Here is a 115343-nt window from a genome sequence, read left to right as displayed (position 1 = left end):
TATGCCAGAAACTGAATATTCAGCATTTCTTAAATATAAAGAAATGAAAGATAAATATGATTATATGCAGCGTTTCGGTGTAGAAACGAAAGAAGATATCGCCACAACTTTAGCAGTATTTGGGGCATTTACTGAAGGATTACAACTATTTGCTTCATTTGCCATTTTACTTAATTTTCCTCGTTTCAATAAAATGAAAGGTATGGGGCAAATCATTAGTTGGTCAGTAAGGGATGAGACGTTACATACTGATTCAATCATTATGTTATTTAAAACTTTTATTAGAGAAAATCCTGAAGTATGGACTGAAGAGCTTCGTAGCCGTCTTTATGAAGCGTGTGCTACTATTGTGCATTTTGAAGATGCCTTTATTGAACTGGCATTTGAAGTTGGTGGCATTAAAGGTCTGACAGCTAGAGAAGTAAGACAATATATTCGTTATATTGCCGATCGTAGATTAATGCAGCTTGGACTTAAAGAAATTTATTTAGTTGATAATAATCCATTACCTTGGCTTGATGAAATCTTAAACGGTGCTGAACATACTAATTTCTTTGAAGGAAGGGTGACCGAATATACCAAAGCTGCAACTACTGGATCGTGGGAAGATGTATTTGCTGAGATGGATGGTGGGAGGAGTGGTACGACTTAATACCTCAATTCTAGATAAGAATTAGTTAATTCTTATACCGAATTCGCGTTTAATGTGTTCTTGCTGGATTATTAGGTTGTCTACTAATGCGTGATACGTGGTCTACCATATGGGGAGTCGGTGTTGGGACTTTAGCTTTAGGTAAAATCTTTTTCTCCTGAGGTGGATTGTTAATTGTTGTGTCAAAATCGCTAAATAAACTTGTCTGCGTTTGAGGATTTATTTTATTTTTAGCAGGATCACCAGTAATAACGTTTTTTATATAAGACAGGATGAATCGACCGCAATTTATATTATCAGCTATTTTTTGATGACCTAGATATGATGATTTAAAGGTAACTCTATCTTTTCCAAATGTTTCTTCTAGTGAATCTCTAATTGGTTTTAGTGGGTAAAAACGGCTAAGCCATCCTTTGGAATCATGATGATGAGATGTTATATTTCCATCTTTATCTTTATTCAGTTCTAAATATGTGAAATGTCTCCTTGTCAGCAATCCAAGAAAATATTTGTTAGACTGACACATAGGAATTATTGCTTGCTTCCAATTAGGATCTTGGTTTAGTACTCCAAGTGTATCCTTTAATGGGGCTGCAGTTGTTGTAAGCGAATTGCCTTTTTGAGCATCATGAGATGGGGCAGTGATATAATTATTGTCCTTTTTAAGATAATAATTGATTTTATTCCCCGGATTCCCTGGATTCTCATACGTCTCTGCTGATAGTTTATATTCTTGGCTTCTAGATAAATCTTTCAAGACATTATATATCTGAGCAGGCTTATATGCCATATATGTCTCAATTTCTTTCCGATCTTTCATTTCATATCCTATAATATCTTATGATATATATTGGTGGTAAATAAAATAATAGTATACTAAAATGACTGCAAAAAATAGATGTTTTTAACATTAGTAATAAACCTCAGTTCGATATAAGAATTATTAATTCTTATATCGAACTGAGGTTACTTCTACCAATTCTTCATTTTATGGATAGCGTTCATCCTCAGTATTAAACAAAAGCACGTTGTGGTTGGATAAGAAAGAATCAAAATAAAACTTTACCAACATTTAATGATTGGAAAAGGAAACATTTAATAGGAGCGATTAATTTATCTGATTTGCAATTAACCCTAATTCGGGATAAGAATTATAATTCTTATCCCGAATTAGCTGTGATATAAAGAAAAATGTACTCTTGAAGCGGTTCTGCGAGTACATTTTAACTTTTTTATCGTTCAATAGATGATTTTAATAATTAAAATCATCTATTGAACGCAAATGATATTTTAACAATCAGGTGTAGAACCGCTTCAAACCTGATTGTTTCTATATATACAGCCGAATTTGGGATAACTTGTTATCCCGAATTCGCGTAATTAGTTAGCACAGATAATCCTAAGGTAAACGGTGATTATATAATCAATTTTCTATAAAAATTAGAAGCAGAAAATCCTAATAAAGAGAAGATATAGTTGACCTTCGTCCATCAACTCTTGAAATCATAGCATTATACTAGTGGTCTACGCGGGCAATGCCTAAGTGAGTTTGCCAAAAAGATCTAATGTTTATGGTCATGATGATGGACATAAAAACCAATTGATGACAAGGTGTTTAGGAAGTCTTGGTTCTGTGCTAAATCGTTAGGTTTACCGCTACAACATATATGTCCATTCAAACATATAACTTGGTCAGAATTTTTCATCACAGTAAATAAGTCATGTGATATCATAAAAATCGTAATATTGAGACGTTTTTTTATTTGATTAATAATCCGATAAAATTCTTGCTGACTAGTAACATCTAATGATTGAGTTGGTTCATCTAAAATGATTAGATCAGGATTGTTGAGTAAGGTAGCAGTCAGAATTAGCTTCTGAAATTGACCACCAGAAAGTTCTGAAATATCATGATGTTTATAATTATCAAAATCAATAAAATTACCCCATTCTTGCCAATCATTGCGAGTAGCATTTGAGGCTAATAAATACAAAAAATTTTCAGCTGTAATTGGTAAGTCTGAAGCAAAATCTAGTCTCTGCGGTACATAGCCAATTTTTAGATGTGGGTGAATTGTTATATTACCAGATGAGGCACTGTCTAATCCCAAGATTAATCTAGCTATTGTTGTTTTTCCAGCACCATTTGGACCGATTAAAGTCGTAACCTCGCCTTTTTTAACGGTAAAATTAATATTAGTAAGGGGTAACTTTTTGCCAAATTGTTTAGATACATTACTGAATTTTATTAATGTAATATCTTCTGATATAGACACAACCACCTGATCAAAATTATTATTGTGTGTCAATTATAATAACTAACTAACCTCAGTTTGATGTAAGACATAGGTTTAATCTCCTAGATGTCATCCCTGCGAAAGCAGGGATCTTAAAAAATAACCAAGAATACTATTAGATATTTTAGACCCCGCACCGAAGCAGGGGTGACATCAAGCCAGTTACATCGAACTCAGGTTAACTAGCAGTGTCACCGTTAACATCATTATTACCATCTTGGTCGTCATTATCACTTTCTGATTCTTCACTTTTTTCAGATTTATCCTCCTCCTCTTGTGCAGAACCAAGAGCATACACACACAATTCTTCCAGCAGAACATTATTCTTATTAGCCAGTTCTTGCAGTTTAGTTATCGCATCCATGACCTCAGCTGGTATTTTCCCACCACGTTGCTTTGATAACCAGTCATCCTGAAAATGCAAGGGATGATGCCCCGGCTCAGGTTGCCCTACATATATGGTAAATGGTGCCATTTGTCCACCAAAATCACAATTAACACTAAACTTTTTCATAACATAACATTATTAGAATAATATTAGGGATTTCAAGATTTAATCCTAAAAAACTTATCCCTAACAAAATTGTATATGATCTAACAAAAAAATAAAAGTAAAAAATTTTGGCGACAGAACTTAACTACTCAATGACGTTTTTTCAAGTAATAGATGTTTAAATTTCTCGGAAAGTTCATAATTAGTAGCAACAAACGTTTTGTCATTATTTATTATTGCTCCACCTGATTCTCGGACAATTAAATCAAAGCTAGCTTTTAAAGTGTAATTTAATGATGAAAAATAAACAGCATCAATCTTACCAGCCGCAAGTAATAGCATTCCATAACAATGAGAACCAAAAACCCTAGCATTTTTCAAAAAAACTGGGTTTATGTTAAGATCGTCAGTAGAAATTAGAAAATTATCAAAACTAGAACAAGCCGAAACTCTTAATCTACCACTATTATTAGTGGTATTATTTCCTACCCATACCCCTTTTCCCTTCTCAACATAATAAATCTCATCAAGAGCTGGAAAGTTTATCACAGTACAAACCGTGGTTAAAATTTTATTAATCTTTTTTAAACACGTTATAGATACAGCAAAAAATGGTATACTTTTCTCTAAATTACTCAAACTATCAAGCGGATTTATTAATAAAACCATCTCAGAAGCGTTATCCAATTCAAACTTATCCTCTGGAAAAAATAAAGAACTTGTATATTTTTGCAACTCATTACGTAATAAGTCTTGTGTTTTAACATAAGACTTATTGCAGAAATCATAGTTTCCCTTGTTAGATCTTTGAAGCATTTCCAGCTCCAAAAAATCTCTCTGCAGAAACTTAACAGCTTTACATGATGCAGTAATAAGTAAGTTAGTTATAGGCTGCATAAGCTATATATGATTTCAAGGGTTGATGATAGACGATAGTATACTTCAAGAAGAGCCAGGCAGTAGCAAAGTCGAGCGGCGTAGCGTACATGAGTAACGGAGCAGCTTCGATCTTTAGGTTGCGGGAACGCTAATTCTTGAAGTTCTACCTGAGTATATATTACTTTGCTCTCTCAACAAAGCTTATATCTTCAATTTTTACAACTATTTTCTCTCCGGTAACTAAATAAGGTGGTATCATTACCTTTACTCCATTGGTTAAAATCGCTGGTTTATAAGAAGATGTTACCGTAGAGCCTTTAATTACAGGATCAGTTTGCATAATTTCAGCAATAACGGTTTGCGGTAATTCAGCATTTAAAGCTTTTTCTTCATAAAACTGTACCTTGAGTACCATATTATCCTCAAGAAATGGCAAACATTCGCCAAGAATTGCCTTATTAATTAAAATCTGCTCAAATGTCTCATTATCCATTAACACGAGATCATCACCTTCAAAATATAGGAATTGTAAATCCTTATTCTCAAGCTGTGCTTTTTCAACGTAATCGGATGAATTAAAACGCTCATTAAGTTTTGTACCAGTTTTTAAATTTTTCATCTCTACTTGCACATAAGCCCCACCTTTACCAGGTTTGGTATGTTCAGGTGTTTTGCTTACAACCCATAAATCATCATTATACACTATAATGTTACCAGCCCTAATAGCATTTGCTGAAATTTTCATATTATTATCACTTATTTAAAATAATTATTTTGTATATTTGTTCAAGCTGGTTATTAACACCTTTCTAGGTCTATTTTATCATTTTTATCGATAAAGGTCAAATGTATACTACTCACCCCAATTCGGGATAAGAATTAGTTAATTCTTATCCCGAATTCGCGTTACTCGTAAATGAAGAGTTGATAGACGATAGAATCAAAATTATGATAGTAGCAGGAGTTGAAGGGTCGAAGTGCTAGGCGTACATTTAGTACGTGGCTACCTACGATCCACAACTGTCGAAAGTTCGAAGTGGATCATATTTTCAGCTCCACCAAGTTTGGATTACCGCCACAAAAAAGTACAAAATCTTATACTATTTGGTATTGAATTCTTTAACTAGATAAACTGATAGTTGTTGAATCAAATATATTAAATTTTTGTTTATCATTTCCTGCAAATTTATTGTTATAACCTCAGTTCGATATAAGAATTATTAATTCTTATATCGAACTGAGGTTATTTTACTTATGAAAATCTTCTAAAACCACCTATACCTTCTAACTTTCGACAGTTGTGGGTTGAAAGCCTTCCTGCCTACGCGGGAAGGCTTTGCCTTGAGCTAGTTTATAACATCGTTTTCATGACTCAAACATTTTCGGGTTTAGCTATAGCCCCTTGTATTATTATTAACCATTAATTATATAAAATACTTAGTGGGGTCAAATATTATGATATATTCTAACCTTAATGCGATGTAACAAGTTAATACTAGGCTCAAGTAATCATCGCCATTAGGGGTGATATCATCAACTATGATTAAAAAAAAAGAGAATAATAATTATTCTTACATCGATATTTGAGGTTAATTTAAAATTTATAAGGTTATTGAAATGAATATGGATAAATTTACTACACATGCAAAATCTGTCATCTCTAATGCCCAAAGCTTAGCAGCAAAAAATGATCATCAGCAACTATTGCCATTACATATACTGGCGAGTTTGTTAAATGATGATAGCGGCATTATTACTAACCTCATTAATATTTTGGGTAGTAGCTTAGACGATTTAAATAAAGCTGTAACTATAGAATTAAACAAAATCCCAAAAGTACAAATTGAGGGAGGAGGACAGCTTTATTTATCATCGGAAAGCTTAAAATTACTTAATAAAGCCTCAGATATTGCTAAGGATAATGCTGATAGTTTTATCACTATTGAGCGAGTTTTTGAAGCATTATCGTATGACCAAACACCTGCTGGTAAAATTTTATTGGATAATTCAATAACTAGTAAAAAAATAAACGCCGCAATTCTGCAGTTAAGAAAAGGTAAGAAAGCAGATAGCGAATCTTCTGAAAGTAGTTACGATGCCTTAAAGAAATATGGTAGAGATGTCACGCGGCTAGCAGAACTTGGTAAACTTGATCCAATAATTGGCAGAGATGAGGAAATTAGAAGAACAGTACAAGTTTTATCAAGAAGAATGAAGAATAATCCAGTGCTGATAGGAGAGCCAGGAGTTGGTAAAACAGCCATAATAGAGGGATTAGCTCAAAGAATCTTTAGCCAAGACATTCCAGAAACGCTAGTAAATTGCCGTATCATTGAACTTGATATGGGAGCTTTAATTGCTGGGGCTAAATATCGCGGAGAATTTGAAGAACGACTAAAAGCGGTATTAAACGAGATTAAAGAATCTGGAGGGGAAATCATTTTATTTATTGATGAACTACATCTTTTAGTAGGAACTGGCAAAACAGATGGGGCTATGGATGCATCAAATTTACTAAAGCCCATGCTTGCTAGAGGGGAACTCCATTGTATTGGTGCTACTACTTTAGATGAATACCGTAAATATATTGAAAAAGATGCAGCTCTTGCTAGAAGGTTTCAGGCAGTTTACGTTAGTGAGCCAACAGTAGAAGATACTATATCAATTTTACGTGGTATTAAGGACAAATACGAATTACATCATGGTGTAAGAATTGCTGATAGTGCTATAGTTGCTGCCAGCACTTTATCCAATAGATATATTACTGATCGTTACTTACCAGATAAAGCCATTGACTTAATCGATGAAGCATGTAGTCGATTAAAAATAGAATTATCTAGTAAACCAGAAGAATTGGATGAACTTGATCGCCGTATTATTCAAATAAAGATTGAACTAGCAGCTCTAAAAAAAGAAAATGATGAACATTCAAAAAAGAAAATTATCCTCTTAACCGATGAATTAGAAACACTTGAATCTCTTTCTTATGATATGAGTGCTAGCTGGCAAGCTGAAAAATCCAAAATACATATTGAGCAAAAATTAAAAGAGGAACTAGAAAAAGCTAGAGCAGAACTTGAACGAGCAGAAAGAAGTAGCGATCTTGCACGGGCTAGTGAGCTAAAATATGGTGTTATTCCTGATTTGACTAAGAAACTACAACAAGCAATGGAAGGAGGAGATAACAAACTATCAAAAGAAGTTGTATCGGAAAACGATATAGCTATAATCATATCTAGAATTACTGGTATACCGATTGATACAATGCTATCAAGCGAACGTGAAAAACTACTAGCTATGGAAGATAAACTTCGCAGGTCAGTGATCGGTCAAGATGAAGCTATAAAAGGAATCAGTGATGCCGTACGCCGTTCTCGTGCTGGTTTGCAAGATATTAACAGACCACTTGGGTCATTTTTATTTTTAGGTCCAACTGGTGTTGGGAAAACTGAACTAACCAAAGCTTTAGCACTTTTTTTATTTAATGATCGTAACGCTATTCTCAGAGTTGATATGTCTGAATATATGGAGAAACACTCCATATCACGTTTGATTGGCTCACCTCTAGGATATGTTGGTTATGAGCAGGGAGGCATTTTAACAGAAGCAGTGCGTAGGAGACCTTATCAAGTTATTTTATTTGATGAAGTAGAAAAGGCTCATTCAGATATTTTTAACATCATGCTGCAGATTTTAGATGAAGGACGACTAACCGATAGTCAAGGGATAACCGTTGATTTTAAAAATACCATTATTGTTCTTACTTCTAACCTTGGAGCTGAAATACTTATTAATCAACGAGAAGAAGATGACCAACATAAAATCAAAGAACAAGTAATGGAATATGTACGAGCCGTATTTAAACCTGAATTCTTAAATAGGCTAGATGAGATTATTCTATTCCATAAACTAAATCGTGCCAACATACATGATATTGTTAAAATACAACTGGATAATCTGAAAAAAATTCTTTTGCAACAAAATATTATATTGGAATTTGATGAATCAGCTATAAATTACCTTGCTGATAAGGGTTATGACTCAATGTTTGGTGCTAGACCATTAAAGAGAGTTATTCAACGAGAACTACAGAATCATTTTGCCAAAATGATTCTTTCGAGTAGTATTATGAGCGGTGATACGGTAAACATAAAATCAACTGGTAGTGAACTAGTTATTAATAAAGTAACCTGAGAAGATTTTGCCATAGTGAATGGTGACATCTGAAGGTGCAGGGACACCCTAGGCTATTAAACCGATGTTTTACGTCGAATTGAGTTTATAATAGAATATAATTAGGAGAATAAAATAATTATGAGTATTGAAATTATAGTTCCATCTCTTGGAGAGTCTGTATCAGAAGCGGCTATTGCTAAATGGCATAAAAAACAAGGAGATGCGGTAAAAGTGGATGAGCTACTTTTAGAACTTGAGACAGAGAAAGTTACGTTAGAAGTAAATGCACTTTCCTCTGGTGTAATAAGCAAAATACTTAAGAATGAGGGCGATACAGTATATGTGGGTGAGAGCGTAGGACAAATCACCGAAGGAGAAGCTTCTAGTGTAGCTTCACCTAGTACACTAGACAAAGAGATAAAACAGCAACCTGCAAGTACCAACAAGGTTGATGTTCCGCCCTCGGTGCAAAGATTAGTGAGTGAAAATAAACTGCAATTAGCTGACATAAAAGGTACTGGTCGAGAAGGCAGAGTGACCAAGGGAGATGTACTAGAGTTCATAAATACCCCGCCTGCAAAAGAAACAGAATTACCTGTTATAGCCAATGTTGTACGTACAAATGAAGGGATGGTTGAGCGTGTTAAAATGTCACGTCTTCGTAAAACTATAGCGGATCGTTTAAAACAATCACAAAATACTGCAGCTATTCTAACTACTTTTAATGAAATTGATATGTTGAAAGTTATTAATTTGCGTATGCAGTATCGTGAAGAGTTTGAGAAGAAGCATAAGGTTAAGCTGGGATTTATGTCATTTTTTGTAAAAGCTACTATTGAAGCTCTTAAAGCAGTCCCATCGGTAAACGCCGAGATAGAAGGGGATGAGATTCTGTATAAGAATTATTATGATATTGGTGTTGCAGTAGGGACAGAGCAGGGTCTAGTAGTGCCAATAGTTAGGCAGGCTGACAAATTGAGTTTTGCTAAGGTTGAGAAAGAAATTGCTGGTTTGGGTAAAAAGGCTAGAGAAGGAAAATTATCTATGTCTGATTTGTCAGGTGGAACATTTACCATTTCAAATGGTGGTGTTTATGGATCACTATTATCAACTCCGATTATTAACCCTCCTCAATCAGGTATTTTAGGTCTTCACAAGACCGAAGAAAGAGCAGTAGTGGTTAATGGTAAGATAGAAATACGTCCCATGATGTACGTTGCTTTATCTTATGATCATCGTATTATTGATGGTAAAGAAGCAGTTACTTTTCTTGTAAAAATAAAAGAATTGATTGAGAATCCTGAGAAATTGTTATTAAATCTTTAATATACTCGAATGATTTGGAGAATTTGGATTTGAAAATGAGGGGCGAGTAAGCGGAATGTACATTTAGTACATGAGTACGCGAGTTCCTGATATTTTCAAAAAACAATTCGTAGGAGCAGAAGAGTATATGGAAAAGGAATATAATTGAGGAGTAAGTTATGGTGAAGAAAAAATATGCTTTCGATGATCCAGATGTTAAAATTAAAAAGTTTCGTCCTACTAGCAAGGATATAAAGGATTATATTACAGCTCAGCATGCAACTTTAGCAAGTGATCCTAAGGAAAGTTTAAGCCTTAACCAGTATTTAAAGGGAAAATATTTTGAAGATAGTAATGTAGTAGTAGTTGCAGATTTATCCGATAGGACTTTTAGTAGATCTGGTAATGTAACAGACCTAAGCGGAGGAGATTTTACTGGTTGTATATTTAAAAATACTACTTTTAAAGAATGTAATTTAGCTGATGCAGTGTTTTGTGATGTTGATTTTGACAAGGCTTATTTCGAAGATACTATTCTACAAAACATAGATTTTAGAGGAGCTGACCTTGCTAATTGTAGGTTTTCTGATAGCTATAAAGGATACTCTCAAATAGGGAAAGAACGTGATATTGAGGGGATAAAATTCAGCACCACTTCTTCTTTAGGCAGAAAATATGCTGACATAAAAAGTGACTTAGTTCGCAAAAAAGAGCAGCAATATTTTATAAGTAGTAAACAAAAAGAATTAGAGGAGGCGGAGAAGAAGTTAAGCTTGAAAGCTCAGGCTTGGCGTATTGGAGGTTATAAAACCGGGGATTCAGAATATGATAGGCTGGAAGAAGAGCTGAAGCTAATGGTTGAGCAAAAAATATTTCCTAGAGAAGATAATCCAATGCATGAAACTTTTCAAAATATTTATGGCAGTAGCAGTTGTACTTTTGATCCAGCTTATGTACGAGGATCAACTAAAGAACAGCGAAATCAAGAAACGCAATATGTACCCTTAGCTCGGAAAGATATAGAGCAATATTTGCAGGCAAGAAAGAGTAATGAAAATTTAAGCTTAAATGATTTTGCTAAATCTAAATTAGAGAAATCACAGATAAGATCAGGAGCAAGAATTATTGCAGATTGTTCTAGTAGAGTTGATACTTCTACTAATAATGAATGGTATGATAGAGTTGATTTATCTGGTTTAGATTTCTCAGGAGCAGATTTACGGGGTGCTGTGTTCGCAGGGTCCGTTTTATCCGGATGCAAATTTAATGGCACTAATATTAGTGAAGCGAATTTCGAGAGTGCAGAACTTGATGGAGCTAATTTTTTAGGGTCTAAAGCAGATAACGCGAATCTTTTTAATAGTAATTTAAGTCAGGCAGTCGTTGATAATAGTCAGTTCACACATGCTTTTATGGCTCGTTCTAATGGTCAAGAGGTTGTGATAAATAACTCCAACTTTGATTATGCAAATATAAAAAATGGTAAATGGGATCACGCAAAATTGACTGATTCAACATTTAATCAGGCAGATTTGCAAGGTATTGCTTTAATCTCAGCAGATTTACGAAGAGTACAAATGCAGCATGCAATATTAGATAAAGCTATTTTAACAGAGTGTCAGGTTATAGAGAGTGATTTATCTAATGCTTTGATGGAAAAGGCTGAAGCACATAAAGCAAAATTTAAAGATACTATATTGCAGAACATAGAAGCAAAAGGATTAGATTTGTCGGATGCTGAGTTAAGTGGTTTGACTAAGCTGGATGGAGCGAATTTAGAAGCAGCTATTCTAAGAAGGATTAATGCTGAAGGAGTGAATTTTATTAATGCCAATCTAAATATGGTGGAAGCACAAAAGGCAAATTTCAGAAATGCAATTTTAGAAGGAGTAGAGGTCAAATTTGCTAACTTAACAGAGGCGGTTTTGGAAGGAGCGAATGCTAAAGGAATCAATACAAGTTATAGTATACTAAAAAAAGTTCATGCACAAAAGGCTGATTTCTCGAATAGTATAATGAGGAGTATTGACGCTCAGGAAGGTGATTTTACCGAAGTAATATTCATGAATGGTGATCTTACAAAATCAAAATTGCAGCAAGCGATATTGGAAAAAGTACAAGCAGAAAAGGTTAAGTTAGAAGGGGTTAATTTACGTGCGGCAAAGTTAGCTGAGGCTGATTTGTCCAAAGCTACGGTCGATATTGATACTGATATTGTGGACGTAAATTTGATGGGTTTAAAAGGCACATTCATTCAAAATGGTCAAGAAATTATCCCGCAGAAGCTTCAAGAAGAGCAAAAACAATTGGAACAAGTAAAAAAAGCGGAGCAATTAGAATTAACACTAGAGAATTTACCTCACATCGCTGTAGGCCTATTAAAAGAGACAGGGGCATTTCTTCTTGATATTGCTACTATAGTACCTTCAGCTATTAGGAATCCGCTGGATACAAAGAAGCTATTATATGATGAGCTATATGCTGATTTCCTGAAATTTCAAGAAGTGAGTGAAAAATTATTAAGTGATAAGTTGCTAATTGAAGAAAGGCAAAAATTACAAAAAGAACAAGTAGAACATGCATCTAATCTAATCAAGGGAGCTGGTGCAGTGGCTGATATATATATTCCTGCTTTGAATGAAGCACGGTCTGATCTATTGAAAGATCAGATCGCTCAGCGTGTTTTGTTACCAGTTTTAAGCATTGTGTTAAATCCCGCTCCAATGATTTCACCTACAGAAGCTAGTAGAGTTAATCCTGATATATTTGATGGAGTAGATAAAAATTTTATTAGAAGGATAGTGCCGTTGGTGCTAAAATTAGGAGGTGGCATATTAGAAGGAGAATCAAATAAAAAAGTACAAGAAATTTATAAAAATCTAATAATTTCTAACGAGAATTCAGGGCGTGATATCATTAAAAATGCTTTAGAAATCTTCACCAGCCCTAAAGTAGCAGAACTAGTCAAGAAAGATTTAGTTGAGTTTTTACGCGATCCAGCTAATCAAAAAGAAATTACCAAAATTGCTGAGAATGTTCTAGACGATACATTTACTAGATTCGTATCAAAAGAATTTTTTAAAAATACTATGTTACTGGCAACTAATGCAAGTAGCACGATATTAGATCATACTCCTGAAATGGTTATGATTTATGAGCTTTATATGAAACATCAAGATCTTGGCTTGGAATTATTGACTGATAAAAATTTATCTTCGACTCGAAAAGAAGAAATAGTGGAAATACAAAAAGCCATGGTAGCTTCTATTTTAGATAATGCTGGTAAGGTCGTTCAAGATCTAGCTCCTGCCTTAAAATTGACTCTACCACGATATTTTGCTGATAATAAAGATAATATTTTAGGTTTCTTGGATAAACCAGAAGTTCAGCAAAATATTAAATCTCTTGGTCTGAATCCTAAATTTGTACGTGATGCAACAGCAGCAACTATTCCATTTATTGTTGATGTTTTACCGATAATAGCAGAACTTACTGAAAGTTGTTTAGCAGACAAAGATGGGTTAGAGCGAATTATTGAACAAACTAAAGATGTTATGAACGTACCTGAATCTCAACAAGCAGAAAAAGTTGGTGAATTAGTAAACTCTCTTATTAAGTTTAATAAGGATAATCCTAAGGTTAAAGAAGTTTTACAAGAAAAAATACCTGAGCTTTTAATAAAACATGCTAAAGACCTTGGTCCTGTGGTTGAGAAATTTTTAAATGAAACCGAGATGGGTAAAAAACTAAAACTAAAAGGTGAGGCAGTTGTTAAAGTACTAGGGGATCATGCTAAGGAAGTAGGAACAATAACGGCTTCCTATAAGAAGGGAGAATATAGTGCAATGGTTCGTCCATTGATTAATTTGTTATCTGATGCAAAAGTTCTAAGTTTAGCTGTAGGAGCTACTATTAACCTTTGGAAGTATAATTTTCAAAAACATTTTGTGTTTAATTCAACACGTGAAAAAGTAATTGGTGAAAAAATGGGTCAAATTATTGGAGATATTTTGCCAAGTCCTCTTTTAGTATCATTGCCAGGAGAGAAAAGATATTTATCTTCCATTTTTCAGGAGCAGGCTGAAAAATATAGTCGAAGTAATTCATATGAGTATTCACCAATACTTGATTATTCCTTAAGTAATAAAGATTTAAGAGGATTATCTTTTGAAAAAGTAGATATGAAATTAGATAATTTTGAAATTAAAGGATTTAATTTTAATGAAGTGACATTAGGAAAATGTTCTCTGAAAAATGCTGAATTGAAAGAATGTTCTTTTAAGAGAGTTACTTTTAAAGAACATATAGACTTTGAAGGAGCTACCATTGATGGTAATACTTTAACTACACTTCTTCCGGAAATTAAAAAATATAATAAAAAACATCCAGAAAAAACAATGAATTTAGATAATATAAGAGTTGTTGGGAATATAAGCGAGGAAGTTAAATCAAATCCTTTGCTAAAAAATGTAGATTTGAATAAAGCTACTATAAAAAAAATAAAAGTTGTTCCACCAGTACCTAAAGCAAGTCAAACAATGTCGCCAAATGAACATAGAAGAAGATATGATAGAAATGCTAACAAAGAAAGACAAACAAATCTGTTAATCAGATAAAATAATGTTTGACATTGTTCTGAATAATCGGTATAAAACTTCACACAGGGCAACAATCCTGTAGCTGTTTGAAAAGTTGATAAAACTGAAAACTAAATACACACTGCGATAATAAAAATTTATGATCGTGAGTGGATACTGTAAAGTAGCAGAATTAGTTCTGTACACATCGTACAATCTCAAGCTTTAAAAGAATCAAAGTAAATAAAATAAGAGCATTTGGTGGATGCCTTGGCACTAGAAGGCGATGAAGGACGTAATACGCTGCGATAAGCTTCGGGGAGCTGCGAATAAGCTTTGATCCGAAGATTTCCGAATGGGGAAACCCACCTGCTTAGCAGGTATCGTATAGTGAATACATAGCTATGCGAAGCAAACCCAGTGAACTGAAATATCTCAGTAGCTGGAGGAAAGGACATCAACCGAGACTCCGTTAGTAGTGACGAGCGAACGCGGACTAGGCCAGTGGCTTCAGAATAAAAACTAGAACAACATGGAAAGGTTGGCCATAGAGGGTGATAGCCCCTTATAGGTAAAAAGTTTTGGAGTCCTTGAGTAAGGCGGGACACGTGAAATCCTGTTTGAACATAGGGGGACCACCCTCTAAGCCTAAGTACTCTCTAGTGACCGATAGTGAACAAGTACCGTGAGGGAAAGGTGAAAAGAACCCCGATAAGGGGAGTGAAATAGACCTGAAACCGAATGCTTACAAGCAGTCGGAGCAGACATTGAGTTTTAAAGCTCGTTTATATGTTCTGTGACGGCGTACCTTTTGTATAATGGGTCAGCGACTTAGTTTATCTAGCAAGCTTAAGCCGTTAGGTGTAGGCGTAGCGAAAGCGAGTCTGAATAGGGCGACTTTAGTTAGATGAATTAGACCCGAAACCGAGTGATCTAGCCATGGCCAGGTTGAAGGTGGAGTAATATCCGCTGAAGGACCGAACCCACTACTGTTGAAAAAGTAGGGGATGAGTTGTGGCTAGGGGTGAAAGGCCAATCAAACTCGGATATAGCTGGTTCTCCGCGAAATCTATTTAGGTAGAGCGTTATAGCGATTACCGTCGAAGGTAGAGCACTGGATGAGCTAGGGGGTCCTACAGACTTACCAAACTCAACCAAACTCCGAATGTCGACGAGTACAGCATAGCAGACAGACTGTGGGTGCTAAGGTCCATAGTCGAGAGGGAAAAAGCCCAGACCGCCATCTAAGGTCCCTAAATCATGACTAAGTGTTAAAGGATGTGAGAAAACCAAAACAACTAGGATGTTGGCTTAGAAGCAGCCATCATTTAAAGAAAGCGTAATAGCTCACTAGTCTAAATAAGTTTTCTTGCGCCAACAATGTAACGGGGCTCAAGTCATGTACCGAAGATGCGGATTTGTACTTTAATAGTGCAAATGGTAGCGGAGCGTTCCGTAGGCCTGTGAAGGTGAACTGTGAAGTTTGCTGGAGGTATCGGAAGTGAGAATGCTGACATAAGTAGCGATAAAGAATGTGAGAAACATTCTCGCCGAAAGTCCAAGGGTTTCTGCGTAAAGTTAATCTGCGCAGGCTTAGTCGGCCCCTAAGGTGAGGCTGAAAGGCGTAATCGATGGGAATCAGGTTAATATTCCTGAACCTGAGGAATGTGACGGAAATAGTAAATTGTATACGCTTATTGGATTGCGTGTGCAGTGAATATTTTCCAGGAAATAACACCTCATTAAAGACCGTACCCTAAACCGACACAGGTGGACAGGTAGAGTATACCAAGGCGCTTGAGAGAACGATGCTGAAGGAACTAGGCAAATTGCATCTGTAACTTCGGGAGAAGGATGACCTGTAAATGGGCAACCATTTATAGGTGGCACAAACTAGGGGGTAGCGACTGTTTATTAAAAACACAGGGCTCTGCAAAGTCAATAGACGAAGTATAGGGTCTGACGCCTGCCCAGTGCTGGAAGATTAAGAGGAGGGGTGCAAGCTCTGAATTGAAGTCCCAGTGAACGGCGGCCGTAACTATGACGGTCCTAAGGTAGCGAAATTCCTTGTCGGGTAAGTTCCGACCCGCACGAATGGCGTAACGATTTCCCCGCTGTCTCCAGTATCGACTCAGCGAAATTGAATTCTCCGTGAAGATGCGGAGTTCCCGCGGTTAGACGGAAAGACCCCGTGAACCTTTACTATAGCTTTGCACTGGTATTAGGAATTAGATGTGCAGGATAGGTGGGAGACTATGAAGCGGTGGCACAAGCCACTGTGGAGTCACCCTTGAGATACCACCCTTTTGATTCTTGATATCTAACCGCGATCCTTGAATCAGGATCCGAGACAATGCATGGTGGGTAGTTTGACTGGGGCGGTCGCCTCCCAAAGAGTAACGGAGGCGCGCGATGGTTAGCTCAGGTTGGTCGGAAATCAACTATTAGAGTGCAATGGCATAAGCTAGCCTGACTGCGAGTCTGACAAGACGAGCAGAGACGAAAGTCGGTCATAGTGATCCGGTGGTCCCGAGTGGAAGGGCCATCGCTCAACGAATAAAAGGTACTCCGGGGATAACAGGCTGATGATTTCCAAGCGTCCATAGCGACGAAATCGTTTGGCACCTCGATGTCGGCTCATCACATCCTGGGGCTGGAGAAGGTCCCAAGGGTTCGGCTGTTCGCCGATTAAAGTGGTACGTGAGCTGGGTTTAGAACGTCGTGAGACAGTTTGGTCCCTATCTGCCGTGGGTGTAGGAAGTTTGAGAGGATCTGCCTTTAGTACGAGAGGACCGAGGTGGACGTACCTCTGGTGGACCAGTTGTCGCGCCAGCGGCATAGCTGGGTAGCTAAGTACGGAAGGGATAACCGCTGAATGCATCTAAGCGGGAAACCCACCTCAAAACTAGACTTCCCTATCAGAGCCGTGGAAGACCACCACGTTGATAGGCCAGGTGTGGAAGCATGGTAACGTGTGTAGCTAACTGGTACTAATAGCTCGATTGTTTTACTTTGCTGAGGTTGTACTTGTGTACAGCATTAATTCTGCAAGAAACATAAAAAGGTTTTCAGTTTTATCAACAACTCAAATTTTAGACCTCTTTTGAAATTATGGTTCTATGAATAAATGTCTAAAGAAGTCTATTATATAAAAAAATTTGTATTGCTAGCTTGGTGGTTATAGCACGAGTGAAACACCCGATCCCATACCGAACTCGAACGTGAAACCTCGTAGTGCTGATGGTACTATGCCCTGAGGCATGGGAGAGTAAGTTGCTGCCAAGCTTGCAATGCAAATTTTTTATGAAGGTCATGTACACTCAAATAATCCTACGAATTGGACTTGAAAATGAGGGGTGAACTAAAGTAGTACGTGAGTTCCTGATGCTTTTAAAAAACAATTTTTAAAAGCATAAGAGTATACAAATTGTCATTAGACATTTGTTTTGTGTTCCAATTCTCCAAATCATTTAACTACCCTTGCAAGCAAGCCTTTTAAAAAGTAAGTTTGTAAAAATCAATTAAATTATCTACTAACAATAATCCATATTATTTGATAAAATTAGAGCAAAAAGAAGGAGGGAATATGAACAATATTAACACTAAGTTTTACATACCACTAGTAATACTACTTGGTATATTCACTTATTCATTAAATTTTTTTAATAAAATATCTCAGTGTTCTTTAGTATTTGTGTTTTTAGCTTTAACTGCAAATATCATATCTGAACTATATGGTAGGAAAAAAGCTTTAACTGCTGTGATGTTGTGTATAATAGTAATCTTTGGCTTGTTATGGGACTTCAATTATTATATTCATGGTCGTGTTATTAATGGAATTATTATTGTATCTTTGGTATCTATATTGTTATCAACATATTGTAGTACAAGTGTATTTTTACAGCTCAAGTCAACATGTTCTTTGAATACAAGAAATTTTGCTGGTTTAATGATGGGCGCGGTTGTAGATGGTATTGTGATGTCAGGATTCTTTGTAAATATATTCTCTACAAGTAGAGTTTTGTCAGTATTTTTAAAAGAAGTATTATTTAAATGTGCATATTCATTAACAGTTTATATATGTATATTTTTGGGATCATTTTTAGTCCAAAAAGTATATTGCAATAATAGGAGTACCCGCGAACTGAGGAATTCTTGAATAAAAAATATAGCTGAGTATACTGCTATCATTTCAAGAGTTGGTAGACGATAGAATCAAAATCATGATAGTAGCGGGAATTACCAAGTCGAGGGACTAGGGTCGTACAGTTAATACGTGAGTATACCCTTCGCCTTTCAAGTGTTGGTGTTGTGGCACGATGGGACTTCGCGTATTCATGTAGGTTTGACTACGTTCCGTTCGCTCGCCACTCGTACGCCTAGCCAACTCTTGAAATTCATCAGGTATACCGCTAGAATCTTGGATAATGACGACGTAATTCTTGATTTTCTATTCTAGAGTATATATACTCAAATGATATTAGAGGGTGTTGGCAAAGTAGTAATAAAGTAAAATTATCGTTATATTTTGAGAATATATTATATAATTTTACTTATTTTGTTGACAATTTAACTAGAAAATTACTTAAAAATTTGCTTTATATAGCATTTATATGACTTTGCCAACACCCTATATAGCTAACCCAAGAAGGTCTTAGCTATATGTTAATGTTATCTCTTAGCTAAAAGCGATGTCATTCCCGCTTTCGCAGGCATGACATCGGCAGTAGTTAAGATTATATTTATACCAACTATTAGTTGCGATTCTTAAATTGCCCTGATCAAATCTAACTGAATTAACTATATCATAACTTATTTAAACAGGAATAATGTGTATAAATTTATAGACTTGTTTTGCGGTATCGGTGGATTTAGGATTGCTTTAGAAGGAAAAGGAATGGAGTGTGTTTTTTCTTCAGATATAGATAAGGACGTTCAAGAAACTTATGCAAAAAATTTCGGGGAAAGACCTTATGGCGATTTAAACGAAATCTCAGAAAAAAAAATACCAAAACACGATATTTTATGTGCAGGTTTTCCTTGTCAACCCTTTAGTATTTCTGGTAAGCAATTGGGATTAAAAGGCAGTAACGGAAGATTATTTTATGAAATAATTAGAATCGCCCAATATCATAAACCATATGTTTTATTGCTTGAGAACGTCAAAAACATAATTAATATTGATAATGGATCGGTAATTAAAACAATAGATATAAAATTGGATGAAATTGGTTATAAAGTTTATAGGCATATTCTAAATTCTTCTTTTTTTGGCATACCTCAATCAAGAGAAAGGGTTTATTTTGTTTGTTTACGTAAAGATTACGATAATGATCTAAAATTTAAATATTTACCGCCAAAAGAAACTTTTGCAAGAGTTTATTTAGATGATATTTTAGAAGAAAAAGTTGATGATAGTTTATATATTAAAAGAGATGACATAGTAATAGATGGCAATAAAGAAATTGAAAGAAATTTAAGACCTCTAAGAATTGGTTATGTTAATAAAGGTGGTCAAGGAGAAAGAATCTATAGCCCCTTGGGACATGCAGTAACTCTTTCCGCTTTTGGTGGAGGAGTAGGTGCAAGAACAGGCTTATATTTAATTAATAATAGAATTAGACGATTATCAATTAATGAATGTAAAAGCTTAATGGGATTCCCAAGAAATCACCATGTTATAGAAGGGATAAAAGGTTATCAACAGCTTGGCAATGCTGTTATACCAAAGATGATCAGTAATATTTATGATTCAATTGGAATATCATAATTATGAATAGAAATGCTTATATAGGAAAAAATGTTGAGGTTCTGTTTAAAAATAGCATAGGAGATCATCAAAAAATCATACAAAAAATTCAAGAAAACTTTAAAATACAAGGAAACTTCATAACTGCGATTTGTAGCGGAGTACATAATGAAAAAGTAGATGTAAAAATGGAATTTTCTTGTGGGAGAAATATTGATGCCAATATAAAGTCTTTTAAGACTGGTTTAAATCAACTAACAAGAACCACACCTGAAAAATTCTGCGAAAAATTTAATTTAGATTGCTTAAAGTGGTTGCAAAATCTACTTGTTGAAAAAGCCAAAAGAGGAGCTACAAAGTATGATTTTTTCCCAGAAAGTGAAAAAGAGAAAGCAGTATTAATATTTAAACCTATTGTAAAAGATATAGTGGAATGGTCTATGTCTTATAAGAAAGCTCGAGAAATATTAGTACTATACGATAGACAAGAAAGTGTCATGCATATTTATTCAATGAAAAATATTTTAAAACATTTAAAATATGACATATCTTTTACACCTAAAGGTGGTAATTTGCTTATTGGGAATTTGATAATTTTTAAAAGAAAAGGTGGGAATGGTAAATTATGTTCGCATAAAATAAAAACCGACCCAACTCACCCAGGTAATAACATTCAATTGCAATTGAGAATGTATGAATTTATAAAAGAAATGAAAAATTATGAGTTAGGTAATTACGTTATCTAAATTAAATCCCTTAAAGTGAAAATTACTTAGAAAAAATAAAATATTTATTACAATGATCGCGGTAGGAATCACCGGTAGTTATGCTTCAGGCAAAACTTTTGTCTTAAATTATTTAGCTAATTTAGGATTTATAACTTTTTCTGCTGACGAATATATTAAGAACCTATACGAAGAGTCAGAAATACAAAATATGGTTCTTAACTTACTACCTGATCTAAAAAGCTTTGATAAAAGAAAGATTGCAGAGCTAATCTATGCTAATGATTCAGCAAGAAACAAACTGCAAAATTTTATTCATCCATTTGTAGTGGAGAGTTTGTTTCTTTTTAAACAGCAAAATAGTAAATCAGAGATTACATTTGCTGAGATACCATTACTTTTTGAAGCTGGATTTAATCAATATTTTGATTTTTATGTTACAACATTCTGCTCAGAAGAATCTAGATTAAAACGTGCAATGTCTAGAGAGGCTTTTAATTTAATAGCTTATAATAAAATAGCACAAATTCAATTGCCACAACAGATTAAAATAGAAAAAGCAGATTTTATTATTAATACGGATGTTAATCTAGTAGATTTAGATAAACAAATAACTCAACTAATAGAAGAATTAAAATGCAGCAATTAAGAGAAGTAATTTTAGATACTGAGACAACTGGTTTAGATCCCAAAAGTGGTCACCGAATTGTTGAGATTGGTGCTATTGAGATGGTTAATAAAGTTCTAACCGGCAAACATTTTCATTTTTATATTAATCCAAAGCGGGATATGCCGACGGAAGCTTATCGAATACATGGCATATCGGGGGAATTTTTAAAAGACAAACCACCTTTTGAAGAAATTGTTGACGAGTTCCTAGGGTTTATTAACAATAGCAGGCTTATTATCCATAATGCAGCATTCGATGTTAAGTTTATTAATTATGAGTTATCTCTGCTCAAAAGACCTTCTACAGAGTATTTAGAACTTTCCAATATTATCGATACTCTTGCTTTAGCTCGGAAGATGTTTCCTGGAATGAAAGCTAATCTTGACGCATTATGTAAAAGATATAAAATTGACAATTCTGCACGTAAGTTGCATGGGGCGCTTAAAGATGCGGCATTACTGGCAGAAGTTTATGTTGAACTTACTGGAGGTAGGCAGATAAGTTTCAATATTAATAGCCAAAAGGCACAAAATATAGACGAGTTAGTGGTTCAAACTACTATGGCAAATAAAAAGAATACTGTAGTTATCAAACCAACTAAGGAAGAGTTACAAAAACATAAAGAGTTTTTGTCAAAAATTCTTTCTCCAATTTGGTTGTAGAACCAGTGTGCGAAAGTGAGAATGACATATATACTATAATGGCCCTATAAAACTAGACCAGTGACTTGTATGATTGGCGTGATAAGGTAATAAATGACTTAGTCACTGGTCTAGTTTTATGGGGTCATTATACTTGTTAAAGAACTGCCATATATTAAACGGGAGGTACAAGATATTTTAGCATCTTTTAGTGATTCCACTAAGCAATTATAGTAATAATATCAATGCTCAATTAGAGAAAAAGTATTGCTGTGCTAAAAATCCATCTAATTCGTTTTTAGTTATAAGCCCGTTATGACATCGGCTCAGAAGCCTAGAATTTATAAGCACATCTATGGTATCTTCACTAATTAGTCCTTCCCACTTAAGACACGTCTCGTTATAAAAAGTGTTAGCACTCTTCATTTTTTCTCCTAAAATAGCCTGAATTCGATGTAACAAGTTACATCGAACTTTCGTGTTATATATAGAAACAATCAGGTTTGAAGCGGCTGCCCACCTGATTGTTAAAATATAACACTCCATTCAATATGTGATTTTAATTATTAAAATCACATATTGAATGATGAAAAAAGTTAAAATGCACTCGCATCAGCCACTTCAAGAGTGCATTTTTCCTTATAACAAAGCCAGTTCGATATAAAAATTATTAATTCTTATATCGAACTGAGGTTAAAATATATAAATTGAGTAGAAGGGCTTCATACCCTTGTATTAATTGGTTCTTTTTGGTATATTACGTCAATTCGGGATAAGGATTAGTAAAAATGCTTTAGCTATAACTAATACAAGATTTTGGATATGTATAAATTGCATTTCTGTGAATTCATACATTAATTGCTCTTCGTAGTGTATATATGTCTGCTATTTTTACTAATCCTTATCCCGAATTAACGTATATTGGGTCTACGTTTCAATTATGGTTAAAGCGTTTTTAAGGTTATAGCTATTCTATTTAAGGCGTTCATAATTGAAATACAGCTCGTAATATCCACAATTTCCCTCTCAGAAAAACGCTGTAATAGTTCATCTTTCATTTCGTCAACCTTTTCGAAAGAGCCACGCGTTATGGCTTCACACCAGCTGAGAGCTATAACTTCTTTTTCACTAAAAGCCTCTTTACTAGAAAACCAAATTGGTAATAAATCTAGTTTCTCTTGGGAAACATTATTCTTTCTAGCATCGATAAGATGTAAATTGCAACAATAAAAGCAGCCATTTATTTGCGATACTCTTAGTTCAATTAAGGCTCTGAGTCCTTTGTCAATTGGAGACTCATTAAGACTTTCATAAGCTTTATATATGCATAAAATTGTGTGTTTAGAGATTTCGGCATAATTCATTTTTTTTCCTTTAAATTAGTTATTTAGTAAATTATTATCGCTGCATTGAGCGATGGGAATCTCTGAACCATGTCGTCTATTAAGTAAAGATCTAACAAATTTACTAGGGCTTAAATCTTTAAATTTATCAACATTTTCAAACCATAACATCGAGTTATGAGCCACATTACACAAACCGTTAATTTCTCTTTTCCGTATATTTTGGTAAGCAACTAGAGCAGTGTAGTATGAGTATTTATGTCGAGTTGCCAATTAATTATACAGGTAAACCATTATTTAAAGCGGTTTACAAGTAGGAGTCGTAGTTAAAATGTTCGTTATAATTAGCTATAGTTAAGTCCATAGGATTAGGTGACAAAGAACATAACGATTATAAGTTGTCATTCTTAGCAACGGCGGGAATCTAGATACCTGCGAAAGCAGGTATGACACAAAATTTGTATCACCTAATTCAATAGGTTTCACTATATATTTTAAAATATAGCTAATTTTGAGCCTTTTAATGCTATAAGTTACCTTCAAAGGCTTGATGAAATTCAGCTTTGTGCTTAGCAATTAATTGGCAACTTGCGTTGATAAGAAATTTATTAAATGGATACTGAAACAAAAATATACTCATCGTTGAGATTCAGGATAACATATCGAATCCATCTTTAGTATCTCAACACTTCTAGGATGATCTGCACCAAATTTGCTAATATGCTGATCATGAAATTTAATATACCAAGCTTTTTCTGCTAAATGACAAGTAGCTTTTGCTGCTGCTAAGTACATCAGACTTACTTCATCGACATTTTTCATATTGTCCCTTTAAAGATTGAAATATTTTACTATAATTCAGTAAAAACGGATTAATAGTTTCTACAATCATACTATTTGATAAATTTACCATTATTTGTTCTGTTAATAAAAATCCATCATAGAAAATAGTTAATTTATGGGTAGTAAACGTTATACATAAGGACTTAGGTATTTTACTTTGATCCTTCATAAAATTTATTAAATTATAAAGTAGACTGAAAATTATCTGATAGAAAACATGTTGTCCACAATCTACTATTAATTTATCTATATTACACTCATATTTTATTGCTGTATATAAAAAATATTCAGCGAAATATTTTTAAATAATTAATTAGTTCTTTTGTATCAATCTCTGTTTGGGCATGCTAAAGCAGACTGGAAATAAATAATTACGGGGATATATCTTATCTAATTCTATTTCTTGCTCAGGATCATATTTTAATTGTTGTTTTATATATTCCTCAGTTGCTTTTTTTATAAAAAAAGTGTTTAAGTTTTTACTAGCTTCTTTATATAATAAGTAAGGCATTGTTCATCTTATTTGTATCAAATAAATTATCATCTAATTGTTCTATCCTTGTAATATTATGCTTCACTTGCAAATATATGTATAAAATTACACTACACGTAACAAAAGCAGCTATTATATTTACTAATAAACATTTGTATAGTTTCTTAATATTGCTAAAATAATAATCAGAGAGAGGATTAATCCCTAATTTTACTATAATACTTACTTGATTATTGATCTTATAATGGTTGGATACTAAATAGTTATAATTATTAATATTATTAGCATTAAGATATATCTTATAAAGAAGGTAACTTGGAAATATTTTCGTAATTATTTCGTTGAAAGCTTGCAAATCAAAAATCAACGTGTTGTAAGAATTATTAATATAAATAGAAGATTTATCAGATAAAATAAGATTCAACGAAACATTTGGGTGTAATATTTCGTTGTTATTGATAATATTATTTTTTAAGTAAGAAAAAGGTTTTGTCAAATAAGTTTGAATTTAGAGCTATCTCTATATCCCTAGATAATAAAGTAATTATACTCTGTTGACAGATCATAGAGGGGAGGTTCTCTGAAAAGAGAACCTCCTACTCTAGCTATTAAACCGATGGCTTACATCGAACCTAGGTTAAAGAATAGATTTGTTTTAATTTTTAGTTGCAATTTTTAAATCATTATGATATTAATATTTGTAATTATTTTACTGGATTTTCCTCGTATGTTACTTTATAAATTTAATTTGATTTTATTAAGCTGATTCTAGAAATGAACGTTATAGACAAAGAAAGAGCATTGCTTGCCGCACTTAGCCAGATTGAAAAAAGTTACGGTAAAGGTTCTGTCATGAAACTTGGTCAACGCCCTGCTGTAGACGTTGAGGCAATACCAACAGGATCGCTAGGGCTTGACTTAGCACTCGGTATAGGTGGGTTACCTAAAGGAAGAATTATTGAAATTTTTGGACCGGAAAGTTCAGGAAAGACCACTTTAACTCTACATGTAATTGCTGAAGCACAGAAGAAAGGTGGTACTTGTGCTTTTATTGATGCAGAACATGCTTTAGACCCAGCATATGCCAAAAAACTTGGCATAAATATTGACGAGCTTATTATTTCTCAACCAGATACTGGAGAGCAGGCACTTGAAATAACTGATACTCTAGTACGTTCTGGAGCTATTGATATGGTCGTTATAGATAGTGTTGCTGCTCTTGTGCCTAAAGCAGAGATTGAAGGGGAAATGGGTGACTCTCATATGGGACTACAAGCTAGATTAATGAGCCAAGCACTTAGAAAACTCACTGCATCAATTTCAAGAACTAATTGTATAATTATTTTTATTAACCAAATTAGAATGAAAATAGGTGTCATGTTTGGTAGTCCAGAAACTACCACGGGTGGTAATGCTTTAAAATTTTATGCTTCAGTAAGGCTAGATATTAGAAGAGTTTCAACAATCAAGGATAAAGAAGAGCTAGTAGGAAGTCAAACTAAGATCAAAGTTGTTAAAAATAAAGTCTCTCCGCCGTTTAAAACGGCAGAATTTGATATAATGTATGGTAGTGGTATTTCTAGAGAAAGCGAGATAATTGATCTTGGTGTTAAATTTGAAATAATAGAAAAATCGGGTTCTTGGTTTTCATATAATGACACTCGTATAGGTCAAGGTAGAGAAAATGTCAAACATTACCTAAGAGAACACCCTGCTATTTGCTTTGAAATAGAACAACTAATTCGTCAAAAGTCTTCTCATAATACTAGTGTTACTTTTGATAGTGAAACGATAACTATAGAAGAGGAAGAATAAAAATGATAGATTTAACTGCTAAAAAATCTCTAATTACTGGAGCATCTGGGACAATTGGTGGTAGCATTGCTAAGCTATTCCACTCTCTTGGTAGTCATGTGATAATTAGTGGTAGTAACCAAGAAAAACTACAAGCACTTGCAAATAACTTAAAAGATAATTATACGATAGTACCATGTAATCTAGCAAATATTGATGAATGTACTAACTTGGTGGCTACTCTTGAACAAATCGACATTTTAGTTTGTAATGCCGGAATCACTCAAGATATGCTGGCAATGAAAATGTCCGATGAAATATTTGATCAAGTTATAGATATAAACTTAAAAGCTAGCTTTATTCTAAATCGTGAAGCGATAAAGAAAATGATGAAAGTTCGTTATGGTAGAATAATTAACATAGCGTCTGTGGTTGCAGTTTCCGGCAATCCAGGACAGGCAAATTATTGTGCTTCCAAAGCTGGCTTGATCGGTATGACAAAGTCTTTAGCAATTGAGGTAGCAAGTAGGGGTATCACAATTAATGCAGTTGCTCCTGGTTTTATTAAATCAAACATGACTGATAAATTAAACGAAGCTCAAAAAGAAGCTATAATGCAAAAAATTCCTCTTAGAACTTTTGGAGAAGCCGAAGATGTTGCAAACGTAGTAGCTTTCTTGGCAAGCGACAAAGCTTCCTACATCACCGGTCAAACTATCCATGTTAATGGTGGAATGTTAATGGTATAATTGAATTAGGTGAAGAAAATGAAAAACATAGCTTTTCTTGAAAGTAGAAGATCATAGTACCCTACATTTTTCTATAATCGTCATCGCGAGGCATCTTTAGATGCCGTGGCGATCCAGGTAAACAGCGAAGCTGTTTTTTCTAGTACGCTTCGCGTACCTGGATTGCTGCGTCGCCGCTTTCAGCGACTCCTCGCTAATAGACGATCAGCAGCCATTTTAATAGTGGTTATATAAAAAATGTAGGGTGCTATGGCAGAAGATATACTCTTCTGCTTTCAAGGATATTCTCTTAGTAGGTAATTAAATTCTGCACCATATATAAAAATCATGTTAATAATATAAAAAAATATTAAAGTTACTATTATACTACCAAGTGAACCATATATTATACTTAATTGGTTATAATATATTATGTAGGTAGATAATAAATATCCACTTATTACCCATAAAATTACCGTTAATAAAGCTCCAGGAACTACGTCTGTAAAATTTAATGTTGCATTAGGGATTATATAATATAGTGATGAGGAGGTAATAAATAATGAGCAGAAAATTATAACATATCGAAAAAGGGTTAAAGTGTGCTTATGTTCTTCTATCATTTGTAAAATTATTGGTAGTTTTGTTAATATTATTGGTACTATAATGAGAATAAGCATAGCAAAGGTAATGAATATACTGATTACTAAAAACTGTGCTATGCTAAGTAATCTTCGCCTTATGTAGGGAGGAGGAGATTTTATCTCATATACCCTATTTAAAATTGTTCTTAAACATTCAACAAAAGATGAAGCAGTCCAAATACTTCCCATTATCGCTAAGGTCATTAGGCTCTGAGGAGGAGTTTTTCCAAGTTCATTTATCCTAGTTTTTATTGAGTCAGTAGCCAGTTCTGGCATACTTTCAAGAAGAATAGTGATAAAATTCTTTCCAAGTTCTGATGCTCCAACAAAACTTGTTAGTGCTAACAAAAAAACTAAAAAAGGAAAGATCGTTAGGAGTACCATAAATGACATATACCCTGAATGTTCAACACCATCATGTTCAATTGTTCTAAAGGCTGCCTGATATAGGCATTTTATAATTCTTTTCATCAAGTAACTTTCTTTTGTTTTATATAATCATTCAAGTATATATATAAAATTCAACATTATCACTTTTTATATTAATTATATTTTTTAACATTCTGCAATAATTCTTTAAATATCCTAGTTAATTCTATGATTTTAATTTTTTTAGTCTTATTCTATCTAGAATAGTAAAAAAAAGGTTAAAAAATACGATAAAAATGAAATTATAATTTACAAGGTTGCTAAGTATCTATAAGATCAGTATAATTATATAATAGTTAAAAAATATTAAGCACTACTTGTACATAAACAAAAAATATAATCAATATTTACTGATAGTAGACAGTTTGCATGTGGGTGTTCCTATGTGAATTGTTGGCCTTCTAGGTTATATAATATATGACAGTAATCTTTTTATTTGTTAATAATCTATTATATTCTTAAAATTTAATAGTTCATGCATAAAGGAGTTAATTATGGCACGAAGAAATGACTACATACAAAAAGTTGATCAATTTATAGGTGGAAAAATCTATTCTCTAAGGCTTGCCAAGGGGTTGTCACGTCAACAACTTGCAGAGGTAATAGAGGTAACACATCAGCAGTTACAAAAATATGAGAAGGGTATTAATAGAATATCAATAGGTAGGTTGGTTCTTATTGCTAAAGCATTAGATAAAAATATCGATTATTTCTATCAAGGTTTAGAAGATGCTGACAATGTCGAGCCTGTTCTTACTCAACATCAGCGTATGTGTATAGAAGTGTCAAGGAATTTTATGAAAATTCGTAACTCAGAACATCAGCAAGCAGTGAATGCATTGATACGTTCTTTGATTAAAGAAGATCAGGTAAAATAAAAAAATCATTGACCCGTTATGAAACTAAGAGTTGACAGAGATAAAAGAGTATAGTAATTAGATACGAGTAGTTAGTAGGAATTAAGTAGCTATTTAGAAGAAAATAATTACATATTAATCAAAGATATTTATGCCAATTATTATTTTAGTAGCACCTCAAATGGGTGAGAATATTGGTGCTACTGCTAGAGCAATGAAAAATTTTGATGTTTCAGAGTTGAGAATCGTTTCACCTAGAGATGGTTGGCCGAATGAACAGGCACGTAGTATGGCGGTATCAGCGGTAAATATCATAGATAATGCTAAGATTTATGATAGTTTGGAAGCAAGTATCGAGGATATTGATTATTTATATGCAACAAGTTCAGCAACACGTAATATTAATAAAAACTATGTTCTATCAGAGAATTTAAGTCAGGATTATCCTACAGGTCTTAAAGTCGCCATCATGTTTGGTCGTGAAAATTGTGGTCTACAAAATAGAGAAATTACTTACGCCCATAAAATTATTAACATTAATACAGGGGGTTTTAGTTCTCTTAATATTGCACAGTCAGTAATTATTATATGTTATGAGCTATTTCGTAATAAACAGCTGAGAATGAATGTTAGTAATGAACAGGAAGTAGTATCAAAAGGAGAATTAGGATATTTCTTTGAACATTTGTTTACTGAATTAAACAAAAAGAATTTCTTTAAAGTGCCTGAGAAAAAATTACACATGACTCAAAATATTATGAATATTTTTACTCGTATAGATAAATTATCTAGTACAGAATTACAAGCTTTAAGGGGAATAATTACAACCCTAAGTTCATAAAAATAGCTAATCTAGTCAATGTTGTTAAAAACTCGTTGCTTTTATAAAAAAAATAGCTATAGTTCCACTTGTTGCCGCTTAATAATGAAAGTGGTACAGTATATAGTTTTCCCTATAGCTTTAAGGGTTGATAGATAAATATCAAAAGGAAAAATTTGGAGTATTGAATGCCAACAAACAATCAGTTAGTACGTTTTGGAAGACAGTCGAAGATTCGTAGGACAAAATCCCCAGCTTTGGAATCTAATCCATTTTTGAAAGGTGTTTGTGTAATAGTGAAAACTGTTACTCCTAAGAAACCTAATTCTGCTCTTCGTAAAATGGCACGTGTTCGCTTAAGTAATGGGCAGTACGTGAATGCTTATATACCTGGTGAAGGGCATAATTTACAAGAACACTCTACGGTGTTGGTAAGGGGCGGAAGAGTTCCTGATCTTCCAGGTGTTAAGTACCATATAGTACGCGGTGCTTATGATACTCAGGGTGTAAAAAATCGTAAGCAAGGACGCTCACGTTATGGTACATCAGCGAAGCAAGCTGTAAAAAAATAATTTGAAATAGAGAGATAAGATGTCACGTCGTCATGCCGCAGAGAAAAGGGTTATCTTGCCTGATATGAAATATAATAGCCCTCTGCTTGCTAGGTTTATTAATAATATCATGAAGGAAGGGAAAAAAGCTCTAGCCGAAAAGATAGTATATTCTGCTTTTAGTAAAATAGAAAAAAAACATAGGGTAGATCCTTATGAAACTTTCAATAATGCTATGAATAATGTAAAGCCATATCTTGAGGTTACCTCAGTGCGTGTGGGAGGTGCAAACTATCAGGTTCCTTCCCCTGTTGATGAAAGAAGAGGGTATGCACTTGCGTCACGTTGGATTATCAATGCAGCAAATAAACGTTCTGAAAAAATGATGATTGATAAGTTGGCAGAGGAATTATTTGAAGCATCAAATAATAGAGGGGTTGCTATTAAAAAAAGAGAGGACACTCATAAAATGGCTGAAGCTAATAAAGCTTTCGCTCATTTTAGTCCCAAAAAATCGCAACCAAGGTAATTAAATCATATGGCGATTACAGAATTTTCTCTTGCTAATACTCGTAATATAGGTATTTGTGCTCATATTGACGCTGGTAAAACTACCACAACCGAGCGTATTCTCTTTTATACAGGAAAATCACATAAAATTGGTGAAGTTCATGAAGGTGGTGCCACTATGGATTGGATGGCACAAGAACAAGAACGTGGTATCACTATTACTTCTGCTGCTACTACCTGTTACTGGAAAAATATAAGGATTAACATTATTGATACTCCAGGTCACGTAGATTTTACTATAGAAGTAGAAAGATCTTTACGTGTGTTAGATGGAGCGGTGGCGGTATTTGATGGTGTGGCCGGTGTTGAACCTCAGTCAGAAATAGTTTGGAGACAAGCTGATAAATATAGAGTACCTAGAATGTGCTTTGTCAATAAAATGGACAGAATGGGTGCTAATTTCTACAAATGTGTAGAAATGATTAAAGATCGTCTTGGTGCAAAACCTCTAGTAATTCAGTTGCCAGTTGGTATTGAAGAAAATTTTAAAGGAGTTATTGATCTAGTCAAGATGCAGGTCATAATTTGGAAGGATGAATCTCTTGGAGCTGAATATTCGTACCAAGAAATCCCTGCTGATATGTTAGAAAAGGCTGAAGAATACCGTGCTTTACTAATTGAAATGGTTGCTGAGACTGATGATCATTTGATGGAGAAATATTTATCAGGTGAAGAATTTACTGAAGAAGAAATTCAAGTAGTAATAAGGAAAGGAACGATCTCACGAGTCTTTTTTCCTGTGTTATGTGGTAGTGCCTTTAAAAATAAAGGTGTACAACCTTTGCTAGATGCGGTTGTTGACTACTTACCTTCACCAATCGATATTGGAATAGTTAAGGGAATAGATATTAATTCTGGAGAAGAAAAAGATTTTAAAATATCAGCATCTGAACCTTTCTCTGCTTTAGCTTTTAAGGTAATGACCGATCCATTTGTTGGATCTCTTACATTTATCAGGATTTACTCTGGTAAGATTAGTTCAGGTGCTACTGTCATTAATACGGTAAAAGACCAAAAAGAACGAGTAGGTAGGATGCTTCTGATGCATGCTAATGAAAGAGAAGATATCAAAGAAGCTTTTGCAGGAGATATTGTTGCTCTAGCTGGTCTTAAAAATACTACTACTGGTGATACTTTGTGTGATCTGGATAAGCAGGTTATTTTGGAGAGAATGGAATTTCCTGAACCGGTTATTGAATTAGCTGTAGAGCCAAAATCAACTGCCGATCAAGAAAAAATGGGAATGGCATTGTCTAGGTTAGCTGCTGAGGATCCATCTTTTAGAGTATCAACTGATCAGGAAAGCGGTCAAACTGTTATTAAAGGTATGGGTGAACTGCACCTAGAGATTATGGTTGATCGTATGAAACGTGAGTTTAAAGTTGAGGCTAACATTGGAGCACCACAAGTAGCTTATCGAGAGACAATTACCAAGCATTGTGAAATTGATTATACTCATAAAAAGCAATCTGGTGGAGCTGGACAATTTGCACGGGTTAAAATAATATTTGAACCTCAAGAAGCTGGAACAGGATTTGCTTTTGAAAGCAAAATTGTTGGAGGATCTATACCCAAAGAATTTATTCCTGGTGTTGAAAAGGGTCTAAATAATATTAAAGATACAGGTGTAGTTGCCGGCTATCCAATGATTGATTTTAAAGCAACTTTGATAGATGGAGCATTCCACGATGTAGATTCAAGTGTACTTGCATTTGAGATTGCTGCAAAAGCTGCTTTTAGAGAAGGTATGCCAAAAGGTAATCCAAAATTACTTGAGCCAATTATGAAAGTTGAAGTAATTACTCCTAATGAGTATATGGGGGATATTATTGGTGATCTAAATAGTCGTAGAGGGCAAATGCAAAGTATGGATCCAAGAGGTAATGCACAAGTCATAACTGCAAATGTGCCTCTAGCTGAAATGTTTGGGTATGTTAGTACTTTGAGATCTTTATCGCAAGGTAGATCTCAATATAGTATGGTTTTTTCTCATTATGAGCAAGTGCCGTTGCAGGTGGCTGAAACTATTAAAGCTAAGAAATAAAAAAATTATTAAGATAGCTATTAGTGTATTACATATAATATGCTATAATGTTATTTTTTGTGAATAATAAGGAGATGAGGAAAAATGGATCTTTTAGGCAACGATGAAGGATACTATACAGATAACTAATGGTCATGAGATAAGCCGAAAAGCAGTTATCAATTAGTGTATCATATATAATATGATATTATATATGACATCAAAAATGAGAAGTGACTTTTAAATTGCCTTGGCTAATGGCATCATTTGAATAAGTAAGAATTTTATTGAAATTAAAACACTTGATTTTTTAGTAAAAATATGATAGGAGTGTAGCTCAATTGGTAGAGCGTCGGTCTCCAAAACCGAAGGTTGCGGGTTCGATTCCTGTCGCTCCTGCCAACTATAATGAGTTCGTATAATATGTTAAAGGAAAATAGAGTCTACAAATTTTACGAGCAAGTAAAGCAAGAAGTTTATAAAATTGTTTGGCTTGGTAAGAAAGAGTTGATAACTTCAACTCTTATAGTAGTGGTGGCTGTATTTATTTTTAGTATAATTTGTTTGGTGTTAGACTACGGTATACATAGCATAATGCAGGTTTTACTTAATATTGGGAAGTAAAGAATAGGTTTAGGGAAAAATTGTGGTGCAGTGGTACGTTATTCATACATTATCAGGCTCAGAAAAGCGTGTAAAGCAAATGATTCTCGATCAAATTGCTAAGCAGGGTATGTCGGAGTTTTTTGAGGATATCGTTGTTCCGGTTATTGAAGTACCTGAGGTTAAACGTGGTAAAAACGTTAAGACAGAGAAGAAATTTATGCCTGGTTATATTCTGATTAAAATGAATATGACAGATGATTCTTGGCATTTGGTAAAAAGTGTAACTAAGGTTACAGGTTTTTTAGGTAGTAAAAGTACTCCACAAGCCCTTAGCGAAAAAGAAATACAAAATATTTTTAGTAAACTGGAAGCTGAAACCAAAGATGCTAGGATTTCGAAATTATATGAAATTGGCGAGGCAGTAATTGTTACTGATGGTCCGTTTGAGACTTTTACAGGGGTTATAGAAGAAATTGATTATGACAAAAATAGATTGCGTGTGTCTATATCTATTTTTGGTAAAGCAACTCCTATAGAACTAAATTTTACGCAGGTTAAGAAAAATAATTAGGGCTTGTTTAGGGCAGGGTCAGGGTAATTTAAAAGTCGGGTTGTAAGCCTAATAGATAAAAGAAAAAGTGCTTAATATGTACTCGATGTCATTCCCGCTTCGGTGCGGGATCTAAAAAAGTTTACATATTCTTCTTGGTTACTTTTTTAGCTCCCTGCCTTCGCAGGGATGACATCGATGCAGGAGTGATTGCATGGACTGCGTCCATACCAATCAATGGACTCCATATATGACATTGAGAGTGTATTGACAAGGCTCACGTGAATAAGGCTATTAATTAAATAAGTAAGGATAAGATTATAATGGCAAAAAAAATAACCGCTTATATTAAGTTAACTGTGCCAGCAGGTAAGGCTAATCCATCCCCACCTATTGGTCCTGCACTTGGTCAGAAGAAACTTAATATTATGGAGTTTTGTAAGGCGTTTAACGCAGCGACTAGTGCTATTGAACCAGGGACTCCTATCCCAGTTGTGATTACTGCTTATGAAGATAATAGTTTTACTTTTGTAACTAAGACTTCTCCAGCATCGTATTACTTAAAACAATTTGCTAAAATTCCTAAAGGTTCTAGTGCTACTAAAAAAGAAGCATTTGTTGGTAAGGTTACCATGTCAGATTGCATTGAAATTGCAAAAATTAAAATGGTAGATCTTAATACTGATAATTTAATAGCTGCTGCTAAAATTATTCGTGGTACTGCTGAATCCATGGGTCTTGAAGTGGTAGGAGATTAATATATGTTAGTTGATAAAAAATTAGTTGGTGGCAAAAAAATTAGAGAAGCAAGAAAAAAAGTGGCTCTAGTTGGCAACCGCACTTTAGCAGAAGGAATAGAGCTACTCAAGTCTGTGTCTTATACTAAATTTGACTCTACTTTGGAAGTAGTGATGAAATTAGGGGTAGATCCTAAGCACTCGGATCAAATGGTGCGTGGTGTTGTCGCATTACCAGCTGGTACGGGTAAAGTTAGTAGAGTTGCAGTGATTTGTAAGGATGAAAAGATAGAAGAAGCTAAAGAAGCTGGAGCAGATATTGCTGGTTCTACAGAAATTATCGATGATATTAAAGCAGGAAAAATTAATTTTGACGTTTGTATTGCAACACCAAATATGATGCCAGCAATAGGTGCAGTGGCAAGAATTTTAGGTCCAAAGGGCTTAATGCCAAATCCAAAACTTGGAACTGTAACTACCGATATCGTAACGGCAATTAAAAATGCCAAAAGTGGTCAAGTAGAGTATAGGGTTGAAAAGGCAGGTATTATTCATGCTGGAATTGGTAAATTATCATTTTCCAAACAAGATTTGCTAGATAATGCATCAACTTTGATATCTGCTGTAGTTAAAGCAAAGCCTTCTGGTGCTAAAGGAAATTATTTAAAAGCAATATATCTATCTTCTACTATGAGTCCATCAGTAAAAATAGATTTAGCAAGTATATCGTAAAATACGACAAGGAGAGTTAAGGTGTTAAGATCAGAGAAACATGAATTTGTCGTAGAACTTGAAGAGGTGTATAAACGGTCAAATTCCGTGATAATTACTCATTATCATGGGCTTACTGTTAGTCAAGTAACTCTACTGCGTAGGTCTCTTAAAGCAAAAAATGCGGGGTTCAAAGTAGTTAAGAATACTTTGTCGAAAATAGCAGCAAATAAGGCTGGTATTGGTGATATTGTACATTTGCTTGTTGGTCCGACAGCCTTTGCATATTCTGAAGACCCTGTTGAAGCTGCGAAAGTTGTCGTAGAATTTGCTAAAACTAATGAATGTTTGAAAATAGTTGGTGGTTTAGTAAATAATCAAGTATTAGATGCGAATTCTGTACAACAACTTGCAAAATTGCCTTCATTAAATGAGCTTAGAGGCAAAATTATTGGGCTGGTACAAGCTCCTGCAACTAAAATTGCTGGTGTGGTGCAAGCTCCTGCAGCCAAGTTTGCTAGAATTTTTCAAGCTTATCTAAATAAAGAATAATTTAATAAAAAAGTTTTAAAAGGAAGAAAATTATGACAGACATAGCAAAAATCGTAGATCAATTGTCAACACTTACAGTAATTCAAGCAGCAGAGCTTGCAAAAATGCTAGAAGACAAATGGGGTGTAACAGCCGCAGCTCCTGTAGCACAGGTGGCGAGTCCTGTAGCATCAGAAGCAGTAGCTGAAAAGACAGCGTTTGAAGTTGTTTTAGTCAGTAGTGGTGATAAAAAAATAGAAGTAATTAAGGTAACTAGAGAACTTACTGGTCTTGGCTTAAAAGAGGCTAAAGAATTAGTAGATGCTGCCCCAAAAACTATTAAATCCGGTGTAAATAAAGAAGATGCTGAAAGTTTTAAAGAAAAATTAGAAGCAGCTGGAGCAAAAATTGAATTAAAATAATTGAGTATATTATCGGGTGGAAAAAGCCTAGAGTTTACTTTGGGGGTGTATTAAGTAACTCGTTTGTGTAAGTCCATATTAATTAACCTGAATTCGATGTAACAAGTTACATCGAACTTTCGTGTTATATATAGAAACAATCAGGTTTGAAGCGGCTGCCCACCTGATTATTAAAATATAACACTCCATTCAATATGTGATTTTAATTATTAAAATCACATATTGAATGATGAAAAAAGTTAAAATGCACTCGCATCAGCCGCTTCAAGAGTGCATTTTTCCTTATAACAAAGCCAGTTCGATATAAGAATTATTAATTCTTATATCGGACTGAGGTTAATTAGGTGTGAAGGTTGTTAGGATAACTTTCTAAGTTAATATAGAGTATAGTGATTAAAGAATAGGGACAAAGGGTAAAGGATTAAGCGTACATTTGTAAGTACACGAATCCCCAGCAGTTTTCATGGGTATTAACTTAAGCACAGGGTTGTTATTGTTGAGCAGTGTTTCAACAAAAAGATGTCATTCCCGCGTAGGCATTGCCCGCGTGGATCAAAAACGCCAAAAAATAACCTGCAAAGGCTATTAGATTTTATGGGTTCCCGCCTACGCGGGAATGACATTAACCATCATGGGGATGGTATTTAGGCTGCTTAAGTTGATACCCATGTAGTAGTTTTGTGATAGCCTTTCTTTATAAAGCAAAACAATAATAAATATATGTATACTCGAATGTGACTCCGAATTAGATTTGAAAATATCAGGGACTCGCGTACTCACGTACCTTATGTACGTTTAGTCCGCTCGCCCCTCATTTTCAAATCCAATTCGGAGTCACATTCGAGTATACCGCAAGATTTAGAATCTACATAGATTGGTAGAAACATTTTGGGACTAAATCTAGGTTTGTATTGTTGATAATGGAAATGAACTTGTTGTGTGATATTCTATTTGGCTTACGAGTTATGTTGCTAAATATGTTATCATACCTGTGTAAACTATTACATTTTGTACAAAAATTTATAAAACTTTTAAGACAAAGTTCTTTTGCTTTAAGAGGTCTTTGTACTTGTTTATCCAAAATTCTGAATCAGATGAAGATAAGAAACAGATTTGTGCATTTTAGTATATTTTTCTACTTTAAAGAATTGGTGTGGCAAAACTTCGGGTATTTGTGTATTCACGTACTAGATGTACGTATAGTCCGCTTACCCCTTGTGTGTTGTCCCCATTCTTCAAATCATTTGAGTACACCTCTATTATATTTGAATAATTTAAAGAATTGGCTTCGTAAAATTACAGAGTATTCGCATGTTTTTTTTCCTAATCTACATACGCTACGCTCTCCTCTTATTTTATGCTCTAATTCTTTAAATCATTCAAGTATATTTTTAAATCGAGTTTTTTTAGAGTTTTATCTTTATTTGGAGTTTATATAGAATGCTAAAAAAGAAATCTAAGGTATACTCGAATGCTTTGAAGAATTGCTTCCGCAAATACTTGCGGGGATTTCGCGTACGAACAACGGTTTACTACACTGCGTTTGCTCGCCCTTTGTTTGTTGTCCCCATTCTTCAGATTATTTGAGTATAACAATTAGTTTATGTTAAGGTAAAGAAATTGGTAATTAAAGTTTAATTTTGAATTAAATAACCTGAATTCGATGTAACAAGTTAATAGCAGATTTAATGTTATCTTTGTTAGGGTTGATGTCATCCGAGCTACGGCATCTTACTATTATCCCGAATTGGGGCGGATAAGTAAACTCTATATCATCCCAGCTTCGGTGTGGGATCTAAAAAAGTAGCCTTCTAGGCTTTTTCTAGACCTCGCTACTTTCGTAGGGGTGACATTGAAGGGAATGACATTGAGACTATTGTAATATGTGAAACTCCAAGTTTGAAGTAGCTTTTTACTTGGTTTCAAAATAAAAAATTATTAAAAGCATTAATCGGGAGATTATATGACAACGCAGTCCTTATCAATTGGCAAACGCGTAAGAAAAAATTTTGGTCACATAAATTTGGTAGCGTCTATACCAAATTTGATAGAGGTTCAGAAGAATTCTTATGAAAAAGGTTTTTTACAATTCGGAGTTAAAGATTCCGAGCGAGAAAACAGAGGATTACAATCAGTATTAAGTTCAATTTTTCCGATTCACGACCCCTCTAATATTGCATATTTAGAATTTGCTAAATATGAATTTGATAACCCTAAATATGATGTCGAAGAATGTACTCAAAGAGGTCTTAGTTATGCTGCTCCTCTTAAAGTCACATTGCGATTAAGTATTTGGGATATTGATGAAGACACTGGAGCAAAAGAAATCAAAGGTATTAAAGAACAAGAAGTTTATATGGGGGATATTCCCCTAATGACAAAGAATGGTACTTTTATTATTAATGGTACAGAAAGGGTGGTGGTATCACAGATGCATAGGTCACCTGGCGTATTTTTCTATCATGATGATGGAAAAATTCATTCTTCAGGGAAGTTTCTATATTCTGCTAGAGTTATACCTTATAGAGGATCATGGCTAGATTTTGAATTTGATGCTAAAGATATTGTTTACTTTAGAATAGATAGGAAAAGAAAGCTTTATGCTACTACTCTTCTTAGAGCCATTGGAATGTCTACCAATGAAATTATAAAATTCTATTATGATACGGTAACATGTTTTACCAAAAATGCAAGCTGGGCAACAAAGTTTATACCTGAGTCTATAACTGCTCATAGGCTAGTTAATGACTTAGTGGATGCGGATACTGGCAATGTGATACTTGCATCTGGTCAGAAGATTACTCCTCGTTTGGCTAAAAAATTTGCTAAAGATGGAGTGAAAAATATCTTGGTAGAACGTGAATATTTAGTAGGCAAATATTTATCACAAGATCTCGTTAATCCGAATAATGCTGAGGTATTAGCCGAAATTGGTGAAATGATCACAGTGGATATGCTGGATTCTATTATGACTCTTGAAATTCCGTCTGTCGATGTACTTGCTATAAATCCACAATCAGGTCCTTACATAAGGAACACCTTATTTGCTGATAAAAATCAAAATTATGAATCAGCATTGATAGACATATTTAGGGTATTAAGACCAGGAGAACCAGCTAATATTGAAGCTGCTAAAACATTATTTAACAACTTGTTCTTTGAGCATGAAAGATATGATCTTTCAGAAGTTGGTCGTATTAAAATGAATGCAAGATTAGAACTTAATGTTCCAGAATCTACAGCTATTTTAACTATTGAAGATATTAAAAATATTCTTAAAGTTTTAGTAGAGCTAAAAGATGGTAAAGGTTCGATAGATGATATTGATCACCTTGGTAATAGAAGAGTTAGGTCAGTTGGTGAACTAATTGAGAATCAGTTCCGAATTGGTCTTGTTCGTATGGAGAAATCAGTACTTGAAAGAATGTCGGTGGTTGATCTTGATGCCGTTATGCCTCATGATTTAGTAAATTCAAAAGTTTTAGTTTCTGTAGTAAAAGAATTTTTTAGTACTTCACAACTTTCTCAATTTATGGATCAAACTAATCCATTATCAGAAATAACTCATAAAAGAAGATTATCAGCTTTAGGACCTGGTGGACTTAGCAGGGAGAGAGCAGGGTTTGAAGTGAGGGACGTTCACCCTACTCATTACGGGAGGATTTGTCCAATTGAAACACCAGAAGGACAGAACATAGGTTTGATTAATTCCATGGCTACTTATGCTAGAGTTAATAAGCATGGCTTCATTGAAACACCTTATCGAAAAGTCGTGGATGGTCATGTAACTGACGAAGTTGTTTACTTGTCAGCTATTGAAGAAGGAAAATATAAAATTGCTCAAGCTAATGCAGTTGTCGATCAAAAAGGTTTGTTACAAGAAGAATTAATTAACTGTCGAATTGAAGGTGGTAATTTTGTTATGGTTACCCCTCTAGAAGTAGATTACATTGACGTTACCCCGATGCAGGTTGTTTCCGTTGCTGCATCACTTATTCCATTTTTAGAAAATGACGATGCTAATAGAGCCTTGATGGGGTCAAACATGCAACGTCAGGCTGTACCACTTATTAGAAGTGATGCCCCTCTAGTTGGGACTGGTATTGAAGGAATTGTTGCACAAGATTCTGGGGTTTCAGTTGTAGCCTTGCATGATGGGATAGTAGAGCAAGTTGATTCAACTAGAATAGTGGTAAGGACTAAGGAGCAGAAAACAGATGGATCACCTAGTGTGGACATTTATAATTTATTAAAATTTCAAAGATCTAACCATAATACTTGTATTAATCAAAAGCCGTTGATTAACGTTGGTGATTATGTAAAAAAAGGTGAAGTAATTGCTGATGGACCAAGTACAGATAATGGTGAAATAGCTCTTGGTAGAAATGTGCTGGTAGCTTTTTTACCATGGAATGGTTATAATTTTGAAGATTCGATTTTAATATCAGAACGTATTGTAAAAGATGATATTTATACCTCAATTCATATTGAAGAATTTGAAATAATTGCTAGAGATACAAGACTTGGTCCCGAAGAAATTACTCGCGATATTCCAAATGTTAGTGATGAAAGTTTACGCCATCTTGACGAAGTCGGTATAGTATATGTTGGTGCAGAAATAAAACCAGGCGATATCTTGGTGGGTAAGGTTACCCCTAAAAGTGAGTCACCTATGACTCCAGAAGAGAAATTACTCAGAGCTATTTTTGGAGAAAAAGCTTCAGATGTTCGGGATTCATCTTTACGTGTTCCTACTGGGATCACTGGTACAGTGGTAGAAGTACGAGTGTTTTCTCGTAGAGGAATAGAAAAAGATGAGCGTGCTATAGCTATTGAAAAGCAACAAATTGAAAAATTATCAAAAGATAGGGATGATGAACTTCGAATCATAGAGCATTTTGTTTTTATGCGTTTAGAGAAGATTTTAACAGGACAAATAATTGTTAGCGGTCCTAAATCCGTAAAATCCGGTCAATTAATTAGTGATCAAACCCTTAAGTCATTATCAAAAGGACAATTTTGGCAACTGATTGTTGAAGATGCTAATGTAATGAATGAAATTGAGCAAATTAAACGTCATTATGATGAAAAGCAAGACAAGCTTAATAAGCGTTTTACTAGCAAAGTAGAGAAATTACAAAGTGGTGATGACTTACCACAAGGGGCTCTTAAAGTTGTAAAAGTATTCATTGCTACTAAACATAAGTTGCAACCTGGAGATAAAATGGCCGGAAGACACGGGAATAAGGGTGTTATCTCTCGTATTATGCCAGAAGAAGATATGCCATTTTTAGAAGATGGTACAGTAGTTGATATAGTTCTTAACCCACTTGGCTTACCTTCACGTATGAATGTCGGGCAGATTTTAGAGACTCATCTTGGTTGGGCGGCAGTAAATCTTGGTAAAAAAATATCTTCTATGTTGGATCAAGTTCATAACAACAAAATAGATGTAGAAGAGCTTAAATCTTTTGTTTCCGAGGTATATGGACATAACTCAACGACAAAAAATATAAAGAAAATGTCCAATCAAGAGATTATTGCGTTTTGTAATAATATCGATAAGGGGGTATATTTTTCAACTCCAGTTTTTGATGGTGCAAAAGTTGAGAATGTAAAAGAAATGCTAGTCCTTGCAGATCAAGACCCATCAGGTCAAATTAGGTTGATTGATGGTAGAACAGGAGAGTATTTTGATCGTGCTGTTACAGTTGGCTATAAATATTTCCTAAAATTACATCATTTGGCCGATGATAAAATCCATGCTCGTTCTATCGGTCCTTATAGTTTGGTAACTCAGCAACCATTAGGTGGTAAGTCGCATTTTGGAGGTCAAAGATTTGGTGAGATGGAGTGTTGGGCACTGCAAGCTTATGGTGCTGCTTATACGTTACAAGAAATGTTAACTGTAAAATCAGACGATGTGGTTGGTAGAATTAAAATTTATGAATCTATTGTCCGAGGTGATAACAATTTTGAATCGGGTATTCCTGAGTCGTTTAACGTGATGATCAAAGAATTCAGGTCCTTGTGCTTAAATGTAAAGCTTGAGGATACTACCACAGATTAAAGCTATTTTTTGCAATTACAGAAGGTCCAAGAGGCTTTTTACTAAACTAGATCTGATAAAATTTTTTAAGGAAGAATCTTTATGACAACAGGGATGACAAATTTTTACGGACAATTAAGCAGTACTCAGCAATTTGATCAAATAAGAATTAATATTGCTAGTCCTGATCAAGTGCGTTCATGGTCTTTTGGTGAGGTAATGAAACCTGAGACAATAAATTACCGTACTTTCAAGCCAGAGAAAGAAGGACTATTTTGTGCTAGAATTTTTGGACCCGTGAAGGACTATGAGTGTCTTTGTGGTAAATATAAACGTATGAAATATCGTGGCATCACTTGTGAGAAATGTGGTGTTGAAGTTACTACATCTAGAGTCCGAAGAGAAAGAATGGGGCATATTGAGCTAGCAGCACCAGTTGCCCATATATGGTTCTTGAAATCTTTACCATCAAGGATTAGTACATTGCTAGATATGACTATGAAGGATCTAGAAAAAGTTCTATATTTTGAAAGTTATGTTGTTGTTGATCCTGGGTTATCTGCTTTGCAAAAAGGTGATCTTTTATCGGAAGATGGTTTGCAAAAGGCACAAGATGAGTACGGAGAAGATAGTTTTACTGCTTCTATTGGGGCTGAAGTGATTCAGCAGATGCTTACAGAACTTGATTTACCTGAATTAAAGAAGAGTTTGCAAGAAGATTTATTAAATACATCTTCAGAAGTTAAAAAGAAGAAGATTGTTAAAAGACTTAAGTTAGTTGAAGATTTTCTTGAATCTGAGAATAAGCCAGAATGGATGATTATGACTGTTCTGCCAATTATTCCACCTGAAATTAGACCATTAGTTATGCTTGATGGTGGAAGGTTTGCAACTTCTGATCTTAACGAACTTTATAGAAGGGTTATTAATAGAAATAATAGATTAAAAAGACTACTTGAACTAAAAGCACCGGATATTATCATCAGAAATGAAAAAAGGATGTTACAAGAATCGGTCGATGCATTATTTGATAATGGTCGTCGTGGTAAAGTAGTGAAAAATACTAATAAACGTCCATTTAAGTCACTTAGTGATATGCTAAAAGGTAAACAAGGTCGTTTTCGTCAGAATTTGCTTGGTAAACGAGTGGATTATTCTGGTCGTTCTGTTATCGTTGTGGGACCAGAACTTAAGTTACACCAATGTGGTTTACCAAAGACGATGGCGTTGGAATTATTCAAGCCATTTATTTATTCAAAGCTTGAATTATATGGAATTGCTACCACTATAAAAGCTGCTAAGAAAATGGTTGAAGCTGAGAAATCAGAAGTATGGGATATTTTAGAAGAAGTCATACGTGAACACCCAGTATTGCTGAATAGAGCACCAACTTTGCACCGTTTAGGTATCCAAGCTTTTGAACCTTTACTGATAGAAGGGAAAGCTATCCAGCTACATCCTTTAGTCTGTGCTGCGTTTAATGCTGATTTTGATGGTGATCAGATGGCAGTGCATATCCCTCTTTCAATTGAGGCTCAGCTTGAGGCAAGAGTGCTTATGATGTCAACAAACAACATATTGAGTCCGGCAAATGGTCGTCCGATTATCGTCCCTGATAAGGACATAGTACTAGGTCTTTATTATTTAACAATGGTTTTTGACAATGAACCTGGTGAAGGAATGAGTTTTGCTAGCATGTCGGAGATTGAACATGCTTTGTATAATAAGGTAATAACTATTCACTCAAAGATAAGATTTCGTCGCGATGTGCTTAATGTTGAAGGGGATGTTGTATCAACTATGGTGGATACTACCCTTGGTAGGTTAATTATAGGAGAATTATTACCACGTAATCATAATGTTGGATTTAAGTTCGTAAATAAACCCATGACTAAAAAAGATATATCTGCGGTTATTGATTTGGTGTATCGCCATTGTGGACAAAAGGCTACAGTGATCTTTGCTGATCAACTAATGAAACTTGGATTTAAATATGCTTGTTCCTCAGGCATTTCTTTTGGTATGGACGACATGGTTGTACCAAAATCAAAAGATAGTCATATTAATTCAACATTGACTGAGGTAAAAGAATTTGAACAACAATATTCTGATGGTCTAATTACTTACGGTGAAAGATACAATAAAGTGATTGATGCTTGGTCTAAATGTACGGATAAAGTAGCAAATGATATGATGAAAGAAATTGCTATGACACCTGTTAATAATAAGCCTAATCATCAGAAAGTAAATTCGATATATATGATGGCTACTTCGGGAGCAAGGGGATCAGCAGCACAGATTAAGCAATTAGCTGGTATGCGTGGTTTGATGGCTAAACCATCAAGTGAGATTATTGAAACCCCGATTATTTCTAATTTCCGAGAAGGTCTTACTGTTCTTGAATATTTTAATTCTACACATGGTGCACGTAAAGGTCTTGCAGATACAGCGTTGAAAACAGCTAATTCTGGGTATTTAACCCGTAGATTAGTTGATGTTTCTCAAGATTGTATAATTACTGATGAAGATTGTAAAACTACAAAAGGCATAGAAGTTAGAAGTATTATCGATGGTGGTGAAGTTATTGTATCGCTCGCAGAGCAAATTTTAGGCAGAACAGTTGCGATTAACGTGTATCACCCAGTTACTAATGAACTATTACTATCAGCTGCTGAATTAATTAACGAAGCAAAATTAGAAGAAATCGAATCTTCTGGTTTGGATGTGGTAATGGTAAGATCTGTTCTAACATGTGAGGTTGCTGATGGAATATGTGTAAGATGTTATGGTAGAGATCTAGCCACTGGTTCTTTAGTATCAGTTGGAGAAGCAGTTGGAGTGATTGCTGCCCAGTCAATTGGTGAGCCAGGTACCCAGCTGACCATGAGAACTTTCCATATTGGGGGAGCTGCAACGAAAGGTGTTGAAATATCTTCAATAGAAGCCTCTCATGATGCAAAAGTGAAGCTTTTAGGTCGTAATGTGGTTATTGATTCTGAGGGACGTAAGATCGTAATGGGTCGTTCATGTGAGTTATTATTATTGGATGCTAATAATAACGAGAAGGCAAGACATAAAGTACCGTATGGTGCAAGATTAATAGCCGATGATTCAGATAAGGTGAAAAAAGGACAAAAATTAGTAGAGAGGGATCCGTACACTATTCCGATTATTACCGAGAAATCTGGAAAAGTTATATTCAAGGATATGGTAGAAGGAGTGTCAATTCGTGATATCACTGATGAAGCAACTGGTATTTCTAGCAAAGTTATAATTGAATCAAAACAATATTCACGCGGAGCAGAGTTACGTCCTCGTATTCAATTAGTTGATGAGAATGGAGAAACTATTATGCTATCCAATGGTTTGGAGGCTAGATATTACATACCAGTGAATGCTATTTTAAATGTTGAAGATGGTGCTAAGGTGTCAGTAGGTGATATTTTATCACGTATTCCAAGGGAGTCAACCAAAACCAAAGATATTACCGGTGGTCTTCCACGAGTAGCTGAACTTGTTGAGGCTAGACGTCCAAAAGATCATGCTGTTATTGCAGAAGTAGATGGTAGAGTTGAATTTGGCAAAGACTATAAGTCAAAAAGGCGTATTATTATTCAGCCAAGTGATAACACTACACCAATTGAGTATATGGTACCAAAAGGCAAACATGTTGTTGTTAATGAAGGTGATTTTGTTAAAAAAGGCGATATGTTAATTGATGGTAATCCAGTTCTACAGGATATTTTAAAGGTAATGGGAGTGGAAGCTCTTACAAGCTACATGGTGGGAGAAATCCAAGCAGTTTACCGTTTACAGGGCGTAAAAATTGACGATAAGCATATTGAGGTAATAATTCGTCAAATGTTACAAAAAGTAGAGGTAACCCATTCTGGGGATACGACATTGATGGTTGATGAGAAGATAGATCATCGTGAATTTGCTGAAATTAATAAAAAAGCTATAGATAATGGTTTAAGACCGGCTGAAGCTCAACCAATCCTGCAAGGTATTACTAAGGCATCGTTGCAAACTAGATCATTTATTTCTGCTGCTTCTTTCCAAGAAACAACAAGAGTTCTAACTGAGTCTGCTATAGCTGGAAAAGTCGATAAATTGCGTGGGTTGAAAGAAAATGTCATAGTTGGTAGATTAGTACCAGCAGGAACAGGCTTTTACATGAATAGGATGCGTAAACTTGCAGCTAAACTGGACCAGGAAGAGGTCAATTATCAGAAAACTTTATGATAGATTCTTTTAATACTCGATAATCAAGTTTTTATTGAGTTATATAATCAGGGTAATTTAAAAGTCACAGTCATTAGTTGTTATAGATATAAGTTTAACCACTACCGATGTCATCCCTGCTTCGGTGCGGGATCTATATTACTTAATAGTCTTTCAGGCTTATTTTTTTAGATTCCGCACTGAAGCGGGAATGATTGCATGGACTGCGTCCATATATGAAGCGGGAATGATTGCATGGACTGCGTCCATATATGACATCGAGTGCATATTAAGCACTTTTTCCCTTATCTATTAGGCTTACAAACCGACTTTTAATTACCCTGTATATATAATTCAGGGTATTTTAAAAGTCATGAAAAGAAGCTGAGAAGATGTCACCCCTGTGAAAGCAGGAGTCTAAAAAAATAGCATAGAAGGTATGTTATATAGTTTGAGATCCCAGCTTTCGCTGGGATGACATAGATGAAAATCAACAATTGTGTTGTCGTTTTTCAAGTGGGGCAGTTTAAAAGTCGCACTTTAAGGTTGAAAATCATGTAAGCACAACTGCGAACGTCATGAGCTACGAAACCTGAATTCGATGTAACAAGTTACATCGAACTTTCGTGTTATATAGAAACAATCAGGTTTGAAGCGGCTGCCCACCTGATTGTTAAAATATATAGTCAAACCTATTGAATTAGGTGATACAAATTTTGTGTCATACCTGCGAAAGCAGGTATCTAGATTCCCGCCTACGCGGGAATGACAATTTACAATTGTTATGTTCTTTGTCACCTAATCCTATGGGCTTAACTATAACACTCCATTCAATATGTGATTTTAATAATTAAAATCACATATTGAATGATGAAAAAAGTTAAAATGCACTCACAGAACCGTTTCAAGAGTGCATTTTTCCTTATAACAAGCCAGTTCGATATAAGAATTATTAATTCTTATATCGAACTGAGGTTAAGGATTATTTGAGTCTTTTGCAATTTTAGGATGCGACTTTTAAACTGCCCTGTTCTAGGTGAACTAGAAGAGATAATCATTCATTGTTATTACCACCGTATGGAGTCGTAAGTTTATTTGCCTCCTCTGTTTTTAGATAATCCAAGATTTCTTGTTTTGTTTTCACAGGAAGCTTAGTAGGTTTAAATTGTATACCTTGTGAATTTATATAATCTACTACATCTTGCTCATATACTCTTTTAGCAACAGCATTTAAGTATTCTACCACAGGATTATCAATAATCATATAGAATGGCTTAGGATTCTTCTTTGTTCTATTATTACCTATTATTTCAAAGTCCCACGCTGACTCTTTAGTATCTATAAGTTTTTTTAATTCTTCTGTATTCCAAATACAGGCTTGTAAACTATTTCTGTAAGAAGAGTTTTTACTGCGATAAATTACTCCTTCAATTCCAGGTACAAGTTTTTTATGTTTTTCCATACCATATACAAACATACCTTCATCCTTGGCTACCTCTATATATGCCCCGTTAGTTTTTTCAAGTAAGGTAAGTAACTCTATAAAACGACTTTCATTAACAGGAGAATTAATTATATAGTCATCCAACAATAAGAATACGTATTTAGTTTTTACTGAACTAAGTGCTTTAAGTAAGTTATTTGACCAAGTTGTATCCTCCCCAATCTTAAGGCTAACAACTCTAGGATCATTATAAGTCAATTCATTACTAATAAGCATTATAGGTATAAAACTATTAGCCTTATTTAGCTCAGGCCAATTTTTGAATAATAGCTTATAATGTGACTCCCATAACTCAGAATAGCCATCATAAGATGAAGTAAGTATTGTAACTTCTTTAAGCAAATTTCTATTTGGTATTATAGACTCCTGCTTTGAAGAATATTGAAAATAACCATAAACTACAGCTACACACAATAACAATAATACGGGTAAAAGTTTAAATTTCATAAGATATCTTATCTTTAAATCAGCAGAGCATTAGTCACAAATCTAGTTAGTGTAGGTTGCAAAAATGTTTCTAATTCTTTATTGACTTCATCAATATTCTCTATTTTTTTACCATCACGGCTTAATGTCATCTCACCAGAATTAACATGCTGCATGACAGATTCAATTATTTGCTTATTATCATGCTTACCGTCCATATATTGTAGAACAAATTTTTCAAAAAGGTTAATAGCTACCACCTCATGTCTTTGATTTGTCACCCACATATTGGGTGTATGAGCTACTTGGTATGCAATAAGCTTTGATGTTTTAGGTTTATTAAGATCTACTTCTTTGCGAGTTACCTGTAACGTTATATTAATATATCCTTGCAATACTAATTTCATGGCATTAGCTAAGAACTCAGCCTTTATTTCATTCAATTTTGTTCCATGTAATTTTTTATTGCTACTCACGGCAATTTTATCAAAACTCATTGGGTTATTGATATTCTCAGAGAAAGTATAGAGTATTGCTTTCATATAAGGAGAAGATGTTGATAAACTATTATCCTTATTACCATTATAAAAAAACTTCTCTGTTTCAAGTGAATTAAGATCTATATCAACAAGAGGCTTTTCTGGCACTATATTAAATGTCATATTAAATTTATTAATATCCTCATTATTAATAGATCTATTTAATTTAACACTATTATGGCAAAGTAAGGTTGATCTAAATCGACGATTGGTAATGAAATCCATATATTGTTCAGTTCTAACAATATCATTTATCGCTTGTAATTTCTCCACCACTTTTGCCGGCATATTTCCTAAATACATGCTAGCTATACTACAATCAGAAAGATATTGTAGATTATTTTTTCTAGCCTCATCCATAAATTCATGAAAATAATATTGTACATTATCTTCTTCTAGATGATCATGACGCAAATAATGGTCATTTTGTTTGGCAAGCAAACTGGCTTCAGATTTTAACACTTGAGCATAAGGAGAGTCGGAAGTTTCCAAGCTATCCTTAACAAATTCAAGTAACAATCTAGATTGAGCAATTTTATCTTTAATGTTATTAAACGTATTTGAGTGATAAAGCATCATATCTCTTATGGTACGAACCATATTCCAACCAGGTAGTGTATTATAACTAATATACGCGATGCCATTCTCTGATAAATTTTTACTACTTACTTCAAAAATCTTATCCTGAACAAATTTTGGTACCCAAGAGATTACTCCATGAGCAATTATGTAATCAAATTTACCAAATGATTCATCAATATCTGTAATAGAACAATGTCGGAATTCTATATTTTTAAGAGCTAATCCTTCTTTATGTTTATTAGCCTCATCTATTTGCACTTTAGATAGATCAACTCCAACAAAGTGTGCTTTAGGATAATTAACAGCATGAGGTATTAAATTCCCGCCTGCAGCACATCCTAGCTCTAGAACTCGTGCAGTCTCAATTGCTATTGGTTTCATCCCAAATAAAACAGCAAGCGTCCGTAGGTGATATGGGTTGGTTAAGGCATACGGATAACTCTCGTAAGGCACTTCATCGTATGTATTATGAGGTACTGAGGTAAGTTCTAAATTAGTAGTCATATATTCTCCATAACGTAAAACAAAATAAGGATGACACCGTATTTTGCTATCAATTTTTCAAATTTTTACTAGTATACACTAAAAAATTCAATACACTAATAGTCTTCTTGCATTAAATTGGTAACCTATAAGTAAACCCTATACCAAATTCTCCAACCCCTATGGTCTTTTTAATAGGAGTGGCTGGTATAAATTGCTGGGTTTTCATATCCAAAGTAGCATACTTAATCTTTATTGAATGAGCAGCTTGTAATTTTACTGCTGCATCAATGCTAAAATTGCTAGATAACTCCTTAGAAAATCCAAGGCCCACTTGCCAAGCAAAACAATTACTACGAGTTGTTTTAATTCTAAAATACTCTACATCCATTAAATCCCAACGAGAGGAAGCAGAGCTAACTTTTACCCGTGCCACCCCAGCACCTAATATGACAAAAGGGGTTATTTCCTTCACTTTATCGAAATCATATACTAGATTAATCATATATAAGTTAGAAATTACCTTAGTGATCCCTGGAGTTTGTGGTATAATTAGAGAGGGAGCTAGTTCTTTTTGTGGTAAAACATAATGTAGTCGATATTTTGGTTGATGTGTTACCGAAAACTCAATTGCCATTTGCGGATAGAAGCTATAACCAATCTTACCGCTATACATCTTAGACCTTTTTAAAGTAAAATCACTACCTGAACTATGACGAAACTTTCTCACCACTGGCTCTACTATGCCAGCTTCAGTGCCAATATAAAAAAATCTTTGATCAGCTGTAATCTCATCTGCCTGAGCATTCACAAAAACTAAGAAACATATATAAGTTGTAAATAATATTTTTTGTAATTTAATCATTATAATTTTACACTTATTGAAAGCGTGGATTATATAATTATCTACTGATAGGTCAATATGAAAAATTTTTTATTGTTGTATTTCCGTCTAATTTAGTTACTTCAAATGTTTATTTAATACTTCTTGTTTCATTTCTTTTGCATTTATTAGAAATTGTTTTGCTCGTTCAATTTTTTGTTCAATTTCTTCAACTTCTTTTACAATTTTTTCTTGGATTTTAAGTAATGGTAGTTGGACTTTTACATCAGATATTTTAGGTATGGTTAATTGGGGTATTACTGAACCAGTATTTTTAATTCCTATTCTACTTAGGATATATTTCAAATACAGAGGATTTGCTACTTCTATTTTTGGTATTAATACAATTAATCTAATTATCGGATAGAATTTTTCATTTCTAAATTCAACATGACCTATTGTTCCACGGGCAGTTATTGTAACACACGGCTCGTTAACTTTGACAATGTTTGTATAACCATATATTGCTTTTGTTACATTATTGGAATAAATCGGTATTTGAAATTCATCTGTTTTCGATTTTGAAAAATTCTCTCTCGGAATATCACCTCCAGCAAATAAACTTTTTGCAATATCTTTAATTGCGATTTCTTTAGCACTTACAGTGTTTTTTTGATATTCGAATATCTTGTTAATTCTGTCTTGTAATTTATTAATTTTTTGCTTTGCTTCACATTCTTTTTTCTCAATTTCTGTGATTTCTCCTATAATTTTTTCTTGGATTTCAATAGGGGGGAGAGGAACTAAAAAATCTCTTAACATTTGAGTATTGACGTGTTTTACTCCAACATTATCTGTTAAAACACTTAAAGAATTAGTTTTATTTTCAAAAAAATATCCAAGATACTCAGGTTTTAGAATATTTTTACATACAATACTATTTATTTGCTGATTAGTTGTTAATGCAATTTTATTTATAGCAACCTTACCTATCGTCCCTGTACAACTAAGTAACACACTGTTAACTGGTACAATTCTGACTTTATCTAATCCTTTTCTCGATATATGTTGCATTGTGTTTTCAATATACAAACTTGTAAAATCTTTAATTGTTGCCCAATTAATATCTTTACTATTCCAGTATTCTCTAATGCGTTTTGAAGGTGTTGAGCCACTTATAATATCTTCACATACCTCTCCTAATTTCACTAATTTCCACTTACTTTCAATTTTTAAATTATCCCTTTTGTTTAGATTGATTGACTTATCAAATTTCTTTAAATCAAACGACATTAACTGCGAAAGACGAACATAATGTATATGTTCTTTCAGTGGATGATCATCGGAAATTTGAATTTCTGCAATTTTTTGTTCAATTTTACTATCTTTTTTATAATTCCTTAAAATATAGCTATTTAACTTGTTCGGGTCTTCAAGACCTTCGAATTCAGGATTATAGAGTTTTGAATTTAAGTTACCTTCTTCATCTTTATAAATATAAATTCCCTCACTTCCACGCCGATTTGAAAATTCATATCCATAAAATTCTTTTTCAATATTTTTTTCACCGCTATCAGCTAAAACAACTTTTTGAGAATAAGTTGTGATAAAATAAATCAGTTTCTGTTTTTCTAGTTCAATAATCTCATTGTAAGAAAGAGAATGGTACTCTTTAGTTAATACATTTTCTTGTTCATTCTTTGTTGATTTATTTTGTAAAATACTTACATAATCTTCAAAAGTTAAATCTTCATAAACATTTCTTACATAAGTTGAAAAAGCGTTGTGAACTCCACCACAAATTACATCATTAAAATTGGTAAAAAATCTGTTTACGATATGTTTTATTTGAATAAATTCAGAGTGTTGGCGTTTTTCTAAAAATAAGATGATTGTTTTTGTTCCTGTTGCCATGAACGCACTAGAACCAGTGGAAACAATCGCCTTAGTAGAGAAATTATCTAAAATAATTTCTCTTGCTTTTTCGTAAATACCACCATTTGTTAATATTGAAATTGGCAAAACAATACCTGCAACAGCACCATCTTTCATTAGCTGTTTTGTTCTTTCAATAAATAAACATTCAATTTCTGATGATTTATCTGTTAAAGAATTAAACAATTCAAAAGTATCTTTTCCGTTCTTTACAGTATTTTTAAATCCACTTACTGAATAAGGTGGATTTGCTACAATTATATCAAAAACATTATTTTCTTTCCCTTTTTCTTTTTTGTAAAGTTTCCCTTTGTATTTATCGTTATCAAAAGGAGCTAGTCCATCAGCACAAATTACATTAGCATCTCCATCACCATTTAAAAAGGAGCTGACCTTAGAAATTTTTACGAGACGGTAGTCTTTTTCTATTGCATAAACATAATTTTTTGCCCATTTTAGATTTTTACTTTGACTATTAAAGTTATTAATCGCATTTCTGCCAGCTTTAATATCAGCGTCTTTTATTTGATTTACATAGATATCTATCTCATCCATTATTTCCGTTATAAAGTGTCCAGAGCCAGAGGCGTAGTCTAGGACATAAGGCAAGAAATCTATATCACTCTCTATTTTTTTATCTATTATTTGTTTAATAGGTAGAGATTTACAAATAAATCTTGTCAGAGGTATTGGTGTAAAAAATTGTCCAGATTCTTGCTTAAAGCCAGTATTAAGTAATAATTCAAAGAAATCTCCCAAATATTGATGTTTTTTTGAATATTTTATCTTAAACTTTTGTAGTAGTTTTACAACTTCCTTAACAATTTCAGCATTATCTATAAAAGTATCTTCGTCATATACGTGTTTAAATGCAAATTCTTGAGAGCTTCTGTAATATCTTAGCTTATAAAAAGTCTTTCTTAATTCTGCATTTTGAGCATGTTCAATCACTGCCTCAAATTCTGCACTACTAACATCTGGAACAATAATGTTGATATAATTACTTAATCCTTTCTTATAAAGATTATTTAATCGATCAAATAAACTTTCAAAATTATCATTTACTTTAAATTGGAAATCTAAATCTATGTTTATATCTATTGATTTTGTATCTTCATCTTGTATTTTGCAAATAAAAAGATTGAATATTTTATTAAAAGCATTAGGCTTATCCGAGACAATATGCCTCCTTAAAATTTCTGCAAATTGATGAAAAATTGTTTGACCATCAGCAAGCTCTAAATCATCTAAATCATCATATGTAAGACCAATATTTTTGAACTCATAGCAATTTATACTATTTTCAAAAATACCTTTCTTATTAAATGTTTTATCCCAAGAGTTAAAAATCTCAGTATCATTTTCACCATTTAGACTGCTTGTATCTATTATTTCATTTGTATAAACAATTTTATCTCCCGCTAACTTGGAAGCATAAAGACAAAGAGCTTTTACTTTTCTATCTTGCCTAAAATAACTTAAAAGTTGTCCACCGTCCCTAAACATTTTATTCTTTTCTTTATTAAAACTTTCCCCCCAGTTTTTACATTCTATCATGAAGAGTGAGTTACCTTCTGCGTTCTTAACAAGAATATCAACAAAACCTTTGCCGGTATGTCCTAAGTTCCAGCTTTTTTCTAATTCAATTGAATTTGGGCTATACCCCTTTTCAAGCAATCTACAAACGCATTCCAAGATTACCAAATTTTCGGATTGAGAGAAATTAGCTGTTGTATTTCTGTGAAGTTTTATTTCTGCTTTATAGTCGATAATTGATTTTTCTATTCTTTCAGAATTTAAAGTTACAGTGATTTCATAGGTTTTAAAAAATTTAGAAAAAGAGTTTTGTGTTCCGTTTTTTAAAACAAAACCTAAACTATCTAGCCATTTCTTGACAAATTCAATATTCATAGAACCAAGCAAAAAATTCTTTTAATGTAGTTATTAATGAATACATATACTCTATTACTAACTTGACTATTATCTTTTTATTTATTAGATATCTTTCGAAACTCTACTTCTGCTGGTAATTTGTGCGTCGATCCGGTACTCGAATCACAACTGTCGAAAGTTCGAAGGGGATCATATTTTCAGCTCCACCAAGTTTGGATTACCGCCACAAAAAAGTACAATATCTTTAATAAGTTCCTTCTCAATGAACAAAGTAAACTTTAATAACGCCATCTTAAATCCTGTTAGTTTATTACTAATTTTAAAAATTATAAACAAAATTGCTGCTATTAAAATGCAATATAAATATACCTGCATTCCATTCATATTATGACTGACAAAATTCTTAAATTGTAAATTTTGTTTGATAAATTTGAAAAAAACTCCTATAGACCAGCGTTCCTTATAGGATTCAGCAAGCTCCTCTGCAGATAAATCTAATATGTTAGTCAAAAACCATAACTCATCTTTAGCAACATTTTTAGCTTTAATTAACCTTAAATTACAATTAATTTTCTGATGTTTCTTGTTATATAGATTTACTATTTCGTCACTTGTAATATCTAAATTCCCTGCATTCACTATATCGTTTCTTTTAACTAAATGATATTTTCTATTTAACTTTATACGGGTAATAAATTTCTTTTCTTGCTTATCTAACTCTCTAAAACTATCTGCACTTGACACTCCTCTATCAAATAGCAATACATCTTCTTTTTCTATCTTAGCTTCGTTAATCGCTTTAACTAATGCTATATCTTCGCTGACTTCCGATTGTCCATTACAAAATCTTATACTATTTGGTATTGAATTCTTTAATCCAACACTAATCTTAATATGCCTAGCTGTTTCCTTCCCTCCAGCATTTATACCATCTTTCAATAATTTACTAGATAAACTAATAATTATTGAATCAAATATATTATAGTTAAGCCCATAGGATTAGGTGACAAAGAACATAACAATTGTAAATTGTCATTCCCGCGTAGGCGGGAATCTAGATACCTGCTTTCGCAGGTATGACACAAAATTTGTATCACCTAATTCAATAGGTTTGACTATAAATTTTTGTTTATCATTTCCTGCAAATTTATTGTTATATTTATTTACTAAATCTTCATAAATTCCTTGAAAATATTTAACGTTTATACTTTCCAACCTCTTACCAATAGAACTATGATCTACTTGCTTCTTGTTTGGTCTTTTTGATTTTAACAACTCAGACAATTCTTTGCTATTATTACATAGCATCTCTAATGAGCGTAAACTAACAGCTCTTTTCATAAGAACGCATTTTACAAAATTTTTAACAATGAATTTTCCTGTAATTTTGTTATTGATTTTATCAACTTTATATAATGTTCCTAATTCCTCTAATTTTTCCTTATCTATTAAATTCATTATTTCCGATATATTCATTTGTATTAGCCTCTTTATGTTTACTAATACTTGATTATATCTACTTTTTTACTTATGAAAATCCTCTAAAACCCCCTCTACCTTCAAACTTTCGACAGTTGTGGTACTCGAATCCTCACGTACATTGAGTACGCTGCGATTCTGCGAGCGAAAATGCCTATAAATCTACTCATTACGTAGAAATGTTCACAGAACCTAATAATTCCATAATTTGTTCAAATTGCAATAGATATTCTTGTTGTTTATCAAGATCTTTTAATTTTAAATTATTGCTCATTTGTTCATTATCGCCAACAAAAATAGCATATTTAGCCTTTTGTAGGTTAGCTCGTACCATTCTTTTAGCTATTTTGCCGTTAGTATCTAAGGTAACAGGAATATTTTTTTGACGCAATTGATTTGTTAAAATTAAGCAATATTCTAAATTATTGTCGCTGATGGGAAAGACAAATACTGGTCTTGGTTTAGATATGTGGTACTCTCTCATTAGGCTAAGGCGTTCAATTCCAGCAGCAAAGCCAATGGCTTTTACTTCAGGACCTCCCATAAGTTTGCTCAGCCCATCATAGCGGCCACCAGCAAGAACTGTCGATTGACTACCAAGTTTGCTAGTAGTAAACTCAAAAGCTGTATGACAATAATAGTCAAGTCCCCTTACTAATCTTGGATTAATGATATATTTTACATTGAGTAAATCTAAGTATTTTAGTAAATTGTCAAAATATTTTGCAGCATCACTGCTATAATATTGGGACATGAGGGGGCTATTGACAACTATTTTTTTATCGTTCTCATCTTTTGAATCTAATATACGCATTGGATTCTTGATAAGCCGCTTTTGGCTATCTTCTGATAATTCTGACTTATAATCATTGAAATATTCTACCAACTTTTGTTGGTAAACAGCACGAGTTGCAGTACAACCCAGTGAGTTTATTTCTAAAGTTGTATCTTGATCTATTTCTAAAGTCCGAAGAATATCTAATGCAAGCTTGATTGTTTCAGCATCGGTGCTAGGTCCTTCTCCACCAATATACTCAAAATTTATTTGATGGAACTGCCTTTGTCTTCCAGCTTGTGGTCGGTCATAACGAAACACTGGGCCGCTTGAGAAAAATTTAATAGGTAATGTTTGTTGCAGATTATTAGATATAAAAGCCCTGATAATGCCAGCCGTAAATTCCGGTCTAAGAGAGATATGATTACCGCTTTTATCAAGAAAACTATATATTTCCTTACTTATTACATCAGAAGTTTCTCCAAGTGTACGATCAAAGACTTTAGTATATTCAATGATAGGTGTACTTATGGCTTGATAACCATAAAGCTCACCTATATGTTTGGCTGTGTTTATTATGTAATCGTGAATTAGATAATCCTCAGGTAGTAGGTCTTTCGTACCACGTAAAGATTGTAATTTATCACTCATACAAATTAAACCTCTCGTTTTATAAAAAATGATCTAATGACATACAGAATAAACATTGCTACAAACCAGTATATTAGTGCTTTCCCCGCAGTCATTAAATTAAACTCACCATCAACTATTTGTATAACTAGTAAGTATAGACAAGCTACTAAAACAAATGGGATAATGATAAATGCAGCAGGACATTTAAACGGTCTTGTTGCACCCGGCATTTTTATTCTAAACAACATAACTATTATAGCAACTGCCATGTAATCTACTAGAGCTCCCATAGATGATAGCTGAATAAGAATTGCAGTTGGACAAAATCCCCCTAATAATGCAGCAAGTGCAGAGAATATTAAAATAGTAATATACGGACTATCATATTTAGGATGAAGTTTTGCAAAACTTTTTGGCAGTAACCCGTCTCGGGCAATTGCATAAAAGATACGAGACGTACCATAAATATTCATCATTAGTACTGTAGTCATACCAGCGACAGCACCAGTAGCAACAATTGCCGAACCAACATTACTGCTATTCAGACTAAGTGCATAAGCAAGTGGTTGATCATTATTAAGTTGATCAAAAGGTGCTATACCAGTGGCCAAACCAGCTATTATAACATATACTATTGTTGAAATTACTAATGACCCAATAATGCCAATCATTAAATCACGGTTGGGGTTTTTACATTCTTCAGCTGTAGCGGCTATCGTACCAAAACCTGTCATAGCAATAAATAGGATAGATGCACCAACTAGCATATTATTAAAGCCGAAAGGTAAAAAATTCTGCCAATTTGTAGCATTAAAATGTGGAGCAGCTGATACAATAAAAGCAAAGATAGCTGCCATTTTTATAAATACCAATATAGCATTTAGTCTTTTACTATCTTTTGTTCCTAAATATAAAATAAAAGAGATAAATACTACAATAAGAAAAGCTGGTAAATTTATCATCCCACCATTCGCGGGTACAGCAGTTAAAGCCTTAGGTAAATATATTCCGCCTGCTGACAATATTGCCTGAACATATCCGGACCAACCGGCTGCAACAACACCAGCAGCAAAACCAAGTTCTAATACAATGACGCTACCAATTAACCAAGCAAATATTTCCCCAAAAGCTACATAAGAGTAAGTATACACACTACCAGAAGTAGGTAACATTGTGGCAAGCTCTGTATATGCAAGGGCAACGAAGATGCATGTTACACCGGCAATAGCATATGATAGCATGACGGCAGGACCGGAATATGTGGCAGCGACTATACCGGTTATTACAAATACACCTGTGCCTATTATAGCACCAAGTCCTAATAATATTAGATCAAATGCTCCTAAAGTTTTACTAAGGCCACTAGTATTACCTAGCTCTTTTATTGATTCAAAACTTTTTTTTGTTAAAAAGCTCATTAATTCCTCCGATTTTAATAGTAGAAAACCCTAGAAGGGTGTATCAATCTAATACTACAGTTGTAGTATCGTATCACTAGACTATCAGTAGTGAAAACTATGTCATCCCTGCGTAGACAGGGGTCTAAGAAAGTCTAAATAGCTTAAAAGGACACTTTCTTAGATCCCTGCCTTCGCAGGGATGACAACATTGTTTGTATCACTAGACTATCAGTAGTAAAAACGATGTTACCCCTGCGTAGGCAGCGGTCTAAAAAAGTATAAATAGCTTAAAAGGACACTTTCTTATATCCCGCTACCTTCGCAGGGATGACAACATTGTTCGTATCACTAGACTATCAGTAGTAGAAACGATGTCACCCCTGCGTAGGCAGGGGTCTAAAAATAACCTGCAAAGGCTATTAGATATTATAGATTCCCGCCATTGCTGAGAATGACATACTAGTGATTCATGCGGGCAATGCCTCATAGGGATGACAACATTGTGAATAACTACAACTATAGTGCTAAGATTACTTATTTTATAAAAATAGACTTTTTTGAAATTGGATTTATACAATCTCTCTAGTAATCCATCCCCCCCCAAGGACTCGATCATTATCATATATGACACAAGCTTGACCAGGAGTTACAGATTTTTCTGCAGACATTAACTTTACTCTAATTTCTGTATGACTTATTTTACTAATCTTGGCAAAGGTAGCAGGTCGAGTCGAACGAATCTTAACTTTTACATCAATTTCTTCTTGCTCGGTCATTTTTTTACCAAGCCAATTAACATCTTTAATAGTAAATTCGGTTGAATCTAATGCTGAATCTGGACCAACATATATAATTTTTGTAGTAGGATCAATTCTTACTACATAAAGTGGTGTTTGAAAGGCTATGCCAAGCCCACGACGTTGACCTACAGTATAATTTATTATACCATTATGTGTGCCAAGTTCAAAGCCATCTACATGAATTAGTTTACCTTGCTCATTAGCATTGTTTCGTATACCACTAATTACTTTCCTATAGTCACCATCCGGTACAAAACAAATATCTTGACTATCAGGTTTATCGGCAACGCTTAGATTAAATTTACTAGCAAAATCTCTTGTTTGCTCTTTGCTCAATCCGCCCAAAGGAAAAGATAGATAATTTAGTTGTTCCAAAGTAGTTGCAAACAAAAAATAACTTTGGTCTTTTCCAGCATCAATACCAGTATGTAATTCTGCCCCACCTATACCTTCGATTTTTCGAACGTAATGACCAGTAGCAAGACAGTCAGCCCCTAAATCTTTTGCTACTTTTAGCAGATCTTTAAATTTAACTGACTGATTGCATTTTATGCAGGGCAGGGGCGTTTCGCCTTTAATATAACTATCAGCAAAGTCATCAATTACTGATTCTTTAAATTTAGACTCATAGTCTAAGATATAATGCGGAATGTTCAATTTATCTGCTACCATTCTTGCATCGTAAATGTCCTGTCCAGCACAACAGGCATTTTTTTTCTTGGTAGCTATACCGTGATCATATAATTGTAAAGTTATACCAATGACTTTATGACCTTGTTCATGGAGCATAGCAGCCACTACTGAGCTATCAACCCCACCAGACATTGCAACTACTATCGTAGATGGATTGTTTATTCTATTATTCATTGTATTGCTAGCCTAGCTAACCTGAATTCGATGTAACTTGTTACATCGAATTCAGGGATACATATAGAAACAATCAGGTTTGAAGCGGTTCTTCACCTGATTGTTAAATATTAATTTGCTAATAATCTTATTTTTATACAATATAAAAATAAGATTATTAGCGGTAATAGATTAAAATGCATTCGTAGAACCGCTTCAAGAATGCATTTTTCCTTATAACAAGCCAATTCGATATAAGAATTAACAATTCTTATATCGAATTGAGGTTAGCTAAACGAAACATTATATTATAATAACTTTACAGTTAAATGCAATAGGCTTTTTTGAGAATTTTCGGATATTCTAGATTCATAGAATTATAGCTGAAATCTTTTAATAGAATACTCATTTAACGGTTGCCAAAATAAACGATTAAGCAATACTACAAATAGAGCCATAATGCCCATACCTAAGACTATTTTATTAAAGTCAGCCTTTATTGTCATTTCAGCTATATAACTTCCAATACCGCTTGCTGCTATTTTCTGATCACCAAAATTAATAATTTCTGCCACGATACTAGCATTCCATGCCCCACCTGATGCAGTTATTGCTCCTGTTATAAAATATGGGGTAATTGCCGGTAACATTACTTTGAACCACCAATTCCAACCACTGACTCTAAAAATTTTTGTGGCATCTTTAAGATCATTGGGAATAGTAGATGCTCCTACTATAACATTAAATAATATATACCATTGAGCTCCCATAATCATCAGAGGACTAAGCCAAATATTAGGGTTTAAATCGTAACGAGTAATAATTATAAAGACAATTGGAAATAATAAGTTTGCTGGAAAAGCTGCAAAAAATTGTGCTAGTGGTTGTACAATAGCTGTTACTCTAGGATTTAGTCCAACATATATACCAATCGGTACCCATATAATTGCTGCAAGAATAATAAGTACTACCACACGTAACATAGTAATTGATGCTAAAACAAATACATTCAATAGCTCAGACCAACCAATATCGTAATGCAAAAAATGATATATGTAATAGGCTGAAAAACATGCTATGCCGCCCAGCATAGTATACCATAAATAATCGCTCCACGAAGGATTATTGGAAAAATTATTTGACGAACTTGAATTTATTTCGTTATAACGATTAAGTATGGGGAGATAAAGTATAAGTTTTGCAATATAAGCAATAGGGGAGAATAATTTTTGAATAATCAAACTTCTTTGAAATAAATTTAATGCCCAAGAATGCGGTGCATTGTTACCTGCATTCATTTCATAACGAAATCTATCAGACCATGCCACTAGAGGTCTAAGTAGCAATTGATCATATGATATAATCACCAGTGACATTGACATAATTGCTAAGCTAATTGCATAAAGATTTTTCTGCATAATTGCTAAAGCAATATATGATCCTATTCCAGGCAAGATTATATGGGTATTGCCAACTGTGATAACCTCTGAAGCTACTACGAAAAACCACCCACTAGATATTGATACTACAATATTCCACACTAATCCTAGCACTGCATATGGAACGCTGACCTGCCAAAATTGCCTCCATTTTGACATTCTAAAAATATATGCTGCATCATGCAATTCTTGTGGGATATTCTTAAGCGAATAATAAAAACTAAATGTCATGTTCCAAACTTGCGATGTAAAAATGGCAAATATCGCTGCACATTCAGCTCCCATAATACTTGACGGGAAAAGAGCTAAAAAAACTGTAACTGTAAAAGAAATATATCCAAGAATAGGAAGAGATTGAAGAATGTCTAGTAACGGAATTAATATTTGTTCACATTTCTTGCTTTTAACAGCTAGGCTGGCATAAATAAAAGTAAAAATTAATGAGACAATTACCGCAATTAGCATCCTCAAAAGTGTTCTAAGAGAATACTGAAAAAGATTACTATACTCTAGAGTTACTGGTTGCTGCTCTAATACATCTATTGGTGCTGCCATCTGCTTTAAACCCCAGGCAATAAAGATAAGGATGCTAGCGATTATCAAAAATGTTAATAAATTGAAGATAAAATTGGAATGAGTTTTTTTTGAATATTTTATAGAATGTATCATTAATTTAACCTTAACTTAAGCAGCTTCTACCATCATTCCTGTGAAAGTATATGTCACCCCTGCAAAAGCAGGGGTCTAAAATTATATAACATACCTTCTATGCTATTTTTTAGACCCCTGCCTACGTAGGGGTGACATCCAAAGGTGCAGGGATGACATCGGAGATATTAAACCGATGTCTTACATCAATACTTGAGGTTAACTATATCTAAATCAGAATTTGTTATTACTTTTTGCCATAGTACTATACAGACCATCTTCTTTCTTAATTATATCATACTCTCTTTGAGCTATTGAATCGATGAAGTAGACATTACCTGATATACCAGTATACGGGGTTTTACCATTAATAGCTGCTAAAAATCGTTCTTCGGTAAAGTTAGTACCCATATATTTTGATGTTATCCTTCCTAGATCATAAGCTACAGCATGCATGAAAGACAAATGATTAATACCTATATTCTTAGCCCTTTCTATTATATTACTATTGACAATATTCAATGAACCGGTGAAGATAATACTTACTGGTTCAGAACGATCGATATCAATTCTGTTATCACCTATTATAACTGCTTTCTTATCTAAATTATGCTTATGAATACTATCAAAAAGCAAATCTAAATTTTTACTATCATCTGACAGATAAATTACAGGTTTAGTTGCCGTATCCTCCATTTCATTTAAATTATCAACACTATTTGAGACAGTTAAAACCGCCTTTTCTATTGATTCCGGTATATTAGCATAAAATTCACTCCGCACTAAGGTAGAATTTTTTTGAATTAGTATATTTTGGATAAGTTGGTTTATTGTTTTTGCATGATTACCTGAAGGTAAAAGTGCAATGAAATTGTTATAACCATTATCGGCAAAGTAATTAATTATTTTTGTGAGCTGCTTTGACGGAGCATGACCAAATACAAAAAGTTTTTTGTCTGCCAATACAGGATTATTAGACATGGTAATGACAATAATACCATGTGCTTTAGCTTTATTGGCAATTAGAGAAGTAAGATTTGAATATAATGGTCCGAGAATAATTTTTGTTTTACGTAGCAGTATTTTATCCATTGCAGCAAGTACCTGCTTTTCATTAGAACCATCATAAGAAGTAACATGAACATAAGTTTTTAAGCCATCTTCTAGACCCATTTTAATTAATTGGTTGTATTGCTTACCTAATGTAGAATGTTCTCCTGTTAGGGGCATTAAAATAGCCACTTCTAGAGTTTCCTGAGCAACTTCTTTTGGCCTAGGAACAACAACCTCCTTATTAGATTGGCAAGAAAATAAAGAGACAAGACATATAAATGATAAGGTGACCTTTAAAAATTTTTGTGCATAACTCAATCTAGAGGGTGATTTTGTCGTCGAAACTCGTCTTCGTTCCTCACGTACATTTAAGTACGCTCTAGTACTTGGCTTCGTTTTTCCTAAAAATCTCGAAAGCTTCTTTGACTTATGCAGGAAGTCTTTTATATTGCTCATAATGCTTACTTATAGGATTAAATTATGATCTTCAAACCAGGACTATACATTGTCTCAACACCTATTGGTAACCTAGATGATATAACACTCCGGGCTTTAGAAACGTTAAAAAATTCCACAATTATACTGTGTGAGGATACTAGAATATCAAGAAAATTACTAGCAAAACATAATATAAAGACTAAGTTACAAGTATATAATGATCATAGTGATTATCAAGAAAGAGAATTTATCCGCACATTAATTGATAATGGAGCAATAGTTAGTCTAATATCTGATGCTGGAACACCGTTAATTGCTGATCTTGGTTATAAACTAGTAAGAGCTTTAAGGAAACTGAATTATCACATAGATGTAGTGCCGGGCGTTTCGGCATTAACTACCTCTATAACCATTTCTGGATTACCATCAGATCGCTTTCTATTTGCTGGATTCTTACCAAAAACTACTGAAGGTAAAAAGAAGATTTTTACAGAATTATCTAATATAAAAGCAACTTTGATTTTTTTTGAAACTGCTAGTAGAATAGAACAATCGCTACATACAGCTTTTACTGTTTTTGGTAATAGGGAGGTATGTGTAGCACGAGAACTTACTAAATTTTATCAAGAAGTAAAGTTTGGGTTAATAGAAGATGTGATAAATTTCTATAACTCGAACATTATCAAGGGGGAAATAGTGCTGCTAATTTCCGGTACTTCTGAACCTCATAAAGCTCTTCTTGCAGATGACTTAAAAAAATTTATAGATTTATACTTATCTAAAGGATGGAGTGCAAAAAGTGTCACAGATATAGCTAATGAAAATTTTGGAAGAAGCTACAGCAAAAAAGAAATATATTCTATAGTTAATAAAATCAAGAACTCAAGTGATTAATATACTTCTCCTACTTCGAAAGTTGCAAACACAAAATAAGTAGTGTATAGTATTACTTATAAATACTTCACGGAAGTTCGATGTAACTTGTTATAGCTAACGCGAAAAGGTTTAAGGCATAGTAATGGTGATAGAATTGATGTCATTCCCGCTTCGGTGCGGAATCTAAAAAAATAGCCTAAAAGACTATGAGATATTATAGATCCCTGCCTACGCAGGGACATCGCTTCTAACTAAGCTAAGATTAACATATACCTAAAACCTTTTCGGGTTAGCTATACATCGAATTCAGGTTACTTTTACTTAATACTATAAAGGAGACAGAGTATGAAAAGAGCTGAGGATAATACTGTAGTAAGTGTGAAACTTGCACCGCAAATTAAGAAGAGGTTGCAAGTGCTTGGTAAAATTAAGCAACGTTCAGCACACTGGCTGATGAAGGAAGCAATTACTAATTATCTCAAATCAGAGGAACATGAAGAGCAATTAAAACAAGAGACGATACAGCGTTGGCAAGAAGCAAGAGAAGGTAAATTTTTAGGAAATGACAAAATAACTGAGTGGCTTGATAGATGGGGAAGTGATAAAGAAGAGGAAAGACCTTAATGGAAAGATTAGTATGGTTGGAATCAGCAATTGTAGATTTGGTACGACTGAGAAAATTCATTGATAAAAATAATCCTAATGCTGCAAAGAGAGCAGCAGAAACAATAAAGAAAGCAGTTATCAAACTTATAGAATTTCCTTTGACAGGTAAACCGGTGACTAATCTAATAGATTATAGGGATTTATTTATTCGATTTGGCTTATCAGGTTATATACTACGATATCGAATATATAATGATACCATCTACGTAGTCCATATTAGACATGATAAGGAAATAGAATTTAAATGATTTGAGTATAACCTCAAGTATTGATGTAGTAAATTAATAGTAGGCTCAAGTAATCATCGCCATTAGGGGTGATGTTACCGCCATTGTGTCATCCCAGCGAAAGCTGGGATCTAGAAAAATAAACCGAGAGGATTTGTTAAAATTTTTTAGACCCCGCTACCTTCGCAGGGGTGACATCCGAAGGGGCAGGATGACACCCTAGGCTATTCGATGTTTTACATCAATACTTGAGGTTAATCTAACTCCTCGTTAAAGGGTAGATTTTCACCCGTTAAAGCACAGCTAGCGGCACTAGACATTTGTGAACTGCCAGCTGCTACATCATCAGGATTGTCGTTTGTACAAGAATCATTAATTTTTAGACTCTCTCTCAGTGTTTTTAGATACTCTTTAAGGTATCCAGGGTTAGATAAAGCTTCACTTAGTATGTCTTGTGGAATTTCATTTAAAACTTCATCTTCAGACTTTTTTGATAGTATAGCTATAGTTTCTAAGAGGTATTTATTATAGTTACTCCAACCAAGAGTACTAGATGTTGCCTCCTTTTGTGTTTTATTAAAAAAGACTACACCGCCAAATTTATCGTCGGCTACTTGCTGATGTAATACTTTTTCTGGAGTCTTATCCGATTCCATTCTCTTTAGATGACCTCCAAGGATTTTTGGGTTGAATTCAGCCATCGATAATATTATGCTTGGAACTTTACTGAGAACTTCATCTTCAGAAATCCTTAATCTCAGAGCTGTCTCTTGTAAGAGTTCTTTATTACGTCCCGTAATTTTATCTTTACTCATTTTAATTTCTCCTTAAATAATTATTAATTATTGTTTTTTAAGTTGTCCTGAGCAGTTGTTATACTTAACCTCAAATATTGATATAATAAATTAATAGTAGGCTCAAGTAATCATCGCCATTAGGGGTGATATCACCACCATTGTGTTATCCCAGCGAAAGCTGGGATCTAGAAAAATAAACCGAGAGAATTTGTTAAAATTTTTTAGACCCCGCACTGAAGCAGGGGTGACATCCGAAGGGGTAGGGATGACACTCTAGGCTATTAAACCGATGTCTTACATCAATACTTGAGTTTATACTTAATGCAAGAAGTTTATTCAACATCAAAATCAAAATACTGATCCTTATAAGGTTCGTCTTGTAAGGTATAATGCCACCACTCAACCGAATATTCCTTAAAATTATGTTTTTTCATTTTCTCACGTAGATAATTACGATTTTGTAAGTAAAGTTCATCAATTAGTTTACTATCATGGGAGGATACTAGATCCATAAGATCCACAGAGCTATACATGTCAACCGTATTATCATCAAAATAAGGGATTAGACGACCATCTTTTAGAGGTCTTTTTATCATTTTAGGGTTTGGATTTAATTGTTTTTCAAGTTCGATAATAGTTAAATCTACAGTACTTCCACGGCTATGAGGTGATCGTTTAGCAACATAACCTAATTGAAAAATTTCAGTCTTATTAATGTATGGATAATAGGAGTCTTTCATTTTTTGATCAGCAACATCTTCTCCCCAGCTAACGAAATGTTGTACAGCTTTATTAGGTCTATAAGCATCATAAATTACCAAAGAGTAGTTATCATTTTTTATATCTTTCTGAAGATTTTTTAAGGCAGTAGCTGCTTCTTTAGTTAGTACAGCTCTATTAGCTTTATAGCCATCGATCTGCTTTCCTACAAAATTTCTAGTATCATAATACATCAGCTGTTGAATTATAGTAGAATCTATTTGATGCAAATACACAAAACCTTCCGGTAAATTGACCGTTTCATTCAACATAATAACCTTCTAATTAAAATTATATTTTTAAACCGGACACTAGTGTGCGAAAGCAGGAATCTATAATATCTAATAGCCTTTGCAGGCTATTTTTTGGATTCTCGCTTACGCGGGAATGACATAATGGCGGCAGGGGTGATATCATCCCTAATGGCGATGATTACTTGAGCCTACTATTATTACATCGATATTTGAGATTATATCAAATAATTGTAGATTAAATTATTGCCAATGTAAAATAATAATTTATTATGCCTTTTTCTGCACTCATTAATAATGTAAAGTATCTGATGAAGAAAGTTGTAATATCCGGAATGATTGGTAATGGTTTAGAGTGGTATGATTATGCTTTATATGCACAATTTGCTTCTATAATTGGTAAGCATTTTTTTCCAGACTCGACAATGCGTGAGACACTCACATTGGCTGTATTTGCTGCTGGTTTTATTGTGAGGCCACTTGGCGGTATAGTCCTTGGTAATATAGGTGATAGATTTGGTAGACGTAATGCCCTAGTGATAGGCATTACAACTATGGCAGTACCAACAGCTGCTATTGGATTACTACCAAGCTATGACACTATTGGAATAGCTGCACCAATAATTTTAACTTTTATTAGGTTATTACAGGGTTTTGCTCTTGGTGGAGAATTTAGTGGGTGTATTTCTTATATTGTCGAGCATGCTGAAGCGCAGCAGCGTGGTCTTGCTGGTAGTAGCTCTTTTGTTAGCATGTGTGGGGGTATGTTACTTGGTCTTGCTACTGCAGCTGGGTTTTCATATTTTATGGAACAAGAATCTCTAATAGAATGGGGGTGGAGAATACCCTTCATTGTTGGGTTATTTATCGGTGCTATAGGTTTGTACATCAGAAGCAATTTATCAGAAAGTCCTATTTATAAAAGAGCCAAAGAAAATGGTTGCTTATCTAGATTCCCTATTCGTGAAATTTTTTCAAAATATCGGCTTGAGTTAATTATAGCAATTGGTCTTTATGTTACAGTTACAGCACCATTTTATACGGCGACGGTTTTTATCGGTAACTTCATGACGATACTAGGTTATAGTCAAAGTCAGAGTTCCATTGTTGGTAGTGTAATTTTGATTACAATGATGATTATATTCCCCATTTCTGCGACAATTTCTGATAAAATAGGTCGGCGTCCTGTTCTAATTACTGGGATACTACTAATTATATTATTATCTTACCCGATCTTATTAGGACTTGGGTCGATGAACTTTGTGATTGCTGTCGTGTCTCAGATAGTGTTTGCCGCAATAATTGCTATTTATATGGGGCCAATTCCTACTGTCTTAGTGGAAATATTTCCAACTAGTGTTCGTTTTACTGGTGTGGCTCTTTCTTATAACTTAGCTGCTGCCATATTTGGCGGGTCAGCACCAGTAGTTGGCATGATGTTAACTACCTATACTGGTGATAAATATGCAATATCTTATTATCTGATTGCCCTTGCGGTAGTATCGTATGTTATTTTAAGATTTTATAAAGAAACTTACAGAAAAAATTTAGCAGATAATTATGAATGAAATTCTAGAAGTACCAAATGGTGAAAGTAAAGTGCTACTACACTCATGCTGTGCTCCATGTTCAGGAGAGCTGATGGAAAAAATGTTAATATCCGGTATTAATTTAACTATTTTTTTCTATAACCCTAATATTCATCCTAAAAAAGAGTATGAAATTCGTAAAAATGAAAATATCCGTTTTGCTGAGAAAATGGGTATCAGTTTCATTGACGCAGATTATGACGTGCAGAATTGGTTTGCGAGAAGTAAAGGTATGGAATATGAACCAGAAAGAGGTAAACGTTGTTCTATGTGTTTTGATATGCGTTTTGAACGGACAGCTCTTTATGCCTATGAGAATGATTTTAAAGTTATTACCAGTTCTCTTGGTCTTTCCCGCTGGAAAGATATGGATCAAATTAATGAATCAGGGATCAAGGCTGCTTCTCATTACGATGGAATAACTTACTGGACTTATAATTGGCGTAAAAATGGAGGTAGCAGTAGAATGTACGAAATAGCTAAACGTGAAAATTTTTATAAGCAAGAATATTGTGGCTGCATCTACTCACTTAGGGACACCAATAATTGGCGTAAGTTAAATAACCGTAGTGAAATTGAAATTGGAGAAGAATATTATAAGGAATAAGGATTTTTTTTACACATGAATTGTAACAATTATCTTGATTATCAATAATAGTAAAGGTACTTTGGATAGGGAAAATGATTTATTAAATTTTAAGTCTTTAAGTATTAGTGGTCAATTATTTTTAGTGTATAGTGTTATTTATGAATAATTTCAGAATTTTATTGGTAGTTTTTTTCCTGTTTTTTACTAGTAATTGTGTTTTTGCTTCGCAAAAAACAGTAAAAATTGGGTCTGGTTCTATTTTGAAGGGTTATTACTCTATCGGATTGGATTTGTGTAAAACCTTTACTTTAGCTGATAAAAGTGTAAATTGCGAAGTAGTACCTACCAGTGGAGGTGTTGAAAATTTAGCTTTGCTAAAAGAAGGTAAGATAGATTTAGCTTTAGTTCAATCTAATGTAGCACTTGAGGCTTTTGAAGGTACTGGATATTACTCTAATACAGAAAAAATGCAAGAAATGCGTCAGGTACTTAATCTATATGATGAGTTTTTTACTGTTGTTGTAAAAAATCGGGATGAGATAAAGACTTTTTCAGATATTGAGGGTAAGAGAATATCAAATGGCTTGTCATTCTCTAGTAATACTATTACCTATAATGCTATAAGGAAGTTATATAATTTTACTAAAGAACCAATAGATGTTGATGAAATTAATTATGAAGAGTCAATAAAAGAATTTTGTAGCGGTAAAATTGATGTGATAATGATGACGGTAGGTCATCCTAATGCCTTGGTGGGATTTACTGCTAATAGCTGTAAAGTTGATTTTGTGCCTATTGAAGATAATAAAATTGCACAATTAATCGCCACTAATAAAGCTTTTCATAAGGCATTACTGGATAAAAGATTATATCCTGGGATCACTCTCGATCAGAATACAGTAGCAGTAACAGCAATTTTAGTTACTAATAGCAATATGGATGCTAAACTATTGGATAAATTTATCGGAATGTTTCACAAAAACGTAAAACATTTTAAACATTCTAATTATATGTTATATAATATAGATATTAAGCATTTTGCTGATACTAATAATTTTGTTTTGCCAAAACATTCAGTAGTAAGAAATAGATAATAATATAAATGCACCGGAGTAGTGTTAATTGTGTTTAAAAATATAATAATACCAATAGATTTGTCGGATAAACAATCAGTTAAGGTGATATTACCAAAGGCTTTAAGTTTTGCTACTATCTTTAGTGCCAAATTACATTTTCTTTATATCATCTCGGATTTTGGTATGAAAATGGTTGAGGATTATTTGCCTAAAAGTTGGGCAAAAGATCAAAAAGAAAAATATCGGGTACAAGTAACAGAATTAATTAGACAATATGTGCCGGAGGAGATCGAAGTTGAATTGCATATTGGTCGAGGGGCAGTCTATGATGAAATAATACAATATGCCAATGAAGTGAAAGCTGACTTAATCATTATTTCAGCAGTCAGACCACAGCTTAGAGACTATATGTTAGGCCCTAATGCGTCCAAGATTGTGCGGCACTCAGGTATGTCTGTTTTGGTTGTCAGAGAATAAAACATTGGCTAGATATGAGAGAACCCCAATTCGGGATAAGAATTAGTTAATTCTTATCCCGAATTCGCGTAGAGAGGAATGTTTAGGAAAAACTATAAGTTGATGACTACTGGAGGTTATCTTGATAAAATTTCTTGAAGACTTAATTAGTTTTCAATCAGTAACTCCTAAGAGTAACGGTTGTATTGAATATATTAATGATTTATTAGAAAAAAATGGTTTTAAGACTGAAATCAAAATATTTGGAGAGGATAATTATAAAGTAACCAATCTTTATGCTGTTTATGGTAATGCAAGACCTAATATTTGTTTTGCTGGACATGTTGATGTCGTGCCAACAGGTAATAAGGCATTATGGCTTAACGACCCTTTTATAGTAACTACCGTAGGTGATAAGATTTATGGTAGGGGAGTTGTTGACATGAAGGGAGCGATAGCATGTTTCCTAGCTGCTAGCTTAGATTTTATTAAGTTAAATCTAACTCCGCATGGTTCAATTAGTTTTCTAATTACTAGCGATGAGGAAGGAAACGCCAAATATGGCACTGTGGAAATGTTAAAATATTTGCATAGGGATAGTAATAATTTGATCGATCTTGCTATTGTAGGTGAACCAACAAATGAGCATCAAATAGGCGATACCATAAAAATTGGTCGGCGAGGAAGTATTAACTTTAACTTAGTTCTATATGGTACAATGGGACATGTGGCATATCCATTACAAGCCAATAATCCGATTACTCCTTTAGTTCAGATACTCAATGAGTTGGTTAATTATCGACTGGATGAAGGAAGTGAATTTTTTCAACAGTCGAATCTAGAAGTTACGTCTATTGATGTAGGTAATGATGTGACTAATGTAATTCCTTCAAAAATTACAACAAAGTTTAATATTCGTTTTAATGATCTTCATTCACCATCGAGCATAACAGATTTGATAGATCAGATAATTAACAATTATTGTACTAAATACAATGTTAAATATGAGTTAAAGAATGTAACTTCAGCAGCTTGTTTTATCCAAAAACCAGTAGGGCTAATTGCCGATTTTGTTCGGGTAGTATCTAATACAACAGGACTATATACAAAATTATCTACTAGTGGTGGTACTTCTGATGCGAGGTTTATCCAAAATTATTGTCCTGTTGTGGAATTTGGTTTACAATCTAATACAGCTCATAAAATTAATGAATACACAGAAATTAACGATTTACAAAGGCTGTATCATGTGTATTATAATTCTCTGATAAAATTCCTAACTGAACCTACTTAATTAAGTTGTTAAAACAATCTATGTTAAGTAGTCAGGGGTACAGCTATGCGGGTGTGACGAAATTGGGAGACGTACTAGATTTAGGTTCTAGCGCCGCAAGGCTTGGGGGTTCAAGTCCCTCCATCCGCACCACAAAATAATAATACAAAAACTGGAGAGCTTGATTTAATTTAGTAGCTCTTCAAGTTTTTGTAAGGTTTTAATATTGCTAATGAGTTTTTTAGTATGCAAGTCACAGAACTTAAAAATGAAGGTCTAGATTTTGAAGTTAAAGTAGTCCTTCCTTCTTCTAAAATTGCCAATGAAGTACAAAAAGAATTAGCTAGTTTAGCAAAAAAAGTTAAGCTTGATGGATTTCGTGTTGGTAAAGTGCCAATCAGCATTGTTAATAAGAAATATAAACAATCTGTTAGGTCTGATGTGGTAAACCATGAAATTAATCATGCAGTACAGCATGTTATTAAAGATCATAAACTAAAAACAGTAGGTGATCCACAGTTAGAAAATTTACGTAATGAAGAGAATGAGGATATAGAATTTACTCTAAAATTTGAGCTATTACCTGATATTGAATTGCCAAATTTTAAAAAAATGAAAATTACTCATCCAAAGTTAGTAATTAAAGAAGATGATGTTAATAAGCAAATAGATAAGCTTGCATCTATATCAAAAATTTATAATAAAGAAAGTAAAGGGAAAGTAAAAAAGGGGCAGGAAGTTACTATTGATGCGATTGGTTATGTCAATAATGAGGCTTTTGAAGGTGGTAAGGTTACAGATTATAAACTAGTAATTGGTAGTGGAGCTTTTATTGAGGGTTTTGAAGATCAGCTTATTGGAACTAAGACTGGAGATGAGGTAGAAGTCAACGTTAAGTTTCCTGAAGATTATCATATGGAGCAAGTCGCAGGTCAACCGGCTAAGTTTATTGTACAAGTAAAGGCAGTACATTCTGCTGATGAGGTAGTTGTTGATGATGAGTTTGCTAAGAAATTTAATTGTGAAACACTAGAAGAGTTACGTGATAATATTTCTAAAAGCATAGAAAATGAATATAGTGAGTCTATACGCACTTTAATGAAAATGAGCTTATTTGATCAATTAGAAAAGCTATTAACGTTTAATGTTCCTAAATCTTTAATAGACCAAGAGATAAGTATTCTGAAATCTCAAACGGAGAGAAATAGTGATTCAGATTCGATATTTAAAGATAAATCAGAAGCAGAAATTAGTGAGTATTATAATAAGCTAGTCTTACGTCGTGTTAGAATAGGTCTAATGTTATCCGAATATATGAAAATTAAGAATTTACATATCGAGCAGAAAGATCTTGTAAGTGCTATTATGGCTCAAGCAAGGAAGTTTCCAGGTCAAGAAACAGCAATATTTGATTTTTATAAAAAAAATCCTAATGCTCTTGAACATTTAAAGGGTCCGTTATTAGAAGAAAAAACAGTGCAACATATTTTTGACAATGAAGTGATCTTAGAGGAAAAAAATTATACGAAAGAAAAGCTTGAAGAATTTTTAGCACAAGAAGAAGATCGTGTGGTATAGAGCATAGTACCCTACATTTTTCTATAATCGTCATAGCAAGGCTCTTTAGATGCCGTGGCGATCTAGGTAAACAGCGAAGCTGTTTTTTCTAGTACGCTTCGCGTATCCTAGATTGCCGCGTCGCCGCTTTCAGCGACTCCTCTCTAATAGACGATCAGCAGCCATTTTAATAGTGGTTATATAAAAAATGTAGGGTACTATGGGTATAGAGTCAAGTAGCAGGGCATTATCAGTAAGATATATTTGGAGGGTTTTATGCAAAATACTAATTTGATAATCGCTGTAGCAGGTCTATTTTTAGTGTTTGTTACATTCTTTATTTATAAAAAGAGCAAGAAAACACCGGTTAGAACGCTTGTCGATGATCCTAATAATGCAGAACCATTTAATAAAGAAAATAATAAAAAGAACCTCTCTCTCAAGGATAGAGTTGAGCTATCTTGGAAGTTTTTATATGAAATTACAGAATTAATTATTAGTAAATTCTCTAAAAAGGATGTAGAGTTAGTAAATAAACTTGGTCATATTCTACTAGATAATGGAATGAGATACGAGCATGTAGTAGATCTTGGTATCAAACAACAGGCTATATCAAGGGTTGCAAGCATTGAACAACAAGCACATTCCCAATCTCAGAAAACTTTGGGTAAATAACCTCAGTTCGATATAAGAATTAATAATTCTTATATTGAACTGGCTTTGTTATAAGGAAAAATGCACTCTTGAAGCGGTTCTGCGAGTGCATTTTAACTTTTTTCATCATTCAATATGTGATTTTAATTATTAAAATCACATATTGAATGGAGTGTTATATTTTAACAATCATGTGTAGAACCGCTTCAAACCTGATTGTTTCTACATATAACACTGAATTCGATGTAACAGGTTACATCGAATTCAGGTTAAATAAGTATACTCGTAAATAAAGAGTATACTACCTGATTATTCAATAATAATGCTACTAATCACCTTATCTCAAAACGATGTCATCCGAGCTACGGCGGGGATCTCAAAAACCTTTAAGTCTAAGGTGTTTTTGTATTTTTAGATTCCTCTACCTACGCGGGAATGGCAGCTCTGTGCAGTAACTACAATTGTAGTATTAGAATGCTTTGTTATTTCTAGCAGAGCCAGCATAAGGTTTTCTATCATTATTATTACGAGGAAAATAACTTTTTTTGCCATTATTGCCATTAAATGGTTTTCTGCGATTCTTACTTTCCCTCATATCTTCTCTTGAAGTAGTTTCGCCTTGATTTATTAGGCGATCAATAGCTTTCCATCTAATATTATCTTCTGGCGAAATGAATGATAATGCACAACCTGAAAGACCGGCTCTACCAGTTCTACCTATTCTATGCAAATAATCTTCTGGAGCCATTGGTAAGTCATAATTGATAACATGCTGTGTATGAGGTATATCTAAGCCACGAGCTGCAACATCTGTTGCCACCATGATCCTATGACGAGAAGAGCGAAATGATGAAATTACACGATCACGTCTACCTTGTGTTAAATCACCATGTATAGCTTCAGCTTTATGATCTTCAAATTTTAACATTTTTGCAAGCTGATCAGCACCACGCTTAGTTTTTACAAAAATAATTATAGAACCATCACGTTCATTTAATTGCTTTATAAGTTCAGGAAATTTCTCTTTATCAGAAACACGCAAAGTTTCTTGTTTTATTTGAGATGCAGCCTTAGTAGTTGATCCAACAGTAATACGATGAGGATTAACCACGTATTTTTGCGATAATGCAATAATATGTTTTGGCATAGTAGCTGAAAACATTAAAACTTGGCGTTTTGCAGGTATATATTTATTTATCTCTTCTAATTGTTCTTTCATACCCATATCAAGCATTCTGTCCATTTCATCAAGTACTACCAATTGAACAGTATTTAATTTTAAAGTACCACGAAGTAAATGATCTATGATACGACCTGGTGTGCCAATTATAACTTTAGGATTTACTTTTAGTTGTGTAAATTGTTTATGCATTGGTTCACCGCCTATCAAAACCGCACTGGGAAGTTTTATTTGAGTAGTTACCTTAGTTAAAGTATCACGCACTTGAGTAGCTAATTCCCGAGTTGGAACAAGTACCAAAGACATTGATTTAGTCTGTATAAAAGAATTGATTATTGGTAGCAAATAGGCAAGGGTCTTACCCGAGCCAGTTTGACTAGAAGCTAGAACATCACTACCTTGCATAGCAACCGGTATGGCCTCTCTTTGAATTTCCGTTGGAGAGGTTATGTTCATGCGTTCAAGTGATATAATCACTTCATTTGGTAAATTAAAACTTTTCATTATATAAGTCCAATATTATTTATCTTAAATTAAAAATGCTCAAATGCTTTGAGTATCACCCCAGCAAAAGCAATAGGTGTTCGTTTTAAGTCGGTTGTCATCTAAAACTAAACCATACGTCATCCTGAATTTATTTCAGTATCTAGAAAATCAAGTAGTTAGCCTCAACTATCGATGTAACAAGTTACATTGTTAAGCATCAACTGCGAACAATGTCACCCCTGCTTTCGCAGGGGTGACATCCGAAGGTGCAAGGACACTATAGGCTATTAAACCGATGTCTTACATCAAATTCAGGTTAGTCAAAGCATTTGAGTAAACATATATTCTATATTTTAAAAGAATAAGCTTATGATTAAGTTCTTACGTTATAACGTGAGTTGTCAATTAATTGTGTAGTAAAAAACTGTTGTATTATGATGCAACAAAATATACTCACATGATCCAACAAAATTATAACTTTAACTTACAGTGAAACACTGAATTACAAAAAATAATCCATGAAGTGTATAAAAAGATGATACTACCCAAAATTCACTAGTTTAATAACCACTCATAAATTTTGAGTAGTTGCTTGTAGTTTTAAATAAATATTATTTTATTTGTAGATTAACAGCAGAAATTTTCCCCTTATTATCTTCTAGATCAAAGCCAACACTTTGACCTTCATTAAGATTACGGATACCGGCACGCTCTACAGCCGAGATGTGAACAAAAACGTCACTCCCACCATCGTCTGGCTGGATAAAACCGAAACCTTTGGTTGTATTAAACCATTTAACCTTACCTACTTTAGTAGCCATAAAAACCTTTTAGTATAGAGTTACTTACTTGAACTTAATTCGCAACTCTTCCGTAGAAATTAAACCAAATAAATCGATAGATACAAGGTTTTCATGCTATTAAAGAGTTAATTATTAAACTCAAGCGATATGTTACTCTTTTTCTTAATAATTGTCAACAAGGGATAAGAAAATATGCGTAGATTCTATATTTTTCTTTGAAACGTAGACATTTTAGCACAGTTTATTAACTGATTTATCAATTCTGTAAGTAGAATTTGAAAAATAAAAATTGTAAAATTGCTAGATGTATAGCATAGATATATAAAGCATTATGGCTTATAATCCGCAAATTTATAGCAATTTTTTGCTCAAAATTTCTTGCAACCATAAATATATATTGCAAAACTCCAAATATAACTACTATAAGTACATAGATATACGACAAGGAAAAAACAGCAATGGTATGCAATACAGTCAAAATCATAGATATTGCAAGGGCAAGCCTAAGATTACCTAGATCATGTTTAGCTATATAGCCAAGTAACATGATAGCTAAACCTATGCTACCATAATCAACCAAGAACCAAGTGCAGAACCAAAGAGTCCCAAGTAAGACAACGTGACAATACCCCTTATAGAAAAAATTATTTAGGCTATTTTGAAAATAATAAAGATAGCACTGACCTAGAAAAATAGGAATCAGTATGTTAGTTGTGGTGAACTGCTTAAATAATATGGTAGTAAAAATATGTAGTAGAACTCCGACTACAAGAATTTTAATTTTTGGTTTTTTATGAAAATTATAGCCAACAAAAAAGCAAAAAATCGGCATACTAATACGACCGATAACCCGCATTATTTCGTATTCAGGGAAAAAGTATAACCCTAAATGATCTATCACCATGGTTATTATGGCTATAGTTTTCAAAAAATCTTGATAATTAGATTCAGTTTTCATCATTAATAAATTAACCTCAAGTATCGATGTAACAAGTTACCCTAATTCAGGATAAGAATTATAATTCTTATCCCGAATTCGGTGAAGTTATAGAAACAATCAGATTTGAGACGGCTCTGCATCTGATTGTTAAATTAATATTTTGCTAAAAACATGATTTTAATCTTTTAAAATCATGTTTTTAGCTTTAGAAAGGTTTAAAATGCATTCGCGTTAGCCGCTTTAAGAATGCATTTTTCCTTATATTAAAGCCAATTTGGGATAAGAATTAACTAATTCTTATCCCGAATTGGGATAAGTTAGTAGGTTGAGCATAATCCTCGTTAGGGTTGATGTCATCCTAGCTACGGCATTGCCAATGTAGATCAAAAAACCAACGTAACCTCGAGTATCGATGTAAGAATAATTATTATTCTCTGCACGCTCGATGTCATCCCTGCGAAGGCAGGGATCTAAAAATGTTTAAGCACTTAATCCTTGCTACTTCTTTAGACCTCTGCCTACGCAGGGGTGACATCACCCACAATAGAGATGATACTGGGTCTAGTATTAACTTGTTACATCGAATTCAGGTTAAATTATTTTGGATAAAGTCTAAAATAAAAAACCATTAGAAAAAACACTATCGTTCCAGCTAAAATCGTGGCTGCCAGCATAAAAGTTTTTACTAATAACAATTCGGAATAATAATATTCGGAACAATAGTGCTTAATCACCCAAATTACTAGTACCATTATTACGCAGCTGAATAAAATCTTGCCACAAAAAGAGTATAATTTTGAATCAATGAAAGAATGACCATATTTCTTTGTATATATATATAACAACCAAACATTATACCAAGCGGTAATAGAGCAGCCAAGAGCGATACCAAGATGACCAAATGGTTTCATCAGAACGATATTTAATATAGTATTCATAGTAAGAGAATATAATGTTATTTTTAAAGGAGTTTTCGTATCACTATTAGCATAAAATATAGGCATCAAAATTTTGGCAAGTATAAAAGCTGGTAAACCAAGGGCAAAACCGGAAATAGCTTCAGCAGTTTTAATTGTATCAGCATAAGTAAAAGCTCCACGCTCATATATTACATGAATGATTGATTCTGATAAAGTGATAATACCGAACGCAGCTGGCAAAGATAATAAAAGTCCCACTTTAATAGCATTATTTTGAATTCTTGCCGCTTTTTCTAAATCATTCATTTGGTATGTTTTTGATAATTCTGGTAATAATATAGTACCAAAAGTTACCCCTATTATAGATAAAGGAAATTGGTATATTCTATCTGCATAGGATAATATTGAAATTGTCCCTTCGATGAAGCTAGCTATTGATTGCGAGATAAATAAGTTAAGTTGCTGGAATCCAGAGCTAATAGTCGCTGGACCCATACCAAACAAGAACTTTTTTACATCTTTATTACATGGGTCAAAAACTAGAGGGAATGATAAACCAACCCTAATTACACAAAAAAACATAAAGATAATTTGTAATAACCCAGCAATCAACAAAGATAAACTAATCGATATAGGAGTAGATATATGTTCTTGTAATATTACCGTTGTAATTATAACAGTAATACTTAAAATGATCGGAGAAAAAGCAAAAGCTGCAAACCTTTTTACTGAATTTAAAATTCCCCCTAGTAAAGCACTTACCGAGATAAAAATTAAATATGGCATGGTAATGCGACACAAAATAACTGTCAAATTAAACTTGTCTAGATCTTCATGAAAACCAGGAGCAATAATGAACATTAATGATGGCATGAAAACCTGCATTAACACTACTACACTTACTAAAGTAATGAGTAAAATAGTAAAGATAATGCCAGTGAAATGGCGTGCTGCTTCTCGAGATTCTATGAGTTTTGTATTAAAAATAGGTACAAAAACGACTGAAAGTGCCCCTTCCCCAAAAATACGCCTAAATAGGTTGGGTAATTTAAAAGCAACATTAACACTATCAGCAATATTACCAGCACCAAATAATGAAGCAATGAATAATTCGCGAGCCAAACCAAATATACGGGAGATGAAAGTAAAGGCAGCTACTATAATTCCAGAACGAAATAATGTTGTATATCCGTTGCCTTTCATTTAAGCCGTCTTGATGTCATGTAAGCACTATTCTGCACCTTATCGTTTCCGATCATAAAGCAAATACCAATTATTGATTTTCTATCTTATACCAATTCCGAAAACTAAATTAGCACTAGGAGTACGAGTGTCGAGCACCGGAGCGTACATACTAGTACGTGAGGAGCGGAGATCGCGAAGTAAGACGACGTGATGATTAGTTTTCGGAATTGGTAGTAGATACCCTTAATATACCTTCATTAATCAACTCCTTAGCTTTTTGAGCATTTTCCCAGCCAGTTACCTTCACCCACTTACCTTTCTCTAGATCTTTATAATGTTCAAAAAAATGTACTATACGTTGTTTTAACATCGGGCAAAGATCATCTAAATCTTTTATTGAATCAAAAGTAATATCTAGCTTAGAGCTAGGCACAGCAATAATTTTTTCGTCCAATCCATGTTCATCTTCCATCATTAAAACACCAATAGGGCGTGACCTGATCACAGAGCTAGGTATGACAGGATAATGTGATACAACTAATACATCTACCGGGTCTCCATCCTCTGATAAGGTATGCGGAATAAACCCATAATTACATGGGTAAAACATAGCAGTTTGCATAAACCTATCAACAAATATTGCTCCTGATTCCTTATCCATCTCATATTTTACAGGACTATCTTGCATTGGAATCTCGATAATCACATTTATCTCTTCATGCTCGACTTTGGTCTTAATCTTTTCAACTAACATCACTTTATCCAATTAATAAATAATTTCTTTTGCATTTTTGCAAGCAAACATCTACATAATGACTAATAAATGGCTTTAAAAGGTTTTCGTCGCTTATCTTACCATTTTCATTAGATGCCACTAATACTCCAGAAGCAAATTTTTCAAATATTTTTTCTTCAATCTGCTGGATAGAGTTGTGTCCATCTAATAGCTCAATAATATATTTTTCATGCAATTGCAATAAAACAATAGCATTAATTCGATTTGTCACAAACAAATTAGTTGAGTCTAATTTTTGAGCTTGATATCTTGCTAAATCACTTACTTTTGGTTTTGACGAGATTTCATATACTGACTGAGGCCTTGTTGCAAATATTTGTACGTACCCTTGTAACACTAGTTTTATAATTACAGAATCTAATTCTTCTCTAATATCTTTAAGCTGTAATTTTTCTAATTTTTTCATAGCCAATTTACAAATTTGATCCAAAGTCAAAGGATTACCAATATTATCAGCATAAACATAGAAAACTGCCTTTATTATAGGAGAAAACGTCGAAATATTAGGGGATTCTGAATTATTATAATGAAATCCCAAACTTTCTACTGTATTATTCATATCCACTTCATTTTCAGGCATGACTGGTATAATATTAGAAGTAGTATAAAAATCACTTAACTTACTTGGTTCAATTTTCCTATCTATAGTGACATTATTGTGGCATAACAAAGTAGTCCTAAATTTACGATTAGTGATAAAATCCATATATTGTTCGGTTCTAACAATATCATTTATCGCTTGTAATTGCTCTGCAGCCTTGGCAGGTAAATTACCGACAAACATCGCAGAAAGTGCAGAATCTCCAAGATAATTTAAATTATGTTTTCTAGCTGTACTTATAAATTCATGGAAATAAAAAGCTGTATTTTCTTCTCCAAGATATTCATGTAGTAAATATGAATCATGTGTAGTTTTAAGAAGTTTAGTTTCGTGTTGTAAGAATTTAGAATAAGAACTATCTGAACCTTCTAAAGAATCATTAACAAAATCTAATAATAATTTAGCTTGTTGTACTTTACTATGGTTGTCAGTAAAGGTGCTACTGTGAAACATCACCATATCTCTGATAGTTTTTTGCATATTCCAACCTGGCAGAGTATTATAACTAATAAAGGCAATACCGTTAGGGTTTAATAATTTATGGCAAATTTCAAAAATCTTGTCCTTAACTATAGTAGACACCCACGAGATTACTCCATGGCAAACTATATAATCAAACTTACCAACTGACTCATCAAGATTTAGTATAGATAAGTGTTGTAGTTCAATATTTTTAAGCCCTAAACTCTTAACTATTTCTATGCCATTAACAATTTGGACTTTTGACAAATCAATTCCTAAAGAATAAGATTTTGGGTAACTTTCAGCAAAATCAATTATATTGGCACCTTCAGCACAACCCATCTCAAGTATCCTAGCGGTCTCTATAGCAGGAGGTTTCATGTTAAATAATAGGCCAATAGTTCTTAAATGTTCCGGTCTTGTATAAGTAAAAGGAAAACTTTCATAAGGAAAATCATCATAATTAATATTATTTGTTTGCTTTTCTAGCAAACTGTTATTAGGATTGTTTTTTTGTCCCATAATTTGCTCCATGATAAAAGTAATAATTTCTAGTGGATTTAGTTATTTTAAGCAAGGATTTTCTACATTTCTGTAGGGTAACCTAATTAATAAGTATCTACGATTAAAATTAAATTTCTTTTGATGTTATTTCTTCTTGATCTTTTTACAGTATTTCCTTATATTCATGACTTGTTTTTGTATAAGTGAGCCTTTTAAAAGCGGGTGTAGCTCAGGGGTAGAGCGCTACCTTGCCAAGGTCGAAGTCGAGGGTTCGAATCCCTTCACCCGCTCCAGTATAAAAATGGTTCTAAGATAATACATATTACGCGAATTCGGGATAACAAGTTATCCCAAATTAGGGTATATTCTCTCTACGGAGACGACCTAAATATGTCTGGAATAGAATTAAATAAAATTGCCGCTTCTATTTTGTTAGCCAGTTTAATTGCAATGATGGTAGGGTTTATAACAAATATTTTGTATAAGCCTGTTTTACATCCTGAGTCTCGAGGTTACAGTATAGAAGTAACAGAAGATTCTCATAGTGACCTTGACACTAAAGCTGCTGTAGAAGTGCCAGTGAATATAGAAGAATTGATGAAAACTGCTAATGCTGAAGCAGGAAGAGAGATAGCAAAAAAATGCCTAATGTGCCATTCTCTTGATAAGAATAAAGCTAATAAGGTTGGACCACATCTATGGAATATCGTTGGGGCGGAAAAAGCTAAAGCAGAGAATTATAAATATTCAAGTGCTTTATCCAGCAAAGGGGGAATTTGGGATGAAGAAAGTTTATTTCATTTTTTGCATAAGCCTAGTCAATATATACCTGGCACAAAAATGACTTTTGCTGGTTTAAATAAACCTCAAGATATAGCTAATGTTATAATGTTTTTAAAGACATTTGTTCATGACTAAATTCTCCCTCGGTTAAAAATCGGTTTAATAGCCTAGGGTGTTCCTGCATCTTCAGATGTCACCCCTGCGTAGGCAGGGGTCTAAAAAAGTCTAATAGTTTTCTTGGCTATTTTTTTAGATCCCAGCTTTCGCTGGGATGACATAATGGCGGTGACATCACCCCTAATGGTGATGATTAGCCTACTATTAATTTATTACATCGATACTTGAGGTTATATTAGTTGAAGGTATTCTATGATCCTATCTGAAATTTCAATAGTAGAATGGTGGCTGATCGCTGGCGTTATTTGTATAATTATAGAATTTGCTAACATTCCAAATGTTGGTTTTTTATTTTTGGGTTTAGGTGGAGTATCTACTGCAATAATATTAAACAATTACCCAGGTCTTTTAAAATACCAGTATATAATTTTTGGCTTTGCTTCTTTTATGTGGCTGATTACCTTATGGTATCCGCTAAAATTTTATGTTTACAAGAAATATGATAAGTACGAATATTCTGATATGTTTGGTAAGGAAGTAGTGGTATATAGCAATGAACTTCTAGTAGGGGAAACAGGACAGGTATTGTGGTCAGGAACTATTATGAATGCTAAACTCAGCAAAGATACTATAAAATCAGTACATAAAGGAGATCTACTTCGCATAGTGCAAGTTGATGGTAATGTGCTTATATGTACTGCAAAAAATGGGAGTGTTACGAACTGATTCTTTTTGGTAATTTTGTCGTCAAAATTTGCTTTTGCTCCATAACAATCGTCTGTGTATGCGAAGGTAACTGGCTTCGTTTCTTCTAAAAATCCCAAGAGCTTTTTTGACTTATGTAGGAAGTCTAGTAGTAAAAACAACCCCTGCGAAAGTATTTCCTATTACCCACATCTCTAGATTTGTGGGACGTCATCCTGAATTTATTTCAGGATCTATTAAAAATGCTATAATCTATATCTTGAAACAAGTTCAGGATGACATCGGTAGCTTCAAAGTTTATGGTTTTTAAAAGATGTGGGTAATAGTAAGTAGTTGCGAGGAGGAGAGTGATGAGTAATATCAAAATTCGTTACTGTGCAATGCAGGACATCTCTTGCATGTTACCTCTCATGGAACAACTTGGGTATAAGGTCTCAGAGGATGAATTAAAAGCAAGATTTCAAAGATTCACAAAAAATGATGGTTATGGCGTTGCTGTAGCATGTTTAGAATCCCAAATTGTTGGGTGGGTTGCATGGTCTAAGTCTCAACTTTTTATATCAGATAAAACAAGATTTCATATTGAAGGAGTTGTGGTTGATGAACGTTACCGAGGTCAAGCTATTGGAAAAAGACTGATGGATTTTGTAGAGAACGTTGCACAACAGTCTAGTCCAAGCATCGTTGATTTAACCTCTGGTCTTAGGCGTGCCAAGGATGGAAGCCATGAGTTTTATAAAAGCCTTGGTTATCAGAATGATGGTCTGATGGCAAAACTATATTTAAGGAAAGAAATTGAATGAATAAATCAAAATCTCTTTTAAAGCCAAATGCATGGGAGGCTTATTACAAAGAAAAACTTCATAAACCAGCAAGAGAGTTTGTTGTTGAATTCTTTAAAAAAGTTGAATTACTAGATAATCAAAAAATGCGAGGTACAGCCATTGATTTAGGGGCAGGAGTAGGACATGAAACATTTTTGTTATTAGAAAAAGGCTTCAATGTTATTGCAATAGACAACCAAAAAATGGCTTTTGATTTTATGCTTATTAAGTATCCAGAAATTGTTAAATATAAAGATCATTTTAAAACTTTAATATCTTCTTTTGAAGAGTTAGATTCTCAAGAATTACCAAATGTAGACATCATAGTTGCTAGCTTTTCTGTACCGTTTTGTAAACCTGAATATTTTGAAAAATTTTGGAGTAATATTGTAAATAAGATTGATTTAGGTGGTTATTTTGTTGGGAACACTTTTGATCCCGAAATTGTAACTTTTTGTAAGGAGGATAAGAAAAATATGACTTTTCATACAAAAGAGCAAACAATTGATCTTTTTAAAGAGTTTAACATTATTAGTTTTAAAGAAGTGAAAACTTCACCAAAAGAGGATGGGAAAATTGATCATTATTATGAAGTTATAGCCAAGAAAAAGTAAGATAAACCTTGTTACAGGATATGTTATGAATATTCATTTTGAAAAAGCTAACTTAAGTCATAAAGAAACTATTTTTAACTGGTTAAAAGAACCCCATGTTCAGGAATTTTGGGATAATAGCCAAGAACATAAAGATGATATTTTAAATTTCATCAACGGTCGTATAAAGCCTTCAAGCTACGCAGATGGTCTATACACATATTGGATTGGGTGTGTCTATAACGAACCTTATTGCTTGGTCATGACACTACAAGAAAAGCAGGAATATTCTATACCACTACTCAAAAAAGCTTATCTTTCAAAGCATGGTCACACCTATAGCATGGATTATACGATTGGTAATATAGCCTATTTTGGCAAAGGATTAGGGGCAAGGACTTTAGAAGTATTTATTGATTTTATTAGAAGTAGTTATGATAGCCAAGCTGATACTTTTTTTATCGATCCAGATGTCACAAATTCAAGGGCTAGACATGTTTATGAAAAGGCGGGATTTAAATATGTTGATGATTTTATTATGGAAGGAGAGGGGGTATTTGCTGGACGTAAAACACATTTTTTAGTAAAGCGATTGTAATCAATGGTTCAAATTAATACCAAAGTAAAGAATACAGTAAAGTTTCAGGAAAATATTTTAATCCGCCTTGCTGAAACTACTGACATCTCATCATTTGTCGCTCTGTCATATAAAAAGCGTCGTGCTTATGAAAAAGCTCAGCCACAGTTTTGGAAATATGCTGGTCCTGAATCCGAGGAATTTCAAAAGCAATGGTTCAAAGAATTATTGAGGTTAGACGATCACATTATGCTGGCTGCAGTTTATAAAGAAAAAGTCTTAGGTTTTATCATCGGTAGATTAATGTCAGCACCGGAAGTCTATAACCCGGGTGGACTAACACTTATGATCGATGATTTTTGTGTGGAAAGTAAACACGATTGGAATTCTATTGGTCAGAAATTGATTAAGGAAATCAAGGAACTCGCAAAAACTAAAAATGCTACTCAGTTTCTTGTCGTTTGTGGTGCATATGACGAACCCAAACGTAGTTTCCTTAAAAGCATGGGTTTAACTGTAGCTTCTGAATGGTATGTGGGAGGAATTATCCCAATTCGGGATAAGAATTAGTTAATTCTTATCCCGAATTCGCGTGAATTGTATGATTACGTGTAATTATTATTCTAAGTGCCTTCGATGTCACCCCTGCGAAGGTAGCGGGGTCTAAAAAAATAGCCAAAAAAACTATTTAGACTTTTCTAGATACCTGCCTACGCAGGGGTGACATCGAAGGGGAATCAGGGATAACATCAACCCTAATAGGGATGATACTGATAACAAGTTATATCGAACTCAGGTTACTCCCCAAATCTAACTTAAAACAATGAAATCAGTTGTGTTTATTATGAATTTTATTATAATGAACTATTTAAAGGCTTTATTTTAACCTGAGGTTATCTTAAGGCACAAATATTACTGACTCTAAATTGACCTGAGTTCTATGTAACAAGTTAATACTAGGCTCAGTATCATCCTCGTGAGTGTTGATGTCATTCTTAGCAACGGCGGGAATGACACCCTAGACTATTAAACCGATGTCTTACATCGATATTTGAGGTTAAATTAGTAGATTTAAGGAGGGTTATGTATAGAATTAACTTTATTATTATAATCTTATCTTTCATGCTTACAGGTTGTCTGCCAGCTATTTTTACTGCAGCAACTACCTCTACTCTTGCGGTTGCAAAAGATCAATCAATTGCGGAGACAATTGATGACGTAAAAATATCTACAAAAATCAAAGCTTCTTTTATAAAAAATAATTTCAGGGAATTATATACTAAGATTAAGGTTGAGGTAAATCAGGGTAGGGTACTACTGACTGGAATCATAGACAAAAAAGAAGATGCATTAAAAGCTGTAGAAATTGTGTGGGGTGAAAAAGGAGTTCGTGAAGTTATTAACGAACTAATAATAGATAAAAAAAGTGATCATTTTGACTTAGTGCAATATACTAAAGATGCTATGATTACTAGTCAGATCAAGGCTAGAACTTTTGTTAACCGAGATGTAAAATGGGTAAATTATACCATTGTTACAGTGAATGATATAGTATATATATTTGGTATAGCAAGGTCTGAGGAAGAATTAGAAAAAGTTACTTCTATTGCTTCCCAGATTAATGGTGTGGCAAGGGTTGTCTGTCATGTTAAAATAAAAGAAACTGAAGAAAATGATAAAAAATAATCTCAATTCGATATAAGAATTAATAATTCTTATATCGAATTGGCTTTGTTATATGGAATATTATATTTTAACAATCAGGTGCTAAACCTCTTCAAACCTGATTGTTTCTACTTAACCCCTGAATTCGATATAACTTGTTATATCAAATTCAGGTTAAATATGATATAAATGAAAGTGAAACTTAGATATATTCTTTTGTTGCTAGTTTATTGTATAGGGCTTAGCTCTTGTTCTACTAAGCCTAGTCTATATCGTAAATTATCGCAGGAAGATCCTAAAAATGTTCATTATAAGGGGCATTATAAGATAGGCAATAAATATACTATCAAAGGTAAGACTTATAAACCTAAGGAAGATATTAATTGTAACCAAGTAGGTATAGCGTCTTGGTATGGTTCTAAGCATAAATTTCATGGAAAAAAAACAGCAAATGGTGATACATATAATAAACATATGCTAAGTGCAGCTCATCCTAGTTTGCCATTACCTAGTTTGGTTAAAGTTACTAACTTAAGTAATAATAAATCCCTGATTCTTATGATTAATGATCGCGGTCCTTTTAAAAAGAACCGTATTATAGATGTTTCGGAAAAATCTGCTGAAATTTTAGGATTTAAAAAACAAGGTATAGCAAAGGTTAGAGTACAATATATGCATAAGGAGACTAAAGAATTTTTGAATAATATTGCTTTAAAGCCTAAGGAAAATTGTATTGCAAAAAAGAAAGTAGCCAATCCTAAATGTAGTGTTAATTGTCATATTAAATTAGTAAATCTAAAACATCAATTGGCAGTTAACCCTTGATGATTTTTGTATTATAGTGTATGCCCAAATTGGAAAACCAATTCTTCAAGCTTTTATAGGAGTATACATGATTGTTTCTGGAAAATATAAATTAAATAGTCCTCAGTGTCTTGAGTCTTATAGGAAAATGTTGTTGCTTAGAAGATTTGAAGAAAAATGTGGGCAATTTTATGGTATGGGTCTAATAGGTGGGTTTTGTCACTTATATATTGGGCAAGAAGCAATAATTGCTGGTGTAGATTTAGTAAAACAGGTTGGTGATAGTACTATTACCAGTTACAGGGATCATGCTCATATTATTTCAGCAGGGACTGAAGCAAAATACGTATTAGCAGAGCTGATGGGTAAAGAGACTGGTTGCTCGAAAGGCAAGGGTGGTTCAATGCATCTGTTTGACGTAGAAAACAAATTTTACGGTGGACATGGTATTGTAGGGGCTCAAGTGCCTATAGGTACTGGTCTAGCTTTTGCTGAAAAATATCGAAATACCAATAATGTATGTTTTACTTTCTTGGGAGATGGGGCAGTTAATCAAGGTCAAGTATATGAAGCTTTTAATTTAGCGGCGTTATGGCACTTACCTGTAGTTTATATTATTGAAAATAATCAATATTCAATGGGTACTTCAGTAGCTCGTTCTACCTTTATGACTGACCTTTACAAGAAAGGGGAGTCATGTGGTATTACGGGATTTAAACTAAATGGTATGTCGTTAGAATCAGTTTATGATTATGTTCGGCAGGCTTCGGAGTTTGTTAGAAATGATGGTGGACCAATAATATTAGAAATGGATGCTTATCGTTACAGAGGACATTCAATGTCTGATCCAGGTAAATACCGTAGTAAGGAAGAAGTGGAAAACTATAAAGAACAAGACCCATTATCACAAGTGAAAAATATAATTTTGGCTAATAAATATGCTAGTGAAGAGCAGTTAAAAGAAATTGAGAAAGAGGTTAAAGAGGTTATTGCAGAAGCAGTTGAATTCTCAGAAAGATCAGCCTTACCGGATGAAAAAGAGCTATATACGAATATTTACGTTGAATGAGTAGAAACATGTTACAAACGACGGTACGGGAAGCCTTACGTGCAGCAATGCAAGAAGAAATGTTAAGAGATGATAGTATCTTTATTATGGGAGAAGAAGTTGCTCAGTACCAAGGAGCGTATAAGATAACCCAAGGGTTATTAGAGCAGTTTGGTTCAAAAAGGGTAATTGATACGCCAATAACAGAACATGGTTTTACTGGTGTGGCTATCGGAGCGGCATTTGCTGGGCTTCGTCCCATTGTTGAATTTATGACATTTAATTTTGCCATGCAAGCAATGGATCAAATAGTTAACTCTGCAGCTAAAACTCATTATATGTCTGGTGGAACTATTAAATGTCCAATAGTATTTCGTGGACCAAATGGGGCAGCAAGTCGAGTTGCTGCCCAACATAGTCACAATTATACAGCTTGTTATAGTCATATTCCGGGGCTTAAGGTAGTAGCTCCCTATAGTGCAGAAGATCACAAAGGGCTTCTAATGACTGCTATTCGTGACGATAACCCGGTTATTTTTCTAGAAAATGAAATTCTCTATGGCCATAGTTTTGAAGTCCCCGAAATAATAGAACCAATTCCATTTGGTCAGGCTAAGAAACTTATTGAAGGTGATGATGTCACAATAGTAACATTTTCTTTGCAAGTTAAGTTGGCATTAGATGCAGCAAATAGTTTGTATGATAGTGGCATTAACTGTGAGGTAATCGACCTAAGAACTATCAAGCCCTTAGATATAGAAACTATATTAGAGTCGGTTAAAAAAACTAATCGGTTGGTTGTTATAGAAGAAGGCTGGTTTTTTGCAGGTGTTGGTGCAACTATAGCTAGTATGGTAATGAACCAAGCATTCGATTATCTAGATGCTCCTATAGAGATTATCTCGGGTAAGGATGTTCCTCTACCATATGCTATTAATCTAGAGAAATTAGCACTGCCAACTATAGAAGATGTTATTAGTGCTGTGAAGAAAGTGTGTTATACTTAGGTAGAACTTTAAGAATTGGCGTCGTCAGTTTAACCACTACCGATGTCATTCCCGCGTAGGCGGAAATCCATAATATCTAATAGCCTTTGCAGGTCATTTTTTGGATTCCCGCTTTTAGCTAGGCATGGCATCTTTTTGCCATGTAAACACTATTTTTTACCGTATTGTTTCTGATTACAAAATAAATACCAACTATTGATTGCGACTTTTAGTGCGCCACGAAGTGTAAATAAGCTAGCGGTTGAAAGAACAGCCATAGAAGTGTTGACCTAGCACACTATGTATCGAGTCTTGAGCTGATTTTGGTAACAAAGTCAGTTAAGCGTAGACAGAAATATTATAGGCCGTAAGCCGAAAGGTTAAAGTGATTGAGCCTCGTTAAGCAATTCTTTTGGGATCGCAGACTGTGTTAAAAGGCAGGAATGCAACATAATACATACCATAAATAGGCAGGTATGTGTTAGATCTCCGGGGTCTAAGAGCATGGTATGTAATAAAAGTTTATTTATAAACGTGGGAGATCCTATATTTTCTTCTTTTAAGAAGTATTAGCCGACAAGTATAAAACGCAAGGGAGCTAAAAAGAAATATAGGAAGTCAGATCCAGCATAGTACTGATGAAATTGGGTAATGCCAATGGAGGGAAGGCTGGTGGGTAAGTTCGACTAACACAGAGAAACGTTATGAAAGCACAGACTTTCAATAATTGACGACAACTAAACTGTGTTAGATAGCTAGATTAAAAATAATCAGGTGAAGGAATTTATCTTGAGCCCATTGCGGGAAAACCGCACGATGAGGTTCTAATGAGGGGCGTAAGTGGTAACGCTTACGTCTACTCTCTAACCACCCTGAATGTTTACCAAACTAAATTTAATAGTTTGGTGATGTATTTAGTAATATACTAATAATTTGGTCGATAAGATCAGAGTTAGCATTAATGTAATCTTCAGTTAACTTTAATAACGCAAGCAGATTGGATTTAGAAGCATTATCCATAGCACTTGTCTTTTTATCAAGCTCAAATTGTAAGCGACAGGAATTACCATAAATTTCCCCTAATTCAGCATTATACAAACCTTGAGCTTTCATCATTCCGTTAATCAAATTAGCTTTTAGTACCCAACCAATAACCCCTGATTTACATAAATCTTTTGACTCTATGCCTAGTTTTGTCCATCCTGTACCAAGTGATATAAGTACGATATCTTTTTGAGTTAGTGTATCATCTAGCTCATAAGCTAAATTAACAGCTGTCAACTCAGGATTACTGGCAAACATACCCCCATCTACTTGATAACTGCTGTTATTATACGCATTAGTTAGAAGCTTTGGTGCAAAGTATATAGGGGCAGCACTGCTAGCTGCTGCAATATCACTTATCAGAAAATCATTATTAGGGTCTTTAAGTGCCTGCTTTCTAGTCCACACCTGTGGTGAATTAGTATCCAAATTATAGGAAGTAACAGCAGTAGGGTTTATTAGTTGGCTCATCCTAGTATTACCAAAAAACCTCATTAATATCTTGTCATATTGATTCCGATCGTATTTTGGTCCCCAAAGACCAAAACCAGTATATATTTTTCTAAACATGGACGCGTAAAAAATATCTTTAGACTTTTGCATATATAGATCTACAATATTAGAAGCTTTATGTTTTGGTTGTCCTGATTCATTAGGTGTAGCGAGAGCTAACACCACAAGTCCACCTGTAGAAGTACCTACCATAAGGTCGAATAACTCACTGGCAGGTTTACCACTTCGATTTTCAAACTCTGCAACAATACGTGCTGGTATAATACCCCTAACCCCACCGCCATCTATTGATAGTATTCTAACAGCTTTCTTCTTATTTTTAAGAATAGATATATTTTTTGTTATTAAAGGACATAAGTTGTTAGAAATTAAAGGAGAGTCTTTTTTGCTATATTGTATTTGTTTCCTAGGAGTACAAGCAGTAAATACTACTAATATAAGTAAAAATGCCATGACATTTTTCATAATAACCTAAGAATATTTAATTAATTTGTAAAAGTTAAGACTTAATTTTATAGACACTATAAAATACGTATTTCTTCGTCAAGATAATTCAGGTTATATTATTCTATATTTTTACTGCCCTGACCATCAAGGCCTTTAGTTCCATCCAGCTTTGCATTAACTAAAGATATTTTACTAACAAAAGCTCTAATGAAATTAACATTTGTTAAATCAGTATCATTAAAATTTGTATTATAAAGTTTGGCAGATTCTAATTTGCTACCGATAAGCGATGATTTACTAAAATCTGTGTTATTTAGATTTGCCATGGATAAGTCAGTATTTTGTAATATACAACTCTGAAGCTTAGAATTAGATAAATCTACCCTTTTAAGAACCGAACCTGAAAAAATAGTTTGATTAAATACAAGATCTAGTAAATTTAAACCTTGTAAATTCATATTTGATAAGTCTTTTACCTGTTCTAAATCTTTTACAGAATATATAATATTTGCTGACTTAAGCTTATCAAAGTCCTGACTATTTAATACAATATTTCTATTAAAATCTGAATTAACAAAATTACCATCTTTATATCTCACATTATTTAGTTGAGAATTTATAATTGATGAATTATCAAAGGTCACTTCTGACAAATCTGAATTTATGATAGCCATTTGATAAAGATGACTATCAACAAATTTGGTACTATTTAAAACAGTATTCTGCATAAGCACTTTAGTAAAATTTACCTTATTAAATTGAGTACTAGAGAAATTAGAGTTTATTAACTCACTATTAGTCAAATCAGAATTAATAACAGTTGCTTGTTTGACATAGCTATTATTCAGTAATATACCAGTAAGATTACTATTCTCAATATCGCTATTAACAATATTAATTTTATTTAACTTAAGCAAAATGCTACTGCAATTCTTTATTGATAAGTCCTTTATGCTAGTGTTATTAAAGTGAGTATTATCCATAATACTCTTTTGAATTTGCACTTGCTGCAATTGTGCATTATTAAAATTGGTATTTTCAAAATTACAACTTTCAATAATTGCATTGGTAAAATTCGCAGACTGAAAAGAAGAAAAAGAGAATAACGAGTTAGTAAGCTTTATATTTTTTAATTGAGCCTGATTAATAATACCATGAGTAAAATCTGAATTATTAATAATCGCTCCAGTAAAATCCACCCCTGTTAGATCTACAGATTCACAATAACAATCAGTGATACTAGCGTAATTAGCTAATATTTGCCGCAAATCTGTACCATAAAAAATAGAGTTTGATATAACTGCCTTTTTAAAACTACTTTTTCCTAAATTGCTTTTCTGAAAATTAGATTTACTTATAATACTATCATCAAATACAACTTTAATAAGATTGGCATTTTCAAAATTAACATTTTCTAAATTAGCTTTGATAAAATCAGTGTCCTCAAAATTTGATTGAATAAAATTATTATTTTCCAAATGGGCATTTTCAAATATAGATGCTTGAAAATCTGAGCTATAAGCTGATATATTTTTTAATTTAGTATTAGAGAGATCACTTTCTTGAATTACAGATTTTGTTAGAATTGCATTCTCAAAATTTGCTCCTGAGAAATCCACACGTGATATTTCACAGAAACTTAAATCAACACTAGAAAGATCTTCATCTATCAGTTTAACACCTAATAATTTTAATCCCCTTAAATTTGAACCAAATTTACTTTTAATATTTACTCGTACCTTATTTTTATTTTGTTCTATTATATAATTCCTAATAACAAGACTTTGACTATTAGATAACAAACCATCTGCATCTCTCGGAGAATCCGAACATCCGGTAAGGAATGAAAGAAAAATTAGAATAAAGAATTTTAGTTTGAAATACTCCAATAATACAACCTGCCCATTATCGCTTCCTTCAGTGTCATCCCTGCGAAGGCAGAGACCTATAATACTGAATAGTCTCTTAGGGTATTTTTTTAGACCCCTGCTTTCGCAGGGGTGACACTGAGGTTGTTTACAGAGCATTCTTTCTGTTTACACCTGTTATATAATGATATAAAGAAGAAAATATTAAGACCTTCACTAAACCAGTCGGTATAAATATTATAAACCCACTATAAATAGCTTGTTTAATTCCTATAATTGTTGTCAACCAGCTAACTCCCAAAAAGAAAATTATAATGTGACCAATAAGACAACTAAAAAACACTACTAAAAATCTCTTAGTAAATTTTTCAGACAACCTACTATTAAGTATACCCATAACAGGAGCTGCCAGTAACATTCCTATAAGATAACCACATGTTGTACCAAAAAAACAATGTAAACCACTAGATAAATCTGCAAACATTGGCAGCCCTACTATTCCAGCTGTAAGATAAGTTAAAATTGTAGCAAAACTCAGTTGCGGGCTATAAGTAAAAGCGATAATACTAACCACCACAGTTTGCATAGATATTGGTACTGGTTCGATAGGAATACTGAGTTGACTTCCAGCAAAGAGAGCTATTACCCCCATCATCACTTTCATAACAATTACAGCATGCTTATTAGCTATAAAATTTGCTAGAGTTTTCTTATTCGTAACTGTCATAAATTTCCTCCTCGTTAAATTTATTATTAGGAATATGTAAATGGAGCAATTTTAATTTACGATGTAAAGCCGAACGTTCCATACCTACAAAGGATGAGGTCTTAGAAATATTATTATTAAACCTATACATTTGAGCAGCTAAATATTGCCTTTCAAAAACCTCTCTTGCCTCTCGAAGTGGCATGGTCATCATATCAACATTATCTTCCTGCTTTGCAGAACTAGCATTATTAACTAGAATTTCTGGTGGTATCATAGATGGTTTTATTACTTCATTATTATTTGAAGATAGTGGATTCATAATTAAAGTCCACTCTATCACATTGCGTAATTGCCTTATATTACTGGGCCAACTATAAACTTGCAGAGCTGCAATCGTTTCATCAGAAAATTCACGTGCTTTTAAACCAGAAAATTTAGCAAGCTGCCTAACAAAATATTTCACTAATACAGACATGTCATCTTTTCTATCATATAAAGATGGTATTTTTAGGGAAATAACATTTAGGCGATGATATAAATCTTCCAATAGCTCACCTTTACTTATTTCTTCTTGTATAACCTTAGAAGTTGCAGCAATAATCCTTATATCTAATTTTATTGCTTTGCTTCCCCCTACCTTATGAAACATTTGATCTTGCACAAATTTAAGTAATTTTACTTGTACCGAAACTGGCAAACCACTAATTTCATCTATGTATAAAGTACCATTATTTACTATTTCTAATATTGAAGGGCGTATAATGCCTTGGTTCTCTATTCCTTCAAATAATTCTTGATGAACCCGGTCAGGATCCATACATATTGGACTAAAGATTACGAAAGGAGCATTAGCCCTTTTTGATTTTTTATGAATTAACCGAGCAGCTAGTTCTTTACCACTACCAATTTTACCTTGAATCAATACTCTACTAGTAGCTAAAGCAGCTTTTTCAATATCAGACTTAAGCTTAGCTGTAATGTGAGAGTTACCTATAAGCTCAGTTTTATCAATAACCTTTGATTTTAAATCAAGATTTTCACGCTTTAACTTAGCTGCTTCACAGGCTCTTTTTAATAAAATCACTAACTTATCGTGACTAAATGGCTTTTCTAGATAGTCATATGCACCCATTTTGATAGCATTTACTGCAGTTTCAATAGTACCATGTCCACTAATAACTATCACAGGCATTAAAGGATAGCGTTTTTTTACTATTTCCAAAATCCCAAGCCCATCAAGCTCACTCCCCTGAAGCCAAATATCTAGAATAATTGCCGAGGGGGTTCTTTCCTGGAGTATTTTAAAAGTTTGAATACTATTAGCAGCAGTTTTGGTAGTAAATCCTTCCTCTTTTAAAATATCTGAGACTAAATCTCTAATATCTGCTTCATCATCAACAACAAGAACATCTATAGACATTGATTTTTCCTAAAACTAATTATTGAAATTATACGTTAATAGCTTATATAAAAGAAATCAACTGTTTTTATAACATTTTTACCACATAATCAAAATTATATATATTAAGCCCATACCAAGGCGATACTATTTAAGAACTTGTTTTATAAGAGGAACAGTAACAGCTCGCTTATGAACCAATGCAAAATGCGTTATTACCCCTAATAAATTTATCATTTGATCAAATTGCCTCGGCAAATTAATTAATAAATATTCAATTACACAGTCAGATACTTTAAGTGATTGATCAGAAAAATACTTAAAGATTAACTTGGTCATTAATTCATCATCAGGCTGGTTTATTTCTAATCTTACAACAGAATTAATTCTTGAGGATAAATCCTGTAACGCAAAATTACTAGCTAAACTTCCTGTAGTCATCAACAAATATTTACGACACTCACTTATTAAATTAAAACAATGGAGAACTTTCCTTTCATCCCAAAATTCTATATCTTCCATAATAAAAGCATTATACTGCATGATATCTTCTGCACTAAGTATATCTAAATCTTTTTTTATAAAAAATGCATTTGACAAATTTTGCCATATTTTACTAAGATAGGTCTTACCAGAGGATGGTGGGCCATAAATCAAAAGTGTAAACTCATACGGTTTACTTCCCCAAGATACAGACCAGTTTTTGATTGAATTGTACGCGACTTGATTAGAAAGTGAATTAATAAAATTATCTAGAACATATAGATCATTACTAAATAATGGTAATATATATTGTTGGGAGTTTGGCATAATTAACCTCAATTAGATATAAGACCATTTCCCATTATTAACTACGCTAATACTACAGTTGTAGTTACTACCCAAAGCTGTCATTCCCGCTTCGGTCAGGAATCTAAAAAAATAGCCTAAAAGACTATTAAACATTATTAGATCCCAGCTTTCGCTGGGATGACATCGTTTTGACATTAGTACTACAACTGTAGTGCTAAATAGCGTAGTTAATAATGGGAAATGGTATAAGACATCGATTTAATACTCTCGCTTTCTTACCCATCCCCATTAGGGGTGACGTCACCTTTGATTCCCCTTCGATGCCCCCTGCGAAGGTAGCGGGGTCTAAAAAAATAGCATAGACGGTATGTTATATAGTTTTAGATACCACACCGAAGCTACTCTTTTTTCCACTTTTTTTCATGAGGGAATCCTAACTTCCAACAATGGAACATTACTGAAGTTTAGCATGCTATATCATCATACTCATTATCTGCCTCACCACTAATATTTAGCTCATGAATACTCGGCACATGACCATTAGGATGGAGAATCTCTACCACTGTCTTTCCTACTATAACTGTGTCCTTTGATACAACCACAGCTACATCTCCTACTTTGGCACAACATGGAAGCACGGATTGTAGGAAACTAACAAATTTGCTAGGATTGCAAACGTTATTATCTGAGTCTGTAATAGCTTGTGGTTCTTGATTTTTAACTGTAGTCATAATGCCTATTTTATATTTATTTTGCTCTATGACTATATTGGATATATTGGTTTATGCAAGCGAATAAGAATATCATGTCACGCGAATTCGGGATAAGAATTAACTAATTCTTATCCCGAATTGGGGTTATTAGATATTATGGATTCCTGACCGAAGCGGGAATGACATTGAGAGTGGTTAATTTTTATAAAACTTGCTGGATTTATAAAAATCGATAGCGGCTAAAAACAAAACTTTTATTATACTAGCAATTGGCACAGCAAAAAATATACCAATAAAGCCAAATAGGTTACCCAGTGCTAGAACCGCAAATATTATCCAAAGAGGATGTAATCCTATCTTATCACCTATGATTTTCGGTGATAAAATATACCCCTCAACTATTAGACCAATCAAATAGATAATTATTATATAAAATAATTTATTGACCATACCAAAAGCAAAATAACTAACAATCATGGTAAGAGAAAAGGATATAAAAACTCCAACGAATGGTATAATTATTGAGAAACCAGATAAAATTCCTAATAATACCCCTAGATCTACGCCAAGAATCGATAAAGAGACCCCATAATAAACTGATAATAATAAACAAACATTTAGTTGCCCTCTTATATAAGCAGATAAGGAATAATTAATTGCTGATAATATTTCTTGAATTCTCTTTTTAGCTTTTAAAGGTAGCAAGAGGTCTATATTCTTTGCCATTGTTAGCCAATCCCGTAAAAAATAAAACAATATAAGCGGTATTAATAAAATTAACACAAATAAATTGACTGTTACCTTCGTCACATGCCAAATATTATTAGCAAGGCCTGTGATAAGCAAAAATATGCCATTAACAAAATTACTAATAGAATCTTTTATCTTATCGGCAATATTTGGATCTATTGAATAAACTTTTGCCGTAATAACCGGTGCTAATTCGGTTTGTAAGTAATCTTTATAGGCAGGAATCTTACTAATAAGTAGAGTTGTTTGTTGATATATGATAGGCAACACTACCACAACCACTATAGCAAAAATACTAAAAAACAGCAAAGAAATTACCGAAACTATTATAGTTCTAGATAGTTTATATCGTAATGAGAGATTATCAATTATAGGATGTAATATATATGATATTACCCCAGCTATAAAAAATGGCATCAATATATCAGAGATCAAAGTCAAAGTTACTATAACAGTCCCAATAACAATGACCCAAAAAATAATTTTATCCAAGATGATTCCTCTTCTTTTATAAATTATCCCAAAGTGTGTTATTTCCGTGTAGATCGGTAGTATGTCATCCCTATGTTTTCGATGTCACCCCTGCGAAAGCAGGGGTCTAAATACCTAATAGCTTTTTTTGGGCTATTTTCTTTAGATACCAGCTTACGCTGGGATAACATCGAAGGCGAGAGATTAGCATATAGCTAAAACCTTCTTTAGGTTAGTTATATTTTTTTCGATACTTGCACTATAGCAGGTCTAACTAGCCTATCTTTTATCTTGTAGCCTGATTGCATAATACCTATAACACTATCTTGATCATATTCATCTGATACTACTTGTGAAATCGCGTGATGTATATTGTAATCAAACTTTTCCCCTAATAATGGTTCTATTGATTCTAAACCGTGCTTTTTTAGTATGCTAGTCAACTCACTTTTAGTCATTTCTACCCCGGTAATAATACTAGCTAGATCACCTTCCGTATTTTGTGGCTTATGCTCCAAAGCTCTAGAGAGATTATCATTAACACTGAGCAGATCTTTAGCAAAAGAGAAAATGGCATAGTCTTTTGCATCTTCAATTAATTTTTCTAAACGTTTCCTAGTATTGTCAGATTCGGCTATTGTCCTTAGCAGTTTATCCTGTAAAATTTCAATTTGACTTTTCAAGCTAGTAATCTCTTGCAAACTATCTTGCAAAATCAGGGTATCTGTAGGATCTTCCTCTATTTCATTTAGTAGCTGAGCATCATTATCAACTTTAATTTCTTGGTTATCATTATTCTTTTCCTGTTGTTTTTCCATATTTACAGCCTTTTTTCTTGCAAAAATCTATTTTCTTAACATATAGTGTAAATCTTTGTATTTTCAAGTCAATTTTAATTAAGTAATAATCCAATGAGAGATTTTAATAGAAAGAATAATCAATTACGCAATATTTCAATTGAACCTTCAGTTCTGCTTAACGCTGATGGTTCGTGTCTTGTTAAGTTCGGTAATACCCATGTAATATGTAGTGCAACCTATGAAACAAGTGTCCCGCCATTTTTACGCGGGCAAAATCAGGGCTGGATAACTGCCGAATATGGTATGTTACCACGTTCAACCCACCAGCGTATAAAGCGTGAATCGACGCAAGGAAAGCAGTCAGGTAGGACGCAAGAAATTCAAAGATTAATTGGTAGATCGATGCGTGCCGCAATTGATCTAAAAGCCTTAGGAGAAAAATAAATTATCATTGATTGTGATGTAATTAATGCCGATGGTGGAACTAGAACAGCGGCAATTACTGGTAGCTATATTGCACTTCATTTAGCGATTAGATCATTAATTGCTAGAAAAATACTTAAAACTAATCCTTTAATTAGCCAAGTAGTTGCTATTTCATGCGGTATATATAAAGGACAACCCATAGTTGATCTTGATTATTTAGAGGATAGTAACGCGGAAGTAGATGCCAATTTTGTTTTCTCAGGCAATGGAAATATAATAGAAATTCAAAGCACAGCAGAAAAAAACCCCTTTTCCGAAGAGCAATTTTATGATATGCTAAAATTGGCGAGGTCTGTCGCTTCTGATCTATTCAAGCTACAAAACCAAATATTATTAAATAGCACAATTTAATATTTTTACATGGAATGTTTATGACTATTAAAGAAATATTTAAAAAATTTACGGAATATTCAGAATTAAATGTTGAAGATTTAAAAAATCTTTTGGTTAACCGTGTTAACCTACTCCCCATAAACCCATTAGATAGCAAAAAAGCTCTTGTACAGAATATACTCAAAACACCCAAAAATTCTACTGATCCAAAGGGTAGTCTTGAAAAAGCTGGTGTAATAATAGATATAATGGAAAAAGTTGTATTTCAGCATACGAGTGATTTTCTAAAAGGTGCTCATATAATGGTTGAGGACAATGGAAGTATGTACGATACCTTAAAAGATTTGGGATTAGTTAAAGAACGAATCTCTTCACATCATAGAGGTAACAAGGCTGAGTCAGATGCATCAGTGCAAGCTGGAGAAATATTTAGGGAATTTCTAGTTGGAAAAACGAAAGACGGGAAAACATGGTTTCAACTAGAAGCTCATTCTATAGGGGGGCTTAGCAATTTTGTAAAACATATGATAGATTACGTGACTTATGTATTAACCGGCAAGAATGTTGGACAATATGGTCTTTCAGAACATGTAGACAGCAAACCTATTACACTTAATGCTAAAGAAGTTAAGAAAAAAACACAAGAGAAAACTCCTACTGCAACTCCCAAATTTGTACAAAGAATAGAAGATAAAAAGACAAAAACTCAACATATTGGACGTTAATATCATCGTTCGTAGTTAATACTTACTATGCACATTAACTATTTGGCTGTGCAAATCGCCCTGTAAATATACAGTTTAGCCTTGCTTAGCTTTAAATCTTTTGATTTTCTTGTTTATTACAAGGATTTTACCTTTTCTTTTTACAACCTGACAATCTTTATCTCTTTTCTTTAAAGATTTTAACGAACTTACAACTTTCATATAAAACTATCCTTGGTATTACCTGCAAAAACCTAAAAAGTGATAAATCAACCTTCAAACTTTCACTAGCTTAAGTTTAAAAAAGTAATAATAATATTTTTTATCAATTCAGTCAACCTAAAACTCGATAATCAAGTTCTTTCTAAGGCATACAATTCATGGTAGTTTATGTCATCCCCGCCTACGCGGGAATGACATTGAGTGTATATAAGCACTTTTTCCTTTATCTATTAGGCTTGCAGCCCGATTTTTAAACTGTCCTAGCATAGATGTAGAGAAATCTAGCTTGTATAAAAAAAATTATTACTATATTCTAACTTTTTTCCAATATTAACTTTATGTTAACTCCTTCAAAATTATTCGTTATTTGGTTATTTGGACTAATTAGCGGGTTTACCTTAATGATTACAGGTAATACTTTAAACTACTGGCTGGCCAAGGAAAATATTGACTTACAATATATTGGTATATTTGCTGTTATTGTAATGCCCTATTCTATTAACTTTTTATGGGCTCCTATTTTTGATACTATACATTTAGGTCGATTAAGTAAACTGCTTGGTCATAGATTATCTTGGATTTGTTTGATCCAGATTTTGTTGGCATTTGCTATCTTTCTTTTAAGTACCATGAATCCTCACCACAGTCTAATATTGTTTGCACTAGTAGGCTTGATAATATCATTTTTAAGTTCAGCTAAAGATAGTATCCTAGGGGCTTTCAGAACCGAAATTATTGCAAAAGAATCTCAAGGAGCAGCGTCTGGAATTTATATTTTTGGCTACCGCATTGGTATGCTAATTTCAAGTTCCGGAGCTATCTATCTATCAAGCTATTTAGGATGGAATAATATATATAAAATTTTTGCCATTTCTGTACTTGTTTGTTCTGCTATTTTGGTTGTAAGTATCTTGCGGTTAGAACACGACTTAGCCTCAAAAACTTATCCAGATCATAAAATAAATATTTCAAACTTTGTACAAAATATCTTAAGACCTGTAGGGTCTTTTTCCTTAGTCTTTTTAATAATAGTTTTCCTTATTTTATATAGATTACCAGATGATTTTATTACTATGATGATTAACCCCTTCTTAATACATATTGGTTATAACGAGTTTGAAATAGCCAGTGCAGGGAAATTTTTTGGCATAATATCTGCAATAATTGGCGGACTAATAGCCAGCTTAGTGATGAAAAAAAAGAATATCTTAGATAGCTTGCTGATATTTGGGGTAATTCATGCAATAGTACATACCTTATTTATTCTGCAAGAAATTTATGGCAAAAATTTACCATTATTCTTTATTACCACAGCCTGTGAAGGTATAACTTGCGGGATGGCTATGACAGCTTACATTGCTTTTATAGCTTCAATATGCACAGGCAAATTTCGTGCCACTCAATATTCATTTTTCTCTTCTATGATGGGATTTTCAAGATCGATTTTTCCAGCTCTTTCAGGATATATTGTCGTACAATTCGGATGGAAAAGCTTTTTTACATTTATTATTATAATCACAATTCCTTCTCTACTTCTGCTACTAAAAATCAGCTCACTACTAAAAGCAAAAATGAAGTATTAAATGTAACCATGAGTTCTATCACGCTGTTGCTGTCGGGGTAATGTCTTTTGTGTTTTTGATACTACTGTTTCTGTTTCAGCTGGAGTGTTGTTCACATGACGTTTTAAGCTACTCTGAATCTGAGTTAATTCACCTATAGAGTCGCTTGCAATAGCTTGTGACATATTGATATTACATTCTTTATTTTTTGCTACTTCTTGTACCATTGCTTCATATTGATATTTGGTTACAGGGATAGTGTAGATATTATTCCCTCTTTGTATGTATCCTATAGCATCTTTATCATCCCCAGCAAACTTTAGTGATAATGGGTTGGTTATTTCCACTAACTTTCCTTGCTCGTTATAGTGAGTAGTAAAATAAAGTGCCTTCGAGCTTGCAATATTTTCACCTTTCTCGTTTTGTACCGGGAACGAAAGATGGACAGCTGTACTAGATGGCTTGATTGTTAATGGTAGATTAATATTTCGATAATTACTAATCTCTTTCTCTGTTACGCCATCTTCTAACATTACTTTCGTAGAGGTCTTTATATTAGTTTCTATTAATTTAAATAATTCTTCATCTTTGACTTTAATAACCCTTGACCTAGTAGAGGTTGTGTTTGTTACTGTTTCTCGTTCGTTCCAAGTTAAAGGTTTAAAATGATTAGCCTGAAGGACCTTAGCATAACTTTGTACTTCATCATTCATGGCTTGTGCTATATTTGCTTTTACACTGGGAGCAGCCCAAGCCTTTTGTATTAATTCGTTGTTATTTTCTACAAACTCTTTAAACTCCTGAGAATTGGTAGCAAGACCTGCAACTGCAACTCCTTTATCCGTCTTAATATTTGTTTCAGCAAGGACGTTTTGTAATATTGCTTGTTGTTTGGCAATAATTTCTTGTCTAAAGGCTAATGTTATAGAATCTACTTTTGAAGTTGAAGATTGAACATTAGTAGTTGTTGTTTCGCTAGTATGCATAACGTCTAGTGCTTTTCTAGATATTTGCATAGGTGGTTCGAGATCGCTTATTTTCTTGGTCAGTAGCTGTTTTTCTTCTTGTAATATTTTTGATATTTCTTTAATTAATGCTACTTCTCGGGCTTTATAGCCTAAGATATACTCTATTTTAGTTTCTTTTCTTAATTTTAATTTTTTGCTTTGATTGATTATATTGTTAAAATAATCGGGATGTTCTTGGATTAATTCTCTTAATTTTAGTGTGTTAATTTTTCCTTTTGTTACTAAAAGACCCAATTTAATTTGCAACCCATACTCTTTTAATGATTGTTGCCTCTTTTGCATAGTTTCCTTAAAGGCGTCTTTAATATCGGCAATTTTTATGTTTTCTAGGGGTATATTCTTAAATTTCTGACTCATTGCCATTTTTGCCCAATTTGCTAGAAGCTTGTCACTATAATATTTTGATAATTCTGCAAAACTGTCATCGATAGTCTTATTTAAATCGACTTGTGCAGTATCAAGTAAACCTTTTACAAATGAATCATTATGCCTTAATTTACTTGGGAATTCCCTAAAATGGTTAGTTGGGCCTCGTAATGGTAGATGTCTAGACCAAGAGTATGGATGTATGTTATCCTCTAATTGGTCAAGACTTCCAGCAAAATCTATACGAACTAGTTTGGGAGGAATGGTAGAATCCTCTGGATCTCTTATAACTCCTATGTTACCTGTATGAATATCAAAGTCACCTATTAATAAGCTAGTTGGGGCTATTTTATCAAAAGAACTATAATGAAGTTCTTCAAAAGCTTTGCTTAAAGTATTAGATAATAATTCTCTTGTTCCCATGAAAATCGGTCTTCCCCCATCTTTTCGAAGCCAACCACTTGGTTTAGTTTTTGTAGACATGTGTTTATCCATATCTACATACATATCACCACTATAATTCTTAAAAAATTCAGACCGTACATATACTTCAGAGCCATCACTTTGAAGTCCTCCTTCCTGATGTACTTTCTCGGTAAGATGATCAGGTACAATGAGAGAAACTTTAGCTCCATGATTTGGATTTGTTGCTTGAAAAATTTGCGAGCCCAAAAACTCTGATATATTTTTTCGAGAATCCCCTTCGCTTTTAATCATGGATAGAAGGTCATCGGAACTTCTGTATATTCCTCCTAATTTTCCACCATCATTAGCTCCAAGTGACTTCTTTGCCAAATATTTCCAACCGACAAATTGTGATATTAATGGTATTGTTGCCATATTATCCTCTTGGGTTATATTGATTATACTCTCAAATAATTTCAAGAAAGTTTAAGAAATTTCGTAATTCTTGTCGAGCAGCTACGTGAGATATACTAAGTGTTTTGCCATGATTAGCTGTTGTTAAGTCGAGTAATGTTAATCCTTGTAAAAATAATTCCCGAAAAATTACTCTTTCACTAAAGCCTGGGGCAATTTTAAAGCTAATTCTTTTTGCTAATTGTTCAAGAGAAGTAGCAACATTCCTTTTGTTTACTGCATCCAAGTTGCTTAATCTATTACGCATTACAATCCAATTAATTGTTTCGCCATTACGGTTAGCCTTCTGCATTTTTTGTTCCCAAACCATTTGGCTATAGATTGATGGGGTAATAATTGACAAATTGTTAGCATTAACTTTACCTAGTACATCAAAATCAAGGAAACTGTCATTAATTGGTGTAATTATAGTATCAGCATAAGAGTGAGCTAGCCTTGATAAGAAAGAGTAGCTTCCTGGTGTATCGATTACTACATAATCTGCTTTTTTTGCCTGTTCAAATATTTGTTCAAACCTAGTTTTCTCGTCCTCTTCTTTAAGGTCAATGACTTGTTCTTGACTTTCAGTTAAATGAACATGCTGAGGAATGGCAACCGTTTTACCCGGATTTTTTAGATTATAGTCATCCCTATTCTTTAAATAATTTGTTAAAGAACCCTGACGTGAATCAGTATCAATACTAGCTACCGTATGACCATTATAAAGTAAGGCAGTAATAAGATGCATGGAGCAGGTAGTTTTACCAGCTCCACCTTTTTCATTACCAACTACAAATATGCGATTTGGTTGATTATTTTTCATAACTGTCTTGGATAAATTGGTTAAGAAGCCTTACGCCGTAACCTACTGCTCCTTTAGGGCCAAGAGGATTACCTGTTTTATTATAGGCAACACCAGCAATATCAAGATGAGCCCAAGCTACACCTTCCTTTATAAAATTTCCTATGAATTGAGCTGCTGTACAGCTGCTAGCTGTTCCAGGCGGAGTACTGATGTTTACAAGATCGGCAATATCAGATTTAATCATTTCATCAAAATCTTTATGTAGAGGCATCCGCCATAATTTCTCATTAACTTTATTACCAACATTTATTAGTTTATCAGCTAGCTCATCATTATTGGCAAAACAACCAGCATAAGTTTTGCCAAGAGCTATAACAATAGCTCCGGTAAGGGTAGCAAGATCGATTACACATTGAGGTTTGAACTTTTCTTGAGTATACCAAATTGCATCAGCCAAGACTAACCTGCCTTCTGCATCAGTATTATCCACCACTACTGTTTGTTTGGACATAGTGGTTACCACATCTCCTGGTCTTTGAGCATTACCTGAAGGCATGTTTTCTACAAGACCGACTACGCCAACAACATTAACTTTTGCTGTGCGGCTAGCCAAAGCCATGATTGCTCCAACTACTGCTGCTGAGCCAGCCATATCATATTTCATGTCTCCCATATTTGCTGCTGGTTTAAGTGAAATGCCACCACTATCAAAAGTAACTCCTTTACCAACAAAAGCTACGGGAGGAGTATCATCATCCAAACCGTTATACTGCATTACTACCAGTTTAGATTCATTCTGTGAACCTTGTCCAACGCCAAGCAAAGCTCCCATACCAAGGTTTTTCATTTCTCTTTCACCGATAATGGTAATTTCGACTCCTAATGGTTCAAGATGCTCTAATATCTTTTCCGAGTAAGATAAAGGAGTTTTGATATTGGCTGGTTCATTCATTATATCTCTAGCAAAAAATACCGCTTTGGCTAATAATCTCTTCTCATTAAATAATTCTTCTGCCTTAGAGTCGTTGCTTGTAGAAATTTCAAGAGATTCTACGACGAATTTTTCTATTTCGCTTTGTTTAGTTTTGTATTTATCAAATGTATAGGAAGCAAGCAAACAGCCGCTAGCTATAAGCATCGCCACAACAGCCGGCTCATATTGTCCAATATTATGAGAGATTTTTATACCAATAGTTCTAATTTTACAGCAAGTACTACTGGATAAAATTTTTCCCCCGATCTCCTCAATACAAGAGGTCTTTAGTTTTGTTTCATCACCAATGCCAACTATAATTAAATATCTTATTTCTCCATCCTTACCGATAGAATTAACAATTTTAATTTGTCCAAATTTTCCAGCAAATACTAATTTATTCTGAATAGTTTTAGAAATTAAACCATGATGTTGTTGGTCAAGTAGCAATAACTCATTGTCTAATTTCAGTTGTTCGTTAATAAAAACTACAGTTGCTTGATTATTTGATAATTCTTTACTTATAAAGTTAATGTTATTGAGCATAAATTCCTATTTTTGAAAGGCTAATTTTATATATTCTTTTTGTAAGCGTAATAATCTGAATAATGGAAGTATATAAAAAACCCACTAATTAATAAAGTAATTCTTTAAGTCTTTGAAATATTATATTCCAAAATTCTCTCCCACAAGTAGAAAAGTGATTAATTTCAATTATTTTTTTGTGTTAAATTACCCTGTAAAAACGCTCGTTATTTTTATAATATTTATTATAAAAATATGTCTAAATAATTAGATTTAGGTGCTTATATCTTAAAAAACATGTTATAAGAGCCTAATTTTGTCTGAATATAATTTTATCTATAACCCTTAACCTAAAAATTTCTTTCTTGCTTTTCTACTTGGAAATAGTGTTTTTAGGAAAATAGTTTTATCATCTTCTTTTATATAAGGTACAGCATATATTTCAGTTAGTATCCTTACATATAGAATTTGCTGATCAGGATATTGTTCCTGATTATGATGTTTAGTTATATCTAATAGCTTCCCATCTGCTATAGCTTGAATTATTTCTTCAAAACCTATTCCTCTTTCAAGCAACAATTTTGCATTCTTTTCATAATTATATCTAAATTTAATCAACTTAAATTACCTAACAGCTACAATTTTGTGGCTTCTTTATGAATTAACATATTAATATATGTTTGATATGCTAACCCAAGTTTTGAAGCCTTAATTTTTATAGCTTCAATATCCTGCTCCGCTACTCTTATAGTAATAGGATACTTTCTCTTTAGGTGTGTTTTAGCTGCATTTTGCAATAGTTTAAGATCATTTTGATTTTTAATACTAGGTTGTTTTTCAAAATTAATCTCTATATCCTGCTCATATTTATCTAATTTGTAGCTCATAGTTTCATATATTTTATTTAATATAGTAATAAATAGTACATACTATGTCAATACATTATGTTTTTATTATTTGGAAAGAGATCAAATAATGTTATGCTTCTTGAAAAGTTTATATTATGCTATTTTTTTAGACCCCTGTTTACGCAGGGGTGACATTCGAAGGGGCAGGGATAAGCGAATAGTAGTGCATAGTGAGTAGGCTAGGCAATTTTCTTATACTCAAAGTATATTTTTCTTACCGAGTGAATCCATACAATACAAACAATGGTAAATACCACCATTAAAAATGGTGATATAGAGCTAAAAGTAGCTGTTGGTATTAATGTGAAAATAATTGACTGTATTAAACCGCTCGAAGATTTACCAACCTTTGAGCTAATGACGTCTACAGCTGCCTTACCTTTTGTCTTTAGTTCTTGGTCAAGAGGAATATATAACATTTCTCTTGAGGTATCCCAAATTGAATATTTACTACCCTTCACTAGAATGTTTTGTAAAGCACCAATTGACACCGCAAGAGCTAATGGTGTCATGAGAATAGCACTATCAAATATGGATAATACTTGGTGGTCAAATACGATTAAGATAAAAAACAATATACCAGTAATCATCATGACAATTGGTGGAATTACTGCAGCAACAAACCAGCCATGACTACGCATTATATTATTGCCTATTATAGTCATTACCATAATAGCAACTCCAGTCCAAAGAATGTAAAGACTATTGAATTCGGCATAAGTATTAACAGTGGGGTATAATTCCTTAATTTTTGCTTTCCATACTGCTTCTACTAAATTCATTGATAAACCAAAGGCAGCAGAGCAAATTAGCATTAACCATAAATATTTTGATCTTGTGATATATTTAAAACTTTCAATTAAACCCATTCCCTCTTTAGTGGATCTACCACCTTTAGCATTTGCGTAAAATGTTGGATTTGTAAAAACATTTTTGGTAATAAATTTTACAAGTAAACATGATATAACAGCAGAAACTACCACGAGACTTGTTGATATTTTTATAAGTGTAGTTTTGTTGTCCGATACGGTTAAGAAATATTTAGCAATAGTGTTCTCAGATGATAAGTTCATCATCAAAAAGCCCACAAATATTAAAGAAGAATTGCCAAATAATGAAAAAAGCGTGTAAAACCTTTTTGCTTCTTCTGTTGTAGTGAGTTCATTAGCAAACTGCCAAAAAAGTAAAACATAAAAGATATTTGGCCAAAGTTCAGATAATGTATAGAAAATCACATAACTCCAATTACCAATTAAAGCTATATACCATTTAAGATGAGGATAAGTCCCCATAATTTGTTCTAGCGAATTTGGACTAATATGGAAAATGTCGACATTTGGATAAATAATGAAAGCAAAAAGAATGAAGAATCCAACAAAAAAAGTGATTAAATAGCAAAAAATCTTTTCAAAACTAAAATGATTAAGCATCTTAGCATAGATTATAACGAATAAAGCTGCTGCAGGTGTTACACAATAAACTTTAGTAAAACTTACTACTTCAGCACTAATCTCTGAAATTAAAATACTATCTTTTAAAATTCTTAATATGTTTTGATTGAATAGGACGCAAAACATCAGACCGCACATAGGTATGAATTTTCCAAGTTCATGATTATGGATAGGCCAAAATATAGTTCTGAATTTGCTTTTAAATAAGTTTGACTGTATACTAGTCATAATAAGGATTCCCTAAGACAAAAAAAAAACTTGAGGACATGTTCAAGAGTTTTTCTATAATGGCTTAAGGCTATTATGAAAACCAAAGAAAGTTAGGAACTTATATATTATTAGCCTCCCTATGTCAAGATATTTAAATTGGTCCTAGTAATTATTAGTGTATAAAAAAATATGTTGGACAATGACAAATATCAAAAATATTTTGATCAATATAGTGATTATTCATCCAAATATCTATTGGGTAATAAGTATTGTTCCTTGGGTAAAAAAATAACTAAAACAAAATATTATCAAATTTTATATTATAAAACACTGGTATCGCAAGATTGCATTATTAGTAATAAAAGAACATTTTTGGTTATTCCTTCGATCTTTAACTCCCCGGAAATTCTCTTCTTAGCTAAATCAAAAAGCTTTGTTGATAATTTGAGACATTGTGGTGAGGTGTTTCTAGTTGATTGGTTTGAAGTTGATGAAGCTGATTATTTGTTAGAAGACTACGTAAAGAGGGTAGTTGAAATTATTAGCAATTTAAGACAAAAAAATTATCAAATAGACTTAGTGGGACACTGCATTGGTGGTATTATAGGAATGGCAGCCACTATAATAGTACCAAACATGATAAGAACATTAACATTACTTTCAACACCTTGGGATTTTTCCCATTTTGCTACAGCAAGGAATATATACCAATATCTTGGTCTAGATTATTATGTACGAAATTTGCCAATGATTCCTGAACTACATATTCAGATTCTTTTTTTCCTATTAATGCCAAATTATTTCAGTACAAAACTTGATAAATTTTTTACCATAACTGTACCAAAAATAAGAGATTTATCTTTTAGAGTAGAAAATTGGTTGATGTCTGGAACTGCTTTGTCTAGAAATACATATATACAAATTATGGATGATGTAGTAGGCAATAATATGCTTGCAAAACTTCAATGGAAAGTTAATAATATCACCATTGATCCGACATTAATAAATAAACCAGTATATCAAATAATTGCAAGTAACGACAAAATAGTACCAAAATCATCCATTTTATCTTTACACAAATTATTTAGAGAATCTATGATCTTTGAAGTAGCAGGTGGTCATATTAGCTATTTGATTAATAGCAATTTAGATATCTTATTTAAGGAGTATAATTAGGTAGAACTTTAAAAATTGCGTCGTCATTATCCAAGATTCTAACGGTACTTACGTACTAGTATGTACGCCTAGTCCCTCGACTTGGTAATGCCTAGCTCTTCTTGAAGTTATACTATCGTCTACCAACTTATTAAAATCATAGAATGTGGAGTATATTCGATGAGTAAAAAGGCAGTTTATATAACTCATGCAAAAAGAACAGCAGTAGGATCTCTGCTAGGACGTCTAGGATCAATCCCAGCAACAAAACTTGCAGCTATCATTATAGAATCAATTTTAAAAGATAGTAAACTAGATCCAGCCATTATTAATGAAGTAATAATGGGGCAGGTAATCACTGGTGGCGTAGGACAAAATCCTGCTAGGCAAGCTCTAATCCAAGCTGGATTACCTAAAGAAGTTACAGGCTTCACAGTTAATAAAGTATGTGGATCTGGGTTAAAAACGGTATGTTTAGCGGCAAGTAGCATTATTGCAGGTGATAATGAGATTGTGATAGCTGGCGGGCAAGAAAATATGTCTTTGGGTTTACATGGATCGTATATTCGTGCTGGCCAGAAGTTAGGTAGCACACAAATGGTAGATTTGATGCAGTATGACGGTTTGACCGATGTATTTTCTAATAATTTAATGGGAATTACCGCCGAGAATATATCTAAAAGATTTAATATTACTAGAGAAATGCAAGATGATTTTGCACTAAGATCACACCAAAAAGCACGTGAAGCACAAGCAGAAGGCCGTTTTAAAGACGAGATCTTACCAGTAGAGGTTAAGATGCAAAAAGTTACATTGTTGTTTGATCAAGATGAGGGAATTAGAGCTGATATTAAATTAGAAGTTCTAGCTAAACTACGTCCAGCTTTTGACAAAGAAGGTACTGTAACAGCTGGTAATGCTTCTTCTATTAATGATGGAGCAGCTTGTTTAATGGTAGTATCTGAAGAATCATTAAAGAGATATAATCTAAAACCTCTTGTTAGAATTGTATCATATGCTGAAGTAGGGGTAGATCCAAATATTATGGGAACAGGTCCAGTACCAGCATCGAAGAAGGCTTTGGATAAAGCTGGTTGGAAAGTAGAAGATCTAGACATAATAGAAGCTAATGAAGCTTTTGCCGTTCAAGCTATTTATGTAAATCAACATATGAATTGGGATATTAATAAAGTTAATATGAACGGAGGGGCTATTGCTCTTGGTCATCCAATAGGAGCAAGTGGGGCAAGAATCTTAGTAACATTAATTCATCAAATGCAAAAAATTAACGCGAAAAAAGGGCTAGCAACACTTTGTATAGGTGGGGGGATGGGGATAGCTATGTGTATTGAAAAGGTAAATTAATAGTGCAAAAATTTTCATTTGACTTAAAGTTTCAACATAAAAAAGCAAGAACTGGTGTTATCACTACTAGGCACGGTCAGATACGTACCCCAGCTTTTATGCCAGTCGGTACGAAAGGTACGGTAAAAGCCATGTTACCCGAAGCGGTGGAGTCTACCGGAGCTGATATAGTACTTGGTAATACTTATCACTTAATGCTGCAACCAACTGCTGAAAGAATTGCCAAGCTTGGGGGCTTGCGTAAATTCATGAACTGGTCAAAGCCTGTACTTACTGACTCAGGTGGTTTTCAGGTCATGTCCCTATCGAAATTACGTAAAATTACCGAAGAGGGTGTAATTTTTAACTCTCATATTGATGGTAGTAAGCATATGTTAACTCCAGAACGTGCAACTGAGATACAATATCTTCTTGATAGCACTATTACTATGGCGTTTGATGAATGTACTCCATATCCTGCAACATTTGAGCAAGCAAAATCATCTATGGAATTGACATCTAGATGGGGAGAGAGGTCAAGAAAAGCCTTCGTTCAAAGAGAAGGTTATGGTCAATTTGGTATTGTACAGGGGAGTATATATCAGGAGTTACGTGTTCAGTCAGCACAGAATTTGGTAGAATTAGATTTTGAAGGGTATGCTATCGGAGGTTTAGCAGTAGGTGAGGGGCAAGAACTAATGTTCAATGTGTTAGACTATGCTCCGGATTTGTTACCTAAATATAAGCCAAGATATCTTATGGGGGTTGGTAAACCAGCTGATATTATTGGTGCGGTTGCAAGAGGAATAGATATGTTTGATTGCGTTATTCCAACCCGTTCAGGCCGGAATGGTCAAGCTTTTACCAAATATGGTATAGTAAATATTCGCAATAGTAAGTATAGTAGCGATCATGAACCTCTAGAATATGATTGTCCATGCCCAGCATGTAAAAATTATAATAAAGCTTACTTACATCATTTGGTAAAGGTAAAAGAGATTCTAGGGGCGGTACTTATGACGTGGCATAATTTGGTGTATTTCCAAGAATTAATGTCAAGAATAAGACAATATATTGAACAAGGGAAAGACTTTGATTTTGAAAATTAGTTATAAGAGATAATTTTAAGTATATCTTTATCAGAAAATATTAATTAATAGCTGTAAATAATAAATAGTATAAAATAACCTCAAATATTGATGTAAGACATCGGTTTAATAGCCTAGGGTGACATCACCCCTAATGGGGATGATTATACTATTAATTTATTACATCAAACTTAGGTTAAAATAGCCAAATAGTTATATTTGAAAGACAATAGATTGATTACAGAATGTTAATATATAAACGTTATATAATAAGAAATATTGTAC

The 115343-nt window shown here is 33.5% G+C and carries 94 protein-coding genes, 3 tRNA genes, 2 rRNA genes and 3 pseudogenes (2 of these 102 running past the window's edge); 56 read left to right on the top strand and 46 right to left on the bottom strand.

The genetic code is table 11. From position 1 onward, the window contains the following. Positions 1-652, top strand: the 3' portion of a protein-coding gene (locus tag ACN1AG_RS08325; protein WP_341754728.1) for a ribonucleotide-diphosphate reductase subunit beta. 338 nt of this gene lie to the left of the window's left edge; the window shows 652 of its 990 coding nt (coding positions 339-990); the start codon falls outside the window, past its left edge; the stop codon is at positions 650-652. Between the two features lie 49 nt (positions 653-701). On the opposite strand, the gene ACN1AG_RS08320 is transcribed toward ACN1AG_RS08325, so the two are convergent. From ACN1AG_RS08320 to efp, 5 genes are all read right to left on the bottom strand, one after another. Then, a complete protein-coding gene (locus ACN1AG_RS08320) occupies positions 702-1472 on the bottom strand; it encodes a hypothetical protein (RefSeq protein WP_417905019.1) in 771 nt (256 codons plus the stop codon). Positions 1473-2214: 742 nt separating this feature from the next. Next, the gene (locus ACN1AG_RS08315; protein WP_341754860.1) at positions 2215-2922 is read right to left on the bottom strand and encodes a metal ABC transporter ATP-binding protein; all 708 of its coding nucleotides are present in this window, start codon (positions 2920-2922) and stop codon (positions 2215-2217) included. 205 nt (positions 2923-3127) lie between these two features. Continuing rightward, entirely contained in the window at positions 3128-3463 is a 336-nt protein-coding gene (locus ACN1AG_RS08310) for a DUF2610 domain-containing protein (protein ID WP_367364732.1), read from the bottom strand. A gap of 120 nt (positions 3464-3583) precedes the next feature. Further along, entirely contained in the window at positions 3584-4339 is a 756-nt protein-coding gene (locus ACN1AG_RS08305) for an inositol monophosphatase family protein (RefSeq protein ID WP_417905018.1), read from the bottom strand. A 160-nt stretch (positions 4340-4499) separates the two neighbouring features. Continuing rightward, a complete protein-coding gene (efp, locus tag ACN1AG_RS08300; RefSeq protein ID WP_367364734.1) occupies positions 4500-5066 on the bottom strand; it encodes an elongation factor P in 567 nt (188 codons plus the stop codon). An 872-nt stretch (positions 5067-5938) separates the two neighbouring features. Between efp and clpB the strand changes: the two genes are divergently transcribed. The 10 genes from clpB to dnaQ all read left to right on the top strand — a co-directional run bounded on the left by clpB (position 5939) and on the right by dnaQ (position 22185). Next, positions 5939-8515 (top strand): ATP-dependent chaperone ClpB, encoded by a 2577-nt coding sequence (gene clpB, locus ACN1AG_RS08295; protein WP_417905017.1) that lies wholly within the window; start codon positions 5939-5941, stop codon positions 8513-8515. Between the two features lie 120 nt (positions 8516-8635). Then, positions 8636-9823, top strand: a complete 1188-nt coding sequence (gene odhB / locus ACN1AG_RS08290; protein ID WP_367364736.1) for a 2-oxoglutarate dehydrogenase complex dihydrolipoyllysine-residue succinyltransferase — start codon at positions 8636-8638, stop codon at positions 9821-9823. Between the two features lie 158 nt (positions 9824-9981). Continuing rightward, complete coding sequence (locus ACN1AG_RS08285; RefSeq protein ID WP_417905016.1) at positions 9982-14418, top strand: pentapeptide repeat-containing protein; 4437 nt, start codon at positions 9982-9984, stop codon at positions 14416-14418. Between the two features lie 199 nt (positions 14419-14617). After that, positions 14618-17393, top strand: a 23S ribosomal RNA gene (locus tag ACN1AG_RS08280). A 156-nt stretch (positions 17394-17549) separates the two neighbouring features. After that, a 5S ribosomal RNA gene (rrf, locus tag ACN1AG_RS08275) occupies positions 17550-17664 on the top strand. A gap of 301 nt (positions 17665-17965) precedes the next feature. Then, a complete protein-coding gene (locus ACN1AG_RS08270) occupies positions 17966-18538 on the top strand; it encodes a VUT family protein (RefSeq protein WP_417905015.1) in 573 nt (190 codons plus the stop codon). Positions 18539-19210: 672 nt separating this feature from the next. Next, a complete protein-coding gene (locus ACN1AG_RS08265) occupies positions 19211-20149 on the top strand; it encodes a DNA cytosine methyltransferase (RefSeq protein WP_417905014.1) in 939 nt (312 codons plus the stop codon). Positions 20150-20151: 2 nt separating this feature from the next. Beyond that, a complete protein-coding gene (locus tag ACN1AG_RS08260) occupies positions 20152-20874 on the top strand; it encodes a hypothetical protein (protein WP_417905013.1) in 723 nt (240 codons plus the stop codon). Between the two features lie 52 nt (positions 20875-20926). Beyond that, complete coding sequence (coaE, locus tag ACN1AG_RS08255) at positions 20927-21502, top strand: dephospho-CoA kinase (RefSeq protein WP_417905012.1); 576 nt, start codon at positions 20927-20929, stop codon at positions 21500-21502. Beyond that, positions 21490-22185, top strand: coding sequence for a DNA polymerase III subunit epsilon (gene dnaQ, locus ACN1AG_RS08250; RefSeq protein ID WP_417905011.1), 696 nt, complete (start codon positions 21490-21492; stop codon positions 22183-22185). Before coaE ends, dnaQ begins: the two co-directional genes overlap by 13 nt. A gap of 923 nt (positions 22186-23108) precedes the next feature. Here the strand turns inward: dnaQ and ACN1AG_RS08245 are convergent. From ACN1AG_RS08245 to ACN1AG_RS08220, 6 genes are all read right to left on the bottom strand, one after another. Beyond that, positions 23109-23528: a carboxymuconolactone decarboxylase family protein gene (locus ACN1AG_RS08245; RefSeq protein WP_417905010.1), complete on the bottom strand. Its 420-nt coding sequence runs from the start codon at positions 23526-23528 to the stop codon at positions 23109-23111. Positions 23529-23543: 15 nt separating this feature from the next. After that, positions 23544-23678: a hypothetical protein gene (locus tag ACN1AG_RS08240; RefSeq protein ID WP_417905009.1), complete on the bottom strand. Its 135-nt coding sequence runs from the start codon at positions 23676-23678 to the stop codon at positions 23544-23546. A 465-nt stretch (positions 23679-24143) separates the two neighbouring features. Next, a complete protein-coding gene (locus tag ACN1AG_RS08235; RefSeq protein WP_417905008.1) occupies positions 24144-24329 on the bottom strand; it encodes a hypothetical protein in 186 nt (61 codons plus the stop codon). After that, positions 24313-24519: a hypothetical protein gene (locus tag ACN1AG_RS08230; protein WP_417905007.1), complete on the bottom strand. Its 207-nt coding sequence runs from the start codon at positions 24517-24519 to the stop codon at positions 24313-24315. Before ACN1AG_RS08230 ends, ACN1AG_RS08235 begins: the two co-directional genes overlap by 17 nt. Before the next feature lie 144 nt (positions 24520-24663). After that, positions 24664-24861, bottom strand: a complete 198-nt coding sequence (locus ACN1AG_RS08225) for a hypothetical protein (RefSeq protein ID WP_417905006.1) — start codon at positions 24859-24861, stop codon at positions 24664-24666. Continuing rightward, entirely contained in the window at positions 24842-25339 is a 498-nt protein-coding gene (locus ACN1AG_RS08220; protein ID WP_417905005.1) for a hypothetical protein, read from the bottom strand. Before ACN1AG_RS08220 ends, ACN1AG_RS08225 begins: the two co-directional genes overlap by 20 nt. 278 nt (positions 25340-25617) lie before the next feature. Here ACN1AG_RS08220 and recA point away from each other — a divergent pair, with 278 nt between their 5' ends. Further along, positions 25618-26658 carry a recombinase RecA gene (gene recA / locus ACN1AG_RS08215; RefSeq protein WP_341754445.1) on the top strand — a complete coding sequence of 347 codons (1041 nt, stop codon included), beginning with the start codon at positions 25618-25620 and terminating at the stop codon, positions 26656-26658. Positions 26659-26660: 2 nt separating this feature from the next. Next, a complete protein-coding gene (gene fabG / locus ACN1AG_RS08210) occupies positions 26661-27386 on the top strand; it encodes a 3-oxoacyl-ACP reductase FabG (RefSeq protein WP_417905004.1) in 726 nt (241 codons plus the stop codon). A gap of 275 nt (positions 27387-27661) precedes the next feature. Here the strand turns inward: fabG and ACN1AG_RS08205 are convergent, their stop codons facing one another. After that, positions 27662-28480 (bottom strand): YihY/virulence factor BrkB family protein, encoded by an 819-nt coding sequence (locus ACN1AG_RS08205; protein ID WP_417905003.1) that lies wholly within the window; start codon positions 28478-28480, stop codon positions 27662-27664. Positions 28481-28932: 452 nt separating this feature from the next. Here ACN1AG_RS08205 and ACN1AG_RS08200 point away from each other — a divergent pair, with 452 nt between their 5' ends. From ACN1AG_RS08200 to rpoC, 14 genes are all read left to right on the top strand, one after another. Then, the gene (locus tag ACN1AG_RS08200; RefSeq protein WP_417905002.1) at positions 28933-29316 is read left to right on the top strand and encodes a helix-turn-helix domain-containing protein; all 384 of its coding nucleotides are present in this window, start codon (positions 28933-28935) and stop codon (positions 29314-29316) included. Between the two features lie 130 nt (positions 29317-29446). After that, positions 29447-30136, top strand: coding sequence for an RNA methyltransferase (locus ACN1AG_RS08195; RefSeq protein WP_417905001.1), 690 nt, complete (start codon positions 29447-29449; stop codon positions 30134-30136). Between the two features lie 167 nt (positions 30137-30303). Beyond that, a complete protein-coding gene (gene rpsL, locus ACN1AG_RS08190; protein WP_341747241.1) occupies positions 30304-30687 on the top strand; it encodes a 30S ribosomal protein S12 in 384 nt (127 codons plus the stop codon). Between the two features lie 19 nt (positions 30688-30706). After that, positions 30707-31195 (top strand): 30S ribosomal protein S7, encoded by a 489-nt coding sequence (rpsG, locus tag ACN1AG_RS08185; RefSeq protein ID WP_341747240.1) that lies wholly within the window; start codon positions 30707-30709, stop codon positions 31193-31195. A 9-nt stretch (positions 31196-31204) separates the two neighbouring features. Further along, positions 31205-33280, top strand: coding sequence for an elongation factor G (gene fusA, locus ACN1AG_RS08180; RefSeq protein WP_417905000.1), 2076 nt, complete (start codon positions 31205-31207; stop codon positions 33278-33280). Between the two features lie 305 nt (positions 33281-33585). After that, a tRNA-Trp gene (locus ACN1AG_RS08175) sits at positions 33586-33661 on the top strand. Positions 33662-33682: 21 nt separating this feature from the next. After that, positions 33683-33883: a preprotein translocase subunit SecE gene (gene secE / locus ACN1AG_RS08170; RefSeq protein ID WP_341748453.1), complete on the top strand. Its 201-nt coding sequence runs from the start codon at positions 33683-33685 to the stop codon at positions 33881-33883. Positions 33884-33902: 19 nt separating this feature from the next. Next, positions 33903-34436, top strand: a complete 534-nt coding sequence (nusG, locus tag ACN1AG_RS08165) for a transcription termination/antitermination protein NusG (protein ID WP_341758747.1) — start codon at positions 33903-33905, stop codon at positions 34434-34436. A 302-nt stretch (positions 34437-34738) separates the two neighbouring features. Then, a complete protein-coding gene (gene rplK, locus ACN1AG_RS08160) occupies positions 34739-35173 on the top strand; it encodes a 50S ribosomal protein L11 (RefSeq protein ID WP_341758590.1) in 435 nt (144 codons plus the stop codon). A gap of 3 nt (positions 35174-35176) precedes the next feature. Then, a complete protein-coding gene (gene rplA, locus ACN1AG_RS08155) occupies positions 35177-35884 on the top strand; it encodes a 50S ribosomal protein L1 (RefSeq protein ID WP_341758589.1) in 708 nt (235 codons plus the stop codon). Between the two features lie 21 nt (positions 35885-35905). Further along, on the top strand, positions 35906-36415 hold the full coding sequence (gene rplJ / locus ACN1AG_RS08150) for a 50S ribosomal protein L10 (RefSeq protein ID WP_341758588.1): 510 nt from the start codon (positions 35906-35908) through the stop codon (positions 36413-36415). A 32-nt stretch (positions 36416-36447) separates the two neighbouring features. Next, entirely contained in the window at positions 36448-36816 is a 369-nt protein-coding gene (gene rplL / locus ACN1AG_RS08145) for a 50S ribosomal protein L7/L12 (protein ID WP_417904999.1), read from the top strand. A gap of 1963 nt (positions 36817-38779) precedes the next feature. Further along, positions 38780-42886: a DNA-directed RNA polymerase subunit beta gene (gene rpoB / locus ACN1AG_RS08140; RefSeq protein ID WP_417904998.1), complete on the top strand. Its 4107-nt coding sequence runs from the start codon at positions 38780-38782 to the stop codon at positions 42884-42886. Positions 42887-42967: 81 nt separating this feature from the next. Next, positions 42968-47110: a DNA-directed RNA polymerase subunit beta' gene (gene rpoC / locus ACN1AG_RS08135; protein WP_417904997.1), complete on the top strand. Its 4143-nt coding sequence runs from the start codon at positions 42968-42970 to the stop codon at positions 47108-47110. A 1033-nt stretch (positions 47111-48143) separates the two neighbouring features. On the opposite strand, the gene ACN1AG_RS08130 is transcribed toward rpoC, so the two are convergent. From ACN1AG_RS08130 to ACN1AG_RS08080, 11 genes and pseudogenes are all read right to left on the bottom strand, one after another. Beyond that, positions 48144-49040 (bottom strand): hypothetical protein, encoded by an 897-nt coding sequence (locus tag ACN1AG_RS08130; protein ID WP_417904996.1) that lies wholly within the window; start codon positions 49038-49040, stop codon positions 48144-48146. Between the two features lie 14 nt (positions 49041-49054). Continuing rightward, positions 49055-50611: pseudogene (locus tag ACN1AG_RS08125) on the bottom strand (methyltransferase regulatory domain-containing protein); the annotation flags it as partial. A 145-nt stretch (positions 50612-50756) separates the two neighbouring features. Next, entirely contained in the window at positions 50757-51488 is a 732-nt protein-coding gene (locus ACN1AG_RS08120) for an outer membrane protein (RefSeq protein ID WP_417904995.1), read from the bottom strand. A 96-nt stretch (positions 51489-51584) separates the two neighbouring features. Beyond that, the gene (locus ACN1AG_RS08115) at positions 51585-55292 is read right to left on the bottom strand and encodes a restriction endonuclease subunit S (RefSeq protein ID WP_417904994.1); all 3708 of its coding nucleotides are present in this window, start codon (positions 55290-55292) and stop codon (positions 51585-51587) included. A gap of 171 nt (positions 55293-55463) precedes the next feature. Continuing rightward, positions 55464-56213 (bottom strand): IS4 family transposase, encoded by a 750-nt coding sequence (locus ACN1AG_RS08110; RefSeq protein ID WP_417904993.1) that lies wholly within the window; start codon positions 56211-56213, stop codon positions 55464-55466. A gap of 93 nt (positions 56214-56306) precedes the next feature. Beyond that, positions 56307-56750: a hypothetical protein gene (locus tag ACN1AG_RS08105; protein ID WP_417904992.1), complete on the bottom strand. Its 444-nt coding sequence runs from the start codon at positions 56748-56750 to the stop codon at positions 56307-56309. 172 nt (positions 56751-56922) lie between these two features. Next, positions 56923-58179, bottom strand: coding sequence for a histidine--tRNA ligase (hisS, locus tag ACN1AG_RS08100; RefSeq protein ID WP_417904991.1), 1257 nt, complete (start codon positions 58177-58179; stop codon positions 56923-56925). Between the two features lie 5 nt (positions 58180-58184). Then, positions 58185-59579, bottom strand: a complete 1395-nt coding sequence (locus tag ACN1AG_RS08095; RefSeq protein ID WP_367364759.1) for an amino acid permease — start codon at positions 59577-59579, stop codon at positions 58185-58187. A 551-nt stretch (positions 59580-60130) separates the two neighbouring features. Then, positions 60131-61228, bottom strand: coding sequence for a tRNA 2-thiouridine(34) synthase MnmA (mnmA, locus tag ACN1AG_RS08090; protein ID WP_417904990.1), 1098 nt, complete (start codon positions 61226-61228; stop codon positions 60131-60133). Positions 61229-61584: 356 nt separating this feature from the next. Further along, positions 61585-63315, bottom strand: coding sequence for an ABC transporter permease (locus ACN1AG_RS08085; RefSeq protein ID WP_417904989.1), 1731 nt, complete (start codon positions 63313-63315; stop codon positions 61585-61587). A 213-nt stretch (positions 63316-63528) separates the two neighbouring features. After that, on the bottom strand, positions 63529-64665 hold the full coding sequence (locus ACN1AG_RS08080) for a penicillin-binding protein activator (protein ID WP_417905615.1): 1137 nt from the start codon (positions 64663-64665) through the stop codon (positions 63529-63531). Positions 64666-64827: 162 nt separating this feature from the next. Here ACN1AG_RS08080 and rsmI point away from each other — a divergent pair, with 162 nt between their 5' ends. From rsmI to ACN1AG_RS08065, 3 genes are all read left to right on the top strand, one after another. Next, on the top strand, positions 64828-65679 hold the full coding sequence (rsmI, locus tag ACN1AG_RS08075) for a 16S rRNA (cytidine(1402)-2'-O)-methyltransferase (RefSeq protein WP_417904988.1): 852 nt from the start codon (positions 64828-64830) through the stop codon (positions 65677-65679). 327 nt (positions 65680-66006) lie between these two features. After that, the gene (locus tag ACN1AG_RS08070) at positions 66007-66285 is read left to right on the top strand and encodes a CopG family ribbon-helix-helix protein (RefSeq protein WP_367364763.1); all 279 of its coding nucleotides are present in this window, start codon (positions 66007-66009) and stop codon (positions 66283-66285) included. After that, positions 66285-66575 (top strand): type II toxin-antitoxin system RelE/ParE family toxin, encoded by a 291-nt coding sequence (locus ACN1AG_RS08065; protein WP_367364764.1) that lies wholly within the window; start codon positions 66285-66287, stop codon positions 66573-66575. Before ACN1AG_RS08070 ends, ACN1AG_RS08065 begins: the two co-directional genes overlap by 1 nt. A gap of 233 nt (positions 66576-66808) precedes the next feature. Here ACN1AG_RS08065 and ACN1AG_RS08060 read toward each other — a convergent pair whose 3' ends face one another. Together ACN1AG_RS08060 and ACN1AG_RS08055 are read right to left on the bottom strand one after the other, a co-directional pair. Next, the gene (locus ACN1AG_RS08060) at positions 66809-67369 is read right to left on the bottom strand and encodes a hypothetical protein (protein WP_417904987.1); all 561 of its coding nucleotides are present in this window, start codon (positions 67367-67369) and stop codon (positions 66809-66811) included. 314 nt (positions 67370-67683) lie between these two features. After that, complete coding sequence (locus ACN1AG_RS08055; protein WP_417904986.1) at positions 67684-68382, bottom strand: M15 family metallopeptidase; 699 nt, start codon at positions 68380-68382, stop codon at positions 67684-67686. 290 nt (positions 68383-68672) lie between these two features. Here ACN1AG_RS08055 and ACN1AG_RS08050 point away from each other — a divergent pair, with 290 nt between their 5' ends. The 8 genes from ACN1AG_RS08050 (at position 68673) to ACN1AG_RS08015 (ending at position 75576) form a co-directional block, all read left to right on the top strand. Beyond that, entirely contained in the window at positions 68673-69929 is a 1257-nt protein-coding gene (locus ACN1AG_RS08050) for an MFS transporter (protein WP_367364766.1), read from the top strand. Further along, positions 69922-70557 (top strand): epoxyqueuosine reductase QueH, encoded by a 636-nt coding sequence (locus ACN1AG_RS08045; RefSeq protein ID WP_367364767.1) that lies wholly within the window; start codon positions 69922-69924, stop codon positions 70555-70557. The genes ACN1AG_RS08050 and ACN1AG_RS08045 overlap by 8 nt, the downstream gene beginning before the upstream one ends. Positions 70558-70697: 140 nt before the next feature. Next, positions 70698-71633: a TAXI family TRAP transporter solute-binding subunit gene (locus ACN1AG_RS08040; protein WP_367364768.1), complete on the top strand. Its 936-nt coding sequence runs from the start codon at positions 70698-70700 to the stop codon at positions 71631-71633. A gap of 30 nt (positions 71634-71663) precedes the next feature. Next, a complete protein-coding gene (locus tag ACN1AG_RS08035) occupies positions 71664-72092 on the top strand; it encodes a universal stress protein (RefSeq protein WP_341758711.1) in 429 nt (142 codons plus the stop codon). Positions 72093-72210: 118 nt separating this feature from the next. Further along, complete coding sequence (gene dapE / locus ACN1AG_RS08030; RefSeq protein ID WP_417905614.1) at positions 72211-73365, top strand: succinyl-diaminopimelate desuccinylase; 1155 nt, start codon at positions 72211-72213, stop codon at positions 73363-73365. 47 nt (positions 73366-73412) lie between these two features. Beyond that, positions 73413-73497 (top strand) — tRNA-Leu (locus ACN1AG_RS08025). A 93-nt stretch (positions 73498-73590) separates the two neighbouring features. Beyond that, the gene (gene tig, locus ACN1AG_RS08020; protein WP_417904985.1) at positions 73591-74922 is read left to right on the top strand and encodes a trigger factor; all 1332 of its coding nucleotides are present in this window, start codon (positions 73591-73593) and stop codon (positions 74920-74922) included. Positions 74923-75177: 255 nt separating this feature from the next. Continuing rightward, the gene (locus ACN1AG_RS08015; RefSeq protein WP_341754210.1) at positions 75178-75576 is read left to right on the top strand and encodes a DUF2660 domain-containing protein; all 399 of its coding nucleotides are present in this window, start codon (positions 75178-75180) and stop codon (positions 75574-75576) included. A gap of 448 nt (positions 75577-76024) precedes the next feature. Here the strand turns inward: ACN1AG_RS08015 and ACN1AG_RS08010 are convergent, their stop codons facing one another. The 6 genes from ACN1AG_RS08010 to ACN1AG_RS07985 all read right to left on the bottom strand — a co-directional run bounded on the left by ACN1AG_RS08010 (position 76025) and on the right by ACN1AG_RS07985 (position 83450). After that, positions 76025-77239: a DEAD/DEAH box helicase gene (locus ACN1AG_RS08010; RefSeq protein WP_417904984.1), complete on the bottom strand. Its 1215-nt coding sequence runs from the start codon at positions 77237-77239 to the stop codon at positions 76025-76027. 593 nt (positions 77240-77832) lie between these two features. Then, positions 77833-78042, bottom strand: a complete 210-nt coding sequence (locus tag ACN1AG_RS08005; RefSeq protein WP_341751689.1) for a cold-shock protein — start codon at positions 78040-78042, stop codon at positions 77833-77835. Positions 78043-78280: 238 nt separating this feature from the next. Further along, a complete protein-coding gene (locus ACN1AG_RS08000; protein ID WP_417904983.1) occupies positions 78281-78985 on the bottom strand; it encodes a TraX family protein in 705 nt (234 codons plus the stop codon). Positions 78986-79560: 575 nt separating this feature from the next. Then, positions 79561-81087, bottom strand: a complete 1527-nt coding sequence (gene murJ / locus ACN1AG_RS07995; RefSeq protein ID WP_417904982.1) for a murein biosynthesis integral membrane protein MurJ — start codon at positions 81085-81087, stop codon at positions 79561-79563. A 196-nt stretch (positions 81088-81283) separates the two neighbouring features. Continuing rightward, positions 81284-81823: an inorganic diphosphatase gene (gene ppa, locus ACN1AG_RS07990; protein WP_417904981.1), complete on the bottom strand. Its 540-nt coding sequence runs from the start codon at positions 81821-81823 to the stop codon at positions 81284-81286. Positions 81824-81827: 4 nt separating this feature from the next. After that, entirely contained in the window at positions 81828-83450 is a 1623-nt protein-coding gene (locus ACN1AG_RS07985; RefSeq protein WP_417904980.1) for a methyltransferase regulatory domain-containing protein, read from the bottom strand. A 200-nt stretch (positions 83451-83650) separates the two neighbouring features. On the opposite strand from ACN1AG_RS07985, the gene ACN1AG_RS07980 reads away from it, so the two are divergent. The 11 genes and pseudogenes from ACN1AG_RS07980 (at position 83651) to ACN1AG_RS07930 (ending at position 91555) form a co-directional block, all read left to right on the top strand. Further along, positions 83651-83725 (top strand) — tRNA-Gly (locus ACN1AG_RS07980). Between the two features lie 97 nt (positions 83726-83822). After that, positions 83823-84350, top strand: a complete 528-nt coding sequence (locus ACN1AG_RS07975; RefSeq protein ID WP_417904979.1) for a c-type cytochrome — start codon at positions 83823-83825, stop codon at positions 84348-84350. A gap of 234 nt (positions 84351-84584) precedes the next feature. After that, complete coding sequence (locus ACN1AG_RS07970) at positions 84585-85058, top strand: NfeD family protein (RefSeq protein WP_417904978.1); 474 nt, start codon at positions 84585-84587, stop codon at positions 85056-85058. A gap of 329 nt (positions 85059-85387) precedes the next feature. After that, positions 85388-85840, top strand: coding sequence for a GNAT family N-acetyltransferase (locus ACN1AG_RS07965; RefSeq protein ID WP_417904977.1), 453 nt, complete (start codon positions 85388-85390; stop codon positions 85838-85840). Beyond that, positions 85837-86475 (top strand): class I SAM-dependent methyltransferase, encoded by a 639-nt coding sequence (locus tag ACN1AG_RS07960; RefSeq protein ID WP_341757300.1) that lies wholly within the window; start codon positions 85837-85839, stop codon positions 86473-86475. The genes ACN1AG_RS07965 and ACN1AG_RS07960 overlap by 4 nt, the downstream gene beginning before the upstream one ends. Before the next feature lie 25 nt (positions 86476-86500). Next, entirely contained in the window at positions 86501-87052 is a 552-nt protein-coding gene (locus ACN1AG_RS07955) for a GNAT family N-acetyltransferase (RefSeq protein WP_417904976.1), read from the top strand. Positions 87053-87055: 3 nt separating this feature from the next. Further along, complete coding sequence (locus ACN1AG_RS07950; protein ID WP_417904975.1) at positions 87056-87601, top strand: GNAT family N-acetyltransferase; 546 nt, start codon at positions 87056-87058, stop codon at positions 87599-87601. A gap of 513 nt (positions 87602-88114) precedes the next feature. Continuing rightward, complete coding sequence (locus ACN1AG_RS07945; protein WP_417904974.1) at positions 88115-88717, top strand: BON domain-containing protein; 603 nt, start codon at positions 88115-88117, stop codon at positions 88715-88717. A gap of 189 nt (positions 88718-88906) precedes the next feature. Then, positions 88907-89521, top strand: a pseudogene (locus ACN1AG_RS07940) (septal ring lytic transglycosylase RlpA family protein); the annotation flags it as partial. Between the two features lie 67 nt (positions 89522-89588). Then, positions 89589-90569 (top strand): pyruvate dehydrogenase (acetyl-transferring) E1 component subunit alpha, encoded by a 981-nt coding sequence (gene pdhA, locus ACN1AG_RS07935; RefSeq protein WP_417904973.1) that lies wholly within the window; start codon positions 89589-89591, stop codon positions 90567-90569. An 8-nt stretch (positions 90570-90577) separates the two neighbouring features. Then, a complete protein-coding gene (locus ACN1AG_RS07930; protein WP_367363660.1) occupies positions 90578-91555 on the top strand; it encodes a pyruvate dehydrogenase complex E1 component subunit beta in 978 nt (325 codons plus the stop codon). A gap of 873 nt (positions 91556-92428) precedes the next feature. Here ACN1AG_RS07930 and ACN1AG_RS07925 read toward each other — a convergent pair. From ACN1AG_RS07925 to grpE, 8 genes are all read right to left on the bottom strand, one after another. Beyond that, positions 92429-93556 (bottom strand): patatin-like phospholipase family protein, encoded by a 1128-nt coding sequence (locus ACN1AG_RS07925; protein ID WP_367363662.1) that lies wholly within the window; start codon positions 93554-93556, stop codon positions 92429-92431. 98 nt (positions 93557-93654) lie between these two features. Continuing rightward, positions 93655-95565, bottom strand: coding sequence for a pentapeptide repeat-containing protein (locus ACN1AG_RS07920; protein WP_417904972.1), 1911 nt, complete (start codon positions 95563-95565; stop codon positions 93655-93657). After that, positions 95555-96133 (bottom strand): biotin transporter BioY, encoded by a 579-nt coding sequence (locus ACN1AG_RS07915; protein ID WP_417904971.1) that lies wholly within the window; start codon positions 96131-96133, stop codon positions 95555-95557. Before ACN1AG_RS07915 ends, ACN1AG_RS07920 begins: the two co-directional genes overlap by 11 nt. Then, positions 96117-97535: a sigma-54-dependent transcriptional regulator gene (locus ACN1AG_RS07910; protein ID WP_367363665.1), complete on the bottom strand. Its 1419-nt coding sequence runs from the start codon at positions 97533-97535 to the stop codon at positions 96117-96119. The genes ACN1AG_RS07915 and ACN1AG_RS07910 overlap by 17 nt, the downstream gene beginning before the upstream one ends. Positions 97536-97661: 126 nt before the next feature. Then, on the bottom strand, positions 97662-98324 hold the full coding sequence (locus ACN1AG_RS07905; RefSeq protein ID WP_417904970.1) for an HdaA/DnaA family protein: 663 nt from the start codon (positions 98322-98324) through the stop codon (positions 97662-97664). A gap of 446 nt (positions 98325-98770) precedes the next feature. Then, positions 98771-99037 carry a hypothetical protein gene (locus ACN1AG_RS07900; RefSeq protein WP_341754050.1) on the bottom strand — a complete coding sequence of 89 codons (267 nt, stop codon included), beginning with the start codon at positions 99035-99037 and terminating at the stop codon, positions 98771-98773. Positions 99038-99214: 177 nt separating this feature from the next. Beyond that, entirely contained in the window at positions 99215-100264 is a 1050-nt protein-coding gene (locus ACN1AG_RS07895) for an AI-2E family transporter (RefSeq protein ID WP_367364816.1), read from the bottom strand. A gap of 212 nt (positions 100265-100476) precedes the next feature. After that, the gene (grpE, locus tag ACN1AG_RS07890) at positions 100477-101058 is read right to left on the bottom strand and encodes a nucleotide exchange factor GrpE (protein WP_417904969.1); all 582 of its coding nucleotides are present in this window, start codon (positions 101056-101058) and stop codon (positions 100477-100479) included. A 93-nt stretch (positions 101059-101151) separates the two neighbouring features. On the opposite strand from grpE, the pseudogene rph reads away from it, so the two are divergent. Both rph and ACN1AG_RS07880 read left to right on the top strand, forming a co-directional pair. Next, a pseudogene (rph, locus tag ACN1AG_RS07885) lies at positions 101152-101877 on the top strand (ribonuclease PH). A 20-nt stretch (positions 101878-101897) separates the two neighbouring features. After that, positions 101898-102584 (top strand): hypothetical protein, encoded by a 687-nt coding sequence (locus tag ACN1AG_RS07880; protein WP_417904968.1) that lies wholly within the window; start codon positions 101898-101900, stop codon positions 102582-102584. A 75-nt stretch (positions 102585-102659) separates the two neighbouring features. On the opposite strand, the gene ykgO is transcribed toward ACN1AG_RS07880, so the two are convergent. Next, positions 102660-102785 carry a type B 50S ribosomal protein L36 gene (gene ykgO / locus ACN1AG_RS07875; RefSeq protein ID WP_094648811.1) on the bottom strand — a complete coding sequence of 42 codons (126 nt, stop codon included), beginning with the start codon at positions 102783-102785 and terminating at the stop codon, positions 102660-102662. 338 nt (positions 102786-103123) lie between these two features. On the opposite strand from ykgO, the gene ACN1AG_RS07870 reads away from it, so the two are divergent. Then, positions 103124-104368, top strand: a complete 1245-nt coding sequence (locus ACN1AG_RS07870; protein ID WP_417904967.1) for an AmpG family muropeptide MFS transporter — start codon at positions 103124-103126, stop codon at positions 104366-104368. On the opposite strand, the gene ACN1AG_RS07865 is transcribed toward ACN1AG_RS07870, so the two are convergent. The 6 genes from ACN1AG_RS07865 to ACN1AG_RS07840 all read right to left on the bottom strand — a co-directional run bounded on the left by ACN1AG_RS07865 (position 104365) and on the right by ACN1AG_RS07840 (position 111489). Next, positions 104365-106581, bottom strand: coding sequence for a Sca4 family protein (locus ACN1AG_RS07865; RefSeq protein WP_417904966.1), 2217 nt, complete (start codon positions 106579-106581; stop codon positions 104365-104367). The genes ACN1AG_RS07870 and ACN1AG_RS07865 overlap by 4 nt on opposite strands. 31 nt (positions 106582-106612) lie before the next feature. Beyond that, positions 106613-107422: a division plane positioning ATPase MipZ gene (locus tag ACN1AG_RS07860; RefSeq protein WP_341757636.1), complete on the bottom strand. Its 810-nt coding sequence runs from the start codon at positions 107420-107422 to the stop codon at positions 106613-106615. Beyond that, on the bottom strand, positions 107412-108923 hold the full coding sequence (locus ACN1AG_RS07855) for a leucyl aminopeptidase (RefSeq protein WP_417904965.1): 1512 nt from the start codon (positions 108921-108923) through the stop codon (positions 107412-107414). Before ACN1AG_RS07855 ends, ACN1AG_RS07860 begins: the two co-directional genes overlap by 11 nt. A gap of 324 nt (positions 108924-109247) precedes the next feature. Beyond that, a complete protein-coding gene (locus ACN1AG_RS07850; RefSeq protein WP_417904964.1) occupies positions 109248-109520 on the bottom strand; it encodes a hypothetical protein in 273 nt (90 codons plus the stop codon). A 17-nt stretch (positions 109521-109537) separates the two neighbouring features. Beyond that, complete coding sequence (locus tag ACN1AG_RS07845) at positions 109538-109789, bottom strand: CopG family antitoxin (protein ID WP_367363673.1); 252 nt, start codon at positions 109787-109789, stop codon at positions 109538-109540. A 200-nt stretch (positions 109790-109989) separates the two neighbouring features. Then, on the bottom strand, positions 109990-111489 hold the full coding sequence (locus ACN1AG_RS07840) for an Npt1/Npt2 family nucleotide transporter (RefSeq protein ID WP_417904963.1): 1500 nt from the start codon (positions 111487-111489) through the stop codon (positions 109990-109992). Positions 111490-111660: 171 nt separating this feature from the next. On the opposite strand from ACN1AG_RS07840, the gene ACN1AG_RS07835 reads away from it, so the two are divergent. From ACN1AG_RS07835 to ACN1AG_RS07820, 4 genes are all read left to right on the top strand, one after another. After that, positions 111661-112647, top strand: a complete 987-nt coding sequence (locus ACN1AG_RS07835; protein WP_417904962.1) for an alpha/beta fold hydrolase — start codon at positions 111661-111663, stop codon at positions 112645-112647. Positions 112648-112806: 159 nt separating this feature from the next. Continuing rightward, positions 112807-113991: an acetyl-CoA C-acetyltransferase gene (locus ACN1AG_RS07830; protein WP_417904961.1), complete on the top strand. Its 1185-nt coding sequence runs from the start codon at positions 112807-112809 to the stop codon at positions 113989-113991. 2 nt (positions 113992-113993) lie between these two features. Continuing rightward, positions 113994-115079, top strand: coding sequence for a tRNA guanosine(34) transglycosylase Tgt (tgt, locus tag ACN1AG_RS07825; protein WP_367363675.1), 1086 nt, complete (start codon positions 113994-113996; stop codon positions 115077-115079). 224 nt (positions 115080-115303) lie between these two features. Beyond that, a protein-coding gene (locus ACN1AG_RS07820) for an LptF/LptG family permease (protein WP_367363676.1) crosses the window boundary here: on the top strand, positions 115304-115343 show its start. Its footprint extends 1043 nt past the window's final position; the window shows 40 of its 1083 coding nt (coding positions 1-40); it begins with the start codon at positions 115304-115306; its stop codon lies off the right edge, out of view.

The sequence above is a fragment of the Candidatus Tisiphia endosymbiont of Micropterix aruncella genome, assembly GCF_965178575.1.
GTDB lineage: Bacteria > Pseudomonadota > Alphaproteobacteria > Rickettsiales > Rickettsiaceae > Tisiphia.
Note: the sequence above shows the minus strand (reverse complement) of the source record. Positions and strands in the feature narration are given on the sequence as shown.

Bases quoted from the DNA above. Each gene is read 5' to 3' on its own strand.
- ACN1AG_RS08320 (WP_417905019.1), bottom strand. From the start codon at position 1,472: ATGAAAGATCGGAAAGAAATTGAGACATATATGGCATATAAGCCTGCT.
- ACN1AG_RS08310 (WP_367364732.1), bottom strand. From the start codon at position 3,463: ATGAAAAAGTTTAGTGTTAATTGTGATTTTGGTGGACAAATGGCACCA.
- ACN1AG_RS08305 (WP_417905018.1), bottom strand. From the start codon at position 4,339: ATGCAGCCTATAACTAACTTACTTATTACTGCATCATGTAAAGCTGTT.
- efp (WP_367364734.1), bottom strand. From the start codon at position 5,066: ATGAAAATTTCAGCAAATGCTATTAGGGCTGGTAACATTATAGTGTAT.
- clpB (WP_417905017.1), top strand. From the start codon at position 5,939: ATGAATATGGATAAATTTACTACACATGCAAAATCTGTCATCTCTAAT.
- odhB (WP_367364736.1), top strand. From the start codon at position 8,636: ATGAGTATTGAAATTATAGTTCCATCTCTTGGAGAGTCTGTATCAGAA.
- ACN1AG_RS08285 (WP_417905016.1), top strand. From the start codon at position 9,982: ATGGTGAAGAAAAAATATGCTTTCGATGATCCAGATGTTAAAATTAAA.
- ACN1AG_RS08270 (WP_417905015.1), top strand. From the start codon at position 17,966: ATGAACAATATTAACACTAAGTTTTACATACCACTAGTAATACTACTT.
- ACN1AG_RS08260 (WP_417905013.1), top strand. From the start codon at position 20,152: ATGAATAGAAATGCTTATATAGGAAAAAATGTTGAGGTTCTGTTTAAA.
- coaE (WP_417905012.1), top strand. From the start codon at position 20,927: ATGATCGCGGTAGGAATCACCGGTAGTTATGCTTCAGGCAAAACTTTT.
- dnaQ (WP_417905011.1), top strand. From the start codon at position 21,490: ATGCAGCAATTAAGAGAAGTAATTTTAGATACTGAGACAACTGGTTTA.
- ACN1AG_RS08245 (WP_417905010.1), bottom strand. From the start codon at position 23,528: ATGAATTATGCCGAAATCTCTAAACACACAATTTTATGCATATATAAA.
- ACN1AG_RS08240 (WP_417905009.1), bottom strand. From the start codon at position 23,678: ATGTTATGGTTTGAAAATGTTGATAAATTTAAAGATTTAAGCCCTAGT.
- ACN1AG_RS08235 (WP_417905008.1), bottom strand. From the start codon at position 24,329: ATGAAAAATGTCGATGAAGTAAGTCTGATGTACTTAGCAGCAGCAAAA.
- ACN1AG_RS08230 (WP_417905007.1), bottom strand. From the start codon at position 24,519: ATGAAGGATCAAAGTAAAATACCTAAGTCCTTATGTATAACGTTTACT.
- ACN1AG_RS08225 (WP_417905006.1), bottom strand. From the start codon at position 24,861: ATGCCTTACTTATTATATAAAGAAGCTAGTAAAAACTTAAACACTTTT.
- recA (WP_341754445.1), top strand. From the start codon at position 25,618: ATGAACGTTATAGACAAAGAAAGAGCATTGCTTGCCGCACTTAGCCAG.
- fabG (WP_417905004.1), top strand. From the start codon at position 26,661: ATGATAGATTTAACTGCTAAAAAATCTCTAATTACTGGAGCATCTGGG.
- ACN1AG_RS08205 (WP_417905003.1), bottom strand. From the start codon at position 28,480: ATGAAAAGAATTATAAAATGCCTATATCAGGCAGCCTTTAGAACAATT.
- ACN1AG_RS08200 (WP_417905002.1), top strand. From the start codon at position 28,933: ATGGCACGAAGAAATGACTACATACAAAAAGTTGATCAATTTATAGGT.
- ACN1AG_RS08195 (WP_417905001.1), top strand. From the start codon at position 29,447: ATGCCAATTATTATTTTAGTAGCACCTCAAATGGGTGAGAATATTGGT.
- rpsL (WP_341747241.1), top strand. From the start codon at position 30,304: ATGCCAACAAACAATCAGTTAGTACGTTTTGGAAGACAGTCGAAGATT.
- rpsG (WP_341747240.1), top strand. From the start codon at position 30,707: ATGTCACGTCGTCATGCCGCAGAGAAAAGGGTTATCTTGCCTGATATG.
- fusA (WP_417905000.1), top strand. From the start codon at position 31,205: ATGGCGATTACAGAATTTTCTCTTGCTAATACTCGTAATATAGGTATT.
- secE (WP_341748453.1), top strand. From the start codon at position 33,683: ATGTTAAAGGAAAATAGAGTCTACAAATTTTACGAGCAAGTAAAGCAA.
- rplK (WP_341758590.1), top strand. From the start codon at position 34,739: ATGGCAAAAAAAATAACCGCTTATATTAAGTTAACTGTGCCAGCAGGT.
- rplA (WP_341758589.1), top strand. From the start codon at position 35,177: ATGTTAGTTGATAAAAAATTAGTTGGTGGCAAAAAAATTAGAGAAGCA.
- rplL (WP_417904999.1), top strand. From the start codon at position 36,448: ATGACAGACATAGCAAAAATCGTAGATCAATTGTCAACACTTACAGTA.
- rpoB (WP_417904998.1), top strand. From the start codon at position 38,780: ATGACAACGCAGTCCTTATCAATTGGCAAACGCGTAAGAAAAAATTTT.
- rpoC (WP_417904997.1), top strand. From the start codon at position 42,968: ATGACAACAGGGATGACAAATTTTTACGGACAATTAAGCAGTACTCAG.
- ACN1AG_RS08130 (WP_417904996.1), bottom strand. From the start codon at position 49,040: ATGAAATTTAAACTTTTACCCGTATTATTGTTATTGTGTGTAGCTGTA.
- ACN1AG_RS08120 (WP_417904995.1), bottom strand. From the start codon at position 51,488: ATGATTAAATTACAAAAAATATTATTTACAACTTATATATGTTTCTTA.
- ACN1AG_RS08115 (WP_417904994.1), bottom strand. From the start codon at position 55,292: ATGAATATTGAATTTGTCAAGAAATGGCTAGATAGTTTAGGTTTTGTT.
- ACN1AG_RS08105 (WP_417904992.1), bottom strand. From the start codon at position 56,750: ATGAATATATCGGAAATAATGAATTTAATAGATAAGGAAAAATTAGAG.
- hisS (WP_417904991.1), bottom strand. From the start codon at position 58,179: ATGAGTGATAAATTACAATCTTTACGTGGTACGAAAGACCTACTACCT.
- ACN1AG_RS08095 (WP_367364759.1), bottom strand. From the start codon at position 59,579: ATGAGCTTTTTAACAAAAAAAAGTTTTGAATCAATAAAAGAGCTAGGT.
- mnmA (WP_417904990.1), bottom strand. From the start codon at position 61,228: ATGAATAATAGAATAAACAATCCATCTACGATAGTAGTTGCAATGTCT.
- ACN1AG_RS08085 (WP_417904989.1), bottom strand. From the start codon at position 63,315: ATGATACATTCTATAAAATATTCAAAAAAAACTCATTCCAATTTTATC.
- rsmI (WP_417904988.1), top strand. From the start codon at position 64,828: ATGATCTTCAAACCAGGACTATACATTGTCTCAACACCTATTGGTAAC.
- ACN1AG_RS08070 (WP_367364763.1), top strand. From the start codon at position 66,007: ATGAAAAGAGCTGAGGATAATACTGTAGTAAGTGTGAAACTTGCACCG.
- ACN1AG_RS08065 (WP_367364764.1), top strand. From the start codon at position 66,285: ATGGAAAGATTAGTATGGTTGGAATCAGCAATTGTAGATTTGGTACGA.
- ACN1AG_RS08060 (WP_417904987.1), bottom strand. From the start codon at position 67,369: ATGAGTAAAGATAAAATTACGGGACGTAATAAAGAACTCTTACAAGAG.
- ACN1AG_RS08055 (WP_417904986.1), bottom strand. From the start codon at position 68,382: ATGTTGAATGAAACGGTCAATTTACCGGAAGGTTTTGTGTATTTGCAT.
- ACN1AG_RS08050 (WP_367364766.1), top strand. From the start codon at position 68,673: ATGAAGAAAGTTGTAATATCCGGAATGATTGGTAATGGTTTAGAGTGG.
- ACN1AG_RS08045 (WP_367364767.1), top strand. From the start codon at position 69,922: ATGAATGAAATTCTAGAAGTACCAAATGGTGAAAGTAAAGTGCTACTA.
- ACN1AG_RS08040 (WP_367364768.1), top strand. From the start codon at position 70,698: ATGAATAATTTCAGAATTTTATTGGTAGTTTTTTTCCTGTTTTTTACT.
- tig (WP_417904985.1), top strand. From the start codon at position 73,591: ATGCAAGTCACAGAACTTAAAAATGAAGGTCTAGATTTTGAAGTTAAA.
- ACN1AG_RS08015 (WP_341754210.1), top strand. From the start codon at position 75,178: ATGCAAAATACTAATTTGATAATCGCTGTAGCAGGTCTATTTTTAGTG.
- ACN1AG_RS08010 (WP_417904984.1), bottom strand. From the start codon at position 77,239: ATGAAAAGTTTTAATTTACCAAATGAAGTGATTATATCACTTGAACGC.
- ACN1AG_RS08005 (WP_341751689.1), bottom strand. From the start codon at position 78,042: ATGGCTACTAAAGTAGGTAAGGTTAAATGGTTTAATACAACCAAAGGT.
- ACN1AG_RS08000 (WP_417904983.1), bottom strand. From the start codon at position 78,985: ATGATGAAAACTGAATCTAATTATCAAGATTTTTTGAAAACTATAGCC.
- murJ (WP_417904982.1), bottom strand. From the start codon at position 81,087: ATGAAAGGCAACGGATATACAACATTATTTCGTTCTGGAATTATAGTA.
- ppa (WP_417904981.1), bottom strand. From the start codon at position 81,823: ATGTTAGTTGAAAAGATTAAGACCAAAGTCGAGCATGAAGAGATAAAT.
- ACN1AG_RS07985 (WP_417904980.1), bottom strand. From the start codon at position 83,450: ATGGGACAAAAAAACAATCCTAATAACAGTTTGCTAGAAAAGCAAACA.
- ACN1AG_RS07975 (WP_417904979.1), top strand. From the start codon at position 83,823: ATGTCTGGAATAGAATTAAATAAAATTGCCGCTTCTATTTTGTTAGCC.
- ACN1AG_RS07970 (WP_417904978.1), top strand. From the start codon at position 84,585: ATGATCCTATCTGAAATTTCAATAGTAGAATGGTGGCTGATCGCTGGC.
- ACN1AG_RS07965 (WP_417904977.1), top strand. From the start codon at position 85,388: ATGAGTAATATCAAAATTCGTTACTGTGCAATGCAGGACATCTCTTGC.
- ACN1AG_RS07960 (WP_341757300.1), top strand. From the start codon at position 85,837: ATGAATAAATCAAAATCTCTTTTAAAGCCAAATGCATGGGAGGCTTAT.
- ACN1AG_RS07955 (WP_417904976.1), top strand. From the start codon at position 86,501: ATGAATATTCATTTTGAAAAAGCTAACTTAAGTCATAAAGAAACTATT.
- ACN1AG_RS07950 (WP_417904975.1), top strand. From the start codon at position 87,056: ATGGTTCAAATTAATACCAAAGTAAAGAATACAGTAAAGTTTCAGGAA.
- ACN1AG_RS07945 (WP_417904974.1), top strand. From the start codon at position 88,115: ATGTATAGAATTAACTTTATTATTATAATCTTATCTTTCATGCTTACA.
- pdhA (WP_417904973.1), top strand. From the start codon at position 89,589: ATGATTGTTTCTGGAAAATATAAATTAAATAGTCCTCAGTGTCTTGAG.
- ACN1AG_RS07930 (WP_367363660.1), top strand. From the start codon at position 90,578: ATGTTACAAACGACGGTACGGGAAGCCTTACGTGCAGCAATGCAAGAA.
- ACN1AG_RS07925 (WP_367363662.1), bottom strand. From the start codon at position 93,556: ATGAAAAATGTCATGGCATTTTTACTTATATTAGTAGTATTTACTGCT.
- ACN1AG_RS07920 (WP_417904972.1), bottom strand. From the start codon at position 95,565: ATGCTCTGTAAACAACCTCAGTGTCACCCCTGCGAAAGCAGGGGTCTA.
- ACN1AG_RS07915 (WP_417904971.1), bottom strand. From the start codon at position 96,133: ATGACAGTTACGAATAAGAAAACTCTAGCAAATTTTATAGCTAATAAG.
- ACN1AG_RS07910 (WP_367363665.1), bottom strand. From the start codon at position 97,535: ATGTCTATAGATGTTCTTGTTGTTGATGATGAAGCAGATATTAGAGAT.
- ACN1AG_RS07905 (WP_417904970.1), bottom strand. From the start codon at position 98,324: ATGCCAAACTCCCAACAATATATATTACCATTATTTAGTAATGATCTA.
- ACN1AG_RS07900 (WP_341754050.1), bottom strand. From the start codon at position 99,037: ATGACTACAGTTAAAAATCAAGAACCACAAGCTATTACAGACTCAGAT.
- grpE (WP_417904969.1), bottom strand. From the start codon at position 101,058: ATGGAAAAACAACAGGAAAAGAATAATGATAACCAAGAAATTAAAGTT.
- ACN1AG_RS07880 (WP_417904968.1), top strand. From the start codon at position 101,898: ATGACTATTAAAGAAATATTTAAAAAATTTACGGAATATTCAGAATTA.
- ykgO (WP_094648811.1), bottom strand. From the start codon at position 102,785: ATGAAAGTTGTAAGTTCGTTAAAATCTTTAAAGAAAAGAGATAAAGAT.
- ACN1AG_RS07870 (WP_417904967.1), top strand. From the start codon at position 103,124: ATGTTAACTCCTTCAAAATTATTCGTTATTTGGTTATTTGGACTAATT.
- ACN1AG_RS07865 (WP_417904966.1), bottom strand. From the start codon at position 106,581: ATGGCAACAATACCATTAATATCACAATTTGTCGGTTGGAAATATTTG.
- ACN1AG_RS07860 (WP_341757636.1), bottom strand. From the start codon at position 107,422: ATGAAAAATAATCAACCAAATCGCATATTTGTAGTTGGTAATGAAAAA.
- ACN1AG_RS07855 (WP_417904965.1), bottom strand. From the start codon at position 108,923: ATGCTCAATAACATTAACTTTATAAGTAAAGAATTATCAAATAATCAA.
- ACN1AG_RS07845 (WP_367363673.1), bottom strand. From the start codon at position 109,789: ATGAGCTACAAATTAGATAAATATGAGCAGGATATAGAGATTAATTTT.
- ACN1AG_RS07840 (WP_417904963.1), bottom strand. From the start codon at position 111,489: ATGACTAGTATACAGTCAAACTTATTTAAAAGCAAATTCAGAACTATA.
- ACN1AG_RS07835 (WP_417904962.1), top strand. From the start codon at position 111,661: ATGTTGGACAATGACAAATATCAAAAATATTTTGATCAATATAGTGAT.
- ACN1AG_RS07830 (WP_417904961.1), top strand. From the start codon at position 112,807: ATGAGTAAAAAGGCAGTTTATATAACTCATGCAAAAAGAACAGCAGTA.